The sequence below is a fragment of the Wolbachia endosymbiont (group A) of Eristalinus aeneus genome (assembly GCF_964026915.1).
Classification (GTDB): domain Bacteria; phylum Pseudomonadota; class Alphaproteobacteria; order Rickettsiales; family Anaplasmataceae; genus Wolbachia; species Wolbachia pipientis.
The window spans coordinates 461,370-576,712 of the sequence record NZ_OZ034712.1 but is presented as its reverse complement, the minus strand read 5'-3'; the positions used below and the strand labels follow the sequence as shown (position 1 = coordinate 576,712).

The 115,343-nt window shown below is 35.6% G+C and carries 95 protein-coding genes, 2 tRNA genes, 2 rRNA genes and 5 pseudogenes (1 of these 104 only partly in view); 53 read left to right on the top strand and 51 right to left on the bottom strand.

Annotated elements, in window-relative coordinates; genetic code table 11:
* Window positions 1–218: 218 nt before the first annotated feature.
* The 6 genes from AAGD62_RS02865 to AAGD62_RS02845 all read left to right on the top strand — a co-directional run bounded on the left by AAGD62_RS02865 (window position 219) and on the right by AAGD62_RS02845 (window position 5,286).
* The gene (locus tag AAGD62_RS02865; RefSeq protein WP_007548709.1) at window positions 219–512 is read left to right on the top strand and encodes a transposase; all 294 of its coding nucleotides are present in this window, start codon (window positions 219–221) and stop codon (window positions 510–512) included.
* Window positions 497–865 carry an IS3 family transposase gene (locus tag AAGD62_RS02860; RefSeq protein WP_155968462.1) on the top strand — a complete coding sequence of 123 codons (369 nt, stop codon included), beginning with the start codon at window positions 497–499 and terminating at the stop codon, window positions 863–865. The genes AAGD62_RS02865 and AAGD62_RS02860 overlap by 16 nt, the downstream gene beginning before the upstream one ends.
* Window positions 866–966: 101 nt before the next feature.
* Entirely contained in the window at window positions 967–1,101 is a 135-nt protein-coding gene (locus tag AAGD62_RS02855; RefSeq protein WP_269203991.1) for a hypothetical protein, read from the top strand.
* The gene (locus AAGD62_RS06860) at window positions 1,091–1,255 is read left to right on the top strand and encodes an IS3 family transposase (RefSeq protein ID WP_151807939.1); all 165 of its coding nucleotides are present in this window, start codon (window positions 1,091–1,093) and stop codon (window positions 1,253–1,255) included. The genes AAGD62_RS02855 and AAGD62_RS06860 overlap by 11 nt, the downstream gene beginning before the upstream one ends.
* Window positions 1,256–1,469: 214 nt before the next feature.
* Window positions 1,470–4,055 carry a DNA polymerase I gene (gene polA / locus AAGD62_RS02850; protein ID WP_155968953.1) on the top strand — a complete coding sequence of 862 codons (2,586 nt, stop codon included), beginning with the start codon at window positions 1,470–1,472 and terminating at the stop codon, window positions 4,053–4,055.
* Between the two features lie 49 nt (window positions 4,056–4,104).
* Complete coding sequence (locus AAGD62_RS02845) at window positions 4,105–5,286, top strand: hypothetical protein (protein ID WP_213863618.1); 1,182 nt, start codon at window positions 4,105–4,107, stop codon at window positions 5,284–5,286.
* Between the two features lie 20 nt (window positions 5,287–5,306).
* On the opposite strand, the gene AAGD62_RS02840 is transcribed toward AAGD62_RS02845, so the two are convergent.
* The 3 genes and pseudogenes from AAGD62_RS02840 to AAGD62_RS02830 all read right to left on the bottom strand — a co-directional run bounded on the left by AAGD62_RS02840 (window position 5,307) and on the right by AAGD62_RS02830 (window position 7,770).
* Window positions 5,307–6,086 carry an exodeoxyribonuclease III gene (locus AAGD62_RS02840; protein ID WP_151807813.1) on the bottom strand — a complete coding sequence of 260 codons (780 nt, stop codon included), beginning with the start codon at window positions 6,084–6,086 and terminating at the stop codon, window positions 5,307–5,309.
* Entirely contained in the window at window positions 6,086–6,793 is a 708-nt protein-coding gene (locus AAGD62_RS02835) for a uroporphyrinogen-III synthase (RefSeq protein WP_155968957.1), read from the bottom strand. Before AAGD62_RS02835 ends, AAGD62_RS02840 begins: the two co-directional genes overlap by 1 nt.
* A 144-nt stretch (window positions 6,794–6,937) precedes the next feature.
* Window positions 6,938–7,770, bottom strand: a pseudogene (locus AAGD62_RS02830) (IS5 family transposase).
* 132 nt (window positions 7,771–7,902) lie between these two features.
* Between AAGD62_RS02830 and AAGD62_RS02825 the strand changes: the two are divergent.
* The 5 genes from AAGD62_RS02825 to AAGD62_RS02805 all read left to right on the top strand — a co-directional run bounded on the left by AAGD62_RS02825 (window position 7,903) and on the right by AAGD62_RS02805 (window position 17,386).
* On the top strand, window positions 7,903–8,673 hold the full coding sequence (locus tag AAGD62_RS02825; protein WP_341812768.1) for a hypothetical protein: 771 nt from the start codon (window positions 7,903–7,905) through the stop codon (window positions 8,671–8,673).
* Window positions 8,674–8,681: 8 nt separating this feature from the next.
* On the top strand, window positions 8,682–10,652 hold the full coding sequence (locus AAGD62_RS02820) for a hypothetical protein (RefSeq protein WP_265031850.1): 1,971 nt from the start codon (window positions 8,682–8,684) through the stop codon (window positions 10,650–10,652).
* Window positions 10,653–11,505: 853 nt separating this feature from the next.
* On the top strand, window positions 11,506–12,846 hold the full coding sequence (locus tag AAGD62_RS02815) for a hypothetical protein (protein WP_341812766.1): 1,341 nt from the start codon (window positions 11,506–11,508) through the stop codon (window positions 12,844–12,846).
* A gap of 9 nt (window positions 12,847–12,855) precedes the next feature.
* A complete protein-coding gene (locus tag AAGD62_RS02810; RefSeq protein WP_341812765.1) occupies window positions 12,856–15,027 on the top strand; it encodes a hypothetical protein in 2,172 nt (723 codons plus the stop codon).
* Between the two features lie 199 nt (window positions 15,028–15,226).
* A complete protein-coding gene (locus tag AAGD62_RS02805) occupies window positions 15,227–17,386 on the top strand; it encodes a hypothetical protein (RefSeq protein ID WP_231115902.1) in 2,160 nt (719 codons plus the stop codon).
* Window positions 17,387–17,505: 119 nt separating this feature from the next.
* Here the strand turns inward: AAGD62_RS02805 and AAGD62_RS02800 are convergent, their stop codons facing one another.
* From AAGD62_RS02800 to AAGD62_RS02790, 3 genes and pseudogenes are all read right to left on the bottom strand, one after another.
* A complete protein-coding gene (locus AAGD62_RS02800) occupies window positions 17,506–17,988 on the bottom strand; it encodes an IS630 family transposase (protein WP_231115908.1) in 483 nt (160 codons plus the stop codon).
* Window positions 17,989–18,016: 28 nt separating this feature from the next.
* Window positions 18,017–18,364, bottom strand: a complete 348-nt coding sequence (locus tag AAGD62_RS02795; protein WP_155968342.1) for an IS630 transposase-related protein — start codon at window positions 18,362–18,364, stop codon at window positions 18,017–18,019.
* Between the two features lie 78 nt (window positions 18,365–18,442).
* Window positions 18,443–18,793 (bottom strand): annotated as a pseudogene (locus tag AAGD62_RS02790) (IS5-like element ISWpi1 family transposase); the annotation flags it as partial.
* Window positions 18,794–18,851: 58 nt separating this feature from the next.
* On the opposite strand from AAGD62_RS02790, the pseudogene AAGD62_RS02785 reads away from it, so the two are divergent.
* The 4 genes and pseudogenes from AAGD62_RS02785 to AAGD62_RS02770 all read left to right on the top strand — a co-directional run.
* A pseudogene (locus AAGD62_RS02785) lies at window positions 18,852–19,279 on the top strand (IS5-like element ISWpi1 family transposase); the annotation flags it as partial.
* A 51-nt stretch (window positions 19,280–19,330) separates the two neighbouring features.
* On the top strand, window positions 19,331–19,678 hold the full coding sequence (locus AAGD62_RS02780; RefSeq protein ID WP_155968342.1) for an IS630 transposase-related protein: 348 nt from the start codon (window positions 19,331–19,333) through the stop codon (window positions 19,676–19,678).
* 19 nt (window positions 19,679–19,697) lie between these two features.
* On the top strand, window positions 19,698–20,189 hold the full coding sequence (locus tag AAGD62_RS02775; protein WP_155968340.1) for an IS630 family transposase: 492 nt from the start codon (window positions 19,698–19,700) through the stop codon (window positions 20,187–20,189).
* 8 nt (window positions 20,190–20,197) lie between these two features.
* Window positions 20,198–20,605 (top strand): annotated as a pseudogene (locus tag AAGD62_RS02770) (IS5-like element ISWpi1 family transposase); the annotation flags it as partial.
* Window positions 20,606–20,997: 392 nt separating this feature from the next.
* Here AAGD62_RS02770 and purD read toward each other — a convergent pair.
* Complete coding sequence (purD, locus tag AAGD62_RS02765) at window positions 20,998–22,269, bottom strand: phosphoribosylamine--glycine ligase (RefSeq protein WP_155968256.1); 1,272 nt, start codon at window positions 22,267–22,269, stop codon at window positions 20,998–21,000.
* 34 nt (window positions 22,270–22,303) lie between these two features.
* On the bottom strand, window positions 22,304–23,581 hold the full coding sequence (gene serS / locus AAGD62_RS02760; protein WP_155968254.1) for a serine--tRNA ligase: 1,278 nt from the start codon (window positions 23,579–23,581) through the stop codon (window positions 22,304–22,306).
* Between the two features lie 143 nt (window positions 23,582–23,724).
* On the opposite strand from serS, the gene AAGD62_RS02755 reads away from it, so the two are divergent.
* Complete coding sequence (locus AAGD62_RS02755) at window positions 23,725–25,647, top strand: Ulp1 family isopeptidase (protein ID WP_155968252.1); 1,923 nt, start codon at window positions 23,725–23,727, stop codon at window positions 25,645–25,647.
* A gap of 5 nt (window positions 25,648–25,652) precedes the next feature.
* Window positions 25,653–26,615: a tRNA dihydrouridine synthase DusB gene (dusB, locus tag AAGD62_RS02750; protein WP_012673040.1), complete on the top strand. Its 963-nt coding sequence runs from the start codon at window positions 25,653–25,655 to the stop codon at window positions 26,613–26,615.
* A 6-nt stretch (window positions 26,616–26,621) separates the two neighbouring features.
* Here dusB and AAGD62_RS02745 read toward each other — a convergent pair whose 3' ends face one another.
* The 13 genes from AAGD62_RS02745 to AAGD62_RS02685 form a co-directional block, all read right to left on the bottom strand.
* A complete protein-coding gene (locus AAGD62_RS02745; protein ID WP_341812764.1) occupies window positions 26,622–35,135 on the bottom strand; it encodes a DNA-directed RNA polymerase subunit beta/beta' in 8,514 nt (2,837 codons plus the stop codon).
* Window positions 35,136–35,193: 58 nt separating this feature from the next.
* On the bottom strand, window positions 35,194–35,595 hold the full coding sequence (gene rplL / locus AAGD62_RS02740) for a 50S ribosomal protein L7/L12 (RefSeq protein WP_155968248.1): 402 nt from the start codon (window positions 35,593–35,595) through the stop codon (window positions 35,194–35,196).
* A gap of 26 nt (window positions 35,596–35,621) precedes the next feature.
* Window positions 35,622–36,140 (bottom strand): 50S ribosomal protein L10, encoded by a 519-nt coding sequence (gene rplJ, locus AAGD62_RS02735; RefSeq protein ID WP_155968246.1) that lies wholly within the window; start codon window positions 36,138–36,140, stop codon window positions 35,622–35,624.
* A gap of 12 nt (window positions 36,141–36,152) precedes the next feature.
* A complete protein-coding gene (gene rplA / locus AAGD62_RS02730; protein WP_065094732.1) occupies window positions 36,153–36,806 on the bottom strand; it encodes a 50S ribosomal protein L1 in 654 nt (217 codons plus the stop codon).
* Window positions 36,807–36,810: 4 nt separating this feature from the next.
* The gene (locus AAGD62_RS02725; protein WP_006279541.1) at window positions 36,811–37,251 is read right to left on the bottom strand and encodes a 50S ribosomal protein L11; all 441 of its coding nucleotides are present in this window, start codon (window positions 37,249–37,251) and stop codon (window positions 36,811–36,813) included.
* Between the two features lie 2 nt (window positions 37,252–37,253).
* Window positions 37,254–38,090 carry a transcription termination/antitermination protein NusG gene (gene nusG / locus AAGD62_RS02720; protein WP_070356705.1) on the bottom strand — a complete coding sequence of 279 codons (837 nt, stop codon included), beginning with the start codon at window positions 38,088–38,090 and terminating at the stop codon, window positions 37,254–37,256.
* Window positions 38,080–38,289 carry a preprotein translocase subunit SecE gene (gene secE, locus AAGD62_RS02715; RefSeq protein WP_006279543.1) on the bottom strand — a complete coding sequence of 70 codons (210 nt, stop codon included), beginning with the start codon at window positions 38,287–38,289 and terminating at the stop codon, window positions 38,080–38,082. Before secE ends, nusG begins: the two co-directional genes overlap by 11 nt.
* 10 nt (window positions 38,290–38,299) lie before the next feature.
* A tRNA-Trp gene (locus AAGD62_RS02710) sits at window positions 38,300–38,372 on the bottom strand.
* 13 nt (window positions 38,373–38,385) lie between these two features.
* Window positions 38,386–39,558: an elongation factor Tu gene (gene tuf, locus AAGD62_RS02705; RefSeq protein WP_010962309.1), complete on the bottom strand. Its 1,173-nt coding sequence runs from the start codon at window positions 39,556–39,558 to the stop codon at window positions 38,386–38,388.
* A gap of 11 nt (window positions 39,559–39,569) precedes the next feature.
* Entirely contained in the window at window positions 39,570–41,645 is a 2,076-nt protein-coding gene (fusA, locus tag AAGD62_RS02700; protein ID WP_010962308.1) for an elongation factor G, read from the bottom strand.
* Window positions 41,646–41,666: 21 nt separating this feature from the next.
* Window positions 41,667–42,146: a 30S ribosomal protein S7 gene (rpsG, locus tag AAGD62_RS02695; protein ID WP_007549313.1), complete on the bottom strand. Its 480-nt coding sequence runs from the start codon at window positions 42,144–42,146 to the stop codon at window positions 41,667–41,669.
* A gap of 5 nt (window positions 42,147–42,151) precedes the next feature.
* Window positions 42,152–42,526, bottom strand: a complete 375-nt coding sequence (rpsL, locus tag AAGD62_RS02690) for a 30S ribosomal protein S12 (RefSeq protein WP_007549314.1) — start codon at window positions 42,524–42,526, stop codon at window positions 42,152–42,154.
* Window positions 42,527–43,052: 526 nt separating this feature from the next.
* Window positions 43,053–43,205: a hypothetical protein gene (locus AAGD62_RS02685; RefSeq protein ID WP_007549315.1), complete on the bottom strand. Its 153-nt coding sequence runs from the start codon at window positions 43,203–43,205 to the stop codon at window positions 43,053–43,055.
* 434 nt (window positions 43,206–43,639) lie between these two features.
* Here AAGD62_RS02685 and prmC point away from each other — a divergent pair, with 434 nt between their 5' ends.
* Complete coding sequence (prmC, locus tag AAGD62_RS02680; RefSeq protein ID WP_174515710.1) at window positions 43,640–44,479, top strand: peptide chain release factor N(5)-glutamine methyltransferase; 840 nt, start codon at window positions 43,640–43,642, stop codon at window positions 44,477–44,479.
* A 162-nt stretch (window positions 44,480–44,641) separates the two neighbouring features.
* On the opposite strand, the gene AAGD62_RS02675 is transcribed toward prmC, so the two are convergent.
* The 8 genes from AAGD62_RS02675 to AAGD62_RS02640 form a co-directional block, all read right to left on the bottom strand.
* Window positions 44,642–45,487 (bottom strand): P44/Msp2 family outer membrane protein, encoded by an 846-nt coding sequence (locus tag AAGD62_RS02675; protein WP_155968242.1) that lies wholly within the window; start codon window positions 45,485–45,487, stop codon window positions 44,642–44,644.
* 121 nt (window positions 45,488–45,608) lie between these two features.
* Window positions 45,609–47,594: a type IV secretory system conjugative DNA transfer family protein gene (locus AAGD62_RS02670; protein ID WP_155968239.1), complete on the bottom strand. Its 1,986-nt coding sequence runs from the start codon at window positions 47,592–47,594 to the stop codon at window positions 45,609–45,611.
* A gap of 30 nt (window positions 47,595–47,624) precedes the next feature.
* A complete protein-coding gene (virB11, locus tag AAGD62_RS02665; protein ID WP_341812763.1) occupies window positions 47,625–48,617 on the bottom strand; it encodes a P-type DNA transfer ATPase VirB11 in 993 nt (330 codons plus the stop codon).
* 1 nt (window position 48,618) lies between these two features.
* Complete coding sequence (locus tag AAGD62_RS02660; RefSeq protein ID WP_155968237.1) at window positions 48,619–50,079, bottom strand: TrbI/VirB10 family protein; 1,461 nt, start codon at window positions 50,077–50,079, stop codon at window positions 48,619–48,621.
* A 16-nt stretch (window positions 50,080–50,095) separates the two neighbouring features.
* Window positions 50,096–50,896 carry a P-type conjugative transfer protein VirB9 gene (gene virB9 / locus AAGD62_RS02655; RefSeq protein ID WP_174515708.1) on the bottom strand — a complete coding sequence of 267 codons (801 nt, stop codon included), beginning with the start codon at window positions 50,894–50,896 and terminating at the stop codon, window positions 50,096–50,098.
* Window positions 50,883–51,563, bottom strand: coding sequence for a virB8 family protein (locus tag AAGD62_RS02650; RefSeq protein ID WP_155968235.1), 681 nt, complete (start codon window positions 51,561–51,563; stop codon window positions 50,883–50,885). Before AAGD62_RS02650 ends, virB9 begins: the two co-directional genes overlap by 14 nt.
* 72 nt (window positions 51,564–51,635) lie before the next feature.
* Complete coding sequence (locus tag AAGD62_RS02645) at window positions 51,636–52,718, bottom strand: GTP cyclohydrolase II (RefSeq protein ID WP_155968232.1); 1,083 nt, start codon at window positions 52,716–52,718, stop codon at window positions 51,636–51,638.
* A gap of 29 nt (window positions 52,719–52,747) precedes the next feature.
* Window positions 52,748–52,835: transfer RNA gene (locus tag AAGD62_RS02640), tRNA-Leu, on the bottom strand.
* A gap of 190 nt (window positions 52,836–53,025) precedes the next feature.
* Between AAGD62_RS02640 and AAGD62_RS02635 the strand changes: the two genes are divergently transcribed.
* Entirely contained in the window at window positions 53,026–54,300 is a 1,275-nt protein-coding gene (locus AAGD62_RS02635; protein WP_155968229.1) for a metallophosphoesterase, read from the top strand.
* Between the two features lie 27 nt (window positions 54,301–54,327).
* On the opposite strand, the gene dnaA is transcribed toward AAGD62_RS02635, so the two are convergent.
* The gene (gene dnaA, locus AAGD62_RS02630) at window positions 54,328–55,710 is read right to left on the bottom strand and encodes a chromosomal replication initiator protein DnaA (RefSeq protein WP_010962298.1); all 1,383 of its coding nucleotides are present in this window, start codon (window positions 55,708–55,710) and stop codon (window positions 54,328–54,330) included.
* A 326-nt stretch (window positions 55,711–56,036) separates the two neighbouring features.
* Here dnaA and AAGD62_RS02625 point away from each other — a divergent pair, with 326 nt between their 5' ends.
* On the top strand, window positions 56,037–56,774 hold the full coding sequence (locus tag AAGD62_RS02625) for a glutamine synthetase (protein ID WP_006280263.1): 738 nt from the start codon (window positions 56,037–56,039) through the stop codon (window positions 56,772–56,774).
* Window positions 56,775–56,777: 3 nt separating this feature from the next.
* Here AAGD62_RS02625 and AAGD62_RS02620 read toward each other — a convergent pair whose 3' ends face one another.
* Window positions 56,778–57,509: a hypothetical protein gene (locus AAGD62_RS02620; protein ID WP_155969525.1), complete on the bottom strand. Its 732-nt coding sequence runs from the start codon at window positions 57,507–57,509 to the stop codon at window positions 56,778–56,780.
* A 175-nt stretch (window positions 57,510–57,684) separates the two neighbouring features.
* Here AAGD62_RS02620 and AAGD62_RS02615 point away from each other — a divergent pair, with 175 nt between their 5' ends.
* The 5 genes from AAGD62_RS02615 to ubiA all read left to right on the top strand — a co-directional run bounded on the left by AAGD62_RS02615 (window position 57,685) and on the right by ubiA (window position 66,004).
* Window positions 57,685–60,750 (top strand): efflux RND transporter permease subunit, encoded by a 3,066-nt coding sequence (locus tag AAGD62_RS02615; RefSeq protein ID WP_155969523.1) that lies wholly within the window; start codon window positions 57,685–57,687, stop codon window positions 60,748–60,750.
* 88 nt (window positions 60,751–60,838) lie between these two features.
* Window positions 60,839–62,401 (top strand): transcription termination factor NusA, encoded by a 1,563-nt coding sequence (gene nusA / locus AAGD62_RS02610; RefSeq protein WP_155969521.1) that lies wholly within the window; start codon window positions 60,839–60,841, stop codon window positions 62,399–62,401.
* Between the two features lie 9 nt (window positions 62,402–62,410).
* Window positions 62,411–64,735, top strand: coding sequence for a translation initiation factor IF-2 (infB, locus tag AAGD62_RS02605; RefSeq protein ID WP_155969519.1), 2,325 nt, complete (start codon window positions 62,411–62,413; stop codon window positions 64,733–64,735).
* 9 nt (window positions 64,736–64,744) lie between these two features.
* Window positions 64,745–65,143, top strand: a complete 399-nt coding sequence (locus AAGD62_RS02600; protein WP_038249615.1) for a ribosome-binding factor A — start codon at window positions 64,745–64,747, stop codon at window positions 65,141–65,143.
* A gap of 3 nt (window positions 65,144–65,146) precedes the next feature.
* Window positions 65,147–66,004 carry a 4-hydroxybenzoate octaprenyltransferase gene (gene ubiA, locus AAGD62_RS02595; RefSeq protein WP_155969517.1) on the top strand — a complete coding sequence of 286 codons (858 nt, stop codon included), beginning with the start codon at window positions 65,147–65,149 and terminating at the stop codon, window positions 66,002–66,004.
* A 916-nt stretch (window positions 66,005–66,920) separates the two neighbouring features.
* On the opposite strand, the gene AAGD62_RS02590 is transcribed toward ubiA, so the two are convergent.
* The 3 genes from AAGD62_RS02590 to AAGD62_RS02580 form a co-directional block, all read right to left on the bottom strand.
* Window positions 66,921–68,399 (bottom strand): UbiD family decarboxylase, encoded by a 1,479-nt coding sequence (locus tag AAGD62_RS02590; protein WP_155969515.1) that lies wholly within the window; start codon window positions 68,397–68,399, stop codon window positions 66,921–66,923.
* Window positions 68,400–68,486: 87 nt separating this feature from the next.
* Window positions 68,487–69,518 carry a Fic family protein gene (locus AAGD62_RS02585; protein ID WP_341812762.1) on the bottom strand — a complete coding sequence of 344 codons (1,032 nt, stop codon included), beginning with the start codon at window positions 69,516–69,518 and terminating at the stop codon, window positions 68,487–68,489.
* A 58-nt stretch (window positions 69,519–69,576) separates the two neighbouring features.
* Window positions 69,577–69,729: a hypothetical protein gene (locus AAGD62_RS02580; protein ID WP_196770130.1), complete on the bottom strand. Its 153-nt coding sequence runs from the start codon at window positions 69,727–69,729 to the stop codon at window positions 69,577–69,579.
* Window positions 69,730–69,986: 257 nt separating this feature from the next.
* On the opposite strand from AAGD62_RS02580, the gene AAGD62_RS02575 reads away from it, so the two are divergent.
* Complete coding sequence (locus AAGD62_RS02575; protein ID WP_155969511.1) at window positions 69,987–70,745, top strand: DsbA family protein; 759 nt, start codon at window positions 69,987–69,989, stop codon at window positions 70,743–70,745.
* A gap of 197 nt (window positions 70,746–70,942) precedes the next feature.
* On the top strand, window positions 70,943–71,539 hold the full coding sequence (locus AAGD62_RS02570; protein WP_155969509.1) for a TIGR02217 family protein: 597 nt from the start codon (window positions 70,943–70,945) through the stop codon (window positions 71,537–71,539).
* Between the two features lie 123 nt (window positions 71,540–71,662).
* Here AAGD62_RS02570 and AAGD62_RS02565 read toward each other — a convergent pair whose 3' ends face one another.
* From AAGD62_RS02565 to purE, 4 genes are all read right to left on the bottom strand, one after another.
* Window positions 71,663–72,451 carry a hypothetical protein gene (locus AAGD62_RS02565; protein WP_155969507.1) on the bottom strand — a complete coding sequence of 263 codons (789 nt, stop codon included), beginning with the start codon at window positions 72,449–72,451 and terminating at the stop codon, window positions 71,663–71,665.
* A 245-nt stretch (window positions 72,452–72,696) separates the two neighbouring features.
* Complete coding sequence (locus AAGD62_RS02560; RefSeq protein ID WP_213863651.1) at window positions 72,697–75,342, bottom strand: 2-oxoglutarate dehydrogenase E1 component; 2,646 nt, start codon at window positions 75,340–75,342, stop codon at window positions 72,697–72,699.
* A 1,203-nt stretch (window positions 75,343–76,545) separates the two neighbouring features.
* Window positions 76,546–78,363, bottom strand: a complete 1,818-nt coding sequence (gene mutL / locus AAGD62_RS02555; RefSeq protein ID WP_155969503.1) for a DNA mismatch repair endonuclease MutL — start codon at window positions 78,361–78,363, stop codon at window positions 76,546–76,548.
* Between the two features lie 7 nt (window positions 78,364–78,370).
* Window positions 78,371–78,862 carry a 5-(carboxyamino)imidazole ribonucleotide mutase gene (gene purE / locus AAGD62_RS02550; RefSeq protein ID WP_196770129.1) on the bottom strand — a complete coding sequence of 164 codons (492 nt, stop codon included), beginning with the start codon at window positions 78,860–78,862 and terminating at the stop codon, window positions 78,371–78,373.
* A 436-nt stretch (window positions 78,863–79,298) separates the two neighbouring features.
* Between purE and AAGD62_RS02545 the strand changes: the two genes are divergently transcribed.
* The 9 genes from AAGD62_RS02545 to AAGD62_RS02505 all read left to right on the top strand — a co-directional run bounded on the left by AAGD62_RS02545 (window position 79,299) and on the right by AAGD62_RS02505 (window position 85,092).
* Window positions 79,299–79,595 (top strand): helix-turn-helix domain-containing protein, encoded by a 297-nt coding sequence (locus tag AAGD62_RS02545; protein ID WP_012673420.1) that lies wholly within the window; start codon window positions 79,299–79,301, stop codon window positions 79,593–79,595.
* Between the two features lie 60 nt (window positions 79,596–79,655).
* Window positions 79,656–80,063 (top strand): DNA-directed RNA polymerase subunit omega, encoded by a 408-nt coding sequence (rpoZ, locus tag AAGD62_RS02540; protein WP_007548528.1) that lies wholly within the window; start codon window positions 79,656–79,658, stop codon window positions 80,061–80,063.
* 28 nt (window positions 80,064–80,091) lie between these two features.
* Window positions 80,092–80,337 (top strand): monovalent cation/H+ antiporter complex subunit F, encoded by a 246-nt coding sequence (locus AAGD62_RS02535; RefSeq protein ID WP_007548527.1) that lies wholly within the window; start codon window positions 80,092–80,094, stop codon window positions 80,335–80,337.
* A gap of 6 nt (window positions 80,338–80,343) precedes the next feature.
* Window positions 80,344–80,631: a monovalent cation/H(+) antiporter subunit G gene (mnhG, locus tag AAGD62_RS02530; protein ID WP_155969497.1), complete on the top strand. Its 288-nt coding sequence runs from the start codon at window positions 80,344–80,346 to the stop codon at window positions 80,629–80,631.
* Window position 80,632: 1 nt separating this feature from the next.
* Window positions 80,633–81,160 carry a DUF4040 domain-containing protein gene (locus AAGD62_RS02525; RefSeq protein ID WP_155969494.1) on the top strand — a complete coding sequence of 176 codons (528 nt, stop codon included), beginning with the start codon at window positions 80,633–80,635 and terminating at the stop codon, window positions 81,158–81,160.
* Window positions 81,153–81,572: a Na(+)/H(+) antiporter subunit B gene (locus AAGD62_RS02520; RefSeq protein WP_006279705.1), complete on the top strand. Its 420-nt coding sequence runs from the start codon at window positions 81,153–81,155 to the stop codon at window positions 81,570–81,572. Before AAGD62_RS02525 ends, AAGD62_RS02520 begins: the two co-directional genes overlap by 8 nt.
* Window positions 81,569–81,880, top strand: coding sequence for a cation:proton antiporter subunit C (locus AAGD62_RS02515; protein ID WP_155969490.1), 312 nt, complete (start codon window positions 81,569–81,571; stop codon window positions 81,878–81,880). Before AAGD62_RS02520 ends, AAGD62_RS02515 begins: the two co-directional genes overlap by 4 nt.
* 138 nt (window positions 81,881–82,018) lie before the next feature.
* Window positions 82,019–83,971 carry an RNA polymerase sigma factor RpoD gene (gene rpoD / locus AAGD62_RS02510; protein ID WP_012673419.1) on the top strand — a complete coding sequence of 651 codons (1,953 nt, stop codon included), beginning with the start codon at window positions 82,019–82,021 and terminating at the stop codon, window positions 83,969–83,971.
* A gap of 140 nt (window positions 83,972–84,111) precedes the next feature.
* Window positions 84,112–85,092, top strand: a complete 981-nt coding sequence (locus AAGD62_RS02505; RefSeq protein WP_010082050.1) for an SGNH/GDSL hydrolase family protein — start codon at window positions 84,112–84,114, stop codon at window positions 85,090–85,092.
* 174 nt (window positions 85,093–85,266) lie between these two features.
* On the opposite strand, the gene AAGD62_RS02500 is transcribed toward AAGD62_RS02505, so the two are convergent.
* The 3 genes from AAGD62_RS02500 to carB form a co-directional block, all read right to left on the bottom strand.
* Window positions 85,267–85,527, bottom strand: coding sequence for a hypothetical protein (locus tag AAGD62_RS02500; RefSeq protein WP_007548520.1), 261 nt, complete (start codon window positions 85,525–85,527; stop codon window positions 85,267–85,269).
* 73 nt (window positions 85,528–85,600) lie between these two features.
* Window positions 85,601–85,861 (bottom strand): IS110 family transposase, encoded by a 261-nt coding sequence (locus AAGD62_RS02495; protein ID WP_010082049.1) that lies wholly within the window; start codon window positions 85,859–85,861, stop codon window positions 85,601–85,603.
* A gap of 376 nt (window positions 85,862–86,237) precedes the next feature.
* Window positions 86,238–89,693, bottom strand: a complete 3,456-nt coding sequence (gene carB, locus AAGD62_RS02490) for a carbamoyl-phosphate synthase large subunit (protein ID WP_155969488.1) — start codon at window positions 89,691–89,693, stop codon at window positions 86,238–86,240.
* A 138-nt stretch (window positions 89,694–89,831) separates the two neighbouring features.
* Between carB and AAGD62_RS02485 the strand changes: the two genes are divergently transcribed.
* Window positions 89,832–90,005 carry a hypothetical protein gene (locus tag AAGD62_RS02485; RefSeq protein WP_231115856.1) on the top strand — a complete coding sequence of 58 codons (174 nt, stop codon included), beginning with the start codon at window positions 89,832–89,834 and terminating at the stop codon, window positions 90,003–90,005.
* Window positions 90,006–90,129: 124 nt separating this feature from the next.
* Here AAGD62_RS02485 and AAGD62_RS02480 read toward each other — a convergent pair whose 3' ends face one another.
* On the bottom strand, window positions 90,130–90,885 hold the full coding sequence (locus tag AAGD62_RS02480) for an SDR family oxidoreductase (protein WP_012673418.1): 756 nt from the start codon (window positions 90,883–90,885) through the stop codon (window positions 90,130–90,132).
* Window positions 90,872–91,687 carry a YihY/virulence factor BrkB family protein gene (locus AAGD62_RS02475; protein WP_155969484.1) on the bottom strand — a complete coding sequence of 272 codons (816 nt, stop codon included), beginning with the start codon at window positions 91,685–91,687 and terminating at the stop codon, window positions 90,872–90,874. Before AAGD62_RS02475 ends, AAGD62_RS02480 begins: the two co-directional genes overlap by 14 nt.
* Window positions 91,688–91,823: 136 nt before the next feature.
* Between AAGD62_RS02475 and AAGD62_RS02470 the strand changes: the two genes are divergently transcribed.
* The 5 genes from AAGD62_RS02470 (at window position 91,824) to AAGD62_RS02450 (ending at window position 93,707) form a co-directional block, all read left to right on the top strand.
* Complete coding sequence (locus tag AAGD62_RS02470) at window positions 91,824–92,138, top strand: TrbC/VirB2 family protein (protein WP_155969482.1); 315 nt, start codon at window positions 91,824–91,826, stop codon at window positions 92,136–92,138.
* Between the two features lie 24 nt (window positions 92,139–92,162).
* Entirely contained in the window at window positions 92,163–92,516 is a 354-nt protein-coding gene (locus AAGD62_RS02465; RefSeq protein WP_155969480.1) for a TrbC/VirB2 family protein, read from the top strand.
* Window positions 92,517–92,730: 214 nt separating this feature from the next.
* Window positions 92,731–92,859, top strand: coding sequence for a hypothetical protein (locus AAGD62_RS02460; protein ID WP_265032044.1), 129 nt, complete (start codon window positions 92,731–92,733; stop codon window positions 92,857–92,859).
* Window positions 92,849–93,196: an IS630 transposase-related protein gene (locus AAGD62_RS02455; protein ID WP_155968342.1), complete on the top strand. Its 348-nt coding sequence runs from the start codon at window positions 92,849–92,851 to the stop codon at window positions 93,194–93,196. Before AAGD62_RS02460 ends, AAGD62_RS02455 begins: the two co-directional genes overlap by 11 nt.
* Before the next feature lie 19 nt (window positions 93,197–93,215).
* On the top strand, window positions 93,216–93,707 hold the full coding sequence (locus AAGD62_RS02450) for an IS630 family transposase (protein ID WP_155968340.1): 492 nt from the start codon (window positions 93,216–93,218) through the stop codon (window positions 93,705–93,707).
* Between the two features lie 6 nt (window positions 93,708–93,713).
* Here AAGD62_RS02450 and AAGD62_RS02445 read toward each other — a convergent pair whose 3' ends face one another.
* The 4 genes from AAGD62_RS02445 to pstC all read right to left on the bottom strand — a co-directional run bounded on the left by AAGD62_RS02445 (window position 93,714) and on the right by pstC (window position 97,261).
* Entirely contained in the window at window positions 93,714–93,860 is a 147-nt protein-coding gene (locus AAGD62_RS02445) for a hypothetical protein (protein WP_231115817.1), read from the bottom strand.
* A gap of 426 nt (window positions 93,861–94,286) precedes the next feature.
* Window positions 94,287–94,631 carry a F0F1 ATP synthase subunit epsilon gene (locus AAGD62_RS02440; RefSeq protein WP_006279902.1) on the bottom strand — a complete coding sequence of 115 codons (345 nt, stop codon included), beginning with the start codon at window positions 94,629–94,631 and terminating at the stop codon, window positions 94,287–94,289.
* Between the two features lie 12 nt (window positions 94,632–94,643).
* Window positions 94,644–96,071, bottom strand: coding sequence for a F0F1 ATP synthase subunit beta (gene atpD, locus AAGD62_RS02435; RefSeq protein ID WP_341812775.1), 1,428 nt, complete (start codon window positions 96,069–96,071; stop codon window positions 94,644–94,646).
* A gap of 101 nt (window positions 96,072–96,172) precedes the next feature.
* Window positions 96,173–97,261 carry a phosphate ABC transporter permease subunit PstC gene (gene pstC / locus AAGD62_RS02430; RefSeq protein ID WP_038199744.1) on the bottom strand — a complete coding sequence of 363 codons (1,089 nt, stop codon included), beginning with the start codon at window positions 97,259–97,261 and terminating at the stop codon, window positions 96,173–96,175.
* 107 nt (window positions 97,262–97,368) lie between these two features.
* Between pstC and rpmH the strand changes: the two genes are divergently transcribed.
* The 3 genes and pseudogenes from rpmH (at window position 97,369) to AAGD62_RS02415 (ending at window position 98,196) form a co-directional block, all read left to right on the top strand.
* Window positions 97,369–97,503, top strand: a complete 135-nt coding sequence (gene rpmH / locus AAGD62_RS02425) for a 50S ribosomal protein L34 (protein WP_006279898.1) — start codon at window positions 97,369–97,371, stop codon at window positions 97,501–97,503.
* 67 nt (window positions 97,504–97,570) lie between these two features.
* Window positions 97,571–97,846: pseudogene (gene rnpA, locus AAGD62_RS02420) on the top strand (ribonuclease P protein component); the annotation flags it as partial.
* Window positions 97,847–97,932: 86 nt separating this feature from the next.
* Window positions 97,933–98,196 (top strand): hypothetical protein, encoded by a 264-nt coding sequence (locus tag AAGD62_RS02415; RefSeq protein WP_077188558.1) that lies wholly within the window; start codon window positions 97,933–97,935, stop codon window positions 98,194–98,196.
* Between the two features lie 85 nt (window positions 98,197–98,281).
* On the opposite strand, the gene rrf is transcribed toward AAGD62_RS02415, so the two are convergent.
* Both rrf and AAGD62_RS02405 read right to left on the bottom strand, forming a co-directional pair.
* Window positions 98,282–98,388 (bottom strand): 5S ribosomal RNA (rrf, locus tag AAGD62_RS02410).
* Between the two features lie 66 nt (window positions 98,389–98,454).
* Window positions 98,455–101,220 (bottom strand): 23S ribosomal RNA (locus AAGD62_RS02405).
* A gap of 335 nt (window positions 101,221–101,555) precedes the next feature.
* Between AAGD62_RS02405 and AAGD62_RS02400 the strand changes: the two genes are divergently transcribed.
* The 3 genes from AAGD62_RS02400 (at window position 101,556) to guaA (ending at window position 107,007) form a co-directional block, all read left to right on the top strand.
* Window positions 101,556–102,632 carry a class I SAM-dependent DNA methyltransferase gene (locus tag AAGD62_RS02400; protein ID WP_155968961.1) on the top strand — a complete coding sequence of 359 codons (1,077 nt, stop codon included), beginning with the start codon at window positions 101,556–101,558 and terminating at the stop codon, window positions 102,630–102,632.
* 58 nt (window positions 102,633–102,690) lie between these two features.
* Window positions 102,691–104,475, top strand: a complete 1,785-nt coding sequence (locus AAGD62_RS02395) for a ribonucleoside-diphosphate reductase subunit alpha (protein WP_155968963.1) — start codon at window positions 102,691–102,693, stop codon at window positions 104,473–104,475.
* A gap of 969 nt (window positions 104,476–105,444) precedes the next feature.
* Window positions 105,445–107,007, top strand: coding sequence for a glutamine-hydrolyzing GMP synthase (guaA, locus tag AAGD62_RS02390; RefSeq protein WP_155968965.1), 1,563 nt, complete (start codon window positions 105,445–105,447; stop codon window positions 107,005–107,007).
* Between the two features lie 184 nt (window positions 107,008–107,191).
* Here guaA and AAGD62_RS02385 read toward each other — a convergent pair whose 3' ends face one another.
* The gene (locus AAGD62_RS02385; RefSeq protein WP_038199715.1) at window positions 107,192–107,899 is read right to left on the bottom strand and encodes a TerC family protein; all 708 of its coding nucleotides are present in this window, start codon (window positions 107,897–107,899) and stop codon (window positions 107,192–107,194) included.
* Window positions 107,900–108,296: 397 nt separating this feature from the next.
* Here AAGD62_RS02385 and AAGD62_RS02380 point away from each other — a divergent pair, with 397 nt between their 5' ends.
* The 4 genes from AAGD62_RS02380 (at window position 108,297) to mutS (ending at window position 113,266) form a co-directional block, all read left to right on the top strand.
* Window positions 108,297–108,479 carry a hypothetical protein gene (locus AAGD62_RS02380; protein WP_006279522.1) on the top strand — a complete coding sequence of 61 codons (183 nt, stop codon included), beginning with the start codon at window positions 108,297–108,299 and terminating at the stop codon, window positions 108,477–108,479.
* A 185-nt stretch (window positions 108,480–108,664) separates the two neighbouring features.
* On the top strand, window positions 108,665–109,447 hold the full coding sequence (locus AAGD62_RS02375; RefSeq protein ID WP_341812761.1) for an ankyrin repeat domain-containing protein: 783 nt from the start codon (window positions 108,665–108,667) through the stop codon (window positions 109,445–109,447).
* Window positions 109,448–109,484: 37 nt separating this feature from the next.
* A protein-coding gene (locus AAGD62_RS02370) for an IS5-like element ISWpi1 family transposase (RefSeq protein ID WP_094189578.1) occupies window positions 109,485–110,317 on the top strand; the annotation gives its coding sequence in 2 pieces (ribosomal slippage) (window positions 109,485–109,854 and window positions 109,854–110,317; 834 coding nt in all).
* A 453-nt stretch (window positions 110,318–110,770) separates the two neighbouring features.
* On the top strand, window positions 110,771–113,266 hold the full coding sequence (gene mutS, locus AAGD62_RS02365) for a DNA mismatch repair protein MutS (RefSeq protein WP_155968971.1): 2,496 nt from the start codon (window positions 110,771–110,773) through the stop codon (window positions 113,264–113,266).
* A 989-nt stretch (window positions 113,267–114,255) separates the two neighbouring features.
* On the opposite strand, the gene AAGD62_RS02360 is transcribed toward mutS, so the two are convergent.
* Entirely contained in the window at window positions 114,256–114,654 is a 399-nt protein-coding gene (locus AAGD62_RS02360; RefSeq protein WP_007548550.1) for a hypothetical protein, read from the bottom strand.
* Between the two features lie 133 nt (window positions 114,655–114,787).
* On the opposite strand from AAGD62_RS02360, the gene AAGD62_RS02355 reads away from it, so the two are divergent.
* On the top strand, window positions 114,788–115,343 hold the start of the coding sequence (locus AAGD62_RS02355; protein ID WP_151808068.1) for a ribonuclease D. Its footprint extends 623 nt past the window's final position; only the first 556 of its 1,179 coding nucleotides appear in the window; it begins with the start codon at window positions 114,788–114,790; its stop codon lies beyond the right edge, outside the window.

Below are 115,343 nucleotides of genomic sequence, written 5' to 3'. Positions count from 1 at the left end.
GTCACTGCCATTAAGTTAAGGAAAGAATGGTTAAAAACTGAACTAAAAAGTCAGAAATAATTAAGGATTTATGACAAATGCTGAAACAGAATAGAGTAAACTTTAAAGCAGATAAACTCTGAAGTGTAAATTACTTAAGAAATAGTGACCTTACCCAGAAAAAGTGGAGAGAAAGAAAAGAGTTTTTTTGGGTAAAATAAAATTTTGGAGGATTAGAAATGGTAAGAGAATATACAGCAGAATTCAAATTGGAAGCTGTTAAACTGGCAAATGAACAAAGAAAGGTAGGTCAACCAGTTGCAAAAGTAGCAAGAGATCTAGGAATAAGGGATAGTGTATTAGGAAAATGGATGAAGAAATATAACGAAAAAAAGTCAGCGGCAAATGCATTTCCAGATGTAGCACCTTATGACAAAGAGAGGTTTGATTTACAAAGCAAGAGTAACAAGGGAAAGAGACATTTAAAAAAAAGCCCTGGCCAGTCAAAAAGAGTAAAATATTTTTTTATATAGTAACTGCTATAAAGTACAGGAATTATGTAGGATTTTCTGCTAGTGGCTACTATAAGTGGACCACAAGAAAAATAAGCAGTAGAGAATCAGCAAATAAAGAGCTACTCGAAGCTATTCAAAAAATATATCAAGTTTCTAAATGTAGATATGGAGCTCCTAAAATTCATGCTGAATTGAAGGCTTTGGGTAAAAGTTGCAATTTGAAAACGGTGCAAAGTATTATGCAGAAAAATGACATCAGGGCTATACTGAGAAGAAAGTTTAAAATTAAAAAACAACAAACAGATAATAGAGCTGTAGCTCCCAATATATTAGACCAAAACTTTATTGTTGATCAACCAAATAAAGTATGAGATTACTTACATCAAAACCAAGGAGGGATGGCTATATTTGGCAGCAATAATTCTCACGTATGGTAGTTAATGAGTAGTGCAATAAATAAACAATTTTGGTTATGAACTCTTTATTAATGGCCATTAATAGGCGTAAACCTGTTAAAAATCTACTATTACATAGTGATCAAGGTTCACAATATACTTTGCAAGGTTATCAATATCTCTTATCCATAAAAAACATAGATGAATCATAAAGGTTGTTGTTACGACAATTCTGTTGTGGAAAGCTTCTTCAGTTCTCTAAAAAGGGAGTTACCAATAGACACCTCTCGGCACTCTAAACAGCATATCAAAACTGCTATATTTGAATATATAGAAATTTTTTATAACAAACAACGTCACTATTAACTATTACATTCCAGAACAATTTGATGCATCATTCTTTTTGTAAAAAACATTCCAAACTTTCTCTCCACTTTTTCTGGGTAAGGTCATATGTGTACATCCCCATCATGAATGCTATTTTCGGTAAAATCTCTTACAACGCTCAAAAGCAGAAAAACAAAAACTTGATTTTCTCAGCTAAATAGTGGACCATCAAAAGCACGCATAAATATCTACAATGAAAGAAAAAACTTTCACAATCATCGATGGCTATGGTTTTCTTTTCAGAGCTTACTATGTACTACCTCACTTAATTACCACAACAGGAATGCCAATAGGTGGTGTATATGGCTTTCTGAATATGGTTCTTAAGTACATTGCCCATTCGGACTACTTAACTATAGCACTTGATGCAGGGAAAAAGAATTTTAGGCACAATTTATATCCTGAGTACAAAGCGAACAGAGTAACGCCTCCTGAGGATCTAACTCCACAGTTCACCATACTGAGGGAAGCGGTAGAAGCTTTTAACCTCCGCTATGAAGAGATTGAAGGTTATGAAGCAGATGATATAATTGCAACACTAGCTGCAAAATACGCCAACCACCAAGACTTTAAAGTGGTAGTCGTTTCATCAGATAAAGACTTATTTCAACTCTTGAACCACAATATTTTAATATTCGACCCCATTAAAAATATATATATAGATGAAAAACGAGTAGTAGAAAAATTTGGTGTAAACTCACACAAGCTTCTTGATTTATTTTCTCTAACTGGTGATTCATCTGATAACATTCCAGGCGTTCCAGGAATAGGCCCAAAAACTGCCACTAAATTATTAGATGAATTTGATTCATTGAATAATATTATAGAGAACATTGATAACATTGAGCAAACGAGGATTCGTAATATTCTTACCGAACATAAGGAAAAAGCACTAATTTCAAGAGAACTTTTATCACTATGCGAAAAAGTAGACCTTCAACATGATATTGCAAAATATGAAGTCCATTCTCCAAACATGGAGAAATTGTTATCCTTTTTAAAGAAGTATGAATTCAATTCCTTGATAGGGAAAGTGGAAAAGCTTTTTTCCTATAATGGGTCTAGCACAAAAGAGAAAATAGAATATAGTAGTGAAGAGTTAGAGAAATTTTTGGAGCATTGTAGATATGAAGGCAGAATTGCAATTCATTGCCACTTTGAAGACAACTTATTAAATAAAATTTCCTTATCTTATAGCGAAAGTAATATTTTTTATATAGAGCAAGACAGCATACAAGATGCACTCATTATAATTAACTCAACTTTACTCTCAAATGGAGTGCTTAAAATAATACATAACATTAAAGAGATCAGGAAAATCTTCCCTGCAATAGAGAAGATGTTAGATTCAGTTGATGATTTGATGATAATGTCGTATAGCTTGGATACAGGAAAACATGATCACAGTATTCCAAACATAATTGCACATAATTTGAGTGGAGATGTAGAAATTTTCTCGGCAAAAACTTTAATAGCAATTCATGAAAAGCTAAAGCAAAGGTTATTTCAGGAAAAATTGTTCACAATTTACGAGCGCTTCGATAAGCCACTTATGAAAGTAATATTTGATATGGAGAAAAATGGGATATTACTGAACATACAAAAATTACAGGAGCTGTCCGATAAATTTCAGCAGGTAATTGCCGTGCTTGAAGATGAGATATATAATTTGGCAGGAGAAAGATTTAATATTGCTTCGCCAAAACAATTAAGTGATGTTTTGTTTAACAAAATGGGGCTTAATAAAAAGAAAAAGTCAAAAAAATCTGGATCGTATAGCACCAATTATGAAGTTCTAGAGGCACTCGAAGAAGAAGGGGTAGAAATCGCAAGTAAAATTCTAAATTGGCGACATTTAAGTAAATTAAAAGGCACCTACACTGATGCGCTAATAAAGCAAGTTGATTCCATTGATGGTAGAATACACACAAGCTTTTCAACGACTGCAACTGCAACTGGAAGGCTGAGCTCCAGCAATCCTAATTTACAGAATATTCCTATCAGAAGCGAAGAGGGAAATCTCATCAGACAAGCATTTATTGCGCCAAAAGGGCATAAGATAATTTCTGCTGACTATTCACAAATAGAGTTAAGACTCCTGGCACACGTTGCAAACGTTGCAGCATTTAAAGAAGCTTTTGCAAACGGACAAGATATTCATGAGATCACCGCTAGGCAAGTTTTTGGAGTGCAAGAAATAGATGAGCAATTAAGACGCAAAGCAAAATCCATCAATTTTGGAATTATATATGGCATTAGCCCATTTGGTCTTGCAAAGCGGCTTGGAATTACCATTGCGGAAGCTGCTGAATACATTAATTACTATTTTTCCTGTTACCCAGAAATAAAGGCCTATATGGAAAAAGCAGTGTCTATCGCAAGATTGCATGGTTATGTAGAAACTTTGTTTGGCAGGAGATGCTTTGTAAGAGACATAAACAATACAATTCCTTATATAAGACAATTTGCAGAAAGGGCAGCAATAAACGCACCACTGCAAGGAACCGCTGCTGATATAATAAAACGTGCGACAATTCAGCTTTTTGACCAATTGAAAGTAGGTAAAATAATCCTCCAGGTTCACGATGAACTACTGGTTGAAGTAGAGGACGAAAAGGTACAAGAAACAGCAAAACTTATGAAAGATATAATGGAAAATGCAATAGAAATTTCTGTACCACTTGAAGTAGAAATAAAAGTTGGCGACAACTGGGGTCTAAATTCCCTTAATTATGACTTAAACATCGTGAATTCTAGGAGTATAAATCATTTGAACTAATACGAAAAATATGTTAGAATAGAACATAGCAAATGCAAATAGGTCAGCCATGATAGGCCCACAAGTAAAAAGTTCAAAACCTCCAAAGTTACCTACTCAGGTAACTAACAAAGATGAGAAAGTTTTTAAATTTGAAAAAGAGAAACATCAGTTAATCTATCGTACTTTCCTAGATATTTTTAAAAATCCAGAAAAACTAGAAGAGCAAACGAAACAGGAAATAGAAAAGAAGGAACAGGAAATAGAAAAGAAGAAACAGAAATTGAAAGAAAAACAAAAATTACAGAGTGATCTGAAGTCATTAAAGGAACGGTTACCTCGATTACAGGATGAAAATGAAAAGAAAATTTTTACTTTTGTATTTGAGAATAGTGGAAAGATATTCAACAATGTCAATCCAGAAGATATAAAATCACTCAGTGAAGAGAATTTTTCTCAGTTTTTACTTTCCGTATTTGAGAAAATTAGAGAGAAAAAATTAGCTAATGAGGAGAATCTCAAGAATGGTAAAATAAAAGAAGTAGTAGATGACTGTGTAGCTGATATACGCGGTACAGAAGCTAAAGATTCATCCATAAAGTTTGTATTGGAAATGCTGCTGCTGCTAATTGGAGGGATCAAAATAGACCCGAAAAATATTTCTGGCTCCTTTATGGATGGGATGAAAGAAAAAATACCATTCTTAGGTAAAGACAAGAAAGAAGAGGATGAACCACCACTTAGTGATGAAGAGATGGTAAAAACGTTCTTACGTAAATCTTTATTTCCTATTACTCTTTTTGCTTTTTCAGCATTAATATTTGGCACTGGCCCAATTGCATTAGCAATTAGTGGTGGTCTCCTTGTATGGACTGAAGTAAGTACAATCAAAAGTCTTTTTTCAAATAACAAAAAAGGTACTTTGTATGACCCTAGCTCACAAGATAAAGATGATACAGAAAAGAGAGCAAAATTGAATAAAAAAATTTGCGATGGTATCAATAAAATTTTAGGAACCCCAGTCGAGAAGGCTAAAGGGAGTGAGCAACCCATTTCTGTTTCTGAACAAATTTCCCAAGGAAAAGAAAAGAGTGAACAACAACCTGTTCCTGAGCAAATTTCCCAGGAAAACAACAGGGAAAACGAAGAAAGCAAACAGCAAGATCAACCTTGGACAAGAAAGGAAAACGAACGAAAGGAAGAAAACACAAGCAACAAACAAGCAGGGATTACCCAGGTTTGCCAAAAGTGAGTTGTGTAAGAGGTCTACTATTATTCTATAGCACATACAACAGGAGTATGGTCAGACGGATTTTCTAGCTTACGCAATCTATCATCTATGTAGCATGTTTCCAATTTATCTACAGCTTGTGGTGATAACAGCATATAATCTATGCGCATTCCTTGATTATTTCTGAGTGAATTGCCTTGATAATGCCACCAAGTGAATTGTTGCAAATTTGGGTGAGATATTCTAAACGCATCTTTAAACCCAAGATTCAAGATTGCTCTTAACTTCTCACGTTCTTTTATATGAAAGCACACTTGGCCATTCAATAAATTTGAATCAAAAACATCAATTTCATCCGGTGCAATATTATAATCGCCAGCTATAATAGTTAACTCTTCATTCTTTAACAAAGTGCTCATCCTTTCATATAGATTATCAAAAAACTTGAGTTTATATTCAAATGCTTGAGAGTCCGGGCTTTGACCGTTTGGAACGTATACACTTCCCACCCTTACCTTCTGATTATTGTGCTTTATTATGCACTCTATATAACGCGCTTCTTGATAACCTTCTACAATGTCAATTTTAAACTTTTCCAGTATTGGATATTTAGATAAAACACAAACGCCATTTCTTGCAACTTGTCCATAGATAGCATATTCATATCCTAACTTTTCTATCTCCGCATAAGGAAATTGCTCTTCCGTACATTTTATCTCTTGCAGCAAAACTATATCTATCTGACTATCAACTATAAAACTACAAAGTTGGTTAACTCTTTTACGTATGGAGTTTACATTCCAAGTTGCAATCTTTAGCATCAGCAATCCTTATTAATTATATCAATTAAACTCTCCCCAGTAGGCAACCTCGATGTTATAATTTTTTTCCACTTGATTAACTTTAAACTATCAGCAATGTTTTTACTCATGGTATATGCAACTGTATTATTCATCACATGAGATAGCCCACTTTTTAGAACTAATGAACAAAATACCCTTGCTGTCTGTGAGGAAAAAAAAGCAACACTACCAATTTTACCATCCAACAGTAAATTTTTACACCTATTAGTTAGACTCCTTTTAATGATTGTTTTATAGAGTACAACTTCTCTTACGTTAAAATCTTCTTCAGATAATCTCTTTTTTAGGTCACATGATACTTCTTGTCCTCTTATATATAAGAACTTTATTGCACTTGAATAGTGAGCTTTTATGAATGATATCAGACCATCAACGTTGCTGTCTGCTGAGATTATATCAGAAAATCCCAAATTTTTTGCAGCCTGCATGGTTGAATTACCAACTGTAATAATCGGAAAGTCATCCTCTTTGCATATTTGACTAAAAGCCTTTACACTGTTTTTACTTGTAGATATCACAACGTCAAATTCGTACGCAGATATATCAGGATTTAAGTACTTTATTGTAAATACTGGTTCTATATAAACTTTGTATCCATACTTTCTCAATATATTTCTTGTATTGAACGAATCCAATAAAGGCCTCGTTAATAAAATAGACTTCATTCTGATTTATTTTACTACCAGTAAAATAGTACCCTTTATACACAAATTACTGAATAAAAACTTTTATTTTGATAGCTTGAGCAATTATTCAAGTAATTGATGTGGAAGTAGGAGTACTAAGAGGTTGTCCGGAAACTAGTAAATTCAAGCATATTCCCTCTTTAACATAACCCTACTCATAGCTAGGTATATGAAATTCTCAGTGGATGTTGTGAGTAAATCATACTCCTTCGATAGCCTTCTATTCCTATTAACCCAAGCAAAAGTCCTTTCTACAACCCATCTTCTTGGCTGTACTTTAAACCCTTGTTCTCTTGTTGGTAGTAGCTCAGGTGGCGTATCTTTGTGCACCCAAAATCTACATGGAGGCCTTTTAACAATTTCAATATCTATGTCATATTCTTCCTTTATGTGATTCTTTAAATTTCTTCCTTGGTATCCCATGTCAGCCCACATTTTTTTAACTTTAGTATATTTTGTTCTCATATTGTTTAATGCTATTTTAATACCATCTCTATCATTTTCGTTAGCAGCGCCTACGTAACAACCTAGTATAAAACCCTGAGTGTCTGTAATTATATGCCTTTTTCTACCCTTTACTTTTTTACTTCCATCATAGCCTTTGATCCCCCCTTTTCTGTAGTCTTTACAGATTGACTATCTACTATACAGGCACTCGGCTGCTCATTCCTTCCTATTTTTCTTCTACTATATTTTGTAATTTCATAATTCATTTTCTCAAAAATTCCCTGCTTCTTCCATTGCCTGAACTGCTCATACACAGTCTTCCATAGCGGAAAATCATTTGGTAAATACCGCCATTGACACCCTGTACGCAATACATAGAAAATTGCTTCTAATATTTCTCTTTTGCTATACTTTGGCGGCCTTCCTCCTTTCTTGTATGATACTCTGAAGTGTCTTTCTATTCTTGCCCATTCCCTTTCGCTTAGATCTGTTGGATACTTTTTTCTCATCTTTACCCTGTACTAAAATTTCAGATATTATAGCCTTTTACTTATTTCCGGACAACCTCTAAATGGAGTGAAGGAGTAGAATACTTCCATCGTCGTATAAATCAGGAAAGAAAGGAAAAGATTGATAACCTGATGGTTAAAGCTGTTGCTAATTTATCTGCTATTCAAGCTAACCATAATGTTGCTACCGTTTTAGATTTTCTTCTGCATGAAATAATCACTGATCCAATAAAGCATAAATTACTACTTGAGTTACCAGATAAAGGCAAAGGAGCTATGTATCAGCCTCTTAGCACATTAATACAGTGTGGTTTCGTTGATACAGTTCAAGATGTAATAAAGCACTTATCTCAGGAAAAGGTTTTAGTGTCTGAGGAGAAGAAAATACTTTCACATTGTGGTTACGCGTTTCTCCTTTCCTCGCTTTCAAATTCGATGTTAGAGGATCCTGAGATAGATATTCAAATTAAGGCAAGAATGATTATTGTGAATCTTTGGAAATGCGATCTTTTTGATGAGCATAAAAAAGCTGTGGTTAAATTTTCCAAGAACATAGATCCGATAACAGATGTGCTTGCAGGGTTAATTGTTGATTGGCAACGTGATAATAGCAGTAATAAAATTGTAAAGAAGCATGAAGTGCTGGAAATTTTGCAATTTGTCAAAGATTTTTGTTCAGATAAGGATTTAAAATTATTTAAAGATGGTATCACTAATGATCTAAAAACGGTTTATGTGTCAGGTATGAAAGATGGTATCGACTATAGCAGGGTAGCAGAGGGATTATTTTCTCAGCTAGGGAGGTCTGCACATTTGTCTCCTGAAGGTAGTGGTTTCAGTGATCCACAGACCGTGTTAGAAAGTGCTGGTGTTAGTGGTGTGTCTAGTCGTAGTTATAATTAGGAGTGTTTATGCGGAATGATGATGAAGATACTGAATTAATTCAAGATTTGTTAAATGGAGATTGTGATGAGCTAAATAGAAAAGTTGGACTTTTTTTAGACCAGTGTCCATCTTTTTTACACTCGGTTGGTAGGAGTCGTTTTTTTCCTGCATTCTTTTTCGGCATGTTTGCTACTGCATTTGATTCTGGTATTATAGATTTTGACCCTGGTATTGCAAATGGTGAAAGAATTTACTTTCGTTTTGATAACTATAATAATGGGAAAGGAAATCTAAAAATTGCTGTTCTAACTAATGACGTAGATGAAGATGGCATAAGAATAGTAAGATGCTACACTATTGCTGATAATGAGAACAGTCCTGGATCAAGATTCAGTGAAGAAGAAAGGCTATGGGTAGAAGAGAATCAGTTACAGCACTTACAGGAGGATCTGGCTTGGGAAGAGTATAAAATATTTCAGCGGGGAGAAGAGTGTGTATTGTTTCCTCAAGGAAGGGATTTTGATGGAAATCATGCATCTCCCATCAATAATTTTAGAGAAATTGTTCCAATCATGCAGCAAGGCAACTTATTAGATCGAGTAAATGGGTTAGCAAATAATAACAGTCTAGAAGTAAGAAGAGACATTAGAAGAATTTTACAATACATCGTCAATGTCTACGATGAATATCGCCAAGAATTGAATTTTGATAACGAGTCTGACGATCATGGTTTTTTATCCGGATTTTTATTAAATTTTAGGTACCGCGCTATGGCTGATATCTACCTAGAATTACTTATAGGTAGAGGATATGCAGATATTACTTTGCTTGTGCGTGGTCAGGAAAAATTAAATAATTCAGTTCCCATTATAATTGAACTCAAAGCAGGTCAAGAACACTTTCTAGAGCAAGAACCTTCTTTGGTAAGAAGATTACTTAATCCTACTGAGGGAGAAGTTGCAAGAGATGTAGAAAATTATTTATTGTATCCAGCCTCTTGCACACGTGCAGTACCTGGTTCTAATCCATTTTCCTACACATCTAGGTTTGCGTTTGCAAATATTGCATTTGAAAAAGGTACTGCTCGGATAGGGGGAAATTTGGTAAGAGTAACAAAATACCTATTCAATTACCATAATGACGATAGAATGTTATATCCAGTAAGACAAGGGGCCTCAGGAGTAAATGTTCGAGAACGCGCTCTGACAATGGTTTTGTTTGCACTAAGTATTAACTCACTAGTTGTACTTAACATCCGTCGAATGTTGCGTCACCAGTTTCCAGTAATGGCCTTAGATTTATCACGTCCACATTGGCAAGGTGCTAGAGTGCGTGAAGTATTGTGTGAAATGGTTGATGATAATCCTCAAATAAACGTTATTTTAACACCATTTCAGTCACCTGATGATTATTCAAGAAATCGTGGGCATTTCCACGGTAATCTTTCACGAATAGGTGGTGTTGGACAGGTACACGCAGCTGCAAGTGTAATGATGAATACCGGCTGGCAAGATGTCAATAGGCATACGGAATTATTTCAGGAAATTTCTAATGTGTTGTTTCCATTGTTAGAGCAAAATGCTATACAACCATTAAGGCAAGGATTGGTAACAAGTGAAGCTGAATTTCAAGCTGTATTACATGGGTTATTTTATACTCTTGGCAATCCTGCTAGAGTAGTTATTGAGTTTCAATTAGAAAGAGGTGGAAGAATAGATCTAGTGTTGTCAAGATTTGTGGAAAGAGATGATACTCATCCAATTGGGATAGAGCTAAAATTTGCTGGAACTGCAGGGCAGGTACGGCAAAAAAGTGCAGAAGCGAATCGACAATTACAACGATATACACAATGTGGAGGATGCGAACGTATTACTGATGGAGATCAAATGGTTTTATCATATGCTGTATTCAATAACGGTGCACGAGGACCAGATACTCTAATATCAGTTAGGGATGTTCTTAACGTAAGAGATAACTTAGGACAGTTTTACAGATGATCTTTTATCAATGGAAGTGCTCAGGGTTTGGATGTACTTATAGTGAAATATACATATTAAGTCCAGTAGAGTGTAGGTAAGGTTGAAGGAAGAAAAATAAGATTCTTTGAAGAATAGGGTTTATTTTATGTCTTCTTAAGCTAAAGCCAGCCTTATCAGGTCAAATAAATTTACTGACAAGAGATTTGCCTAATTTAATACCTATTAGCAGCGTGGTAGAAAGTGGTCACGTAGGCAAAGTCGTAATGCTAAGATAGGTTAAATATATAATTTGTCTAGTTTTTAGTACTTTATGCAAAAAGCTGAAAATTTGAACAGCTATCTATTTTTACTATAGACTTACCTCAATTTTTCTTTCTCATATCAAATGAATTAATGTTAATTCAGTAATATATTTTACTAAAAATTTAAATAAAATAACTATTTCCAGTGGTTAAAATCAAGGAACGTGAGAAGTTTTTTCTTTGGAATGCGTTGGTCTACCAAGTGTACCATACGAACTTTTTAATATAGTGATTTTGCTATACGCTAAAACTACCCATATTAGCCCATTTCATCAATATCTACATACGAACTGTTTTGCCTAAGTTTATGGAAACAATTTAAATCTTCTATTTTTATAACCTTATTTTTACGCGGCTTGTTCTTACAAATATACGATCTATTTTCTTTTTAAACAAAGTAAACATTTAAAATTTTTATGATGCTGAGAAATTAAGGTATTGTCTGTAAATTCCAATAGAATTTTTGTATCTGCTCAATATAGAAAATGTTTTTCATAAAGTTTTTATCCTTGGTAATTATAGGTAGCTATTTAATTCTAACTTTTATATAATACCATAAATATTTTTATATGGAGAGTGCAATGCCAAGAACGACAGAACGTCATGCTACAGTACTTAATAAGTTACAAAGTGTTATTGAACATATAGATTCCAAAACTGCTGCTGAAAGGCGTTTAGCTATTGAAAGATGGGTGAAAACTTACATTAGACAGGTAGAATACCTAGAAGATGATAAGCTACAATTCTTGTACAAAATGTTTCGTGATGAGAGTTGTTGGTCAGATACAAAATTAAATAATGCAATCTTAGGACAGAAGCTCACTGAAGAAAAGATAGAAGCAATAGATAACCCATTCTGTAGGTATAACATGGCTTGCAGGTATTGTGTAGTAGATAAAATTCATCCGCTCTTTCAAGAGCAATTTGAGTCTTATAAAGGTAGAGTTTCTCCTGATGCAGTAGACATGGAGGGTAATCCTGTGAATGACAAGTACATAAGAAATGATTTGCTAGACTCCATGGAAAGTTATGATCCTGTGTTCAGCTTTTGGATTGATAGAGAGTCTGAAGAATTAAAATTAAAAGAATACAGTAATATAGGTGGCTTCAGAAAAGCTGTAGATTTTAAATGGAGTCAGGGAGTGGAATATTTCTATAATCTCTTGAGTGAGCAACAGGGAAAAGAGGAAGTTACTAATGCAGTTATAACCTTATCCTCTATTCAATCTAACTTTAATCGTGCTACTGTTTTGGATTTTTGTTTGCATAAAATGGATGACTCAACAAAACGTGAGCTGTTAGTTAAATTATCAGAAAAAGATCAGGGAGTATATTCGCTTCTTAATGGGTTAATCAAGTGGAGTTTTCTTGATACAGTCCAAGATATGATAAAGCGCTTGTGCTATGAAGAAGTTTCGGTGCCTACAGATAAAATACTTTCAGGTCGTGATTATGGACTCCTACTTTCCTCTCTTTCAAATGTGATATTGGAAAATCCTGAGTTAAGTGCTCAAGCTAGGTCAACCATTATGGGTATTTGGAGGTGCAATCGCTTTAGTGAGCATAAAAAGCTAGTTCTTTTTTCCGATGATAAAGCTCTAGTTACACCTGTATTCGCTGCATTCATTACAGATTGGAATAGAAATAAAGCTGGAGGTGATGTTGGAATAAAAGATCAGATATTAGAAATTTTACGGTTTGCAGAAGAGAATTGTTCATCAGAAGATCTTGCAAGTTTTAAAGATTACGTAGTTAATGACTTAAAAATGGTTAGTATGCCTGGTATGGTAAGGAATATTTCCTATAGTAAGCTAATGGGGGAGTTGTTTTATGAAGTAAGTGTTTCTAGTGATCTCCGTACCGAACTAGCATCTCCTGGTGTTAGTGGTTTGTCTAGTCATAGTAAGTAGAGGTGTTTTATGCATAACAATGGTGAAAATATAGGGTTAGTTAGAAGTTTGCTAGATGGAGAATATCAGAAATTTGAAGAAAGGTTCGAGTCTTTTTTAGATCAATGTCCATCTTTTCTGCATTCAGTTGGTAAGGATCGCTTTTTCCCTGCATTCTTTTTCGGTATGTTTGCTACTGCATTTGATTCTGATATTGCAAAGGACAGTGAAAGAATTTTCTTTCGTTTTGACAATGATCCAGATAACCCTAGAAAAGGAAATTTAAAGGTTGCTATTTTAACTGAAGACAGAAACGGCAGGCAAATAGTAAGGTGCTACACTATTGCTGACAGGACAAACAGCATTGGTTCAAGATTCAGTGAAGAAGAGAAACAGTGGGTAGAACGTAAACTGCAGGGGGATGGTACTAAAAGAAGAAAACTAGAATTAGAATGGGAAGAGTATAAAATATTTGTATGGGCAGAAAATCTAGGAGAAGACGAAAAAGAGGAAGCAATAAGATGTAAGCGATTTTCTGAAGATGAAGCATTTACTCAAGATTCAGCATCTCTGTGCGATGGTTTTGAAGAGGTTGTCAGAACTATGCAGCAAGGTAACTTATCAAATTTGTTAGGAAGATTGGCAAGTAATAACGCAGATTATGTTTTTGCTACCATTAGGAACGTTTTCAATTACATAATTGACATCTACAATAGATATAATCATGTACTAGATTTCAATGGCAAGGAGTCAGACTATCATGGCTTTCTGTCAGGGTTTTTGATGAACTTTAGGTATCGCCACACGGCTGGCATTTATCTTGAGTTATTTGTAGGAGGTGGATATACAGATATTACTTTCCTTATACGTGGAGTGGATAGGCTAAGGGATTCTGTTCCTATTATAATCGAGCTCAAAGCTGGAGGAGAGAGTGCTGATCAAGCATTGGAACAAGCTGAAAATTACGTCATAAGATGTCCTGTCTCATCTATATCAATTCATACTTCATCAGGTAGTGCTGTCTGTGTTGGATTAAATTTTGATTTAGATGAGGATCAGCGTTTGCGGCTTAGCACTCAAGACTTTCTGGATAAAGGGTCTTCTTTATTGGAAAGGCTATTTAATGGTTCTGTAGACGAGATTAGAGAGAACGTTAGAAATTATTTATTATATCCATCTTTTGGTGTACCTGCCGTACCTGACGTAAGAGGTACTAATAGCAGAGTGTTTTCCTATACGACTGGATTTGCATTTGCGAAAAAAAGGATTATGGTAGCAGGAGGAAATTGGGTAGATGTAACTAAATACCTGTTCAATTACCACGATAACGATAAAATGCTAGGCCCGCAAGGAAGGGTTGCACAAGTAAATGTTCGGGACCGTGCCTTAACTATGGTTTTACGGGCATTATGGCAAGGAAAAGAAAGAATTATTGTGCTTGATGTTCGTCATGCGTTAGCTCACCAATTTCCCATACAAGGTCTAGACTTGTCACGTTGGCCAGATGCTAGAGTATATGAAGTAGCATGCACGTTGAATCCAAGGAGAAGAGATGAGGATGATCTTGGTTTAGCAGTTGATGTGACACCATTTCAATCACCTGCCGATTATCTACAGAGTAAGGGCAATCAGTCTTTTCAAGGTGAGCTTTTAACAATAGGTGGTGTTAGTAATATACACAGCACTGCAAATGTTATGATGAATACAGGCTGGCAAGATATCAATAGGCATAAGGCATTATTTCAAGCAATTTCCAAAGTGTTATTTACGTTAAAGTGGGTAGTGAATAGAAATAATGCCCGAGAGGTTGGGTTTCATTCTGTGTTGCATGGATTGTTTTATACTTGTGATAATCCAGCTAGGATAATTATAGAGTTCCAGTTGGGAGGAGGAGAGAAGATAGATTTGGTGTTATTAAGGTCTGCAGAAAGTAGAGGTGGTGTTCATCCAATTGCGAAAGAGCTGAAGTTTGCTGATGATTACGAACTACAGAGTAAAATACAAGAGGCAAATAATCAGTTAAATAGTTATTTGCAATGTAGAGGATATAAGCGTATTACCGATGGAGACACAGTAGTTTTATCGTATGCCATATGGAATGATCGTGCGCAGAGGCCAGATACTCTTATATCAGTTAAGGATGTTCTTCGTATAAAGGACAACTTAGGACACAGTTCTGCAGATGATCTTCCTGGCAGATGAGGGTTATTGAGAATTTACATATAAAATTAAGTATATAATAGATTATACTGGTAAAATGTATATGATAGCAGGCTCAAAGTCATATGAAGCTACGGTAGGAGAATACAACTCTCTAAAAAATATGAAAAATTATACTTGTATTGACTCTTAATTTATGCTAATTATTGCACATGATGTATTTATAGATTGAGGGAGTGTGGTGTTAGGGTATATCTCAAAGGATGGGCAGGTCTGTGCAAGTGATGGGTTAGCTACTGAAGGACAGCATACGGAGCGTTTTGGTCAGCACACTCTTGAAGGAAGCACATCATCGTTAAGTAAAGAACAAACTGATGACTGGAATGAGTCCATTGTTGAAGATAAAAATACTGTTGTTGAAAGTTATTTTATTCCAGAAAACTCAATTTTAATGAATTTAGCAAACCTGTTAACTGAGAGCGAAAAAGTTTCAATTAAGGTTAGAGATTTGTATGTTACAATTCCAGATGACCACAAGGCTGTTCCTCCGAGAGGAATTGTTAGTATTATTGAGGTATTAAAGAATCTCTCTAACAATAGCGGGTTAAGCATTAATTTTCCTCATACTGATGTTCGGAGTATTATTCTAATTTCTAAAAAGTCTAACCTAGAGTTCAGGCTTTCTTTCTCTAGTCATGATATCTATGAACTTTATCTGCGCATGATTGATAAAGAAAGCCTAGAAATATTATCTAAAGAAATAAGTCTAGTTACAGCTAGTCCTTTTGATGGTCTACCTACTATTAAAATGCCAGCTTTAGCACAAAAAAGCGGTAAAGATAATCCCAGTAGCTCAATGGATGATAATCTAACTCCCCTCAGTGAGGTTGATACTAGGCTTCAAAGTGATGAACAAGGTTTACAGCCAGAAATTTTATCTACTAGTCTAACAGGAACTAGCACGAATAAGGGACGAGAGCAAGATTATCTTAATGATAGTGAAATAGTTGTGGCTAGTAATATGGCTCTCAATACTTCGGGTATTGATGGTATATTAGACATCAACCCATTTGCTAACTTGGATGAGGATCGGATTAATACAAGTACTCCGACTAAACAGATCAGCTTATGTGAGCCGTCTTCCATAAGTGAATATCTAGTTAATGAGAGCGAACTTAGTGACAGGATGAATTTAAAGGGTGCAAGTAGAATGGCTGAACTTATTAGACTGATAGCTGGCGTATTCATTGATATGAGAGGAATAATAGAAGAACTAAGTATTCCCTTGTTAGGTCAAAAGATAAAAGATATAAGAGAATATTTAAAAGATTTTCTTTCTGTAGTAGAGGAACTGATCAACGAACGTAGCAAAAATCGCCTACAAGATAAGTCTGAAGAAAATCACGAAGCTTGCTTACAACAAATTTATGATTTAAAATCAAAATTGAAAATAGAAGAAAGAATTAATTCTTCTATAGATCAGAAAAATCAACAATTAACCGAAAAAAAACTCCAGCTTGCAAAAGATAATCAGGATTTTCTTGGTAAATGTAAAGAGCTGGGTAATCTTCTGTGTGACAAACACAAAGAGCTAGAGGAGCAATGTAGTACTCAGCAAAGTCTAAAGGAACGTCTAGGTACGTTGCTTGCAGAGAATAAGCATTTGAAGGAAGAAATAGACGGTATGAACAAGTTTTACAAACACCTTCCAGAACGAACTGAGGAAAAAAGTGGTGCTACAAAAATAGGAAAAATAAGCAAATCGAGAGAAGTTACTCAATCGAATAACGGGTATCATAAGGAAGTCAAAATTGAACAAGAGTTGAGACAAAAGATAGATGAAATGCAGAGAAAAATAGGTGAATTGCTGTCAGAAAATAGTATGTTACTAGAGGAATTAAGGTCAAAATGTGAACAAGTAGGGGATGCTGTAGAAAGCTTAAGTACCGAGATCTCAAGTTTTCGCTCTGAACAAAATTTGTATAATGAGCTTGAGGCTGTTAAACGAAGAGAAGAGCTCGATAACTCAGACCAAGCTGAAATGTACTTAAAGAATGGTGATCTAGTTAATGTGACACAAGGTTATAGTAAAAAGGCTGATAACCCAACTAAACTTACTGAACAGTTTAAAGCAGTAAAGTCTCAACTCTTGATGGCAAGCACTTATAGTAGAAAGCAGATGACCTATGCTTCTGTTTCTCTTGTGTTGTCTGGGGCGTTTTCTGTTGGTGCAAGTTTAACGATGTTTAATTTAGCAATATGTATTTCGCTTACCGTGGCTGCGTTAACTTTTCTTGCAGTATGGTGTTACTGTTCTTATAAGGCAAGTACAGCGCTTAGTAATATTGAAGTTGATCAAATCGGAAATTGTGTTAATCTACGGCTTCAGGAACTCAGGTAGCCTAAGTTGGGAAGGGTTAAGTTTTGAGTTAATGGAGAGGTTCTTCTAAATCATTGGTGTTTGTGTTTTTTAGGAATGCTCTCTTGCGTTGGATTGGAAGGATTGTTCTATAGTATTTTCTAAAATGAATGATAAATTTCCATTATGGTATTACCAACCAAAAGTTGTAAGTCTGTATATTTATGCATTAAAGGTCTGAGGCGGCTTTTGATGGTATTCCAACAATGCTCTATAGGGTTCAAATCTGGTGAATATGTTGGTAGATAGAGCAAACGGCATCTAGCATTATCTATTAACTCCTTTGTTTTGGGAGTTTTATGGAATGTGGCATTGTCCATAACTATTGTAGTACCATGTGGCAATTTAGGTAATAACATCTTCTCTAACCATGTATTGAATACCTCTTTGTCACACCCACCTTTGAAAGTCATTGGTGCAATAAATCTCTTTCCAATCCACCCGCCTATTATACTGATTCTCTCTCGTTTTCTTCCTGGAATATCTGCATAAATTTTCTTTCCTATTGGAGCACGTCCATACTCTCGGTATAACCTATTATCAACTCCTGCTTCATCTATATATAAGATGCTGGAATGGTCTATTTTTGAGATTTTATCGGTAAATCGCTGCCTATCTTCTTGATTGCGCTCTTGATATAGTGTAACTTTTTTTTAAAGTAATTCTTAGCTGTTTCAGCCTATACCAAATTGAATTTATTCCAAATCCAAGATTTTGTTTCATCTCTGCCAGCGTATGATCTGGATTCTTTTTAACATATTCTTCGAGTATTTTTGGGTCTATTTTTCGAATAAAGCTGCCGTTTTTCGATGGCCTTAGGCTTTCACCAGCGGCTTTCTTTCTTAACCAGCGGTACAGAGTTGCTATTCCTATCTCCAAAAGCTCTGCCACCTCAACCTTTGACTTCCCTTTTTCTATCATCGATACTGCCCTTTCCCTTAAATCCACACTATACGCCATTATAACTCAAATAGCTTATTATACCTTTATCATTTACTTTGGGAAGTACTATATGAGGTTGTCCGGAAACTAGTAAATTCAAGCATATTCCCTCTTTAACATAACCCTACTCATAGCTAGGTATATGAAATTCTCAGTGGATGTTGTGAGTAAATCATACTCCTTCGATAGCCTTCTATTCCTATTAACCCAAGCAAAAGTCCTTTCTACAACCCATCTTCTTGGCTGTACTTTAAACCCTTGTTCTCTTGTTGGTAGTAGCTCAGGTGGCGTATCTTTGTGCACCCAAAATCTACATGGAGGCCTTTTAACAATTTCAATATCTATGTCATATTCTTCCTTTATGTGATTCTTTAAATTTCTTCCTTGGTATCCCATGTCAGCCCACATTTTTTTAACTTTAGTATATTTTGTTCTCATATTGTTTAGAGGTTGTCCGGAAATAAGTAAAAGGCTATAATATCTGAAATTTTAGTACGGGGTAAAGATGAGAAAAAAGTATCCAACAGATCTAAGCGAAAGGGAATGGGCAAGAATAGAAAAACACTTCAGAGTATCATACAAGAAAGGAGGAAGGCCGCCAAAGTATAGCAAAAGAGAAATATTAGAAGCAATTTTCTATGTATTGCGTACAGGGTGTCAATGGCGGTATTTACCAAATGATTTTCCGCTATGGAAGACTGTGTATGAGCAGTTCAGGCAATGGAAGAAGCAGGGAATTTTTGAGAAAATGAATTATGAAATTACAAAATATAGTAGAAGAAAAATAGGAAGGAATGAGCAGCCGAGTGCCTGTATAGTAGATAGTCAATCTGTAAAGACTACAGAAAAGGGGGGATCAAAGGCTATGATGGAAGTAAAAAAGTAAAGGGTAGAAAAAGGCATATAATTACAGACACTCAGGGTTTTATACTATAGTACTTCCCAAAGTAAATGATAAAGGTATAATAAGCTATTTGAGTTATAATGGCGTATAGTGTGGATTTAAGGGAAAGGGCAGTATCGATGATAGAAAAAGGGAAGTCAAAGGTTGAGGTGGCAGAGCTTTTGGAGATAGGAATAGCAACTCTGTACCGCTGGTTAAGAAAGAAAGCCGCTGGTGAAAGCCTAAGGCCATCGAAAAACGGCAGCTTTATTCGAAAAATAGACCCAAAAATACTCGAAGAATATGTTAAAAAGAATCCAGATCATACGCTGGCAGAGATGAAACAAAATCTTGGATTTGGAATAAATTCAATTTGGTATAGGCTGAAACAGCTAAGAATTACTTTAAAAAAAAGTTACACTATATCAAGAGCGCAATCAAGAAGATAGGCAGCGATTTACCGATAAAATCTCAAAAATAGACCATTCCAGCATCTTATATATAGATGAAGCAGGAGTTGATAATAGGTTATACCGAGAGTATGGACGTGCTCCAATAGGAAAGAAAATTTATGCAGATATTCCAGGAAGAAAACGAGAGAGAATCAGTATAATAGGCGGGTGGATTGGAAAGAGATTTATTGCACCAATGACTTTCAAAGGTGGGTGTGACAAAGAGGTATTCAATACATGGTTAGAGAAGATGTTATTACCTAAATTGCCACATGGTACTACAATAGTTATGGACAATGCCACATTCCATAAAACTCCCAAAACAAAGGAGTTAATAGATAATGCTAGATGCCGTTTGCTCTATCTACCAACATATTCACCAGATTTGAACCCTATAGAGCATTGTTGGAATACCATCAAAAGCCGCCTCAGACCTTTAATGCATAAATATACAGACTTACAACTTTTGGTTGGTAATACCATAATGGAAATTTATCATTCATTTTAGAAAATACTATAGGTTGTTACGTAGGCGCTGCTAACGAAAATGATAGAGATGGTATTAAAATAGCATTAAACAATATGAGAACAAAATATACTAAAGTTAAAAAAATGTGGGCTGACATGGGATACCAAGGAAGAAATTTAAAGAATCACATAAAGGAAGAATATGACATAGATATTGAAATTGTTAAAAGGCCTCCATGTAGATTTTGGGTGCACAAAGATACGCCACCTGAGCTACTACCAACAAGAGAACAAGGGTTTAAAGTACAGCCAAGAAGATGGGTTGTAGAAAGGACTTTTGCTTGGGTTAATAGGAATAGAAGGCTATCGAAGGAGTATGATTTACTCACAACATCCACTGAGAATTTCATATACCTAGCTATGAGTAGGGTTATGTTAAAGAGGGAATATGCTTGAATTTACTAGTTTCCGGACAACCTCTAACTTACGCTGCAAATGTTTAAGAAATTTACTAAGCAGAAAAAAAGACAAAGAATCCCCGAGTTAGCTAGTCTTTTACTATCTCTGTCGAGTATTGGCATTTTTTGATGTCTTGTAACGCTTTATAAGCGCGTTCAGCTTATTTAGATAAAAATCTAGATGTAGATGAAGTTTTGTAAAGACATACAGTATCTATATACTGCAAAAAATTGAACATAAGACGCCGATACATTAAGTAATCCTTACCTTTTAATCTGCAGATTGGCGAAAGCAAATACAATAGCTTCAGTTTCATGATAAGGGGGCTGGCGGAGTTTGTCAAGGAAGTTTTTCGTTTCTGTGAACCACCTGCTAACCGACAGCTAACATTAACTACCGATATCGTATCTGAAGAAGCACCCTGGCCATTCTAAAAAATTTAATGCTGAGTACACCTTACTTTTGGCTTCCTCTATAGTGCTCCCTTCTGCTACTATATTTAGCACTCTTCCGCCATCGGAAACTAAGTTACCACTTTCATCGAATTTAGTACCAGCATGAAACACCAACACACCAGGAATGCTTTCAATCTTATCTAATCCTTTAATTACTTCTCCCTTTTGATAATCACCCGGATAGCCTTTACTTGCAACAACTACACAAACTGTAGATTTGTTGTTAAGTTCCACCATTTTGACATTTAACTTTCCTTCTGCAACTGACAACATCAATTTTAACAAATCGCAATTTGAATCAAATCTAGGTAATATAGATTGCGTTTCTGGATCACCGAATCTAACGTTATACTCGAGAAGTTTTGGGCTATCTTTGCAAATCATTAAACCAGCAAAGAGTACTCCTTTATAAGACGTACCCATGTTAACCAATGCTTGAGCTGTAGGGTATATTATTTTTTGGATAATTTTTTGCTCCATGTCCTTACTTATAATTGAAGGTGATGAGTACGACCCCATACCTCCAGTATTTTGGCTTTCATTACTTTCATCAACTCTCTTATAATCTTTTGCACACCCAAGAGTTACTACTTTCAACCCATCAATAAGAGCAAAAAAACTTACTTCTTCTCCAACTAAAAACTCTTCTATGATTATTTCTTCACCTGATTCACCAAATTTTTTCTCCACTAGCATTGAATTTATTGCTGAAAAAGCTTCGCTTTCTGTATTACATATAACCACCCCTTTTCCTGCTGCAATTCCATTTGCTTTCACTACAAGTGGAAACTTTATTTTATTGCTACGTACAAAATCTTTAGCTAACCCTTCATCAACAAAACACTCGTACTTGGCAGTTGGTATACCATATCGTTTACATAGTCCCTTGGTGAAAGACTTCGATCCCTCAAGTTTTGCAGTTGCTTGACTTGGAGCAAAAACATTTATTCCCTCTGCAACTAAATCATCAGCAAGCCCATCAATTATTGGTTGTTCTGGACCAATAACAACCAACTCTATATTTTCTCTCTTGCAAAATTGTGTAACATCCACTGAATTTTGAATATTTACATCCACAAGAGCCCCAAGATCTTTCATAGCTTGGCGACCAGGAGTTACATATAACTCAGTCAAGATAGGAGATTTTTTTAGAGCCCAAAGTAGAGCGTGCTCACGCCCACCAGAACCTATAACCAGAACCTTCATCTTTATTTCCTCGCTTTTCTATATGTCAAAATTATTATTTGCTTATAACAGTATCATTACTCATGTATTTTTGCAACACGTTTGGTATTGCAATCGACCCGTCAGAATTTTGATAATTCTCCATTATGGCAATAATCGTTCTTCCTATAGCTAAAGCTGAGCCGTTTAAAGTGTGAACATATTTTTTTATCTTTTTATCAGTTTCTGAAGAGTATTTAGCGTTCATCCTTCTTGCTTGAAATGCACCACAATTTGAGCAGCTTGATATTTCTCTATATTTATTTTGCCCAGGTAACCATACCTCTATGTCATAAGTCCTTTGTGCAGCAAAACCCATATCGCCACTGCAAAGCAGCATTACTCTGTATGGCAATTCTAATTTTTTTAATATCTCTTCAGCAACACTCGTCATACCCTCAAGCTCATCATTTGATTGGTCTTCAGTTGTGATGCTTACCAACTCCACTTTACCAAATTGGTGTTGCCTTATCATGCCCCTGGTATCGCGACCTGCACTACCTGCTTCTTTACGAAAGCACTCCGAATATGCAGTAAAGCGAATAGGCAGTTCTTTTTCTTCCATTATTTTGTCAGCAACTAAATTTGTTAAAAACACTTCACTTGTGGGAATCAACCTCAATTCGTCGGTAGTTAAATACGAATCGTCAGAAAATTTCGGTAGCTGACCAACATTATACATAGCTTCGTTTTTCACCAAAGCCGGGTGGTACACCTCAGTATAGCCAAATTCATTAACATGCATTTCAAGCATACAATTTATTAGCGCTCGTCCAAGCTTAGCTAACTGTCCTTTTAATATCGTAAATCTTGATCCGGAAATTCTCGCCGCTTGTTCGAAGTCTATTAAACCTAATTTTTCTCCGAGTTCATAATGAGATTCTGGTACAAAATCAAACTGTCTTTTTCCTCCATATCTTCTCACCTCTAAATTAGAGTTCTCATCTGCGCCTATTGGCACATCTTGCGCAGGAATATTCGGCAAGTTAGATAAAACATTCACTAACTTATCCTTTTCTGCTTGTTCTTTTAAGCTGATTGCCTCTATCTCATTTGTGATGCTTTTTGACAACTCTATTTGCTCTTCACAGGGGCTCTTGCTCATTTTAAGCTTTTTTATTTCCTCTGTGATTTCATTGCGCTGCCTATTCAAATCCTGCAGTTTAGTGGTTAATGATCTTTTCTCGTGATCGATTTCTAATATCTCTTCCGCAGTAGATTCTCTAATTCCCCTGCTTTTCATTGCCTTTTCAAATCCTTCAGGGTTTTTGCGTATATATTCTATATCGTGCATATATTGTGCTATTACTAACATTGTTACTGTACTCCAAAAGCTCTTAATATTCAATATATTCTCATACTACTAAAATTATTATGGTTGATTTTTTTGTTAGAATTTGTTAAAATTTAATTAACTTAGCGTTCATAGGGTGTAGTATGTTGGGTATTACAAAAAATAATCAGAAAGAGAGCACTGACTTTGCTGGTGAGGAATTCGTTATCTACGCTACTTGTGTATGCCTAGCAGCCACATTCGCTGCTGGCTGTTTAGGGGCGGTAATAGGATCCCCTCTATTGACCTTTCCACTTGCTATGCTCATCTCTAACCCCGTAGTTTGGGTTTTAATGGGAATAATTCTTACAGTAGCATACAAAATGGTTGTTGAACCTTTATTTTACTTAGCGAAGAACTATATTAATGGAAAAAGAGCTTCAAAGGGGGAAAAGAGTGAAGAAAAAGATACAGAACTACAAGATTTGCAAGGCAAGACTCCAGAAAAGCAAGCAAGACCGAAAACTCCTGATAGGGATAGTGGTATTTTTGACTGCAAAGAAAATAAGGATTCTTTTGTATATAAGACAAATAAAAAAGAAGATTATAAATTTTGGTTAAGTAATTTTGATATTGCAGAGATTGCAAAAAGTTACTATGGATGGATGCCATATCGTAAAAAAGGTCACAGGGAATTTTCCAAAGGAGTGTTCTTTTCTTGCCTCGATAATCTTACATCTTTTCTGGGGAACCGATTGCAAGAATATAAAGATAAAGTAAAAGGGGATAACAATTTAGTATTATCTTCAATTCTTAACTTAAATAACAATCATTGGGTAACATTGGTTATTTCTCATGATGAAAAGAGTAAAAAGTTTAGAGCATATTATTGCGATTCATTTGGTGAACCATTACCAGAAGAGGTATCAAGTGCGCTACAGAAAACTCTAGGAATAGACAATAGTAGTATTAGAAACTCAAAAGCTAAACAACAAGATGATAAGTATAATTGTGGAATATTTGCCTTAGAGAATGCTAAGAAAATTACAGATATGCTGAAAGCAGGCAAATCGTTTGATGAAATTGATGATCAGCTAAAATATGAACTTAGTTCAGAGCAATTAATAGAGAAGAGAAAAGAATTTGCAAAAGCGTTGAAAAAGGATGAACAAAGCAGGGCTGGCACGCCAAGCCCTGTATTAGGTAGTCCAGGAAATATAAGTCGTAAAGATAGCGGAGTAAGTTTAGATTCAGTAGAAAGTAAGCAAACAAAAATTGTTCAATATAATACTACAGGTGATGGCAACTGCTTTTTCCATGCGGTATTTGGTGATAATAGCTCTGGTCAATATAAAACTGAAAAAGCACAAGATATGAGAATGGAATGGCACAAATTTTTAAGTCAATTTAACTCTTTGAATGATCCAAGGATGCCTGAGTTATTGAAGGGACAGATGCAGAAAGTTTTTGGTGCATTCTTAGAAAATCCAAATCATTTGATTGGTATGTCGGACTCAATAAAAGATTTGGTTCAGCATACAAACAGACGGGTAGAGAAGATAAAAAAAAAGACTAATAAATTAATAAAAAAGTTATGTTGTCTTACAACATTAAAAGAAAATGAAGTTATAGGTGATTTAAGAAGCATTAGTGCTAGTAATCTCAATATTAGTGAAAGAAAATATGATAGAAATTATAATAGTGATACTGCAGCAAATTCTTTTCTCAATGGCAAATCCATTTATAGATCTTATCTAGAGGCAATCAGCAGCCAAAGTTACCATGTTTTCATAGAAGAAATTTCTATCTTAGCTTCGCTGGCTAATATTGAAATTGACGTCTACTATAAAAATAATGGTAATGATGTAAATACATTGTTTCTGCCAAATGCGGGAATGATAAATGAAGGTTATCAGCAGAACAACGAGCTATGGGGAAATAAAGAACAAGAAACGGTATACTTGGCACCTGGTCATTATGAGAGAGCTGAGATAGTAGAGGTAGAGCCTTCTCTTATGGAAAAAGTAAGTTCGGCTATACAAAGTGTTGTAACAGTATGTGTAAATGCGCTAGGTTTGAACACATAGAATATATGTCCCTACAAGTAGGAAATTTGACAATTGATTCTCCAGTTATTTTAGCTCCAATGTCTGGAGTGACTGATTATCCGTTTAGAAGTATTGTGAAGAAACTTGGTGCAAGTTTGTTAGTTTCAGAGATGATCGCAAGCAGAGCTATGATTATGCAAACTCGCCAGAGTTTGCAAAAAGCAAAAGTCGATGCATTAACTGCTGTGCAGCTTGCTGGGTGTGAGCCAGATGTTATGGCGGAGGCTGCAAAATTAAACGAGGACATGGGAGCAAAAATTATAGACATAAACTTTGGTTGCCCTGTTAAAAAAGTTGTAAACGGTTATGCAGGATCAGCGCTAATGCGTGATGAGAAAAAAGCCGCTGAGATAATTGAAGCTGTGGTCAAAGCAGTGAATATGCCAGTTACGGTGAAAATGCGCACTGGATGGAACGATGAAAATCGCAATGCCCCGAGACTTGCGAAAATTGCCGAAGACTTAGGAGCAAAAATGATCACTGTGCATGGAAGAACAAGAGCGCAGCTTTATAATGGTCAAGCAGATTGGAAATTCGTTAGAAATGTTAAAGAGCAAGTGAAAATTCCAGTTATAGTAAATGGCGATATTAAAAATTTAAATGATATTCAGAATGCTCTCAAAGAATCTGGAGCAGACGGAGTGATGATAGGTCGTGGTGCCTACGGTAAACCTTGGCTGATTAATCAAGCAATGAACTTTCTCAGTGGAAGTGAAACTTCTGAGCCAACAGCTTCAGAGAGATTAAGCATCATACTCGAGCATTACGACAATATTCTTGAGTACTATGGAAATGACACAGGAATAAAGATGGCCCGCAAACACATAGGTTGGTACAGTAGCGGGCTTCAAGGCTCATCTGAATTTCGTGTGAGAGTAAATAACATGACAGATAGCACAGAAGTGAAAGAAAATATTATTGGCTTTTTTGGTCAAGAGACACACTAGCTGTACTCAATTCGACTGATCGTATGCCACTACGCTCTCTTCCTCACCAGAGTGTAAATGACAACCATTATCCATCAACCATTCCTCGTCATAAGTTTCAATATCAAAATATTTTTCATATTTATCCACATTATCACAAAGTGAAAGTGCTCTGATCTTATTCATAATCAAACCTGTACCAGCAGGAATTAATCTTCCTACTATAACATTTTCTTTTAATCCACTTAAAGGATCACTCTTCCCGCAGAATGCTGCTTCTGTAAGTACTTTTGTTGTCTCTTGGAAAGAGGCAGCAGAAATAAAGGAGCTAGTTTCAAGACTTGCCCTAGTAATCCCCTGCAGAATAGGAAGATAATGAGTAGACCGTTTGCCAGAGTTACTCATAGCATCATTTTCCCTATCAACTTCCAGCTTGTCAATGCTTTCGCCAACCAAGTACATAGTATCACCAGGATCAGTAATTTCCACTTTTTGTAGCATTTGTTTTAAGATCACCTCTAAATGCTTATTGTCTATACGAACACCCTGCAATCTATAAACTTGCTGTATTTCAGAAATCATATAGTGCGCTAAAGCTTCTAACCCAAGCACACGTAAAATATCATGGAGATCAGGGTCACCATCCATCAATAGATCACCTTTACGTACAAAATCACCTTCATTGACTATTACATGCTTACTTCTTGATACCAAATATTCAACTGGAGAAATTTGTTCATCTACAGGTTTAATTAATATACTGCGTTTTCCTCTACGGTCTTTTTCAGAAAACGCTACATAGCCATCTATCTCACTAACAATAGCATGCTCTTTAGGACGACGTGCTTCAAATAACTCTATAACCCTCGGTAAACCACCAGTAATATCACGAGTTTTAACTGACTCTCTTGGTGTTCTTGTAATAACATCACCTGCATGAACCTTCTGGCCATCTTGTACATTGAGCACTGCACCGATTGGTATAAAATAACATGCTTCAACGCCACTTGCGAGTGTCATTACTTTACCATTATCGTCAAGCAGCACAATACGAGGACGTAAATTAGCTCCACCAGAATGCAATTTCCAGTCTTTTACTACTTTGCTTGATATTCCTGTAGATTCATCCATCACTTCAGTGATCGAAATTCCATCTTTTAAGTCCTGATAAGACACTGTACCAGTCTTCTCCGTGATAATAGGCAATGTATAAGGATCCCATTCCGCAACTTTATCGCCAATTTTTACTGACCCACTCTCATCTACATAAAGCTTAGCGCCGTAAGGTACACTGTGCTTCAACTTCTCACTACCAAGGCTATCAATCAACACGACTTCACAGGAACGGCTTATCACAATTTTATTTCCGTTTCTATCTATAATTATATTACTATTGTTTAACTTTATTTTAGCATTAATAGAAGCTATAATATTCGAGGATTCAACGCCTCTAGTCATTACTCCACCTATATGAAAAGTACGCATCGTTAACTGAGTACCTGGCTCTCCAACAGATTGAGCAGCTATAACACCAACTGCTTCACCTATTGAAACAATTTTACCAGTTGCAAGGTCTCTTCCATAACATAAAGAACATACACCAGGACTTATTTCACAAGTTAAAGGCGATCTAATTTTTACAACATCAAGACCTGCAATGCTGATTTGCTTTACTTTATCCTCATCAATTAATTCCCCTGCTTTTACTAATAATTCTTTTGTCACTGGGTTATATATATCATTTGCAGCTGTTCTACCCAGCACAACACTCTCTAGAGATGCAACTATAGTACTTCCTTCAACTGTAGCTCTCACAACAAGACCATTTTTTGTTTTACAGTCATGCTTTGTAACTATGCAATTTTGAGATACATCAACTAAACGACGAGTTAAGTATCCAGAGTTTGCAGTTTTAAGTGCAGTGTCAGCTAAACCTTTACGCGCACCGTGAGTAGAATTAAAGTATTCAAATACGTTCAATCCTTCACGGAAATTAGAAATTATAGGTGTTTCTATAATCTCACCAGAAGGTTTGGTCATGAGCCCTCGCATTCCTGCTAGCTGTTTCATCTGTGAAGTAGAACCCCTTGCACCAGAGTTAACCATCATATACACTGAGTTGTACTTACTATTTCCATCATATATAGATATTGCTTTTAACATATCATTAGCTATCATATCCGTACACTTAGACCATTCATCTATAACCTTGTTATACCTCTCACTTCTAGTTATTAGCCCATCTTGATATTGCATAGAGAATTTCTTAATTTCACCCCTCGCGTGATCAACATGTGTAGCTTTAGTTTCAGGTATAACCATATCACAACGACCAAAAGAGACACCAGAAAATGTGGCATACTCAAAGCCAAGTACCATTAATTTATCAGAAAATGCCACTGTAGCACTTTGACCACAGTTACGATATACCAAATCAACTATACCAGTTATTTCCTTGACTGTTAATATCTGATTTATTAGATCGAAGCCTAGATTCTCATGCTTAGGAAAAATTTGCCATAATATTAAACGGCCAGGAGTTGTACAAACAGTTTTATAGTGAGTTTCACCGCTGCTATTAATATACTCCATCCTATACTTTATACTAGAATGAATATGTAAAGTACCATCACTCAAGGAATGCTCAACTTCACAAAAAGCACCAAAAGATGGTAAATTATCTTCCTTAGGTTCTTGTAAAGTCAGATAATATATACCAAGTACTATATCTTTACTAGGAACTATAATCGGTCTGCCATTAGAAGGACTTAAAACGTTATTAGTGGACATCATCAACACCCTAGCTTCAAGCTGAGCTTCCAATGAAATTGGCACATGCACTGCCATTTGATCACCATCAAAATCAGCATTAAACGCCGTACAGACAAGCGGATGAAGCTGTATTGCTTTGCCTTCAATAAGGATTGGCTCAAAAGCCTGAATACCAAGTCTATGTAGCGTAGGCGCTCTATTCAACAAAACAGGATGCTCTTTTATTACCTCTTCAAGCATATCCCAAACTTCTGGTTTTTCTGCTCTTATCAACTTACTAGCAAACTTAATAGTTGGAGCCATACCATACATCTTAAGCTTTGAGTAAACAAAAGGTTTGAATAGTTCAAGAGCCATTCTTTTTGGTAATCCACACTGATTTAGTTTCAAAGTTGGACCAACAACTATTACAGAACGTCCAGAGTAGTCTACCCTTTTTCCTAAGAGGTTCTGGCGAAAACGACCCTGTTTTCCTTTTAACATATCACTAATGGACTTTTTATATCCAACAGCACCAGCTTTATTTACCAAAGTATTACGACGACTATTATCAAAAAGAGAATCAACTGCTTCTTGTAACATCCTTTTTTCATTACGAATCATAATCTCAGGAGGATTTAAGCTCAACAATTTCCTCAACCTGTTATTTCTATTAATAATAGTCCTATAATGATGATTCAGATCAGAAACTGCAGGACGACCACTCTCAAGCGATACCAAAGGACGCAAATCAGGTGGTAAAATAGGTATAGTTGTAAGTATCATCCACTCAGGCCTATTTCCAGATTTAATGAAGTTTTCAACAATACGCAATCTCTTTATAATTTTCTTTCTTCTTATCTCAGAAGCAACAGATTCTAATTCTAGTCTTAAATCCTTCCTAATTTCATGTAAATCAAGGCGCGTTAGCAACTCTCTTATAGCTTCAACACCTTGCATAGCTACAAAACTATCGATCCCATAGCTATCTTTAGCTTCATTATAAGCTTTTTCACTAATAATCTCACCTTTTTCAAAAGGCGAAACAAGAGGATCTATTACGATATAATTATCGCTATATAAAATATTCTCAATATCTCTGAGAGACATATCCAATAATGCTCCAATTCTTGAAGGAAGCGATTTCAAAAACCATATATGAGCAACAGGAGATGCAAGCTCTATATGACCCATCCTTTCTCTTCTTACTTTAGAAGATGTAACTTCTACTCCGCATTTTTCGCATATGCGACCTCTGTGTCTTCTTTTTTTGTATTTTCCACATAAACATTCATCGTCATTGACAGGGCCAAAAACCTTAGGGCAAAATAATCCACCTTTCTCAACTTTGAACGTACGATAATTTGCAGTTGAAACATCTTCTATCTCACCACAAGATATACGCTTAATACTTTCAGGGCTAGCAATCGATATGCTAACCTCATTAAAAGGTTGTGCAATGTTAGTGTGAGATATATCTTCAATCACTACATCATTTTGCTTTAAATCTACATTTAAACATAAAGAACGTAGTTCTTTTATCATCACATTAAAGGATTCAGGAATTCCACATTCAAAATTACTGTCACCTTTTATTATCGATTCATAAATCTTAACTCTACCATTAATATCATCAGACTTCACAGTTAACATTTCCTGCAAAGTATAAGCAGCACCATAGGCTTGTAATGCCCAACATTCCATTTCACCAAAACGCTGACCACCAAAATGAGATTTTCCTCCAAGAGGTTGTTGAGTAACCAAACTATAAGGCCCTACTGAACGCGCATGAATTTTACCATCAACCAAGTGGTGCAACTTAAGCATGTACATGTAACCAACTGTAACCTTGCGGTCGAATTTTTCACCACTGCAACCGTCATATAATACAGCTTGTCCAGAGTTATCTAAACCAGCAAGTTCAAATAATTTTGCTATTTGTTCATCTTTTGGACCCTCAAATACAGGTGCAGCAACAGGAACGCCATCACGTAATTTGCGTGCAAATTCAATGAGATTATTATCACTAATATTACGAATATCATTACAGATAGATACGTTACTGCCATAGCTATAAACCTCAATCAGGAAGTTACGTAAATTGCTGTATGAACTTTTACAAGAGTTCAAATAGTTCTCTACTAACTCATTCAACTCGTCATTTAGTGCATTCTTATTAGGTGTATTTAAAACAGAAGCCGTTATTTCATCATCATCAATATTTTCAATTTTTTTATTATCAAGGTATGCTACTGCAAATTGTGTAAAATTATCATCGTTAAGGGACCTAATTCCCTTGCAAAAAGCACTTTTGATCTTATTGATCTCATCGAGAATATTACTTACCTTTTCCCCTAATTTTCTACAAGCCCAACCTACATGCGTTTCCAGTATTTGCCCTACATTCATTCGTGAAGGAACACCAAGAGGGTTAAGAATAATATCAACAGGAGTACCATCTTCCAAATAAGGCATATCTTCCACTGGCACAACTCGAGAAATCACACCTTTATTTCCATGTCTACCAGCCATTTTATCCCCTGGTTGCAGACTATGTTTCACAGCAATGAAAACTTTTACTGACATCGACACACCTTGAGGCAGGTCATAACCTTCATGTAATTTTTCTACTTTTCGCTTAAACTGTGCTATTGCATGTGATACTTTTTCATCAAAATCTTTTTTTAAGCTCTTAACTTGCTCAGAAATGGATTGGTTTTTTAATCCTATACCCCACCATTGCTCACGTTCAATAGAGTCAAATTTTTCTCGATCTTGAGAACCAGAATTAATAAGAAGTTTCTTCAGTTCATCATAGAAATATTCACTAGTAACATTGATTATATAATCTCGCTCTTCCTCAAAGTCATTTATCTCTTTTTGTTTGATGAGTAATGCCCTTTCATTTTCTTCAACCCCCCTGCGTGTAAAGACTTGTACATCAATTACTGTCCCTTCAACATCTGGAGATGTATATAAAGAGGAATCCGCACAATCGAATGACTTTTCACCAAAAATTGTCATTAATAACTTCGTTTCAGGAGGCAATGAAAGAGAAGGTTTAGGTGTAACTTTACCTACCAAAATATAGCCTGGACCAACTCTTGTACCAATTTTCACTATACCACTATCATCCAAGTGATATAGATTTTCTTCATTAACACCAGGTATAGCACGAGTTATTTTTTCTGATCCTAAAGGGGTATCATGTACAACACAGTCAAATTCTTCTATATGAATAGAAGTAAAGAGATCTTTTTTAACAACTTCACTAGAAATAATAATAGAGTCTTCAAAATTATAACCTTGCCAAGACATAAAAGCGACTAGCAAATTTTTACCAAGCGCCAACTCACCACTGTTAATTGCAGGACCATCAGCTACTACATCACCCTTTTTAACATAATCACCTACGCACACTAGCGGTCTTTGATTAATACAAGTATTATGGTTAGAACGCTGAAATTTCCTTAGATGATAAATATCTACGTCCAAGTAGTTAACCCTTTCTTTATCAAAAGCACGTATAACTATAGAGTTACTATCAGAACTATCAACTATGCCATCGCGTTTTGCTAAAACTACAGCACCAGAGCCAGAAGCTACAAAAGACTCCATACCAGTAGCAACCAGAGGAGCGGTAGGCTTCAATAAAGGTACGGCCTGACGTTGCATATTTGAGCCCATTAATGCTCTATTAGCATCATCATTTTCTAAAAATGGAATCAAGGAAGCTGCAACTGATATTACCTGCTTAGGAGATACGTCAATGTAACTAACTTGGTCGCTACTTACCATGACGAAGCTACCAGCATATCTACAGTATAGCATGTCATCAACAAAGCAATTATTTTCATCAAGCTTTACGCTAGTGTCAGCTATATGATGTGAGCCTTCGTCTATAGCAGAAAGATACTCAATTTGATCAGTAACAACCCTATTGACTACTTTTCTATAAGGGCTTTCAATGAAACCATATTTATTAATACGCGCGTATATAGCTAAGCTGTTGATTAACCCTATATTTTGCCCTTCAGGAGTCTCAATAGGGCAAATTCTTCCATAATGAGTTGGATGAACATCACGCACCTCAAATCCTGCCCGTTCTCTTGTTAAACCGCCAGGACCTAACGCGGATAACCTTCTTTTATGTGTTATTTCAGATAACGGATTAGTCTGATCCATAAATTGAGATAATTGAGAAGAATTGAAGAAATCTCTTAAGACATTAGTTAACACTTTTGGATTAATAAAATCAGATGGAGAAACTTTATCTAAACTAGAAGTGGACATAGAATCAACTATTGCGCGTTCCAATTTCAACAACCCAGTTCTAAATTGATTTTCTATAAACTCTCCAACTGATCTTACTCTTCTGTTTCCTAAATGATCAATATCATCTACAGATCCTTGACCGTCACGTAACAATACTATTTTTTTCACAATTTCAATAATATCTTCATGCGTTAAAACAGTTAAATCCTCATCATAATTTAATCCAAGGTAAGAGTTAAGCTTCAACCTACCAATGTTAGACAAATCATAATATTCCGGACTGAAGAAAAGATTACGGAAAAACTCTTCTACTATCTCTAAAACAGGAACTTCACCAGGACGCAAAACTCTATATATTTCATATAGTGCATCCTGATAAGACATGTTTTCATCTAAGAAAAGCGTATTTAATATATAAGGTCCAACAAACAAATTATCTATGTTCAACACTGATATTTCATCTACAGATAATAACTCAAGCTTCTTTATGTCTTCCAGCTTTATAGATTTACCAGCAGATAAAATTTTCGTAGAGCTAGCACTATCCATTAAATCTTCTGCGAGGAATAAACCACATATAGAATTAAAAGGAACCAGATACTCTTTCAATTCATTATCATATAGCTTTTTAGCTAGTCTTGAGGTAATACGAACGTTAGCTTTAAGCAGCACATTACCTTCAATATCCATTAAGTCGAAAGGCAGCCTCACTCCTTTAAATTTATCAGGAACAAAAGGCACTTTCCAACCATCTTTATGTTTTACATACTTTATTTTCTCATAAAATCTATCGAGTATATCATTATTTGATAGACCCAACGCCTTTAATAAAACTGAAATTGGCAATTTTCTTTTTCTATCAACACGAAAATACAAATGGTCTTTAACATCAAATTCAATATCAAGCCAAGAACCCCTATAAGGAATAATTCTAGCAGAATAGATCAATTTACCAGAATTGTAAGTTTTTCCCTTATCGCTATCAAAAAATACACCAGGAGACCTATGCATTTGTGAGACGATAACTTTTTCCACACCATTAATGATGAAAGTGCCCTTATCAGTCATCATAGGCAACCCACAAAAGTGGACTTTCTGCTCTTCTATAGATTTTACAACGGTTGCAAGTTTAGAATGATCTCCACTCTCTTTAATCGATTTATATTCATCAAGAGAAATACCATCCTGCATAACAACAAGACGTATAGAAGCAATAACCTGAGCAGAAAAAGTTACACCACGCTTTATACACTCAGATTCATCATACTTAGGATCATCTACCCTACAACTTATAAACTCAATAGTAGCCCTACGCAAAGGATCATTTATTGGAAAGATTGTATGAAAGATAACTTCAAGTCTTTCATTACCCTTATTCTTAGGAGTAAAAGAATCATATGATTCTTTTTGAACCTTAACCAAATCCAATAAAGAATCTTTTAAATCAATCGACCTAGAATAAGAAACTCTAGGAACAAAAGCACCAGAAGCGTACATATAAGAAGAATCAACCATTAAAATACCCCAAACTAATTAAAAGAGCTATATCAATATAAAATTAATACATTAAATATTATTCAAGCTCCACTTTAGTTGCTCCTGCTTCAATAAGTTTTTGCTTGATTTTTTCTGCTTCGTCTTTAGGAACATTAGCAGTCAAATCTTTAGGTAAAGATTCAACCAACTCTTTTGCTTCTTTTAAACCCAATGTAGAATTAACCTCTCTCACAGCTTTAATAACTCCTATTTTTTTACTCGCATCAATTTCTTTAATCACAACTTTATACTCAGCTTTTTCTTGAGCAGCAGGAGCAGCAGCATTATCACCAATAAGCGCCCCAGCACCAACAGCTCCACCAAGAAAAGAACCAGCAGGCAACCCTATTTTCTCTTCTAAAACTTTTACAAGTTCAGAAGCCTCTAATAGGTTTAAAGATAATATTTTATCAACCAAATCACTTGTTACATTACTCATAATTACCACCTTACTTAACAACAAATTTATTTTTTAGAACTATAATAATCCAAAACTCTCATAAGCCTCATAGAAGATGAATTAATAGACAACGCTAACCGAGCAGGGATATCATAAGATATTAAACGCATAATTTTAACACGCAATTCATCCAGAGAAGGCAACTTAGCCAGTTTATTAACATCTTCCACTGTTAACAATTCATTTAAATGAGCTGCGCAAATCACAGACATTTTTTCTTTGTTAGCATTAGTAAAATCAACTATTAATTTTGCAGCTTCTACTATGCCACTAGAGTATATAATAGCAACAGGACCGGAAAATTTGCCTGATAAATAAGAGAATTTACCAGTCCTTTCCAAAGCCAAGCGTGCTAGAGTGTTTTTAACTACTAATACCCCACCTACTATAGACTTCAGACTATTCCTCAGAGTTAATGAATCATTAGCATTTATAGATTTAAAATTTACTAATATCAAGAAATCATTATTTACAAATACGTTTATTGTGCTCTGTATAAATTCATCCTTATCTTTACGCTTCACGGTATCACTCCCTTAAATTATATCTTCCACTTTGCCTATCTTATAAGCTTTACCCATAGTTGAATTTAAAAAAACACCCTTAAAGTAAATTCCTTTCGCAGAAATAGGTTTATTATCTTTAATTACTTTAAGAAAGGCTTTTAAATTTTCTAGCAAGTCATCAATATCAAATTTAATATTTCCTAATTTACCATGAATAACACCATTTTTATCTGTTCTAAATTTTACCTGACCAGACTTAATGGTTTTAATAGCTTCTGCAATGTTAGAAGTCACAGTACCAAATTTAGGGTTAGGCATCAGCCCTTTAGCACCCAATACTTTTGCAATAGGAGTGATTTTTGCCATAAAATCAGGAGTAGTAATGCACCAATCAACATCTAACTTTCTACCTTTTTTTATTTCTTCAACTAAATCCTCTCCTCCTGCAATATCAGCACCAGCTTTTTCAGCTTCTAATAAATGTTTATCTTGAGCGAAAACAGCTACTTTAATATTCTTCCCGATACCTTTAGGCAAAACTACTGTACCACGCACCTGCTCTTCAGATTTACGTGAATCTACGCCTAAATTGACCGCAATATCAACTGATTCATTAAATTTTGCTGAAGCAGACTCAACAATCTTCTTCAAACACTGCTTAGGATTATCATTATATGTATTCATTTACCTAACCTTCCACAACTTCTATACCCATAGATTTTGCAGTGCCTACAACCATTTTCACTGCTGAATCTTCATTATCCACTTTCATATCAACCATCTTGCACTTTGCTACTTTAATTATAGCAGACATAGGTAATTTAGCCACTAATTCTTTACCAGGATTACCAGAACTTTTACTTAATTTAGCCTCCTGCTTAAGTAAATAAGCCACAGGCGGACCGCTGACAGTAAAATCATGAGAGCGATCATCCTTTATGGAAATTCGCACTGTTACTAAATCGCCTACTTTATAATTAGCGTTAGCAGCACTAGTAACTTTATTAAAAGCTTCACAAAACTTAGGAACAGGTATACCACGTGGACCAAGTACTGAAGCAATTTTCGGTCCTGGAACTGCTTTCCCAGCTTCCATAAGTAAGTTAATCTTAGCAACTATAACACTCATAATTAATCCTCTATTTTCTCTACTTGAGCCAGATCAAGCTCTATTATTGTCGGCTTACCTAAAATCGATACTTCCACATTAATAATTTTTTTCTCATCGTTTACCATATTTACCTTACCAGTAAAATTTTGAAAAAGACCATCATTAATTTTCACTTTTTCACCTTTTTCATAACCATAACCTAACTTCTTTGTCTCTTGAGCATTATAAAGTGCATTACACATTGAGTGAATCTCATCATCCAAAATCACCTTTGGAATATTACCGTTTTTCAAAAATCCATAAACCTTAAGAGATTTTGGTATATTATTGATAAAATTCAATACTTCATCGCATAAATTCACGTATAAAAAGACATAACCAGGAAAGCATTTCCTTCGTGTAGCAATTTTCTTAGATTTCAACTCTACTTCACTTAGCTCTTCATATGGAATAAAAACTTCCTTAAAGTAATCATTAACACCCAATCTCATAGAATTTTCCAATATATGTTGGCGCACTTTCTCTTCACAATTGGAAGCAACTCTCAAGATATACCATTTATATCTATTAAATTCTTTACACTTTAAACTTATCTCATCATCTGAAATCATCTCAAAATCACCAGATTCGCCACTGCAGAATCCAGGCGTTTGATTCAAAATATTTTTGCTTTCATCACACAGATGCATATATACATACACTTCACATAATTCTTTTATATCAGACTTTGAATTACATACCGTTTGATAAGGAATAAACACTTCCTTAAAATAAACAGCATTACTTACCAATTCGCGTATGTTTTGCTCATATCCATAATCAACTTTAATGATATACCATTTATATTCACATTCCATAAATAATTCCAAATAAAGCCTTAATTACGTAAAGAGACATAAAATCCACAAAACAGAAGAAAATCGAAAAGCATAATATAACAATCATTACAACAAATAGAGATGACAACACCTCCTGTTTCTTTACCCAAGCAATTCTTCGTATTTCTTGCTTTATATCACAGAAAAAACCACACAAACTTTTTAACATTTCCACCACAACATTAATGCAGGAGCGATAGGAATTGAACCTACAACCTCTGGTTTTGGAGACCAGCGCTCTACCAATTGAGCTACACTCCTATAACTCAAACTCTCACTCCAAAATTTCAGAAACAACACCAGAACCAACAGTTCTACCGCCTTCTCTTATCGCAAAACGCAATCCCTTATCCATTGCTATCGGTACTTGCAATTCTACTTCTACACTCACATTATCTCCTGGCATTACCATCTCCTTCCCATCTAGCAATTTTATGCTCCCAGTTACATCCGTTGTCCTTAAATAAAACTGTGGCTGGTAATTCGCAAAAAATGGTGTATGCCTTCCTCCTTCCTCTTTCTTTAATATATAAACCTCCGCCTTAAACTTTCTATGCGGCGTTATCGTCCCCGGTTTTGCCAATACTTGCCCTCTCTCTACTTCTTCTCTTTTTGTTCCTCTTAACAATATTCCTACATTGAGTCCTGCACTTCCCTTATCCAGCAACTTCTTAAACATTTCTACACCTGTGCATATCGTCTTTTGCGTCGCTTTCAGACCTATTATCTCTATCTCTTCTCCCGTCTTTATCTCTCCCTTCTCTATTCTTCCTGTTACCACTGTTCCTCGCCCCGATATCGAAAATACATCTTCGATTGGCAATAAAAATGGTAAATCCACAGGCCTTGGTGGAACCGCTACATATTCATCTAACTTTTCCATCAATTTGTCTATTGATTTCTTTCCATATTCGCTGCTGTCATCCTCCAGCGCCTTGAGCGCTGAACCAACCACCACAGGCACTTCATCCCCTGGAAATCCGTATTTACTCAGTAATTCCCTCACTTCCATTTCTACTAAATCTATCATATCAGCATCAGCAACATCAGCTTTATTTATATACACCACGATATATCCAACACCTACCTGCTTCGCCAGCAATATATGCTCTCTCGTTTGTGGCATTGGCCCATCAACCCCCGACACTACCAATATCGCCGCATCCATCTGTGCTGCACCTACTATCATGTTCTTTACATAGTCAGCGTGTCCAGGACAATCAACGTGTGCATAATGCCTTTTTTCCGTCTGATACTCAACATGCGCTGTTGCTATCGTTATCCCCCTCTTCCTTTCTTCTGGCGCCTTATCTATCTGATCATACGCTACAAAATTTCCATAATGCTTTGTTATCGCTGCTGTTAACGTTGTCTTCCCATGATCCACATGTCCTATTGTTCCCACATTTACATGTGGCTTTCCAAATGCTTCCACTACTGCTGTCATAATTATTACCCTTAATTATACTCTAACTTTAACTCATCAACCACATATTGTGGCACTTGCTCATAACAAGAAAAATGCATACTATACTGCGCCCTTCCCTGAGACATAGAACGCAAAACGTTGATATAACCAAACATATTTGCAAGAGGTACCGAAGCAGTAATTATTTTACTATTATTACCTAAATCGAGCATATCAGCAACATTTCCTCTTCTACTATTTATATCACCCATAACATCACCCATATATTCTTCAGGAGTAATGATTTCAACTTTCATTATAGGCTCCAGCATTTTTGGACCAGCTTTATTTGCCATCTCTTTAAAAGCACCTTTAGCAGCAAGTTCAAAAGCTAAAGGACTAGAATCAACCTCATGAAAAGCACCATCAAGAAGGGTAGCCTTAAAATCAATCAACGGAAATCCCGAAATTATACCACCTTCTTTTATCAACTCCAAGCCATTTTCTACCCCAGGAATATACTCTTTTGGAATAGCACCACCTACAATTTTACTTTCAAATTGAAACCCAGAACCAGGCTCAAGAGGTTCAAATTTTATTTTAACCTTAGCAAACTGACCAGCTCCACCAGATTGTTTTTTATGAGTGTAATCAATTTCAACAGATTTAGTGATAGTTTCACGATATGCAACCTGAGGAGCACCGACGTTAGCCTCAACGTTAAATTCGCGCTTCATTCTATCAACAATAATCTCAAGATGGAGCTCACCCATGCCTTTCAATATAGTCTGGCCACTTTCCGCATTTACTGACATTCTCAAAGAAGGATCTTCTGCAACCAACCTATTTAGAGCAATACCTAATTTTTCCTGATCTGAAGTGGTTTTAGGTTCCACAGCAATTTCAATAACAGGCTCAGGAAATTCCATACGCTCCAATAATATAGGAAAATCAACAGAACATAAAGTATCTCCGGTGGTTGTTTTCTTTAGCCCAACTAAAGCAACTATATCTCCAGCCCTAGCCTCAGTTATATCTTCTCGGTTATTTGCATGCATAAGTAACATTCTGCCAATCCCTTCAGTTTCGTTTTTTAACGCATTTGAAACGGTAGATTTAGACTTTAATTTACCAGAATAAATACGGATAAACGTCAAGCTGCCTACAAATTTATCCGTCATCACTTTAAATGCAAGAGCAACAAATTTCTCTTTTTCTGAAGGTTTGACCTCAATTTTCTTTTCTGAATCTTTAGGATCAATTCCAACAATTACATCAACATCAATAGGAGAAGGTAAAAAGTCAACCACACCATCTAAAAGTGGTTGTACGCCTTTATTTTTAAAAGCTGATCCACATAACACAGGAACAAATTTTCCTTTAATGGTCCCATTTCTCACGCATTTTTTCAGTAAATCCACTGGCAGATCATTAGACTCAAAGTAAGTATTCATCGCTTCATCATCCATCTCAGCTGCAGCATCTAATAAAAGATTTCGATATTCTTGAGCCTTATCAAGCAAATCAGAAGGAATATCTTCATAAGAAAATTTAGCGCCCAACGTTTCTTCTTGCCATATAATGGCTTTCATAGAAATAAGGTCAATTATACCTTTGAAATCTTTCTCACTCCCTATTGGTAAATGAATAACTAAAGGTGCTGCACCAAGCTTCGTCTTTATCATATCAACACATCGATAAAAATTTGCCCCTATTCTATCCATCTTATTAACAAAGCAGATACGAGGAACGCTATATTTATCAGCTTGACGCCACACTGTCTCAGATTGAGGTTCAACTCCAGCAACTCCATCAAATACAGCAACTGCACCATCCAAAACCCTTAAAGATCTCTCAACTTCAATAGTGAAATCAACGTGACCAGGAGTGTCTATTATATTGACCCTATGATCATTCCAAAAACATGTTGTTGCAGCAGATGTGATTGTAATACCACGCTCTTTTTCCTGCTCCATCCAATCCATAGAAGCTGCACCATCGTGCACTTCACCAATTCTATTTTGCTTACCAGTATAAAATAAAATACGCTCTGTTGTGGTAGTCTTACCAGCATCTATGTGAGCCATTATCCCTATATTTCTGTATTTAGATATTCCAATTTCCATATCACAATTAATTAGCTAACATTAAAAACGAAGATGAGAAAATGCCTTATTAGCTTCAGCCATTTTATATTTTTCTTCGCACATCTTAAACGCACCACCGCGTTTATTATAAGCATCCAGTATTTCAGATTGCAAACAATCAACAGTGGTTTTTCCACTCTTTTTTCGAGCAGCAGAAGTTGCTTTAGCAATCCACCTTAACGCTAAAGAAACCGCTCTATCTTGTCGAACTTCAACAGGTACTTGATAAGTTGCACCACCAATGCGTCGAGAACGCACTTCTATAGAAGGAGTAACATTTCCTACTGCTGTCTCAAAAATTGATAACCCACCTTCGCCTATTTTCTTTTCAGCTAAAGACAAAGCGTCATAGATAATCTTTTCTGCAGTAGATTTTTTACCACATTTCATGATTGTATTAATGAAACGCATCAGCAAAACACTGCCGTAACGCGAATCAGGACTTATTTCTCTTTTTTTTGCTTTATTCCGACGAGCCATAAACTTTAACCAGATTTCTTTACACCATATTTTGAACGAGCTTTCTTTCGATTTTGCACACCACGCAGATCAAGGGCACCTCTTATTATGTGATAACGCACACCTGGCAAATCTTTAACCCGCCCACCACGTATCAAAACAACAGAGTGTTCTTGTAAATTATGACCTTCACCAGGTATATAAGCCGTCACTTCACCATACCCACTAATTTTTACTCTGGCTACTTTACGGAGTGCTGAGTTAGGCTTTCTAGGAGTTGTAGTATACACCTTAGTGCAAACACCTCTCCTTTGAGGGTTGCTTTTTCCCAAAGCTGGTACCTTTTTCTTATGGGTCAATCCTAATCTACCCTTACGTATTAATTGATTTATCGTAGGCATATGTTATAAACTCAAGCTCATTAAAATAACTAAGTTTTTAGTTATAAAATAATAAACCTCAATAGTCAATATAAAAATAAACATTACTACTCTAATAATTAAGCTCAACTGCCTTGAAAGCCATCAGTAGACTTCTTGCACTACCTCCCAAGCCACAACTGTCATTCAGTAGAAACGAAAAAACTTACTTGACACCCTTCGCCAGCCCCATTATCATGGTACTGAAGGTATTCATTTATCTTCAATCTGTGCAGATTAAATGACAACAGTATTACGTAATTGGCGTCTTATTTTTAATTTTTTGCACTATGCACACTTTACGTCTTCACAACATTTCTGGGTTTTTACCTATATAAGCTGAAACGCGCTTATAAAGCGTTTAAGACAGTATAGTACGCCAATTTGCAGGATTAGAGAGTGACAACTAGCTAATACGGGATATCTTTTGCCTTTTTTTCTGCTTAGTAAATTTCTTAAACATTTAAACTAAGGTGAGTTGCATTTAAAAGCAGCTAAATTGCAGTGTTTAAGACTTAAAAAACGCCAATACTGAAAATAGACAATGACTAGGGCTTCTTTTGCCTTTTTTTTGCTTGGTAAATTTCTTAATATTTATGGCAACATGAACTGGGCAGGAAGGTGTCATTCCAGTGCTTGACACTGGAATCCAGTTTTCCATATAATCTCATCGAAAATGTTGTAACCACTTTCTGTACTAGTTTGCTTGCTTACAAGCAAACTTTTCTGGATCCCAGTGTCTGGGCACTGGGATGACAGGGGAGGAAGGCTACTTGGATGACACCATTCTTTTTCCTGGATCCAAGTAGTCAGGGCACTGGGATGACAGGAGAAGGTACTAGGATGACACCCTGACCTCGTCGTCCCGCTACGTGTTAGCGGAATCTAGAGATACCGTGACGGTATGACGTAAAGCTCGCATTAGCTATACTTTTATGCTCACCAACTTAGCTGGATCCAAGTAGTCAAGCTACTTGGATCTGCAAATTGCAATGTTCGTACAGCTGCGTGCTTGACACTGGGATTTAGTGCAGCTACCCTAAACTGGAAGCTCATCTTGCTATTTTTGGCTGAAAGAAACATATTTTTAGAATAATGAAAACAATCAGCACTTTAATTCAAGAAGGATCGGAGTTATTATCGTCACATAAAGTTGAATCACCACATTTAGATTGTGAAATCATCATGCAGCACGTACTTGGAGTGGAAAGATCATTTATAATTGTGAACCATGCTGATCAAGTGCCGATGGAGAAAGAACTTTTATTTTGGAAATTAACAAAAAAAAGAGCGGAAAGATATCCAATATCGCAAATAATAGGTAATCGTGAATTCTGGAGTAAAAATTTTATAGTTAACCAGCATGTTTTAGATCCAAGGCCAGATAGTGAAACAATAATCCTAGCAGTGTTAAAATATTACCCAAACAAAAAACAGAAACTAAAAATTGCAGATTTTGGTACAGGCACAGGTTGTTTATTGATATCCGTACTTAGTGAGTATGAATATGCTGTTGGCGTCGGTTTTGAAAAAAGCTTGGAAGCATATAAAGTTGCCTATCAGAACACAAAAAAACATGATCTTCTCAGCAGAGCCAAAATATTTCCAAGTTCGTGGACAGAGTGCAGAGGTTCATTCGATCTTATAATCAGTAATCCTCCATATATTAAAAGAAGCAAATTGAAAGACTTGCAAGCTGAAGTGCAAAAGGAACCAAGAATTGCCCTTGATGGTGGTATTGATGGTTTGAGCTGTTATTTGAGTATTTTTCCAATATTGAGAAAGTGCCTTAAAAAAAATGGGTTTGCGATATTGGAGGTAGGTGAAGATCAAAATGATATTGACAAAATAATACCCTTGTATGAACTAGCTTTTCAGGAATATGTATATGACTTAGCGGGAATGAAGAGATGCATTGTTGTGAAAAGAACATAGCTAATGTTTTCTTGTATTATCTCCTTCATCCCATATTATCCTATATCATCCCAGTACCCTCTACCTCGTCATCCCAGTGCGTGAAACTGGGATCTATATTTACTATGGTCAAGCCATAGGATGACAGGAACGGTTTTATGCATTTTTTAAAGGGCAACATGTTTAAGCTTTACTAGCAAAGTGGAAAGTAAGGCCAGCCTCTATGCCGTGTGTGTGAAATAGTTGATTACCTATATTTATTTCCTCAGTTACTTTGTTACCTGAGCTAGGATCAAGCTTCTTTTTTCCAGCATTATGGCCGTCTACCACTTGTCCTAACCTTTTTGCTGTAAGCTTAATATCGCTACCAATAGCACCAAAACCTCTATATCCGATATGCATATTTACATCTTCGTTTATGCGATAGTCAAAGCCAGCTTTTAATTGACCTGCGGGTCTTATTGACGGTTTTTCAAACATCGTCATTCTTGTTGCACCGATCCCAATACCAACGTAAGGAGAAAAAGAGAAACGGTCACTTTTCCAATGATGATAAACATTTGCCATTACAGATATGTTCTCAATTTGGTCATGACTAACTGCAGCACTATAGAGATAAGTTTCTTTATCAGGATCCTCACCAGTCTCCTTTAGGTATGAAACAGTTATTTGGCTACTTGTTAAACCAATATTATCCACTTTTACAGAAGAATACATCCCTTCCAATTCAGCCCTATAGCTGTTGTTACCCAATTCCCCTGTGTAACCAAATGCCACATTTGCAGCAAAAGGTGGATTATAATCTCCTTTATACTCACTTAGTGACTGACCTTCTGTGTTCTGAGCACCCCTGTCATTTATAGACAAATTTTTGATACCTGTAGTGCTTGTTTTTAGTACGCTTGTGTTATTTAAATATTGACCGTAATACCCACTACCAAAGTAAAACCCTTCTGTTTCACTTGCAAAAGATTGTTGTGACAACAATAAAGCAAATGCTGTAACCGCTAATGTTTTTTTACTAATCATTACTACTCCCCTAGTTAAAATAGCTAATCTAATACTAATTAATTAAAAATGGCTTAATATGAAAAACCTAATTATTTGCATAACTTGCACTTTTCTGAGCTAAAAATAGGCAAAGTTAACCTTACTTCTCGTCATTTTTTAATTTATCCTCCTCTTCTTCGTCATCAAACCCATCATCGCTCCTATCCTCATCTTCCTCGTCATCATCTTCAAACTTATCGTCGATATCTTCATCATCAATATCTTCGTCTGCAAATTCATCTGATTCATCATATACTGCATCTTCGGTTTTAGTTTCAGCAGGATAATCAACTGAATTAGGTCCCTCAAGAACATTATTCCCCTCGTTATTAACCTTATCTTTGCTCGCAGCGGCAGAAAGAACTTTGTTTGGGTCATATGGTTCTTGTGTAGGCACACGAGTTTGTTTGAGCAGCCTTCTTGTGAAGGTGGTATCACTGTAGTACAAAATTTTCTTTGATTTAATTGGGTAAGTCGACTCTATTAAAATTATCTGATCGTCACGTGGCAACATAATAACTTCTTGAGGCAATAGCAATGCTCTCTGTATTTCAGAGATATGTAATGACCTTGAAGCAGGATTTAAATCTAAAAATTTAGGCTTATTCAACGATTCTTGTTGTACAGTTTTGTTTCCTATAAGTTGCGATATTAAATTAGCTGTTTCAATATTATTGGCTGCAAAAGTTATTCTGTAAGTCGAGTTTGACAAAAAGGAGTTCATCCCTGCTTCTTCGTATATTCCTTTGAGCTGCTCAGTATCTTGAACAATTAAGAATAACCTAACTCGATAACCACGAAAATATGCAATACCTGTTTGAAATTGCTCCATTTTTCCAAGTGTAGGAAACTCATCCATTAAAAACAATACGCCATAAGGCTCGTCATCCGATGGCAATTTTCTACATAAAAACTCAGTTGCCTGTTGGTAAAAAACCTGCATTAAAGGCCTGAGCCTAGTCAAGTTGTCAGGAGTTAAACCAACATAAACTGTAATTTTCTTCTTTTTAAAATCTAGAATATTAAAATCACTTGACGCAGTTGCAGTATCAATCAATGGGTTTGCCCACAATTCAAGTGATGAGTTCATGGTTGATACAACACCTGACCTTTCTTTATCAGCTTTTTGTAAAAAAGCTGCAATATTCATATATGCTACAGGGTGTAGTATTTTACCCATTGTATCAAGAGCAACAGCAAGATTATAAACCACGTCATCACTACGCATCGTACGCACAACTTCACCAAAAGATTTAACTTTCTCTGGTGCAGCAAGTAAGTATAATACCACTCCAACAAATAAGCTTCTTGCTTCATTCTGCCAAAAGTCTTGTTCAGGCATGATTAGGTTAGCTATTTTCTGCACATCGTCAACCATCTGCCCAGGTTTTTCACTAATCCATTGTAATGGATTGTAACAGTGACTTATTCCATCTGGCTGCGCTGGATTCCATACGTATACTTTTTGTCCTTGTCGTTCTCGCCAACCACTTGTTATTTCATAGTTTTCTAATTTTATGTCGTGTACAATTACCGAGTCAGTCCAAAATAATAAATTAGGAATTACAAAGCCAACACCCTTACCAGAACCTGTAGGTGCAAATAACAATGCATGCTGAAACCCATCAGAAATGAAGTATCCTCTTTTATCTTTACCAAGCAATAATCCCTTTTTGCTTCTTAATCCTGCTTTTCGTATGTCTTTCTCTGATGCCCACTGCGAATCTCCATGAAGTGATTCCTTCTTTTTAAATGGTCGCCACTCAATTATCCTTTCTCTTAAATTCCATAAGATAATCATTAAAACAATGATAGGCAGTGCAGAAGATATAATTAATGTGATTTTGAGCTCAAGGCTATATAACTCTGGATGATGCCAACAATATTGTATATGATCAAAAATCGTTGGCCAAAGAGCTTGAGGGAAAGGCGTCAAACTAGGATTAATTGCCTTAAAATCCACAGCATCCGGACCATCAGCAAACAGAACAAACAATATACCAGATAGATAGAAGCAAAACTCAAGTACGCTAAAAGCTACTACACCTCCTATGAGAATATTACGTAGGTGATTTCCATTACTCATAAACTACTCTTCCTTAACTTATGTATAAATTTAAGCATTTTCGCTCGCAGATCTAGTAAATAATATCTCAGAAATGCTTCTTTTGCCCCCACCGGTTCTTTTTAGCTGAATAACAATATCAATCACATTTCTAATGTATGGTATAATTTGGTCTGGAGGAATGCCAAGATTTGCCTGCATAACCATCAATTTTATTTGCTCAAGGGCCATTGTTGGACTATCTGCATGAAGGGTTGATATTGATCCAGGGTGACCAGTATTTATCGCCCTGAGAAAACTAAAAGCTTCCGCTCCACGGAGCTCACCAACTATTATTCTGTCTGGCCTTAAACGTAAGCACGCTTCTATCAAATCTTGAGTGGTTACTTTTGCTCTGCCCTGCCCTCCTTTAGAGGCAATTAGATGGACTTTATTGGGATGATCGTTCAAAACGATTTCCCTTGCATCCTCAACAGTAATAATTCTTTCCTCAGCTGGAATAGCACGCAAAGTAGCATTAGTAAAAGTAGTCTTACCAGTGGAAGTTCCACCACTAATTATAATATTTTTCTTACTTATTACAGCGTATTCTAAAAACTCTTTTATTTTTTTTTGCCTTAACAATAAATCCAAATGACGGTCAACTGGATTATCAGTTGCTTCTGTAACAGTTTCAGAAAAAGCCCCCATTTTTTCGTAATCATCGAGTGCTAACTGCATGCTAGAAGGCTTACGAATCGACATGACTACTTTATCAGGTTCACATGCTGGCGGAAATACTATCTGTATACGATAACCATTTGGTAATGTTGCCGAAAGTAACGGCGCTTCTTCGCTAAGTTTTTGTTCTGTAGCTTGAGCAATCAGTCTGCCAAGAGATTTCAAATGGTTAAGATCGAATACTTCTAATTTTTCACACCTTATTTCACCGCGATTTTCAATCCATACTTCCTTTGGCTTATTTATTGATATTTCATTTACGCCTTCTTCTTGAAATATGCTTTGTAATGGCTCCAAATATGTATCAAGTGCAGCATAGTTCATTTCATTGATTTAATATTGCCTGTGGAGGAAATACTATATCTTGGTTAACAAATACTTTCAATGCAGTGCCTTGATCAACATAAATAGTTGGTTTTTTATCTGTATATCTGCCCACTACATCCCGCATATCTTTAGAAAAATCCTCGAGTGATTTCCCGATTGCTTCATCATAAACAGACTTGCTTTTTCTTTGAATTTGTTCTAACAGTTGATTTACAATTTCCAGGCTTATATTTACCTCGTCTTCTTCAATTCCTAGTGCTTTTGCTATTTCCTCTTTCATTATTTTTAGTAAATCTTGTCTGCTTTTGGCACTCCGAATTCTTCCGATAGCCCCAAGGCCTAATTTCCATTTGTCACTAGATATCTTCTTTTCTGGGTCAATAATGAGTTGGAGAGAAGAAAAATCTATTTCGGTTGCAGTGATAGACTTTACTGCATCTCTGATAGTTAGCGTATCAACAAGATTAGAAGCCTTTTGCCCTATAACAGCAGAACCAATCGAAACACCAGCAAGTGTCACTGAAGAGAATAACGCACTTACTATTTTGTTATCAACTATTCCTGCTATTCCTGCTCTACCAAGCTCGTCAGTACTAAGTGATGAGATTGCAATATCTATTCCATGTGGCAGAATCACTCTATTCCAGTTTATATTTACACGAGATTTAGCAACATTCGAGTCAAATGAATAACTGCCTATCAATCTTGAGCCTTTAGGTATTAAAACTGTATCACCAGTTTCTGCATAAACATCTCTACTCACCATAGCACGCAGCATTCCTTGCAGATCAGAGTTTATTGCAGTTTCAAGAACAGCATCAATAATTTTACCTTGAGTAATCATTAAACCAAGCTTTCCTACTCTGGTAGCTTTGCTCGATTGTGCTGAAGTGTCGGATAAAATAGCATCAGCAGCCTTGTTCTCTCCACTACCACCTGAAATTGTCAACATCTGTGCACTACGTCTGTCTCTAGGATAACCGCCACCCCCTATTGTAGGAAACGAGGTAGGTAAATTGCCCATAACATTACTAGAAGGAAAATTTTGCTTTGGCAAAATAGGTATATTTGACACAGGAGTTTCTTTTGGTTTCTCTTCTTCTTTTTTCATCACTTCTTCTTTTCTAATTTGTTTTATTTCTGGTATGATTAGTGGTGTAGGAAGAGGAGGTAAGGGTGGTAAGGGATCAGTTATTATTCTTTCAGGAACCATTACATTATCTGGAACTTGTTCCAACTTTCCTTTCAATTCTTGAACGTTTTGCTTTGTTTCCTCTTTTTTAATAACTTCTGAACCCTCTTTAGGAGAAGGACTAAAATAGAGATAATACACTCCACCAGCCAGAAGCACTAAAATAATGACCATCAATGCCCTATGACCTTGATTAGAGCCAACTGTTACTACCTTATTCTCTATTTCTGATTCATCTTCTGAATTGTTACGCCTTTCTTTATTCATATTGCATGTACCACAGCTAAAGTGACCTATTTATAATTTCAACTTCACCATCTTCATAACGCATAAATAGCTTTTTATGTACTCCTTTTATTATAACATAATCATCAAATAACAGCCTTTTACAAGGTTTATCCTCCCCTTCTACAAAAACCTGAGGTATTTTATTATTATTTCTAAATTTTAAATAGGTTAAATAACCATCATCAAATAACTCGATCGGAACTATATCCGCATTACCACCTTCATCAATATATGTATAATTGTACTTCGTATCATTTTCTTGTATTATTTTTTCTAGCTTGTCTGTAGTATATTGCATTTGAGTAGGTAAAGAAACCTCATCTAAATCAACATCAAATTCACCTTCTTCTTGAGGATAATAAAAACGTACTACGTAAGATATATCCTTTTCAGCAGAATAATCGTGATCTACTTTCTTAGCATCAGTATCCGGGTATTTATCGTAGTTTGGCCTTGAGATTAAATCAAAAATGTAATTTCTTTTTTTAGTTGTCGTAATAATCATGTTAGTGCGACTACTAACTTCAAATGGCATGATAAGCAATTTATTGTCATAAGGATTAATTTTCCAACTTGATGCATCACCAACAGCGATATTTTTAACTTTTTCTCCTTCCGCAAATTCAATATAAGAATAGTAACCCTGACTAAAAACCACCGTAAATACTTCATTAGGGCTATACACAAAAGTCTTTATTCTACTATCTATAGAAATAGGCTCATTATAATTAATGGATGCGTTTAAATTGCCACTTACAAGTAAAGCTAAAACTAATAATATCCTATACATATTCATCATCTACTCTATATGAAATAACTTGAAATCCTAATGGGTTAATATATCTTTGCTGATCATCCATTTCAAGCGATGCATATCTATATGACATAATAACTATCTTATTTTTTCTCGTAGAACTTCCATCTTTCCGTGTAAATTCCACAAAAAATCTCACCTGAAGAGCATCGTTACCCAACTTTTGAATTGAGCGAATTTTAAATTCACTTTTGGTATCTGAATATAAATTAAAAAGATCATCCATATTCTGCGATCCTACATAATTTCTAAATTCATTATACACATTAGGTGAGGAAAACAACCTCACCTTTGTATAATAGTTATAATTATAATGATATGGATCAAAAACCTCCCTTGCTTTTATATACTCTGAAATAAAATAATCGTTTAGCGCTTCATCTGCAGAATACTGTTTTACTGTGACAGGATCAACCAATTGCACTATTCCTGATTTCTTGTCAATTTCTATAACAAATGGCTCAATAGTGCTACTTGTGCTAATTTTAAATATGACTAATATGCTGATAGAGATCGTTGCTAATAATATTAATGCAAATAAAAGTAGAATATTCCTTTGAGCAATAACTGTGCTGTAGCGGTTTGAATTCCAATTTATATCCTTATCTAAGGATTCAGTATTTTTTTCTTGCTTAAAAAATCTTAGCATTTTAGTATTCCTAAAAATCTTAACTTATGTTAATAAACATAGCAAATTAACAAAGTAGTTACAGCAAAAAAGCTAAAAAACTCTTAATCTATGGCCTAATTTACCAAACTTTGTCTCCATATATGAATCGTTATATTTATTACGTTCCACAATAAGTGGTAGACACTTTGTAACTCCTATACCACTACTTTCCAATTCTGACAATTTCCTATCATTGTTTGTAAGTAATTGGATTTTGTTAATGTTCAATTTCTTAAGCATTTTAGCTGCAACAGCAAAACTCCTTTCATCATCTTCAAAACCCAATATTCTATTTGCATCAACAGTATCAAGATTATGTCCTCTTTGCATACTGTACGCTCTTAACTTATTAGTTAAACCAATGCCTCTTCCATCTTGCATCAAATACAATATAATACCACTTCCAGAGTCAGCTATCATTTGAATTGCTTGATGTAACTGACTTCTGCAATCGCATGACAAGCTATCTAACAAGTCACCCGTATAGCACGAAGAATGAATTCTCACTAATGGTTCGTCATCTTTATCTGGATTGCCAATGATAATTGCATGATGTTCTCTTCCACCACTTTCGGTTCTATAAGATATGATATTTACTTCTTGAGTCTGTTTTAAAAATAATGATGTTTTGCACACTTCATATACATCCTGATTTTCTTGAAAATTATTTATGAATGACGTGTCCAGTGCAATAACGTCATTTTTCTCGCACCAATTTCGCATTTCATGGTTATTCTCAAAAGTCATATCAGCCACTAACGCGTATGGCAATAATTCTGAGAACTTAAGCAAGGCAATAGCACATTCATCTATTGTCTTTGAGCATTGCAACTCTTTTATGCAATCTTCCTTTGAACAGTTTATTAAATAGAGCAGTTCATCAAAATTATTCACCAACAGACGTTTGCTGTTATGTTCTTTATTCTGAGATATGTATTTTACCTTACTTGAAGTTAAAGTAACATATACATTACTTGATGTAAGCTTGTATTGATTAAATAAATCTCTTTCTAAAGCCTCAGCAGCAGCAAACAATAGGTAATTACTTTCATCATATATTACAATTGGCCGACCGCGCCTGATTTCGCTGATAGCTCTTTCTACCTTATTGCTATTCTGATTTCCTATAAACATTTTTACCCATATTAAACAGCGATAAAAACTGGTGCGGCCGAGAAGACTTGAACTTCCAAGGCCTTATGAGCCACAGCGACCTCAACGCTGCGTGTCTACCAATTCCACCACGGCCGCACTATATTCTAGTTTTTATATAATTATTTTAAATTACTTAATCATTTTAGAATTTTTCATCTAGAGTGTCAATCTGATACTAGAATAATTTAGAAATTGTTTGTATAATTTGATTATGAATTTTGTGATTATAAATTTTAATCATTTAAGATAACCTTACTACTAATTTTTAACTTAGGTTTTTATACAAATGAATATAGCTAATATCTTTATTTTTTTAGCTCTCTCTCTTATAACTAGCTTTCATTTCGTCCATGCACAAATATTATACACATGGTCTCAAGTTATCCCAGAAAATAAACTAAGCATACGCGCAATTACGGACAATGACATGTGTCCCATTGTTTATGTTGATGGCGAGGAAACAGAAATGCTGAATCGCAGCTCAATTAACAATGGTGATCATAACGAAACAGTTTGTGAACTGACAGTACAAACAAGTGCCAAAAACATTAGTATTGAGGATCTACGGGTTCCTATATTACCAAAAAAGGTTAATAAAATTGCTTTCATTGGTGACACGGGCTGTAGAATAAATATGTTATTTCAGCAGGAATGTAATTCGGTAGATAGCTGGCCTTTAAAAAAAAATTTAGATTCAATCGCCCTTCATAAACCAGATTTAATTATCCATGTTGGTGATTATCATTATAGACAAACAAAATGTAGAAATACAAAAAAGTGTGGCGATATTTATGGATATAATAAAGAAGTTTGGTACGCTGATTGGTTTGAGCCTGCAAAGGATATTTTATCACAATCCCCTTTCCTTTTTGTTCGTGGAAACCATGAGAGTTGTGATAGAGCTTATGAAGGATGGTTCAGGTATCTAGATTCATACCCCTTTTCGTCTGAAAAATGTGGAAACTTCGTTTCTAGTTGGTCCTTAGATGCTGGACCGATGAAATTTTTTATCTTCGACTCTTCATCCGGTGAGGATATTTTTACAACCCAAAGCACAATTGATGCTTTTGAGAGGCAATTTGATAAATTGATACAAAATAGTTCTGACAAGCCCATGTGGTTTTTAACTCATAAACCGCTTTGGAGATCTCCAAAAAAAGAATTTTTGACATTAAAAAGCCATGGTAATCTTATACAAATCGAAGCTTTTGGAGATAAATTTCCAAGCAATGTTACTACCATAGTTTCTGGCCACATTCATATAGCCCAGATTTTATTAATGGATAATGTTCCAGACCAAATTATAGTTGGAAACGGTGGTGCATCATTACACGCTCAAGATCAAGAATCTGTTTATCAAAATGTAGAATTTGACTATTTAAATGGTAAAAACTACTTAGCACACGAGGTTAGAAACTTTTTTGGCTTTGGCTTTGCAATACTAAATTTAGATGATCACGAATTTACCTTCTATAATCAACACAATAAGGAAATGTATTCTGCGAAGCTAACAGAAGATTTTAAACTTAAACGGATTAAAACTATAGTCGATTCATTTTAGGATTTGTTATTAGCTATTTTAAAAACGCTACTTAAACATTTTTTTTAATCGATTGATTTCATCAGCAAATTTTGAGTCGGTCTTTATAAAATTTTCTACTTGTTTTACTGCATGTATAACAGTAGCATGGTCTCTGCCACCAAAGTTTCTCCCAATATCTGGTAGGCTTTTTTGCGTAAATTTTTTGGCAAAATACATAGCTATTTGTCTTGGCCTTGCAAGACTGCGAAGCCTTCTATTGGATTGCATATCTGCAACCTTTATATTGAAAAATTCAGCTACTTTCTTTTGTATTTCTTCTATTGTGACTGACCTATGATTTGACCTAAGAAGATCGATTAGGGTTTCACTAGCTGATTCTACCGTCATACTTCTTCCAATTAATGAGGTATGGGTAACCTTATTTAATGCTCCTTCTAATTCTCTTATATTAGATTTTATGTTCCTTGCTAAAAACTCTAGGACATCTTTCGGAACATACATATTCATCTGCTCCACTTTTGCCTGCAATATACCAAGCCTTAATTCAAAAGTTGTTTCATTAATATCTGCCACCAACCCCCAACCGAGTCGTGATTTTATTCTTTCTTCCACTCCATCAAGATCACTAGGAGACCTATCAGCTGATATAACCAATTGTTTATTTTGGTCTATCAATGCATTGAAAGTGTGAAAAAATTCTTCTTGTGTACTATCTTTACCACTGATAAATTGCACATCATCTACCATCAATACATCTACTGATCTAAATTGCTCTTTAAATAACATAATATCTTTGCTTCGCAGCGCTGTAATATATTGGTACATGAATTTCTCTGCTGATAAATACACCACTTTTCTTTTTGCTGATGGGGAATTGACTATGTGCCAAGCTATAGCATGCATTAGATGTGTTTTACCAAGTCCCACTCCACCATATAGAAACAAAGGATTGCTGCCTAATATTGGATCTATAGATTCTGCCACACGCTTTGCCGCCGTAAATGCTAATTCATTTGGCTTTCCCACTACAAAATTATCAAAGGTGAACCTTGGATCCAGCGGCGAACCAAGATTATGATTACTTTCCTCTCTGTTTTTTAGTATAACATTAAAATTTGAATTCCTCTCCTCAATTACTTGAATATCAATAGAACGTATACTTTTATCTTCGCTTTGCCATAATGATAATATTTTTTTCATGTAATGAACTGTAATCCACTCTTTTATAAACCTTGTTGACACGGATAAAAGAACTTCCCCATTTCTGCTACTGACAAATTTTAGTGAACTCAGCCAGCTATTATATGTTGCTTCTCCATAAAGATTATAAAGACAATTTTGGATTTTTTCCCAAGTAACATTGTGATCCGTTACTGTAATAATCTGATCAAAAAACATAGTAGAAACCTTAGGGCTAGTTAAGTTCATATACCACACCAAGAAAAAAGCAATAATTAGAAAAATATAAGATAATCAATAGCTTACTGCAAAATGAAAAGCTAATACTACTTAATACATACTAAAAATTATGGTGATTTTTTGATGGGTTGTAAAGGGTATAAAAACATTAAAATTGATCATTTTTATTTCAAAAAAATGAAAAATTTGTAAATGTCGCTTGTATCGAGGATTAGAAGCATGCTATTAAAAACAGTAATACATTATGTATAAATAAGATGTTAAATTTACTGGCAAATAAGTAAAGTATTCATATAAATATAGCTAACCTAATATAGATTTACTGAAGCAAATTTATGATTATATTAAGTAATTTGAGTTGTTATGCTGTATTCGGTATTGAACTAGAGTTTTACATTGAAGGAATAGAAAAAGAATACTTATTTCTGAATAGCATCAAAAATAAAATAGCATCTCTTGAATTTTCTTGCGAGAAGGAGAATTCTACACATCAGTATGAGATAAAAAGTGGTTGTTATACGAACTCCTACAATTTAATTAAGCATTTTGAGTTAGCAAAACAATCACTTACTGAAACAGCACAAAAACTAGGTGGGAATGTTTCTTTTAAAGCAAAGCCTTATTTGGATAGAGCAGGCAGTGCATTAAATGTGCATGTTAATCTCGTGAATTCAAATAACGGTAACTTATTTTATATCAATGAGCAAAAGTACAGTGACTATCTGATTCATAGTATTGGTGGATTATGTGCAATGATGAAAAAACATATGTTGTTTTTTGCTCCAAATGATGATTCATATTTAAGATTTCAGTATCCGGATATTCACACTCCAACTACGATTAGTTGGGGAGTAAATAACAGAACTGCTGCGATAAGAATTCCCTATTTTGGCAACGATTTCAAAAGATGCCGCCTAGAGCACCGCGTTCCCGGAGCAGATTGTGACCTTGAAAAAGTACTCACAGCAATAATTGAAGGTATGGTTTTTGGTATAGAGAACAAAATTGCTCCGCCAAATAGGGTCTACGGCATTGCATCTGATCCTCAATATGAGATGGAGAGGTTAATATAACAACTATCTATCAAATCCTAATCCGTTAAACCCCTTTTGGGTAATTGGCTGTTTTAGCATTTTTTTTACATCATTATCTACATTTTTGCACTGTAATAGCAAGTCTAAAGCAGATAGTTTCTGCGTGCTTTTAGATTCAAGCTCTAGATTGCTTAACACTTGCCCAGGAAGTGGATTACCAGGCACATCCATGTGCTCAGGAAGAGGTTTCATCTGATTCTTTATAGAGCTAGAGTTATTTTGTGTAAGAGTTTTATCATTTAGCATGCTAAGAACAATTTCCTCAGGCACTACCATAGTTTTTGTATAATCAACAGGATTACTATTTTCAGCATCTATAGTCACATGAATTGGTTCGCCAAACGCATTTATAGGACCACCAAGTGATCCTTTCTCCATGCGTTCTTGTGCTCTTTTCCTTATTATTTCTTCTTCTAGCTCAGTTTCAGTTCTTTTTGGTTCTTTTACGGTATCTTTTTCTTCACCTTCATCAACACTGCTATACCCTTCATCTTCTGAAACTTTATCTCCTGAAACACGAGTAATTTCAGCTTTAGTTCTTATTTTATGAACCAGCGAAAGTAATAAGTAAGTAACTGCAGCGGCAGAAACGATAATGGCTATCTTTGCGGCAATGTGGATTGCTGTTAAAAATATTAAAGCTGATAAAGCTCCAGCTAATCCAGACACAATAACTTTATTTTTGCCCTTTGTTACATTTAGAATTGCCACCATAATAACCTCTCAAATACTGTTCTAGAATTATTATACAGGAATTTTCTTATACTTGCAATTTTGCGAAAATTTTAATTATTTGCGTAAAGTTTTAAAGCTACACAAGGATTAATTAATATGCAATGTATCTCGACTATAATATTGTACAAACACACATATTCAGCTAACATTCAACATGCAGAGCTTACTCATAGAGCGAAACAGGGCGGTGGTATTATTACTTATAGTAATTTTTATCTTCGGTTCATACGTTTATGTAAAAATGCCAAGGGAAAGCAATCCTGATATACAGATTCCTATAATCAGCGTGTTTGTTGGACTTCCTGGGATTTCTGCTCAAGATAGTGAAAAGCTATTAGTGCTTCCTATAGAAAATGAACTAAGATCCATCGAAGGTGTAAGAGAATTGAGAGCTTTTGCAACTAATGATGGTGCTCACATGATACTCGAATTTGGAACAGAGTATGATAATAAAGAAGTACTCGATAATGTTCGTTCAAAGCTTTCAAACATAAAATCGAAGTTACCTGTTGAAGCGGAATCTCCGATAATCAATGAAATAAACTTGAGCTTATTTCCGATACTCAATGTCGGCTTAATTGGTAATTTGCCAGAAAGAGCCTTAACTGAAATAGCACGCAAGCTAAAGAAAGAAATAGAATCTCTGCCAAATGTTCTCAAAGTTGAAGTGGCGGGTATGCGTAAAGAAACAGTGGAAGTTATAATTGAGCCCACAGTTCTAACAAAATATAACATTCAATCAAACGAAATATTCCAAGCTATATCAAGCAATAACAGACTAGTGGGAGCTGGGTCACTGGCCGGTAAATATTCGATTAAAATATCAGGGTTATTAAAAGATATAGAAGATATTATGAATATTCCTATTAGATCTCAAGGCGATGCAGTTTTGAGAATCAAAGATATAGCAAAAGTATACCCTAGGTTTGAGGATCACCAAGGGTTTGCTCGCATTAATGGATTACCTAGTGTCGTGCTAGAAATTTCAAAACGTAATGGAAAAAACATAATAGACACAGTAAATCAAGTAAAATACTTAATGGATAAGGCAAAAGATCAATTACCTGAAAATTTAAAAGTGGTGTACTTAAACGACCAGTCAAAAAACGTCCGCGATGTGCTTGATGACTTGGAAAACGGCATAATATTCGCTGTGTTGTTAATATTGATCATAATGATGCTTTCGATGGGAACAAGGATTGCTATTCTTGTGGCACTCTCGATACCCGGTTCCTTTCTCATTGGAATAATAGCTCTTTACTTTATGGGCATCACTTTAAATATCGTTGTGCTCTTCAGTTTAATCATGGCTGTTGGCATGCTGGTTGATGATGCAATTGTGATCAGCGAATATGCCGATAGAAAGATGATCTGCGGAATGGACAAAGTAGAAGCTTTTTACACTTCAGTTCGTGATATGTTTTATCCGGTTCTATCATCAACGTTAACTAAATTAGCAGTGTTTTTTCCTCTATTGTTCTGGCCTGATACTGTTGGTAAATTCATGCAGTACATACCAATTACAATAATTCTAACTTTGACTGGATCGCTCATTATGGCTTTGGTTTTTATACCAACACTTGGTGCAATATTTGGTAAGCCTTCGATAACTTCAAAAAAAGAAATAAAAAAAATGAGTGCTATAGAAAGTGGTGAAATAAAAAATGCTGGGCCTATAATAAGAGCTTACGTACGCATGCTAGAGAAGGTTTTGGATCATCCTAAAAAATTCGTATGTGCTACTGTATTCGTTTTGTTTTCATTTAGTGTGCTGTACTTTACTTTTGCTCCTGGAGTAAAGTTTTTTCCGAAAGTGGATTCAGATAATATTTTAATCAGTGTTAAAGCAAAAGAAAGCTTATCAGCCAAAGAACGAGATCTGATACTCAAAGAAGTGGAAGAACGCATTTTGAGCATTGAAAAAGAAATTCATGTTTCTTATGCTAGATCAGGAGCATTTTCAGACAACGTTATCGCCAGAATACAACTAGAACTTATGGATTGGCGCTTCAGGCGCAAAGCTAAGCACATACTAAATGATATAAGGAGCAGTGTGCAAGACATGAAAGGAATAATAATTAATGTTCAAGAGGAAAAGCCAGGACCGTCGGCTGACAAGCCAATACAAATTAACCTCAGCGGGAGTGTATCCAGTTTGAATTTAGCAGCAGAGAAAATTCTAGAAATTATGAACCAACCTTCATCCGGGTTTATAAATATTCAAGATAGCAGATCAGCACCTGAAATAGAGTGGAATATGAGCGTTGATAAGAGTAAGGCTACAAGTTCTGGAGTAAGTGTTGCAACCATTGGCGATTTTATAAAGATGGTTACAAATGGAGTGTTGATTGGAAAATATAGACCAAATAACACGGATGAAGAAATCGATATTGTACTCCGTTTCCCCAGAAGAGACCGCAACATGAAGACTATAGACAATCTTTTTATCAATACAGTTAATGGCCCGTATCCTATGAGCAACATAGTAAAATATGCCCCCGAAAAAAAGGTAAACAAACTAAGTAGGATTGATGGATCACGCACAGTGACAATCTCTGCTGACCTGGATACTGGCTATCTTGTTGATGAAAGAGTAAAGTTCATTCAGAATTCTATTGCCCAGGATTGGGACAAGGGAGTAAAAATTGATTTTAAAGGCGACAAAGAAGATCAACAAAAATCAGGAGCATTTTTGTTAAAGGCTTTTATATTAGCGATTACACTAATGATATTGGTATTAGTGACACAGTTTAATAATGTATACCATACATTTATCGTAATGACAGCAGTGTTTTTATCCACAACATGTGTGTTTTTTGTTTTCTTTCTTATCCAACAAGTTTTCGTAGTTGTTATGTGTGGAGTGGGGATAATTGCTTTGGCGGGAATTATAGTGAATAATAACATACTATTACTTGATGCCTTTCATCACCAAATTAAGGTACACAAAAATGACATCAAGCGATGTGTAATAAACGCTGCAATTTCTCGCGTTAGGCCAATATTGCTTACCGTTGCAACCACAGTTCTTGGTTTAATACCGATGATTACCAGGTTAAATATCAATTTTTTTACGCTACAAATCACATATGATGCTCCATCAAGCCAGTGGTGGGTTGACATTTCAACAACCATAGCAAGTGGAATATTGGCTGCAACGGTTTTAACTTTATTCTTTACTCCTGCGTTGCTTGTTATACAAAGACATGAAAAAACTTGACTTAAATTAGCAATCATTTAACATTTAAGATAGTGTTCTTTGCCCGTTGGAGCTATAATTATAACTAATTACATTGGATTTATTTATTATGATTGCTAATCGTAAAAGCAGTGTTAAGCAGAAAAGTAACAAGAATAACATAGTTGGAAGCCTTGATGTAATAAAAACAGCAGGAGAGCTTTCACTTCAAAAAGGTTTAGATTTTGATGTTGTAATAAAGGCACTAGAAAGTGCTATAGAAGCAGTGGCTCATCAAAAATATGGTAGCAAAAGTAAAATTGTAGTTGATATAGATAGAAACACAGGCAAAGTTACTTCATATAGAAAACTAAAAGTTATTGATGATGAATCAAATGAAAAAGAGAATACCGAGTGTGAATCAATTACGCTTACACAAGCTAAATTAATAAAAGGAGATGCAAAAGTTGGAGATACTGTTAGTGAATTACTCTCTCTTAACACTGATCTTGCTTCAGCAAGAATTGCCCAGCAAAAGATTGCTCAAATAATTAAAGATGAAGAGTCAAAAAAGCAATATGAGGAATTTAAAGATAAGGTGGGAGAAATAAGGTATGGTATTGTTAAACAAGTAGAATATTCAGATCTTATTATAGACATAAATGGCACTAGGGCATATCTTCCATTGCGAAATTTAACTGGTGGTGAATCATTTCGTGAAGGTGATAAGGTTAAAGCTTACATACAGACTGTTAAGCGCTCTGATGATGGACATCAAATTATTCTTTCTAGGACTCATGAAGGCTTTTTGGAGGCATTATTAAATCAAGAAATACCAGAAATTGCTGACGGATTAGTGACAATTAAAGGTATAGCTAGAGATGCTGGTTCAAGGTCTAAGGTTGCCGTTTTCTCTCCCGACAAGAACATTGATCCAGTAGGTGCTTGTGTTGGAGTTAAGGGAGATAGAATAAAAACTATTATACACGAATTAAATGGTGAAAAAATTGACGTTATAAATTACTCCTCAGATTTGGGTCAATTTGTTATTAAAGCCATTACTCCTGCAGAAGTATCGAAGGTTATTATTGATGAAAATGAAAATTGCATAGAGTTAATAGTTGCTGAAGATCAATTGAGTTTAGCGATAGGAAAAAAGGGCCAGAATGTAAGATTAGCTTCAGAGCTTGTTGGATGGAAAATTGAGATATTAAGCACTCAGCAAGAATCAGAAAGGCGAAGTAAAGAACTTAGTCAATGTTCAGCTTTATTTGCTGAAGCTTTAAACTTAGAAGAGATTATGGGTCAGCTATTGGTAACAGAAGGTTTTTCAAGTGTAGAAGACATATCTAGCGCTTCAATTAAAGAGCTTGCTTCAATAGAGGGCTTTAATGAAGATATTGCAAACGAACTTCATAATAGAGCAAATAAGTACCTGAAAGCAGAAAATGATAGAAAAATAGAAGAGCTAAAAAGTTTAGGTATGGAGGATGATGTAATCAATTTAACTTTATCAATAGACAATAAAATTGCTCTTAGTAAGCATGATATTAAGACTTTAGAGGACATAGCAGATTTATCAAGTTATGAGTTTTGCAGCATACTCTCTTCCTCATCCGATAGCAAAGAAGATCTAAAAGATACAGTAGATTCAATAATCATAGAAGCACGTAAAAAGCTTGGATTAATATAATAAAATAATATGAATAATGAAGATATCAGTGATAAAAAATTAACGCTCCAAGGTTTAAGCAAGCTTAAATTAGACCTCAATTTAAACTCTTCAGCTAGCCCAAGTACTGGAGCTACAGTAGTAAAAAAAAGAAGAAAAAAATCTCATGATGCAGAAGAACATAATTTATTTGACGAGAGTAAATTAGGTTCTTTAACAGAGAAAGAACAAATTTTTCGCATTAATGCTGTGCAGAATGCTGCTTTGCTGAAAGAAAGAAATCAGAGAGAAGAAAAAGAGAAAACAGCAAAAGAAGACAGCAATAAAGAGATTGACGAGAAAAATGAAGCGGACGCTTTATCTAAGGAAATAAATAAGCAAGTTTTAAGTAATACCCACTTAGTTGAACCAAAAGAAGATAGTATTGACCATGAGGACAACGATAAAAAGTCTTTTAAAGTCAACAAAGATATATATTCTAAGCATTCTAAACTGGTAATTGCACAGGCAATAGATGAAAAAACTGAACAACCCCCTGTATTTAAGCAAAGGTTTGGTATAAGAGGTAGAAAGTCAAAGTTTACTAAGGGTAAAAATATATCAAGAGAAGTTATTATACCAGACAAAATAACTATCAGGGAGTTATCTATTCGCATGGCAGAAGATAGCAAGAGTGTGCTAAAAATGTTCAAAGAAGAAGTCGGTGAGAGTTATAGAGTAGATGATCTGGTGGATCCAGATATAGCATGTGAAATAGTGGAAAAATTTAATCATACGGCTAAACGAGTGAGCGATACCAACAGAGAAAAAGATTTATTTTTTATAGAAGGCAGAGAAAGCCTGCCTAAAAAACCTAAACCACCAATCGTCACTTTTATGGGACACGTCGATCATGGTAAAACCTCATTGCTCGATGCATTTCGTGAATCTAATGTTGCAGAAAGAGAGTCAGGTGGCATAACTCAACACATAGGTGCTTATCAAATAATAACAAAAGATAAGCAAAAAATTACTTTCATTGATACACCAGGACATGAAGCGTTCACTGCGATGCGTGCATGTGGTGCCAATATTACTAATATAGTTGTAATAGTAGTTGCAGCTGACGATGGAATCATGAAACAAACAGTTGAAGCAATAAATCATGCAAAAGCAGCAAATGTTTCTATTATAGTTGCTATTAATAAAATTGATAAATCTGAGCCTGGTGATGTGGAGAAAGTAATGAGTAGCTTACCTCAATATGATCTCATTCCTGAAGAGCTTGGTGGTGATGTTATGATTGTGCCAGTATCAGCAAAAAAGAAAACTAATTTAGATAAACTAGAAGAGACGATTTTGTTAATCGCTGAATTAATGAAGCTAGAAGCAATAGAAGATTGTCGAGCACTTGGATGGGTAATAGAATCCAAAATAGATAAAGCGAAAGGAATATCAGCTACATTGATAGTTGAGGAAGGAACGTTAAAGGTTGGTGATATATTGGTAGTTGGTACAACATACAGTAAAGTACGTAGTATGGTTAATCACCTTGGTCAAAGAGAAAAAGCAGCACTACCCTCCGCTCCAATTGAAATTACTGGTCTAAATGGTGTACCAAATGCTGGAGATAAATTTGTTGTTGTAAATTCTGAAAAGCAGGCGCGTGAAATTGTTGAATACAGGCTAGAGTTAATCAAGAAAAAGAAAGAAGATTTGGGCGACAATAATTTAGATATATTCAGTCGTAATAACAGCGAAACAGAAGAACTATCTGTAGTTTTAAAGTGCGATGTAACTGGTTCTATTGAAGCAATATCAAGTTCAATTGATAAACTCGGTAAAGACCAAGTGAAATTAAATATCCTACACAAAGCAGTAGGAGGGATAACAGATTCAGATGTGCTGCTTGCAGAAGCATCAAGTGCAGTAATTTTAGCTTTTAATGTAAAAGTGGACTCAAAAATAAGGGACTTGGCAAAACAAAAAGGTATAGAAATACATACTTATAACATAATATACGAGCTCATTGACGACATGAGAATGTATTTAACTAAAATGTTAAAGCCTGTTACACGAGAGGTTCGTGTTGGTTCTGCATCTGTAAGGCAAATATTTAATGTATCTAAAGCTGGTAATATCATTGGATGTTACGTAAGTGATGGAGTCATAAGAAAAGATTCTTTAATTAAGGTAGTGCGTGGTGGCAAATTGGTGCATGAAGGAAAGTTAAAAGCACTACGTAGATTTAAAGATGATGTTAAAGAAGTAGGTGTAAACTTTGAATGCGGAGTATCACTAGAGGGTAATGTCGATATTAAAGTTGGAGATATTTTGGAAGCTTATCAATTAGTGCAAGAAGAAAGGGTGTTATAGTAGCTGGATATGAAAAAGGAAATTAGAAACCTAAAGATAGCATCGGTATTGCATAGAGCAATATCAAGAATTCTAATGGAAGGTAAGGTGTTCAATAAAAATGTAGCGGTATCTGACGTAAAATTAAGTAAAGATTTGAAAAAAGCAGATGTATATATTGTGTTATCTTCATTGAATATTCAAGTAGCTGACTACTTAGATCCAGAAAAAAGACGCACTGGAGATCCTTCTGAGAATAATTGTGATATTAACACTGTTGTTAATGAAATGAACCAGTCTGCATGGTCAATACGTAAATCTATATTGTGTTATGTTGATTTGCGATTTATACCTGAGTTAGTTTTCAAGCCTGATTTAGCGTTCGATAATTTTGTTAATGTAAGCAAAATATTACATAATCACACTTAATTAATGTATTTCAACCATTACTTTTCATTAATGAGGTTGCACAGTTTAACAGGTTTGTGGCTTGTGCTATTTCCCAGTTTGAGCGGTATTCTTTTAGCCTCAACTTCTCTATCGTATCAGGTTCTTTTTCTCCTTGTTTTGTTTACTATAGGTGCATTTTTAATGAGACCTGCAGGGTGCATAATCAATGACATTTTCGATAGGGAAATAGATGCGCACGTTGAACGAACAAAATATAGGCCACTTGCAAGTGGTGCATTAAACATAAAGCAGGCTTTGGCTTTACTTTCACTGCTACTGTCTATTGCCCTGGTAATCTTATTATTAACTAATAAAACTACACTTATACTTGGAATAATCTCAATGTGTATGATAGCTACTTACCCTTTATTAAAGCGGTATGTTTGGTGGCCACAATTGTTCTTAGGGTTTACCTTCAATATGGGATCGCTCATGGGCTCAGCAGCAATAACAAACCAGATCAGTATAGAATCCTTGCTGTTTTATATAGGATGCGTCTTTTGGACACTTAGCTATGACACCATATACGCCCATCAAGATAAAAAAGATGATGAAAAACTCGGGATGAAATCTACCGCATTATATTTTGGTGATACAACAAAATCTTGGTTGAAAAGATTTTATTTAATATCTCTTATGACGTGGCTATATGCTGGTATCTTATCATCATTAAATAACATTTTTTATATTGCTCTACTTGCTGTAGGGTTCATATTTCACCGCCAATACAAAAATTTCAATCCTGACGATCCCAGTCAATGCATGTCCATATTTAAAAATAATTCCTACGTAGGGTTGCTTCTCTTTTTTGGCATCCTTTTAGATAGAATTATCACCTAGGTCTCAAGAGTTTCGGCTCTAATGAAATCAATAGACTCAGGTAGCCCGCAGAAACAAAAAAACTTGCTTGACAAACTCCGCCAGCCCTCTTATTATGAAACTGAAGCTATTGTATTTGCTTTCGCCAATCTGCAGATTAAAAGGTAAGGATTACTTAATGTATCGGCGTCTTATGTTCAATTTTTTGCAGTATATAGATACTGTATGTCTTTACAAAACTTCATCTACATCTAGATTTTTATCTAAATAAGCTGAACGCGCTTATAAAGCGTTACAAGACATCAAAAAATGCCAATACTCGACAGAGATAGTAAAAGACTAGCTAACTCGGGGATTCTTTGTCTTTTTTTCTGCTTAGTAAATTTCTTAAACATTTGCAGCGTAAGTTAGTTGCAATTAAAAGCGGCTGAATCTCGCTTGTCAAGCGTTTAAAACATAAAAAACGCCAATATTTTAAAGCGGATAATAACCACGGGGCTTCTTTTGCCTTTTTTTTCGTTTGGTAAATTTCTTAATATTTATAGCTAAACAACAACCGTCATCCCGCTACGTGTTAGCGGCTAAGAGATACCGCGGCGGTATGACGGTTTGCGGCGGCATGACCTCGTCATTCCCCTACGTGTTAGCGGGATCTAGAGATACCGTGACGGTATGACGGTTCGCGCGGTGGCATGACCTCGTCATCCCGCTACGTGTTAGCGGGATCTAGAGATACCGCGAATGAATCGCGGTATGACGGTTCGCGGCAGGATGACGATAAGCTCGTCATCCCACTACTTGTTAGCGGCTAAGAGATACCGCGGCGGTATAGCTATAGGATGACAAAAAAAGGGCACTGTGACGCACAATTATCAGTTAATGCTAATTACGGCATTATAAAAAACGCCAAACTTTTTTCTGCTTTTATGCAAGAAGTCTAGTCCATATATTCCTCCCACTTTTCCGTGACTTTTCTTACTATTTCCTCACTCATTTTAATTTTCTTTCCCCATTCTCGTTTGGTTTCAGGCGGGATTTTATTTGTCGCATCAAATCCCATTTTACCTCCAAGTCCACTTTCAGGGGAAGCAAAGTCTAAATAATCAATAGGTGTATTTTCTATCATGATTGTATCACGCACAGGGTCCATCCTCGTTGACATTGCCCACATCACTTCCTTCCAATCACGTATATTTATATCATCATCAACAACGATAATAAACTTCGTGTATAAAAACTGCTTTAGAAAAGAAAGTATGCCCATAACAATTCTTTTTGCCTGCCCTGGATAGGATTTTTTTATCGACACTATCGCTATTCTATATGAGCAACCTTCCGGTGGCAGATAAAAGTCCACTATCTCTGGAAATTGATTGATAAGAATGGGCACAAAAATTTCATTGAGTGCTTCACCAAGAATCGATGGTTCATCAGGTGGCTTGCCAGTGAAAGTGCTAAGATATATCGGGTTTTTACGCATAGTAATTGCAGTAATATTAAATTCAGGAAATTGCTCAACAGAATTATAGTAGCCGGTGTGATCTCCGTATGGCCCTTCGTCTTGATATCTATCCAAACTCACATAGCCTTCCAGAACGATTTCCGCGTGAGCTGGCACTTGAAGTGGAATAGTCTTACAATTTACAAGCTCAAGCGGCTTCTTTCGCAGTAGTCCAGCAAATTGGTATTCTGACAATGTTTCTGGCACTGGAGTTACTGCAGCAATAATCGTTGCAGGATCACTACCGATCACAGCAGCAGCAGGAAATTTCATATTTCTGCCTTCTTCCTTCCAACGCTTATGGTGAGTTGCGCCACCCCTGTGTGCAAGCCAACGCATTAGTGTTGTTTTTTTATCTATAACCTGCATACGATATATTCCAAGATTAAAATTATCTTGCTTTTCTTTCGTGGGTCCTTTCGTTACCACAATTGGCCAGGTGATAAGTGGTGCAGGTTCATTTGGCCAGCATGTTTGAATGGGCAGTAGACTTAGGTCCACTTCATCTCCGGTTAGCACTACCTCTTGACATGGAGCCTTGCTCACGACTTTACTTCGCATCGATAACACGACTTTCAACAAAGGAAACATTTTTATAGCATCCTTAAAGTTTTTTGGCGGCTCAGGTGATTGCAAAAATGCTAAAAGTTTACCAAGATCTCTTAGTTCATCAGGATTTATGTTCAACCCCAATGCAATCCTCTTAATAGTACCAAATAAATTCACCAAAACAGGAATCGAATTTTTACCATTTTCTGTGACAACATTTTCAAAAATGATCGCTGGCCCTTTGTTTGACAAAACCCTACGGTGAATTTCTGTCATTTCAAGAACTGTTGAAACTTCCTCCTTAATCCTAATCAGATCTTTTTTTTCTTCTAAGGCTTTGATGAAGTCGCGTAAGTTGTTGTACATATTCCAGTTTTTAAAATTTTAAGTTTATATCTAGTTTTCAAGCACTTTATTGAAATTTGATCTATGCACTGTCTAGCGAGCTTTCAGTTAATTTGAGATCAAATCTTCATATTGCTTACTAAGTTTGTATTTCCTTCCTCTATTGGAAAAATCTACAATCTTGATAAACCCCATTTCCACCCACTTTTTACAAAGTTGCGCACTGGTACGAGGCTTAAAATTAAATAGTTCGCCAACCTGACTAGCTGTAATAGCGGAAAACTCCTGGAAGAGCTCAAGAGCTTTGCGTTGTTTAGGATCAAGCTTACGTATAAGATCAGTCTGATCAGCGTGGTATTCTTCTTCATTTATACGTTGTAAAACGTTCTCAAATGAATTTGCCATACCTTCTACGAAATACTCCACCCACTTAGTGATATCTGCTTCAGCTCGTCCCATATAATAATTGTGCGATGGACCTACACTGATTGCCTCATAATAAGCTCCTAGATTCTTAGCATAATATTCTTCCAATGAATAAAGCCCTTTTAGGTCATATCCACCAAGGTGTAAAATTAATGTAGTCAACAATCTTGCAGTACGACCATTACCGTCATAGTAAGGGTGAATTGTTACAAATTGATAATGAGCAATACCTGCAATAATTGGGCAAGGCACTTGCTCACTGTCACGAATCCAATCAATCATACTGCTCATGAGCTTTGGTACATCCTTTGCTTCAGGGGGCATATAAATTATTGCACGTGTACGGCTATCACGAATAACGTTTTGACCATCACAATAAGAGGTTGGCTTCACTTTAGATTTTCCACTCGCCATTACTAGGGCATGAAGCGTTTGAATGGCTTTCTCAGTAATAGGGATCGTTCTCGCTGCCCATTGTTCAACTTGGGTTAAAGCTGCATAATATCCTTTAACCTCATTTTCATCTCTCCTATATTTTGGAAAGTGGCTTTTACCACTTAAAACCTCTTCAATCTGTTTAGGCTCAAGTCGATTTCCTTCAATCATAGTAGAATAGTGTGTGGTATAAAGCCGTGCAGTTTCACGAAGGGACGAGAGCATCGATACAGTGAGTGGCAAATGTAACACTTTTTCTTTTGCTGCTTCAATCCTCATAAGGCAATTAGCAATTTTAGAAGTAATCGTATAATTTGGCATCGGCATAATATCTGCATTACATTACTTCTATATTATGCTGATAAAATGCAGATAATACAACATTTACACAACGCCGACCATAAACAGCAATAAATTCGGCTGATTGAGAAAGAAGTTTGTCTTGTAGAATAGCTATTTCTTTTTCTCTGCCAATTATTGGTTCACTCATATGTTTATTCCGCGGAAAATTATACACAGCGGAAACAACTTAAATCTACGCTCCGCGCGCCTCTGCTACCAAGTCTCCTGATGAACTTTGTGGTAATGTGCTTGAGTTTCATTGTGCGTAAAGTTTGTACTTGCAGCAAAATTGGCTATAAAATACACTTGATATAAATGTTTTTATATATTAACATTAAATGCTTCTTTTAATATATAGATAAATGTGTACTAAAAGTTTTATATTGTAGGTTCTTTAATAAGTATATGTCTAGAATATCGTTTTTATTGATTCTTATACTGGCAGTAGCAAGTTTACCAGTAATAAACAATTGGCTTTCACACCGCGGTCAAACCCTAACCGATGACCAAATAAGTACGAGATTAGATGATTATATCAGTAGAAATTTTGATAAGATCATAAAAACTCTCAAAGAGGAGTCGATTAAAAGTAGTTACGCTGCTCGAGATAATGTAACCAAAAGTAAAATTTCACAATACAAGGATCAAATATTTGACCTTACTTATCCTTACTCCGGAAATGAAAATAGTAGTGTTATAGCTGTAGGCTTCCTTGACTATTCTTGTGGACATTGCAAAGCTATAAAGAATGATATAAAGCAGTTAATTAACGACGGCAAAATTAAGTATATCTTTAGGGATGCTCCAATACTTGGTAACGCTTCTTTAAAGGCAGCAAAAAGTGCTTTAGCTGTCTATTTTCTCGATAAAGAAAAATATTTCGATTTTCACCATGCTGCTTTAAGTCACAAAGGAGAATTTTCAGACGAAAGCATATTGGATATAGTGAAAAACATAGGGATTGATGAGGACGATTTTAATGATTCCATAAAAGATAACGCGGACAAAATTGAGCAAATGATAAACAACAGTAGGCTTCTAGTAAGAGATTTGGGAGTAGGTGGTACACCTTTTTTAATAATTGGAGATAGCCTGTTTGTAGGAGCAACTGATTTGAATGTATTACGCAAAAAAGTAGATGAATTAAGTCACAAGCAAGGCTAGTTACAGTTTGCCATAAAATTTTATTTTTTTTGCTTGACAACTCAAATGAACCTGAGTATAGTAACTGTGGGTGTGACAGCAGTTTAACTCAGTGGTCTCATCCACTTTCCATAGCGTCATTTACTATGTGAAATGCTTTCAAATTACAACATTTTCTTCAACCAAACTATCTTAATTTTACTTTCACAGGAGGACATATGTCATTCACAGAAATTAGATTTCCAGAAAATATATCTTATGGTTCCACTGGAGGACCGGAATTTTCCACTGACGTTGTAACAACTCACAATGGTTGTGAACAGCGCAACATCAATTGGTCTCATGCACGCACTAGATACAACATAGCTTACGGGGTCAGATCAAACGAGCAACTACTAGAACTAATAACATTTTTTCATGCACGAAAAGGTAAAGCAATAGGGTTTCGTTTTAAGGATTGGTCGGATTTTATAGCCATCAGCCAAGAGATTGGTATAGGAGATAACAAAAAAACGACTTTTCAGCTAATCAAAACTTATGTAAGTGGGGAAGATAAGCATATACGCATGATCAAAAAGCCAGTACATGGGACAGTAAAGATTTATTTAAATGGTAAAGAAGAGAGTGAATATTCAGTAAATTATTCAACGGGAGAAATAACATTTATGAAGCCACCAGTAAAAGATGCGATAATCACTGCGAGCTTCGAATTTGATGTGCCCGTACGCTTTGATACAGATTACTTAAACGCTTCGATTGATGACTATGGAAGCAATAGCTGGAATAACATTCCACTAATAGAGGTGAAATTTTAGCTGTAAGCAAGCATAGATCTACATCATAGTAGGGCTACCATAAATTGAAAAAATTAAGCACCACTGAGGCTCTATATTTAAATGAGCCTTAGTATATGCAATTATTTTAAACTTTATCACCAGCTATATACTACAATGTTGCTGAGCTTTGCTAACATTTACACTTGAAGCTTGGGGAGATTCTAACTCAGTGCTTTTTTCTTCCTGCAAAATAGAAAGCTTCAACAACTCCTTTAGAGTTGATTTTGCAAGTGTTGTATCATCTTTGTTTAAGATGTAGTCTAGCATGTTGTTTTTCTGTAAGCGATTAACAAAATATCTATCTTCCTCATTAAGAACCTCTATCTTGTTAATACAAGATAATACTAAATCCGAGCTCTTTATTGCTAAAATTCCATTTACGAAAATATCTAATTTTGTTTTGTCTTCAGTCAAGTCTCTAGCTAACCTATTTCTGATGTTATCATTATCAAGCACAGTGTACTCGAGGTACGAGCAAGGCTCAATAAGTATAAAGTCCTCTAAAGGCACTAGTTCTGGATAGGTGCCAGCGTAATCAAGTATGCCACACTCAGTAATACACCCTCCTTTTCTTATAACACAGCAATTGAGACGACCATGATACATTGATAACAAAGAAAAAAGACGTATTATACTTGTACCTCTATCTTTCATTTCCTCGAAAAGCTTCCTATCATTTATTAATTTGTGCAAAATGTAATCCATAGCAGGACCTGGTTTGCGGAAATGAAACATATTATTCTCTTCAAAAATGGCCTCAGCTAATTCGATAGATTCTTTATCCTCATCTGCGAAAGCTTTTTCATTTCTATTTAACTGTATGATCTCAGCTTTGCTATCTCTGCGTAGACCAGTTCTCCTTATTAACATCTCAAATATTTTTGTATTCATATATATCCTATATTAATTAAAGTAAATATTAATAATGTTTACTTTTTAAATAAAAATAAATGAAAATTTTAATAAAAATTAATTTTTTTTTAATAGAATAAAAATCTTTTATATTTGCTTGAGTACCAAAAGGGCTTTATTGGTGTAATGCGTTTTCTATTGCGCCTGGCCGCAGCGCGTGATGCAACCGGATTCAAGTGTCAGCTACTTTTATAGCACCACTTCTGCTTCAATAACTGTAAATACTAAGCGATCTGTCTTAAAATCTCCTCTTGTTGCTGAGCATGTACACTAGCATAACCACATGCAGGAGATGCAGCAGCAAGTCTTGCAATGCACTTAGGTCTTTTTGCTTGGATATCGAGATTGGACAACACTTCTTCTATCAATGGGTTGACAAAAAACCATCCTCCCATATTTTTTGGTTCTTCTTGACACCATATAATTTCAGCGTTTTTGTACTTTTCAAGTTCATTACTTAGTTTATCTGCAGGAAACGGATAGAATTGCTCCAAACGTATTACTGCTATATCGTTTATTTTTTGTGCTTCACATATGTCGTAATAAACTTTACCACTGCATATTACAACTTTACGTATTTTATCATTCGAAACTAAACCTGTTCTACATTCTGGAATTACTGTGAGGAATTTTCCTTCAAAATCAGATAGGTTAGATACTGCTCTTTTGTGGCGCAGTAGCGATTTAGGTGTAAACACTACCAGAGGCTTACGAAAGTCTCTATGCATTTGTCTGCGTAAGACATGGAAGTAATTCGCCGGAGTGGAACAATTAACTACCTGCATATTATCTTCTGCGCAGAGTTGCAAAAATCTCTCTATACGCGCGGAGCTATGCTCAGGTCCCTGTCCTTCATAACCATGAGGCAGCAACAAAACTAGACCGCTTGATCGCAACCACTTTGTTTCTGCAGATGCGATAAACTGGTCAATCATAATTTGCGCACCGTTTGCAAAATCACCAAATTGTCCTTCCCAGAGCACCAGTGAATACGGGGAATCAAGGCTATATCCATATTCAAAGCCCATTACAGCATACTCTGATAAAGCGCTATCTATGACCTCAAAGTAAGCTTGCTTTTCATTTATATTGTTTAGCGGAATAAACGCTTCTTCCGTTACCTGATCAACAAGCCTTGAATGACGGTGCGAAAAAGTTCCACGACCAGAGTCTTGTCCTGATAAACGCACTCCTATTCCTTCTGTGAGCAGTGATGCAAACGCAAAACTTTCGGCAGTTGCCCAGTCTATATTACTACCGGAATTTATACTGTCTATTCTGCCATCAAGTATTTTTCTAACCTTATTGTTAATGTTAAAGCTACTTGGGATATTGCTATTTATATGCACACCTAATTTTTTCAACTCATCTGGCGGAACACCAGAATCTGTATAGTATTCGCTCAAATCGTTCAACTTTGCCCTTCTTAATTTTGACCACACTCCACAAAACCAGTCAGCTTTTTTTGGAGTGTAAGTCACTGATTCAGCAAGACTTTTATCTAATTTTGCCCTGAACTCACTGCGCAATTTATTTACCTCATCACCACTTGATACTTTCTCTGCGATCACCTTCTCTTCATACAGTGTTCCTAGAGTTTTATGCTTTGATATCGCCTTATACATAAGTGGCTGAGTGAAATTCGGTTCATCGCCTTCATTATGGCCGTATTTGCGGTAGCATATTATGTCAATCACTACGTCCTTTTTAAATTTCTGCCTATATTCCATCGCCAAATTCGCAACAAAACTCACAACTTCAGGGTTATCTCCATTAACGTGAAACACTGGAGCTTCTATTGATTTTGCTATGTCAGTGCAATAAAAAGAAGATCGTGCGCAGCATGGGTTAGCAGTAAAACCAACTTGGTTATTAATGACAATGTGCACAATGCCATCCACCTTATAACCTTCAATATTGCTTAAGGTTAGAGTTTCAGCAACCACTCCTTGGCCGATGAAAGCCGCATCACCATGAATTGATATGCCAAGCACAGATCTTATATTCTGTTTTGCTCTTATTCTTCCAGCCAAAACCGGATTTACCGCTTCAAGGTGAGATGGATTAGGGCATAAACTTAAATGTATTTTTTTGCCACTGGCAAGTGCTCGATCAGAAGAATAACCAAGGTGATATTTAACATCACCAGACACCTCAAGACCACTTGGGTATGCAAGGTTGCCTTGAAATTCAGACAGCATTGCTGCATATTCTTTGCCCATAACTTTGGTTAGAACATTGAGTCGTCCGCGATGAGCCATACCAAGAACTACTTCTTCAATACCATAACCAGCGGAATCACTAATAATTTTTTCAATTGCAACAATAGCTGATTCTCCACCCTCAATAGAGAAGCGTTTATATCCAGGAAATTTCATATGGAGAAATTGTTCGAACATTTCAGATTCAATTAAGTGCCTCAGTATTTCCTTTTTATCTTGTGAACTCAGCGTATAGGTTTGATTTTCAATTTTTTCTTGCAGCCACATTCTCTCTTCATAAGAGGAGATATGCATAAATTCAAAGCCGATATTCTTGCAGTAAATATCTCTATAGATTTCAGCGTCACGTGCTGGGGATAAATTTGAATATTTTTGATAATCTATTTCTTGATTTTCATTTGGTGATAGCGGGTTAAGGTCTGCAAAAAAATGACCGTAGGACCTAAAGAAATTTGCCAAATCAGAAGCCGAATCATCCGTCTTGGTTACATGCTGCGGACTGCAGGTCTCCGTTTTCTTAACTTCTAAATTACTTGAAAAAATTCTGTTCCAATCTTCCCCGATTGATTTATCGCCCTGCAGATAACGGCTATACATTTCTTCCACAAATTCTGCATTATCACCATAAAGGCAGCTTAAACTCGACATAATCACTATAAAAAGTATCAAATACTTATAAGTATAACTTAAGTTTTTTAAAAAAGAACTTTTTTAGTTTCTATACGTCATACCGCCGCGGTATCTCTTAACATAGATCCCGCTAACACGTAGCGGGATGACGATTGTCAGGGTGTCATCCCAGTGCGTGACACTGGTTCACTCTATAATGGCAGCGCCCCTATGGTGTCATCCCAGTGCCCAGACTACTTGGATCCAGAAAAAAGAATGGTGTCATCCGAGTAGCTGACACTGGGATCCAGAAGACTTAATTTCAACCAAGTGGCTGCATAATAAAGGCTAGATCCCAGTGTCACGCACTGGGATGACAAGGTATAAACCTTATCGTCACGCCGCCACGAACCGTCATACCGCGATTCATTCGCGGTATCTCAGCCGCTAACAAGAGATCCCGCTAACAAGCAGCGGGATGACGAGCTTATCGTCACGCCGCCACGAACTGTCATACCGCGATTCATTCGCGGTATCTCAGCCGCTAACAAGTAGCAGAATGACAGCAGTCCTACGTCATACCGCCGCGGTATCTCTAGATCCCGCTAACAAGCAGCGGGATGACGAGCTTATCGTCACGCTGCCACGAACCGTCATACCGCCGCGGCGCTAACAAGAGATCCCGCTAACACGTAGCGGGATGACGGTTGTCGTTTAGCTATAAACATTAAGAAATTTACTAAGCGAAAAAAAAGGCAAAAGAAGCCCCGTGGTTGGCTAATTACTTACATTATACTTTCAAGTATGGCGTTTTTTTATTCTAAACGCTTAATAACCGCGATTTAGCTGCTTTTTAATGCAACTAACCTTTAGTCATAAATGTTTAAGAAATTTACTAAACAGAAAAAAAGACAAAAGAAACCCTAGGGTAGCTAATTATTCACTATCCATTTTTTAAGTTGGCGTTTTTTTATGTTTTAAATGCTTTATAAGCGCATTTTAGCTTATATTAGGTAAAAACCTAGAATTTTATAAAGACATAAGGTGCACATAGTGCAAAAAATTAAACATGAGACGCCAGATTCGTGAGTTTTTTTGTCATTTAATCTGTACAGAGAAGATAAATAAATAGCTTCACTTTCATGATAAGGGGGCTGACGGAGTTTGTCAAGGAAGTTTTTTCGTTTCTATGAGCTACTTGGATGACGAGAAAGGAGCACTTACATATTTATGGCAACCTCATTACCTACGCTCAAAAAGTTTTTCAATATCACTGAGTTTCATTTCTATATAAGTTGGTCTTCCGTGGTTGCATTGCCCGGAATATGGGGTTTTTTCCATTTGTCTCAGCAGCTCATTCATTTCATCTAACCTCATTTTTCTACCCGCTCTAATTGATCCATGACAAGCGATAGTGGCCAATATTTTGTTCACTTTATCTTCTACTGGCAATGTATCTTCTATTTCCGTTAATCTATCAATTATGTTAATTAGCATCTCTTTCACATCTATTGCTCCCAAAATTGCAGGGATTTCTTTTACTATCACTTTATTCTCTGATTTGATTTCAATATCAAAACCCATTTCAAATAACTTATCTTTATAGATTTCAATCATCTCCATTCCAGCTTGATTTTTGATTTCAACCGTTTCAGGAAGAAGTAGTTTTTGTCTTTTTACATTTGATTTTTGTTTTAAGCATTCATATACTAGCCTTTCGTGGGCTGCATGCTGGTCGACTATAATCAATTTGTCTCTTACCTCGGCAATAATGTAAGTATTATAGACCTGACAGCGTGCAAACCCGAGCGGGTGGCTCTCTATCAAATCAACTTGCTCTAACACCTTTTTTTCTAGAACCATAGTCTCCGCTTGTGATGGTAATTTCTGTATGCCGGTATAATCAAACGATTTTGACTGTTCTGATAAGCTTTTTACTCTTTCATTTGGAGAAGCAAATTCTTTTATTAGTTGATTTTCAAAAGGACTTGGCCTTCTTTCATTTTGAACATTAGGTTTATCAAAAGGATCTGGCAATGTTGAATCCATTTTCTGGTCATGCGCTGGAAAGGTGCCTATCCTTCTTGACAATGCTTTAATTAATCCTCTTGTCATTATCTCATATATGAGCTTCTTATTCTGAAACCTTACTTCTGACTTATTTGGATGCACACTTACATCTACTTGATCATAAGGTATCTCTAAATGTAACGCTGCGAAAGGATACCTATCGCTTGGAATAAAATCATGATATGCATACCTAACTGCGCCAATAAGTAGATTATCTTTGATTGGCCTTCCATTAACAAACGTATAGATCTGAGTGGACTTACCACGATTGACGGTCGGTTTACAGATGTGTCCCGTAAGTTTAATGCCGTCTTCTTCTTCATTAATCTCCAGAGAACTGCCCTGAAATTCTTCTTCTACTTCACACAATCTATGAAATAACGAAGTCTGCTTAGCGTATTTTAAGAGCTTTTTATTACCTGAAGTGAGAGTAAACCCTATATGATAGTTAATCATTGCTAGGTTGTTTACAATATCAACAATGCTTTGAGTTTCTGCTCTTTCAGTTTTTAGAAATTTTAGTCTATTTGGAGTGGCAAAAAATAAATCTCGTACTTCAATATGTGTCCCTTGTGATAAAGAGTAAGGAGTTTGCTCCCCTATTTTCTCTCCACCCTCATAACTTATAGACCATGCTTCATTTGCTTCTCTTGCCTTAGACGATAATTTTATCCTACTTACTGCTGCTATTGAAGGCAGAGCTTCTCCTCTAAAGCCAAGATGCTTGATTTCTATCAACTCATTGTCGCTCAATTTTGAAGTAGCATGGCGCATAAACGCAAGTTCTAAATCGTTTTTTTCTACTCCGTTACCATCATCTGTCACAATAATAAGGTTACGCCCACCACTTTCTATTTTAATCTCTATTTCTAAACTTCCAGCATCTATTGCATTTTCCACTAATTCCTTTACTACACTTGCTGGCCTTTCTATCACCTCCCCCGCTGCTATACGGTTTATGGTTTTTGTGTCTAAAAGAATTATTGCCATAGATTTATTATGAAACTGGTTTCTCTTTTACTTCTTTGGTCTGTTTCTCTCTCCACTTTTTTAACCTACCTGCAATTTCACTGTTGGAAATTGACAATATAGATACGGCAGTAATGGCAGCATTATATGCTCCATTTTCTCCTATAGACATGGTTGCAACTGGAACACCCTTTGGCATTTGAACTATAGAGAGTAGGCTGTCCAGCCCATTTAATTGTTTACTATGCACAGGAACACCGATAACTGGTAAACAAGTTAGTGACGCAACCATACCAGGTAAATGAGCTGCACCTCCTGCACCAGCTATAATAACCTTAAAACCTTCTTCTTGTGCAGATTTAGCAAAATTGAAGAGCCTTTCTGGCGTTCTATGTGCAGATATTATGAATATGTCATGTGAAGCTTCTAATGCTTTTAACATATCAACGGTATGGACCATAGTGGTGTAATCTGACTCACTTCCCATAATAACAGCAACATCTTTTTTTATTTTTGTCATATTCAACACAATTTTACTTACTAACTAAATAATGTTCCAGCTAAAAAGCAACAAATATTTAAATTATATTATAAATATAATATATAGAATTCTCGTTAAAATAGAAATTTTAAAAATTTAAATAAATATTTATATTAAGATATAGAGATATAAACTTCTTATGTAAGATAAATTTATAAAATAATTATTTTTGTATTTCAAGCTTTGTAATCTTAGCTTGTTCTTTCTATAAATGGTTTTTTCAGATAGACTGATGGTAAAATGGTAATTTAAAATTACTAGAAATTTGATAAAAATATTAATATATAATCAACTTAAAGTTTTAAATATTGATATCATATAATTATTGACAAGTTACATGATATTAATATCTTGGTATATTAAATATTATGTTATAATATTTAATAAAGTTAATTGATATGTGAGTGTAAGAATTATGGAAATAATATCGTTAAATAACTTAGACAGTGCAGGAATAAAAACAAAGTTGCTTTATATAATAAATAAAATTGTAGAAAAAAATGCTTGGACTCAGGCTTTTGCAGCTGAGAAACTTGGTATTGATCAGCCAAAGGTATCGCAAATTAAAAATGGTAAAATAGATGGTTTTTCTTTAGAGCGATTGTTAGGATTTCTAAAAAAACTTGATCATGAGATAACAATCACGATGACAGAAAGCCAAGAAATAAAATCTGAGGCAGAAAAAGTAAAACATGAAGTTGAATCGCAATAGATACAAAGTTGACAACTTGTTTTTTGTGATATAGTATAAAACTTATTAAGGTAGTATCTTATGGCTGAGTCTATTGTAGAAAAGTGTATAGAACGGGTAAGTAACCGTTTCAAATTGGTTCTGTTGGCAAGTCAAAGAACACATGATTTAAATACAGGGGCAAGTAATCCAATTCAAGCAGCTAAGTTTAAAGGTCATAAAAATACCATAGTTTCCTTACATGAAATAGCAGGAAAACAGGTGGATACTCATGAGCTGTTTAGCCTTTTGGTAGGTAGATGCAAGGAATACATGAAAGGAAATATGAATAATGTTTACAGCAGTAATACAAGTAAGCTAGCGAATTTATTAAATTTTTCTGATAACACAGATCTTGATGCAAGTCAAGAAAGCCAAGATTATGAAGTGGATGGTGAAATAGATGATGAAATAAATGATCAAGATGGCGATGAAGAAGTATCCGTTTAGAAATCTACTGAAGTCACATAGTCTTTAAATGATTTGCATTGCTATCTATACACTGTTGTTCTGTATGAGTGTAATGTTGTGTTGCATAGTGTCTAAGTCAAATGATGTGTACAATAAGGTTTTAGCGTTCAATAATTTCTCAACGCAAGTAGTTGTACTTATAACAGCAATATCAATCATTCTGAATAATTTTTTTTTAATTGATATAGCATTGTTGTATGCTAGCGTTAGCTTTATATCAACTATAGCACTAATGAGATTAATGTTGTTTTGATAATTTATGATAGGATCCATTTTCATATTTTTAGGTATTTGTTTGATAATTATTTCAAATATAGGGGTGATCAGATTTCCTGATTTCTATACTAGGTTAAATGCAGCAGGTATTACAGATTCTAGCGGTGCAACGTTATTGTTAATTGGTTTTGCTTTGCAGAATGGATTTTCAATCAATACTGTTAAAATAGTATTATTAATTTTTATAATATGGGTAGCTAACTCAACTAATAGCTATATTTTAGCGCGCACTCATTATAAAGTTAAGAAAAAAACTGTTAAAGAAGGCTAAGGTGTTAGAAATATTAAATGTAGTGTTACTTTTGTTGTTACTAACAGTTACGGTTTTTATAGTTTTCTCGCGACATTTAGTCGTAAGTGCTGTTCTAATGTGTGTATTTAGTTCACTGATTGCGCTTATATACTTAATTATGAATGCACCTGATGTTGCAATTACTGAAGCTTCTGTTGGTGCGGGGCTCAGTACAGTTTTTACGTTTGCAGCACTCTCCTTGATAAAGAATCATAAAGTAAATCTATCTCATAACCCTATAACGCTTTTTTTTATGTTATTTCTGGCTGTATGTTTGTCATATTTTATGATTCAATTGCCAGATTTTGGCAGCCACAATGCTCCGATCCACTTGCATGTTGCTCCTTATTATGTGGAAAATACCGAAAAAGCTACCGGTATTCCTAATATAGTGACAGCTATTTTGGCAAGCTTTCGTGGTTATGACACGTTTGGAGAAACTATAGTAGTTTTTACTGCTGCGGTTTGTATAACGTTGATATTAAAAGAAGAAAAAGAAAATGATTAAAGATCCGATATTAAATGCAGTAACATTTTTGATGATACCTTTTATCATTTTATTTGGTTTATACATACAATTTCACGGTGATTACACTCCGGGTGGAGGTTTTCAAGCAGGAATAATTATTGCCTCCGGGATAATATTATATTCAATGCTATTTGGTGTATCTACAACTCTAAAAGCAATACCTTATTCTGTGATTAGATTGACTAACGTGTTAGGTATTTTAATTTATGGAGGAACGGGCGTTGCAACAACTTTACTTGGCCAAAATTTTTTATCTTATGATATCTTGTTAACCAATAATAGAACCGGTCAAAAATTAGGTATTTTTTTGGTGGAATTAGGTGTAGCATTTACTGTCTGCTCCTCTATGTTAATTATATATATAAATTTTGCTCGTAGGAAAAAACAATGACTTTATATAATTATACGATTATTATTGTATTAATGGTGCTAGGTTTATATATTATTATAAACGATAAAAATTTAATCAAGAAAATGATAGGGGTAAGCGTCTTCCAAGCATCTGTTTTGTTATTTTACATATCTCTAGGATATATAAAAAGTTCCTTGCCTCCTATATTGGTTTTAAATTTTTATTCATATAGCAATCCTATACCCCATGTTTTAATGCTTACTGCTATAGTGGTTGGAATTGCAACATTTTCAGTTGGATTATCCATAGCAGTAAAAATGGAAGAAAAGTATGGAACAATTGATTAAGACAAGTGTACATAAATTAACAGTATCTTAAACTATATGAAGTAACAAATAGCCACAAGTTAAAAGTAAAATTATAGACTTGCTCGTTGTAAGTTTGTTTGTTAATAAGAAATAAAATTATAAACTATAAAGGTAATGATGTCAACTATTAATGATGCAGAAGATAAGAAAAAAATTATCAAAGATCTGGTAACTAAGAGTATAAAAAAGGGTGGTTTTATCACCTTTGATGATATAAATGATAAATTATCAGATGAAAATTTTTCGTCTGACTTTATAGATGATGCTATATCTTTATTGCAGGATTCCGGAATTAATGTGCTTGAAAGTAGCGAAGATGAAGAAGATATTCCTTCCAACAGTGATGATAGTAAACTTGATGATGATGACACATCGCCAAATGTTACTGCAACTTTAGTACAAAATGATGATCCAGTGAGGATTTATTTACAAGACATGAGCTCCGTAAAGCTTTTATCAAGGGCAGATGAAATCGAGATAGCAAAAAAAATTGAATCTGAAAAGCATAACATGTTACGCGCAATAATTGAAACATCAGTAACATTAAAGGTGATAAAAGTATGGCGTGATGATTTAAGTAATGGAGCTCTCTTACTGAGAGAAATTATAGATCTGGATGCAATTTATAACTCTGATTTTAATGTGGTACCCAAAGAAGAAAGTGAAGAGAGTGAAGAAAGTGCTGAAGATGTTGAGGATTCTGAGGATGTTTCTGAAGATGCTGAGTACTGTAGTGATGATGAGAAAGATAGTAAAAAAAGTGATGATGAGAAAGACGGTAATAATGAAGATATAAGTTCAGTCAATTTAAATGTTTCTATTCTTGAAATGGAAAGTGACTTATTGCCAAAGGTCATAGTTGCATTGGATGAGATAATTACTTTAACAAATGAAGCGTTGATATTAAGAAAAAATTCTAAAAATTTCTCTAATGAGCTAGAAAATTTGTATAATCAAATATGGTCTATAGCATTACAAATTAAGTTAAGTGATGCTGCTGTTGCCAGAATTACACAAGAACTTTATAAGATAAATAGATCCATTACGCTTGAAGAGGCTAATCTTATTGCTGAGGCTAGAAAATACGATATCGATAGAGAAAGTTTCTATAAAGTTTATGATGACGTGCTTTTAAAGCACGAATTGAAAAAGATAAGTCTTTTAAAGATCAATGAAAATCAGTCCTCTTTTACAGGTGAATTAAAAAACAAATTTTTAAGGTTTATAGACGATAACTCTGAACATATAGCTAGTACCTTGAACGGTATTAAGCAGCATATACAGGAAGATAACGTACAAGAATTTAAGGAGCTAATCAAGAGAATACAAAAACACGAACGAGAAGTCTCTGAAGCAAAGCAAGAAATGATTAAGGCTAACTTAAGGCTAGTAGTTTCCATTGCTAAGAAGTATTCAAAAAGAGGCCTTGATCTGCTTGATTTGATACAAGAAGGCAATATTGGTCTTATGAAGGCCGTGGATAAGTTTGATTACAAACGTGGATATAAATTTTCAACTTATGGCACTTGGTGGGTAAGACAATCAATCACTAGAGCAATACCTGAGCAGTCTAAAGTAGTTAGAATACCAGTTCATATGGTGGAAATTATCAGTAAAATCAACAGAGCATTAAGAAAGATGACTCATGAGATGGGAAGAGAGCCGACGTTAGAGGAATTGAGTGTAGAACTGACAATGCCACTGGAAAGAATACGCAAAGTTATGAAAATAGCAAGAGATCCAGTAAGTCTTGAAGCTCCAACAGGAAAAGATGATAGTAGTACCTTTGGTGATTGTATAGAAGACAAGCGAGTCTCCAGGCCAGAGGATGCTGCAATACTTGCTGACTTGCGTGGCATTACAACCAATGTCCTTGCAACTTTAACACCAAAGGAAGAAAGAATTTTAAGAATGCGTTTTGGCCTTGGTAAAGATGGGAAGGAACATACCTTAGAAGAAGTAGGAAAAATTTTTAATGTAACACGTGAGAGAATTAGGCAAATAGAGGCAAAAGCACTGCGCAAGTTGAAACATCCAAGCCGTGCTAGAAAACTTAGAGGGTTCTTTTAAGTATACGTGTCAAGTTAAGAAGAAGCTGATTTTGCCCGGAAAAAGTGGAGAGCAAGTTAGGCCAAAGTTGTATAATTTCACCGCTATTTTTCTTTTTCTATGAATCTAATGAAACAACATGCTAATCTACGGTAAATATTATGACAAACAAAAATGACAATTCTAATTCAAAGTATAGAAATTTTTATGTTCTGGGTGATAGCTTATCCGATAATGGCGCAATCATTGGAATTTTAAATAATTTATCCTTTGCAAAAAGCGTAAAATTTGATGATCCTTTTTATCAAGGAAGATCTTTTAGCAATGGCCCTACTGCTGTTGAATATATAGCAAAATATTTAGATTTAGATGAATTTAAACCTGGGTGGAGTTATTCATTTTTTGGGAGATGCCACGAACAGCAAGGTCAGAATTACGCAGTTTCATATGCAACAGCATCTGAAATTTTTGACCCTATTTTTTCTTATTTCTTCAATAAATTTCGTTTAGCTAACCAGCTAGATGCGGTAATTAAACATCATCCAGATATAGGTAAAGAAGATTTATTTTGCATCATAATCGGCGGAAATGATGTTATGGTTGCCACTGCTTATGACGATACTAAAGCGGAAGAAGTATTGGAACAAGCAGTGAGTGAAATATGTAATGCACTTAAGGTTCTAAATGAACATGGTGTTAAGCATGTAGTTGTTGCAAATGCACCTGAAGTTGGCTCAATACCAGCTTTTAATAGAGATGAAGAAGCAAGGGAACTAGCTACAAAGCTCACGGAGAGTTTCAATGCAAAACTGGCTAAAGGCTTAGATTATATGAAGAAAAGTACAAATCTTGAAATAAAAGCATTTGATCTTAACTCTAAAATGAGAAGTATGTTTAGCGAATACAAGAGCAAAGGTTTAAATTGTCAAGATGCATGCACATCGAACATTGCAGACCAAGTTGGGAGATTTAAAGAAAATATAAAAATACTCTTAAAGTTGATATTTAAAGGGGAACTTGACGTTCACTATAACCCTGGGTGTAGCAAAGAAACACTAAAGGATTATTTCTTTTTTGATTATTTCCATCCAACTGCGGAACTTCATCATGAAGTTGGTAATGAAGTGTATGAGTTGATTTGACACAGTTTTTTGAACATATCCTTTTAAATAGTAACCAGACTGCATTCTGTGATTTTTAGCAAAACACGATCTTTCATTTGAGCTTTCTTCAATTTAAAATAAATACAGAAAATTGCTGCCTATAGCTAAACTGACTTAGATTTACCGATAATTTGAAAAACCGTCATCCCGCTACTATATAGTTATTGATATATATTTTCTTTTAAGCTCTTGGTTTTGATCGATAAATGTAATCATTTCATCTTCTAAAGTTTTAATTTGATTACGTAAAATTGCAAGAAGTTCCTCTATTTGTTTGATTATAGATGTATCAGTTACCTGTTGGATTTGGGTTTTTTGTATTTTTGCTATTTCTACAAGTTGGTTTCTACGAGATAATTTTTGTTTCAAGCAATCAATATTACCATTACTAACTGTTAAAGGAGTAACACGCATATCTGTATTATTAATATAACGTGAGATGATACTGCAGTCTATTTTATCAGTTTTTGTAGTAATACCAAGGCTTTTAGCATAGTCTCTCCCACCTTGGTTGAATGACGTACACCTCAAAACCATTGCTTAGTAAAGTATAGGCACATAATTTTTCGTATCCACCAGTTGCCTCAAGACCAATTTTGGTTACATTATGCAAACGTAAAAAGTCCAGCATTTCATCAATGGATTGTACATTGTTTTCAAATATTTTATAATGCTCAAGTGGGTGAATGTGGAGATCTAATTTACTTTTGCTAACATCAATGCCAGCAATAATGTTTGATGAATTCATAATTCCTCCGTAATAATAACATATACTGCATTTTCCAGCCTTATATACGAGCCTAAAAGCTCAATCAGTTGTTCGGAACTTTCAGTATAATAAACCAGAGAAGAGAACCTTGCTGAACAACGATTCTTATAATCAAGGGGCGTGACGATTCCTCTTCTCTGTGTGTCTTTAATCTCACTACTTTGATATTTATAAAGACTTGTTCTTAACATATAAGGGAAGTGTCCTCTAGGTGAGATTGTGGAGCATTCGTTGCAGCATTTGGCTGTTCAATTACGCTAGTTGATTCTTTAGGTATACTATTTCCTTCAAAATTTCCATCTTTTTATTATGTTCTCTTTAGCATTTTGAGAGTGAATTATTCTAGTTTTGATATTTAAACGTTTTGTATCTGCTGTAATGATTTCACTTCCAGTTTGCTATTCTTTACATATTGAATTGCAAGCACTAACGCTTTACTTCCGGAAGCTGTGGTGCTGTAAGCTATATTTTGCAAAATAGCAGTTCTCCTGATATCTTTGCTGTCTGAGACTGACTTTACACCTTTTGAAGTATTAATCACTAGATTTATTTTTCCATCTTTGAGCATATCAACTATGTGGGGTCTGCCTTCTCTTACTTTATTTACAGCTTGTGCAGCAATGCCGTTATTGTTCAGATACGAAGCTGTGCCTTTGGTGGCATATATTTCAAAACTCAGTTCTTTCAACATTCGTGCAACTGGCAATATATACTTTTTATCATCATCTTTTACTGAAACCAGAGCTGTTCCTTCTGTTGGTAACTTGTATCCTGCAGCCATGTGCGTTTTTGCAAGTGCAGCTTCAAATGATGAGTCAATTCCCATCACTTCTCCTGTTGATTTCATTTCAGGACCAAGTAAAGTATCAACTCCTGCAAAGCGGGTAAATGGAAAAACAGCAGCTTTAACTGCAAAATGATTGAAAGGCTTGTTTTCCTGATTCAATTTTTTACCCAAAATAACTTGAGTGGCAAGCTTTGCAATAGGAATATTGATTACCTTGGAAATAAAAGGAACGGTTCTACTAGCTCGTAAATTTACTTCAAGTATGTATACATCACTAGACCTCTTGCATAACTCGATTTCTGAAGGCAATTTTGTCGTCAAAGCTTGTCTGCGCTCCTCAAATACATTCGAGTATTCTGTGGTACTCATCTGCACTTTTCCTAAAAATTTCTCATCACAAACAGGTTCTGCAAGAGGTCTATTCTCTTGAACAGCAAACTGAATGTTTATCAGACCTTTCACTTTTAATGCTAATGCTATTCTTTCAGTTTGTAGCTTAATCTCTTTTATTACTTCGTCACTCAATGTATTTGTCGGTATTGAGCATGTTGAATCACCAGAGTGGATACCAGCTTCTTCAATATGCTCCATGACCGCTGCAATGAAAACTTTTTCCCCATCACATACAGCATCAACATCAACCTCAACTGCATTGACTAAAAATTTATCAAGAAGCAGCGAACCATGCTCAAAGATTTTAGTTTGATCCAAGACGTACTCTTTAAAGCTCTGAGTATCGTGTCTAATCGACATAGACTGACCGCCGAGGACATATGATGGCCTGACTACTAGTGGAAACCCCACCTTTTCTGCGTTGGTTAACGCTTCTTCTACTGAATGGCAGATAGAACTTTCAGGTTGTTTTAAATTAAGTTGCAAAGCAAGATTTTTAAATCTCATGCGATCTTCTGCAAGGTCAATAGAATCAAACGAAGTTCCCAGAATTTTGAAACCTCTCTCGTTAAGCACTTTGGCTAACTTTAAAGGTGTTTGACCACCTATTTGAACTATCACACCAACCAGTGTGCCATTTTCTTGCTCTTTACTTAGTATTTCAAGCACATCCTCTGCAATCAGTGGGGCGAAATATAAACGATCAGCAGTATCGTAGTCAGTTGAGACAGTTTCTGGATTACAGTTGATCATTATTGTTTCATACCCCATTTCTTTGGCGGCAGAAGCTGCATGTACGCATGCATAATCAAACTCAATACCTTGACCAATGCGGTTTGGACCACTTCCTAAGATGACAACCTTTTCTCGGTCAGAAATGTCCGCTTCGCATTCTGTCCTATTTGTAATGTCTCCCTCATAGCAGCCATACATATAAGCAGTGCTCGATTCAAATTCAGCCGCACAGGTGTCTACACGTTTATAAACTGGATGAATGCCAAATTTTTTCCTTATTTCCTCAATTTGTTTTACTCGATCTCCAGCGTATAACGCTGGCTGGATCCCAGTGTCACGCACTGGGATGACATTAGAGGGTACTGGGATGACAGAGGTAGATCTATTACTTAACTTTGCCAACCTTGCATCCGAGAATCCCATCTTTTTTAGTTCTAATATTTCATATGCAGTTCCAGGAAGGCCATTTTCCTTGATTTTTTGTTCAGCCAAGATGATTTGCTGTATATTTTGCAGAAACCATAAGTCATATCCTGTAATCGAATTTATTTCTTCTATGCTAATTCCGTGGCGCATTGCGTCAGCAGCAATCAGTAATCTGTTTGGTAGCAATTTTGCTAATTGAGATTTTATGTGATCAATATCAATGTTCTCAGGAAATACTTCATCAAGTCCTGTAAAATCAGTTTCAAGTGAACGGAAAGCTTTCTGTAGTGACTCATTAAAAGTGCGGCCTATAGACATCACTTCTCCCACTGATTTCATGGAGGTTGATAATTCACAATTCGTCCCCTTAAATTTCTCAAACTCAAATCGAGGAATTTTAGTGACGATATAATCAATCACTGGTTCGAATGCTGCTGGTATTATTGGAGCGCAGTCGTTACGTATTTCATCGAGCGAATAGCCGATAGCAAGTTTGGTTACAACTTTTGCAATAGGATAGCCTGTTGCTTTCGAAGCAAGTGCAGAGGAGCGAGAAACCCTTGGATTCATTTCAATTACAACGAGGCTTCCATCTTCTTTAGGGTTCACTGCAAACTGAACATTTGCACCACCGGCACTAACGTCAATTTCCCTCAGCACTGCTATAGATGCATTTCTCATTTGTTGATATTCAGCATCACGCAGAGTCAAAGCAGGAGCAACAGTTATGCTATCCCCAGTGTGCACTCCCATCGGATCAACATTTTCTATCGAACAGACTATTATGCAGTTATCTTTACAATCGCGGATAACTTCCATTTCATATTCTTTCCAGCCGATAATTGATTCATCTATCTGAACTTCATTTATTGGCGAAATTTTGAGAGCACTTTCTGCGATATTGAAAAACTCCTCTTTATTATATGCTATACCACTACCTGCGCCACCAAGAGTGAATGATGAACGAATGATTGCTGGTAATCCAACGTAATCCAAAGCCTTTTTTATTTGTTCTTGATTTTTTATAATGATACTTTTGGGGTATTTCAGTCCTATTCTATCCATGGACTGGCGGAATAACTCTCTATCCTCTGCTTTTTTTATTGCTTCTCTATTTACCCCTATTAATTCTACGTTGTATTTGTCTAACACTCCATCATCTGCAAGTTTTATTGCACAATTGAGCGCTGTTTGCCCGCCCATTGTTGGCAATATTGCGTCTGGCCTCTCCTTAATTATAATTTTCTCTATGATTTCAGGCAGTACCGGCTCAATATACGTCGCATCAGAAAACTCAGGATCTGTCATTATAGTTGCGGGGTTGGAGTTAACCAAAATGACTTTATAACCTTCGCTTTTTAATACTTTACAGCTTTGCGTTCCGGAATAATCAAACTCGCATGCCTGACCTATAACTATTGGGCCTGCTCCTATTACTAATATAGATTCTATATCTGTGCGTTTCGGCATAATTACAATAACGGTCTCTATTCAAGTAATGTTACCAATCTTTCCTGTATATGTGAATTTTTATTAAACCTATTAGCTAATTACTTTTAGGCTTGACGCATAACTGTACGAACATTGCAATTTGCGTGGCAGATTCCAGTGCTTGACACACAGCTGTACAAACATTCATTTTTGAAGGTAAATTGCACAGCAAATGATGTCTTTCAAGTAGCTGACACTGGTTCCTTTATGACGGCAGTGCCCAGAGGTGTCATCCCAGTCTGGGATCCAGAAAACTTAACTTTAAATAAGTGGCTGCATAATAAAGACTAGATTCCAGACTGGAATGACACCATAGAGGCACTGGGATGACATCCTTCCTAGTGGAGATTACTCTCAAATCACAATGTTCATACAGTTGTGGGCTTAACGGTATCTTTGCAGATACTATGGTAATTTATTCGGGAGATTTGCTGAGCGGTAAGATTTTTCCTGATATGCTGCAGTCTTCAGAAGCTAATTCCACAAATTTATCTGTTAGTTTATCAGGCGACACCAATTCAGATCCAGGAAATGCCTGCTCACTACCCACAGGTCCTTCCGTGTATACAGCATTTACACATAATTTTGTATGTTTTGTCTCAGATGCATATATTTGCACCATTATTTCTAGTGCAACTTTACTTGCAGCATACGGCATCCAATATGGATAAGAGGAAGGAGAAAGTGTCACTTCTGAGGTCATGAATATCGCTCTTCCAGCATTAGACTTTTTTAGCATTGGATCTAAGTTTTTTAGTAAGTACCAATTGGCAGTAAAATTTGTATTCATTACGTTCTGTAGCTCTTCAATCTCACAGTCATGAATGGGGTTCAGTTTGCCTAAAATTCCAGCACACGCAACTAATATATCAAGTGCTCCAGATTCTGATAATTTCAGGCTTTCTATCATGTTTGTCAGTATCTTTACATTCTCAAAGTCTAAAAGATCAAGCTGAATTAGTTTCACAGAGCCTTCTTTAAATTCTTCAAGCTCTTCAATTTCATTATATAGTGGCTTGAGATTATCAAGAGATCTTGAAATCAGAATCACACATGCACCTTCTCTTATAAACCTTTTTGCAACAGCAGAGCCTACTCCACCTGAAGCTCCGGTGATTAAAGCTACTTTACCTTCTAACTTACCCATTTCTTTCTCCTTAGCGAGATCCATTGAAATATTTTAGCTGAAAATTGAATTTTGCTCCATATATAAAAATCAAACTTAGCATATAAAAAAATAGTAATGACACTACCACACCACCTAAACTTCCATATATCAAATCCAGTTGGTCAAAGGAAGCTTTTAAGTATTGCTTAAAAGCTGAAGCAGAAATCGTCCAAAGAATAACAGCTACACAAGATCCAGGAAATACGTCTGATAAATTTTGTTTTATGTTTGGTAACATAAAATATAGCCAAGAGACTACTGTGAAAAGTACAAATTCAATAAGTAAATACCTAGTATAACTTAGCCCCTGATAGGAAAAATCAATTAGCATTGGTACTAGTGTAGAAAACACTATAGTTAGAGTTATAATAAGCGTGATTACTAAAAATTGTAATATACTTAGTACTCTTCTTAATATATAAGGCGGCGAAACCGGAACTTTATAGGCCTTATTGAGTATTGTTCTAAGCCCTTCAATTGTCGATGAAGCGGTCCAAACAGCACCTACAATTGCTAAAGTTAGTAAGCTTTGCGGCGGGCCTGATATTATCTCCCTAATACGCGGCATCAAAGATGATAAAATATCCTGTGGCATGTTATCAATGATAAATACCCAGCCAATGTTGTACTGGTCTAAAAAATTTGCGAATGTTGACGCCACAGCCATTAAAACGATGAGAAAAGGAAATATTGATAACAGAATTAAAAATGATAAATACCCTGCATGCTCCACTCCATCATTATAAATTGTGTCAATCAAAGCACGATAAAGACAATAAACGATGCTGTAAAATTTCTGTAGCACTGTAATATAAACGAACCAAGAAAAGTATTCTAAATGAAATAAAGGATACTTTTAAGCAAAAAAATCCTCACCATTTACTTAAATTTAATCAAAATGGTAGATAATCCAGCATTAAATAGAAATTATCGGAGGCGTAATGAAAAATTTTCTTCTACTTGTGGCGTTAATTCTCTCCTTTGCGTTTGATGCAAATGCTAATACTTTTGTTGATAAAAATGATACAACATCATCAGTGATATGCAAGATAATAGGCTATACTCATGGCATAGGTGGACCAATGATCACAATAGTGATAATTGGTGCAGCGTTGCTTGCAATATTCGGTAGAATGCCGTGGCCAGCGCTTTTTGCACTCGGTGCGTTCACTGCTGTGTTTTTTGGCGCTCCTGTAGTCGTTTCAAAAATAACACCAGGAGGTGTGATTTGTAAAGACGGTGTAGTAACCGAATAAGTAATAGAAATTATTGGAGGCATAATGAAAAATTTTCTTCTACTAGTGGCGTTAATTCTCTTCTTTGCATTTGATAATGCTTTTGCTAGCAGTGTTACTGATGACGCAACGTCAAATACAATATGCAAAATAGTAGGCTATACTCACGGCATAGGTGGACCGATGATCACAATAGTAATAATTGGTGCAGCGTTGCTTGCAATATTTGGCAGAATGCCGTGGCCAGCACTTTTTGCACTCGGTGCATTTACTGCTGTATTTTTTGGTGCACCTGTAGTTGTTTCAAAAATAGTACCAGGCGGTGTGATTTGTAAAAATGGTGCAACTGCTTGCCCTGATGGTAAAACATGGGATACAACAAATAATGTATGTAAATAGGTACTAAATTTAGAAAAACATTAGCTGAATGGTGCTTCTTAAAGGAGCACCATTATTCCACAATTGTATAAATGTTGTCCAAGTGAATAACACTGAGATCCGGGAATTTTTATAAACTGATAGGATGACAAATTTACTAGAATCCTCACCATTTACTTAAATTTAATCAAAGCGATAGATAATCAAACATGAAACAGAAATTATAGGAGGCGTAATGAAAAATTTTCTTCTACTTGTGGCGTTAATTCTCTCCTTTGCGTTTGATGCAAATGCTAATACTATAGTACTTCCCAAAGTAAATGATAAAGGTATAATAAGCTATTTGAGTTATAATGGCGTATAGTGTGGATTTAAGGGAAAGGGCAGTATCGATGATAGAAAAAGGGAAGTCAAAGGTTGAGGTGGCAGAGCTTTTGGAGATAGGAATAGCAACTCTGTACCGCTGGTTAAGAAAGAAAGCCGCTGGTGAAAGCCTAAGGCCATCGAAAAACGGCAGCTTTATTCGAAAAATAGACCCAAAAATACTCGAAGAATATGTTAAAAAGAATCCAGATCATACGCTGGCAGAGATGAAACAAAATCTTGGATTTGGAATAAATTCAATTTGGTATAGGCTGAAACAGCTAAGAATTACTTTAAAAAAAAGTTACACTATATCAAGAGCGCAATCAAGAAGATAGGCAGCGATTTACCGATAAAATCTCAAAAATAGACCATTCCAGCATCTTATATATAGATGAAGCAGGAGTTGATAATAGGTTATACCGAGAGTATGGACGTGCTCCAATAGGAAAGAAAATTTATGCAGATATTCCAGGAAGAAAACGAGAGAGAATCAGTATAATAGGCGGGTGGATTGGAAAGAGATTTATTGCACCAATGACTTTCAAAGGTGGGTGTGACAAAGAGGTATTCAATACATGGTTAGAGAAGATGTTATTACCTAAATTGCCACATGGTACTACAATAGTTATGGACAATGCCACATTCCATAAAACTCCCAAAACAAAGGAGTTAATAGATAATGCTAGATGCCGTTTGCTCTATCTACCAACATATTCACCAGATTTGAACCCTATAGAGCATTGTTGGAATACCATCAAAAGCCGCCTCAGACCTTTAATGCATAAATATACAGACTTACAACTTTTGGTTGGTAATACCATAATGGAAATTTATCATTCATTTTAGAAAATACTATACTTCTTGTGCATTACCATCTTCTACAGCTAGGAATAATTGTTCTTCCTGTGTTTTTACGCGTGTTTCCACATTAGATATAAAAAATAACAATACTAAACATGCAATACCAATAATGCTAATATATTTTATAATTTTTCTCATAAGATATTTTACAATGCTTCTAATAATATTAGATATCATCTATAAAATTAAAAAATCCATGAAAGGGGATGAAAATATGTAAAAAAGTATTATTGATTAATTAAAAACAGATTTTGATTTGATAATACTAATAAAATCGATTTATCTTAAATTTACGTTGATTTTTACCTGTTATTTTTTGTAGTTTATCCAACGTAAATTCCAGGTAAAACAAAGTCGTTATCTCCAACCGTTACAACCAACTCTCCTTCTTTAATTTTTATTTGATTAGGTGTATGGTCCCATACCATCACACTCTGGGATCATACACCTAAAGTACTCCGACACTGGGATGACACCCCGGGGTTTCTGGGATGACAAAAAAGAGCCCCCTGAGCAAAAATCTTATAGCCACTTGAATGATAATTGACTTTTTGCCTAAAATAACTAAGAAAGAAACTTCTCATCAAGATAACTTAAATATATACTAATTCTCTTATTTTTAAACGATTTCTCATCATGAATTGCACGATCAAAAACCTGAATTTGACTTGTTATAATGCTACAATTATTATTTGCAACTTCTAATACGCCACTATCAATTACAACCTTCTTTTCTGTTTGGTTACTCATTTTAACAGTAATCATACCAGGCAATAAATAAATTAAGTAAGGAGCATGGTGAGCTAAAATCATAAGCTCCCCTTCGAGCCCAGTTACTGAAAGAGAAACCACTCCACTGAATGAAATTTGATCATCAGGAGAGAAAAATTGCACTTTAAAAGTATTCATAATCTTTAACTTTTATTTAGCTTCAGCTTCTATTAATTCAGCCTTTTTTATTGCTTCATCTATATTCCCCACCATATAAAAAGCAGCCTCTGGTAAGTGATCATATTTGCCTTCAACAATCCCTTTAAAACTGGAAACAGTATCAGAAAGTGAAACAAATTTACCAGGCATGCCAGTAAATATTTCTGCAACGTGAAAAGGTTGAGAAAGAAATTTCTGAATCTTACGAGCCCTATCAACAATAATTTTATCTTCATCAGATAGCTCATCCATACCAAGTATTGCGATAATATCTTGCAGTGATTTATAAGTTTGCAATATACGTTTCACCTCAGAAGCTACATTATAATGTTCTTCAACAATGATTTCAGCAGATAAAGACTGAGAAGTTGAATCAAGTGGATCAACAGCAGGGTATATTCCCATTTCAGCTATTTGCCTTGACAACACTGTGGTTGCATCAAGGTGAGAGAATGTAGTTGCTGGGGCTGGATCAGTCAAATCGTCCGCAGGAACATATATAGCTTGCACAGAAGTAATAGAGCCAGAAGTTGTTGAAGCTATTCTTTCTTGCATTGCACCCATATCAGTTGCAAGGGTTGGCTGATAACCAACAGCTGACGGTATTCTTCCAAGTAAAGCAGAAATTTCAGAACCAGCTTGTGTAAATCTAAAGATATTATCCACAAAAAATAGAACATCTTGGTTTTCACGGTCACGAAAATACTCTGCCATAGTAAGTGCTGTTAAAGCAACTCTAGCCCTTGCTCCAGGAGGCTCATTCATCTGACCATAAACCAAAACAGCTTGAGATTTTTCATGCTCATTTATATTTATTACATTTGAAGTGATCATCTCGTGATAAAGATCGTTACCTTCACGCGTTCTCTCCCCTACCCCGGCAAACACAGAAAATCCTTTATGAGCTTTTGCTATATTATTAATTAATTCCATTATTAGGACTGTTTTACCAACACCGGCTCCACCAAATAAGCCAATTTTTCCTCCTTTAAGATAAGGTGCAAGAAGATCTATAACTTTTATTCCCGTAACTAAAACTTCTTCCTGTATTCTCTGTTCAGTAAAACTTGGAGGTGCTCTGTGTATAGGCTCTAAGTTATACTTTCCCTTCAGTGGACCACACTCATCTATAAGCTCTCCAACAACATTAAAAATCCTTCCTAAAGTTGAACGCCCAATTGGCACCGATATTGGTGCACCTGTATCAACAAATTCATCCCCCCTTGACATGCCATCTGTGCTATCCATAGCAATACAACGAACTATATTGTCACCTATATGCTGCGAAACTTCTAAAACCAGCTCCTTATCCTTATATTTTAGTTTGCTTTTTAAAGCATTAAATATTTTAGGCAATTCACCTTCAAATTTTATATCAACAACTGCTTGAGTTACCTTAATCGCTCTACCTATATTCATCTCTTTATTTTTATCACCTAACACTATAATTCCATAAAAGAACTTCTAAAGAAAATAAATTTTATATTATTAATAGAAATTTTGCAACATTAAAACGCTTACTAGTTACGCTTCATTACAAACAATGCAAATGCATTTAATAGCCAAGTAATAATAAACAATACTAAACTAAGCGCATAAGCAGCAAGAGTTTGTACACTATTGAAATCCTGATCTCCGGTAAGTAATGTAGCGATCTGCACGGTAATGGTAGTAACTGAATTAAGAGGGTTAAAAGTCAAATTTGCGTTGATTCCCACAGCCATTAGCACAATCATTGTTTCACCTATCACTCTTGAAATTGACAATAAAATTGCACTTAAAATTGTAGGCATTGCATAAGGTATTGTTATATGCCATATAGTTTCCGCTGGAGTTGCACCAAGTGCCATGAAGCCATAACGCAAGCTTTTTGGAACAGATCTTATGGCATCTTCGAGTAAAGAAATAATAAAAGGAAGAATCATTATCCCAATCGATAAACCGGCAACTAAGGCACTTTCTGAGTGTATACTTAAACCAAAAAAATTTGCTACCTGCTTTATAAAGAAAGACAAAAACACAACCGCGAAATATCCATATACAACCGTAGGAATAGCAGACAAAACTTGCAAAGTTGTATTAACAATATAACGCACTTTCTCACTCGCATATTCACTAATATATATTGCAGAAAATAAACCAAGCGGAACGACAACTAACATTGCTATAATAGTTATAAGTAATGTACCAACTAAAAGCGGCGCTATACCAAAACATCCTATCTTCTCTTCATTGATAGTGACTACATTGTGGCCCCATTTCAAGCAAAACAAGAATTCTGAAATAGCTACTTTATTAAAAAAACTAATGGATTGAATAAAAATAGACAGCATTATAAATAAAGTGATAAAAAATGATATGGCCAAAGCCACAAATAACGAAAGTTTTATTATCTTATTTCTTTTATTTTTAAAGATAAAAGCAAGCATGAAAAAAAGTAACGCTATAGAAATAAAAGTTACAAAACAATTATTATAGAATACTAACAACCAAGTTAGCATCCATACACAACTAAGATATAGATAAGATTTAACCTTATTTACTTCTTGAAACCTACTAAAACAAAATAAAAGGATTAGTAAGACAGGTATGACTATCACCGAATTCATTCTTCCATGCATCAAATTTTATTCTACGAAAATGTCATACAAGTTCACCATTATTTGACAATAAAGTAAAACAATTTAAAATAAATAATTATATTAATATAAAAACAATGAAGAGAACATTTCAACCAAAAAATTTGATAAGAAAGCGCAGACACGGATTTCGTTCACGTATGGCAACAAGAGCTGGAAGAAAAATCCTTAATAGGCGCCGTTCATTAGGGTGTAACAAATTATGCGCATAGTAAGTATAAAAAAAAAGATTTTTCTTCTGCTTTCAAAAATAAGTTAGCACTCAACAGTCTTTTTTATCGTGGGCTTTATATATCACTGTACGCTATAAAAGAAAGAGAACCTGAAAAGTACATTCATACTATTAGAGTAGGTCTGGCTATCAGTAAAAAAACCGGAAAAGCAGCAAAAAGAAATAAAATAAAAAGGCAACTACGAATGCTTGCTAAAATTAACATTTTAAATATAAGTAATATAGGGCACTACTACATAATACTAACTCATAGAAACATTATGCAAGCAAGTTATAAAAATTTACAAAAAGATCTAACTATTTGCTTAAAAAAGATAAAATAAAAAAAAATCTCAATTAAGGTATTTACAACTATATTTTTTATGATAATATAGGTAAAATTTTTAAAAATAGTTAATGGGTGTGGTGAATGGTAGAGCATATAAAAGAGGTAAATAACACAGGCTTTGGTCAGATGTATCAATTCTTATTTCTTCCTAAAGGAACAGGAACAGATTGGAGGTCAGCATTTCGCCAACAAGAAGAATTATTTAAAAAAGTGGGAGGTAATGTAATATTACCAGAAATCAGTAATTCTCCTTCAAAAGGGAATCAATTAGGGGAAGTAGGAACAATGCTAAATAATGTAGAAAATGACCAAGAACATATAAGAAAAAAAAGATATCGTAGTTAAAGTAAAAACTTAAAGAATAGTAACAAAACAAGAAAGTTAAAATATAAGTATACCTACTGTCTAATTAACAAAGAAATTTTTATAAACTTGGCGGCGACCTACTCTCCCTTTTCAAGTACCATCAGCGCTAAAAAGTTTCACTTCCGAGTTCGAGATGAGATCGGGTGGTTCATTTTTGCTATAGCCACCAAGTCAATAAAAATTTCTAACTTAACAATTTTAACTTAATATTTAACACTGCATACACACATATAGAAAGCAAATAAATCAATCAGGCTATTAGTACTAGTTAGCTTCACATGTTACCATGCTTCCACACCTAGCCTATCAACGTGGTAGTCTTCCACGGCCTTAATTGGGAAATCTTTTTGAAGAGGGTTTCTTGCTTATATGCTTTCAGCAATTATCCCATCTATACATAGCCACCCAGCGATGCTATTGGCATAACAGCTGGTACACCAGAGGTATATCCATCTCGGTCCTCTCGTACTAGAGTCAGACCTTCTCAAATTTCCTTCACCCACGGCAGATAGAAACCGAACTGTCTCACGACGTTCTAAACCCAACTCACGTATCACTTTAATCGGCGAACAGCCGAACCCTTGGGACCTTCTTCAGCCCCAGGATGTGATGAGTCGACATCGAGGTGCCAAACGGTGTCGTCGCTATGAACGCTCGAACACCATCAGCCTGTTATCCCCGGCGTACCTTTTATCCGTTGAGCGATGACCCTTCCATACAGAATCACCGGATCACTATGACCGACTTTCGTCTCTGCTTGGCTTGTCAGCCTCGCAGTCAGGCAAGCTTATGCCATTATACTATCAAGCTGATTTCCGACCAGCTCTAGCTTACCTTCGCACGCCTCCGTTACTTTTTAGGAGGCGACCGCCCCAGTCAAACTACCCACCATACAATGTCCTAGTTCCAGATAATGAAACATAGTTAGATATCAAAAGTGTAAAGGGTGGTATCTCAAGGTTGACTCCATTATAGCTAGCGCCATAACTTCAAAGTCTCCCACCTATCCTGCACATCACACTTTTAATAGCAATGTAAAGCTATAGTAAAGGTGCACGGGGTCTCTTCGTCTAACCGCGGGTACCCCGCATCTGCACGGGGAATTCAATTTCGCTGAAGTGATGTTGGAGACAGTGGAGAAATCGTTACGCCATTCGTGCGGGTCGGAACTTACCCGACAAGGAATTTCGCTACCTTAGGACCGTCAGTGTTACGGCCGCCGTTTACTGGGGCTTCAATTCGGAGCTTGCACCCTTCCTATTAACCTTCCAGCACCGGGCAGGCGTCAGACCCTATACTTCCACTTACGTGTTTGCAGAGTCCTGTGTTTTTAGTAAACAGTCGCTACTCCCTATTTTGTGCCACCTACTCATAGTTGCCTAAAAGCAGGTTACCCTTCTTCCGAAGTTACAGGTATAATTTGCCGAGTTCCTTCAACATCATTCTTTCAACACCTTAGTATACTCTACTCATCCACCAGTGTCGGTTTGCGGTACGGCCTCATAAATATAAGTGCTATTTCCTGGAGCTTCTTTTAAGCATAGATCAATCCAATAAGATCTATACAAATACGAAACCCGTCACACTTAAGAGGTTTAGGAATATTAACCTAATTGCCATCGACTACTCCTTTACGGACTCGCCTTAGGAACCGACTAACCCTACGCAGATTAACTTAACGTAGGAACCCTTAGATTTTTGGTGAGAGTGTTTTTCACACTCTTTTACGCTACTTATGTCAGCATTCTCACTTCCGATATCTCCAGCAGTTTTCACAAACCACCTTCACAGACTTACGGAACGCTCCGCTACCGCGCCTATTGATCGAAATCAATAAGCACTCACATCTTCGGTATACAGCTTTAGCCCCGGTACATTTTCGGCGCAGAAAAACTTATTTAGACAAGTGAGCTGTTACGCTTTCTTTAAAGGATGGCTGCTTCCAAGCCAACCTCCTAGCTGTAATGGTTTTTCTACTTCCTTCCCCACTTAGCTGTAATTTTGGGACCTTAGATAGTGATCTGGGTTGTTTCCCTCTTCACCACGGACTTAGCACCCGTAGTGTGCCTGCTGTATAATTAATTGTTGGTATTCGGAGTTTAGTTAGATTTGGTAAGACGGTGAATCCCCCTAGTCTATCCAGTGCTCTACCCCCAACAACATACATACAACGCTCTACCTAAATAGATTTCGCGGAGAACCAGCTATTTCCAAGTTTGATTGGCCTTTCACCCCTAATCACAACTCATCCAATAATGTTGCAACATTAACTGGTTCGATCCTCCAGTGTGTTTTACCACACCTTCAATCTGGTCATGACTAGATCACTTGGTTTCGGGTCTAATCCATAAAACTAAAACGTCCTATTCAGACTTGCTTTCGCTACGCCTACACCTAACGGCTTAAGCTTGCTTCATAGATTAACTCGCTGACCCATTATGCAAAAGGTACGCTGTCACTCTAAATATCAATAAATTGATATAGAGCTCCAACTGTTTGTAAGCACTTGATTTCAGATTCTATTTCACTCCCCTCCCGGGGTTCTTTTCACCTTTCCCTCACGGTACTTGTTCACTATCGGTCGTTAAGGAGTATTTAGGCTTGGAGGATGGTCCCCCCATATTCAAACAGGATTTCACGTGCCCCGCTCTACTCAAGGATTTAAAAACTTTCTACTTATACAGGACTATCACCTTCTATGGTTACTATTTCCAGAGTATTCTAATTCTTATTCTTAAATCACTAGCCTTTTCCGCTTTCGCTCGTCACTACTAACAGAATCTCGGTTGATTTCTTTTCCTTTGGCTACTTAGATATTTCAGTTCACCAAGTTTGCTTTACATACTTAGTACGTAATAACTAGCTAAACTAGTTGGGTTTCCCCATTCGGAAATCTGCGGATCAAAATTTGTTGACAATTCCCCACAGCTTATCGCAGCCTGCCACGTCCTTCATCGCCTCTTAACGCCAAGGCATCCATCAAGTGCTCTTAATAATTTATTTATCCGACTATATGCAGAATATGCAGAGTTAAATATTATTAAAATTGAATTGAGATTAAATTAATCTCTACCATAAAACTTGTCAAACATCTAAAAACTAAATTAATCTTTTATATGTTATAACCTAATAAATAATATGTCAACGCCTTTTTGCACAAAACATTTACTTATATTATCAACAACAATATACTAGCAATCCTAAACAGTATAATCTGAGAAATATGTGGTAAACTTATATATACAGTAAAAATTAATAAAAAAGATATTTTGTAAGATAAAATGTGTTAAAATCAATTGCCTAAAAATGATAATAAACATTCGGAGTATTTCTAACGTATGAAAAGTAATCTCTCTTTTATAAAAAACGTTGCTTTAAATTGTATGTCTAAGCTCATTGGCGTATTAAATATTAAGAAAGTAAAACACTTCATTGTGAATAAATATAATACTCTTCATAAAGAAATGACAGTGCTTCTTAAAAAATCTAAGAACCTGTTAAACACCAACATTGAAATCGGTTTATATCACTTTTATAAAGGTAGCATATCAGATGGAAAGTTACGATTTTGGTTAATTAGCATATTTTACCCCCATTTACCTATAGTCTGGTATAACATCGGAAGGTGTCATTTTGCGGTAGGGAATACTAACAAAGCTTATAATTATTTAACAAGGGCACTAAAATTAGATAATGACCACGAGGAGGCGTCTTACTATATAAAAAAAATGACAAACTCAGCGCCTATTACAGAATTGCCAAAAAACCTCATAAGACAATATTTTGATTACACAGGTGAATATTTTGTTGAGCATTGGTTGATTGCCAAACAATATAGAGGGCATGAACTTGTACACATGATAATTACAAAAATCTTCAACAACTCCACTTCTGAGCTCAATATACTCGACCTTGGTTGTGGAACTGGAATATGTGGTCATTTCTTGAAAATAAATAGTATTGGAAACCATATAACAGGAATTGACATTTCAAGTAGAATGCTAAATATCGCAAGAGGATGCTTTATAAAAGGTAAGCCTGTTTACAATGAATTAATACATATGGAAATGAAAGAGTTTCTTAAACAAGAGAAAAACCAGCAGTATGATGTAATTATCTTTGCTGAAGTGCTACATTATCTACATGACTTTCAAGAAGAGTTGGAATTAGCAAAAAGATCTACGAGCAAAAAAGGAGTTATTGTATGTTTAATGAGAAGAAAGGAAGGTGAAGGTATTGACTTTGTAAATAAAGGAGACTATTTTCGTCACTCAGAAAGTTATGTTCAACATGTTGCAAAAGAAATAAATATGCAAATAAGTTATATGAGTTACTGTAAAATATATGGCAGTCAGGTTGACGGTATCTTGTTTGCATTACAGCATCAACAAGAAAATCCGAAAAACCTAACTTAAAAATCGCTCAAAATGACTTTTAAGTATCTATATATAATAAAAGAATAAAAGGAACTTTATGAATAACATTACCATTAATTACGCAAAGGACAGCAAATTAACCGACTTTGGAAAAGCAGTTCTATCAGACAGGTATTTAATAGAAAATGAAAGTTATCAAGACCTCTTTGCACGTATTGCTAATTACTATTCTGATAATAAAGAACATGCGCAGCGTCTTTATGACTACATGAGCAACTTGTGGTTCATGCCTTCAACACCAATACTCAGCAATGGTGGCACTAAGAGAGGGTTACCTATCTCTTGCTTTCTTAATGAAACCGAAGACAGCTTGCAGGGAATAGTTGATCTATGGAACGAAAATGTTTGGCTTGCTGCACGTGGAGGAGGCATAGGTAGTTATTGGGGAAATTTACGCTCAATAGGCGAAAGCGTAAAGGGTAGCGGCAAAACATCAGGAATTGTTCCATTTATTGTAGTGCAAAATGCTCTAACGCTTGCAATTAGTCAGGGATCCCTAAGGCGAGGAAGTTCAGCAGTCTACCTTCCTGTATCTCATCCGGAAATAGAAGAGTTTCTAGATTTACGCAAGCCAACAGGCGGTGACCCAAATCGCAAAGCGTTAAATATACATCATGCTGTAATAGTAACAGATAAATTTATGCAGGCTGTTGAGAATGATCAAGAATGGAATTTAATAAGCCCTCACAACAATAAGGTTATTTCAACTGTAAAAGCGCGGGATGTATGGATCAAAATATTAACAGCAAGAGTTGAAACTGGAGAACCTTACATTATTTTCCTTGATGCAACAAATAACAATAAGCCAGAATCTTACAAAAAGCTCAACTTAGACATCAAGATGTCAAATCTATGCAGTGAAATAACTTTAACCACAGGTTATGATCACCTGAATAAGTCACGCACTGCTGTGTGTTGTCTATCATCCGTAAACCTTGAGTACTACGAAGAATGGAAAGACAATAAACTCTTCATAGAAGATATAATGCGCTTTCTTGATAATGTATTGGAAGATTTCATAAATAAAGCACCGAATGAAATGCAGCGAGCAAAATATTCTGCAGCCAGAGAACGCAGTATTGGTCTTGGTGTGATGGGCTTTCACTCATTTTTACAAAGCAAAATGGTTCCTTTTGAATCAGTAACAGCACAACAATGGAATAAAAAAATATTTAAGTATTTACGCGAGCAAGCAGATATAGTTTCTAAAAAATTAGCAGAAGAAAAGGGAGCATGTTCTGATGCCAAAGAAGTTGATCTAATGGAAAGGTTTACACACAAACTCGCTATTGCTCCTACTGCCTCGATCTCCATTATTGCAGGTAATACCTCTCCTGGAATAGAACCATATGCAGCAAACGTATTCATACAAAAGACACTTACAGGCTCATTTGTAGTGCGAAATAAATTCTTGCAAAAACTATTAGCAGAAAAAAATCAAGACAATGATAAAATATGGTCTTCAATTTCAACAAACGAGGGTTCCGTTCAGCATTTAGATTTTCTTAGTGAGCATGAAAAATTGACATTTAAAACAGCGTACGAGCTTGACCAAAGATGGATTATAGAACATGCAAGTGATAGAACTTCGTATATTTGTCAATCTCAATCAGTAAATCTGTTCTTACCTGCCAACGTACATAAACGTTACTTGCACAAAATACACATGCTTGCTTGGAAAAAAGGATTGAAGAGCTTATATTACTGCAGATCACAATCAATGCAGAGAGCCGATAAGGTCTCGCATGACATATTCAAAAAAAGTGAAATATTGCAACAAAAAACAGATATTGACTACGATGAATGTCTGTCATGCCAATAGCGGCCTTACTCAGAAAAAGTAGAGAGAAAGTTAAGCAAATGGGTAAATAGACTTCTTGCATAACCATATAACGCACTTTTATTGGGAATAGAAACGAAAAAACTTCCTTGACAAACTCCGCCAGCCCTCTTATCATAAAATTGAAGCTATTTATTTATCTTCTCTGTACAGATTAAATGACAAAAAAACTCACGTATCTGGCGTCTCATGTTTAATTTTTTGCACTATGTGCACCTTATGTCTTTATAAAACTTCTACCTACATAAGCTGAAACGCGCTTATAAAGCGTTTAAAACATAAAAAAACGCCAACTTAAAAAATGGATAGTGAATAACTAGCTACCCTAGGGTTTCTTTTGCCTTTTTTTCTGTTTAGTAAATTTCTTAAACATTTATAGCTAAGGTTAGTTGCATTTAAAAGCAGCTGAGTCGCGGTTATTAAGCGTTTAGAATAAAAAAACGCCATACTTGAAAGTATAATGTAAGTAATTAGCCAACTACGGGGCTTCTTTTGCCTTTTTTTTCATTTGGTAAATTTCTTAAACATTTATGGCTAAACGACAATCGTCATCCCGCTACTTGTTAGCGGGATCTATTGCCGAGATACCGCGAATGAATCGCGGTATGACGGTTCGCGGTGGCATGACGATAAAGTTTATACCTCGTCATCCCGCTGCTTGTTAGCGGGATCTCTTGTTAGCGGCTGAGATACCGCGAATGAATCGCGGTATGACGGTTCGTGGCAGCATGAAGATAATCCCGCTACTTGTTAGCGGCTGAGATACTGCGGCGGTATGACGTAGATTGCTGTCATTCCGCTACTAGTTAGCGCCGCAGCGGTATGGTGTAGGAAAATTAGCTATATAGCTAACTTGTACCACGCGTTAAAGCTTTTAAACAGGTCTTGGTTTACTTACTCCATTATTTTCTTTATTATCAGATATCATTTTAAATAATATGGAGGAGCAAATTGTCAGCAATTGCCATTATTGATTTTGGTTCACAGTTTACACAGCTTATCGCAAGACAAGTAAGAGGAATGGGCGTTTATTGTGAGATATTTCCAAGCAACATCAGTTTTGAAACAATATCAAAATTCAATGGGTTTATTCTCTCTGGAGGACCACAATCTGTAAATGATGATTGTTCTGAAACAAGTAGAGTAGTACATGAAATTATAAAACTTAATGAGGCAACAAACGTTCCTATACTTGGAATATGCTATGGACAGCAACTCATTTGTCATTATTTTGGAGCAAAAGTAAAAGAGAGTTTCAAACAGGAGTTTGGTAGAACTAAAATCAAGATACTAAAAGAATCCCCCATTGTAAAGGATACCTGGGACGTTAATTCTGAAGTGGATGTATTAATGAACCATGCGGACAGTGTTGATACTATACCACATGGATTTACTGTTATTGCATCAGGTGTAATAAATCAAACAATTGCAATGATTGTCAACGAACAGCGGAAGATTTACTGTACTCAGTTCCATCCTGAGGTTAAGCCCACAACAAATGGCAGTAAATTGCTCTCTAACTTCTTGGATATTGCAAATTGCGAAAGGGACTGGACAATGAAGTCGTTTATTGAGGAGCAAAAGGAAAAAATCAAAAATGTAGTAGGAGAGAAAAAAGTAATCGCTGCAGTGAGTGGTGGGGTTGATTCAAGTGTTGCAGCGGCTCTCACACATAAAGCTATAGGAAAACAATTGAACTGTATTTTTATCGATACTGGGTTGTTACGCAAGAACCAAACCATCGCTATGTTGAAAGAGATTCCGATAAATTACGTTGATAAATCAAATTTATTTTTGAGTAGGTTGAAGGGAATAACTGATCCAGAAGAAAAGCGAAAAATTATCGGTAACACTTTTATTGAAGTGTTTGAAGAAGAAGCAAAAAAAATAGGTGATGTGGATTTTTTGATGCAAGGTACCATCTACTCTGATGTAGTTGAGTCAGGGCATGCCTCAGACAACACTAGCACAATTAAGTCTCACCATAATGTTGGTGGGTTGCCAGAAAAGATGAATCTGAAGTTAGTGGAGCCTTTACGTTACCTCTTTAAAGATGAGGTAAGGCTACTTGGAAAAGAAATTGGGCTTTCAGACGAGATAATATTTCAACATCCATTTCCTGGACCCGGACTTGCAGTGAGGATTATAAGTGAAGTCGATAAAGAAAAGGTGCAAATATTGCAAGAAGTAGATGAAATATATATTAATACGATGAAAAATTACGATCTATATGATAAGATATGGCAAGCTTTTGCTGTATTATTACCAATAAAAACTGTAGGCGTTATGGGAGATGGTCGTACGTATGGATATGTTTGTGCTTTAAGGGCTGTAACATCATCTGATGGTATGACAGCCGATGCATTTCCATTTGAAGATAAGGATCAACACTTGCTAGTATTTTGGGATTTTTTACGCAATGTCGGCAGTATAATTGTTAATAATGTTCCCGGAGTAAATAGAGTTGTGTACGATATAACTTCCAAGCCACCTGCAACCATCGAGTGGGAGTAAATTAAAAGTCTAGTCATCCTGCTACTTGTTAGCGGGATTTATTGCCGAGATACCGCGAATGAATCGCGGTATGACGGTTCGCGGCAACATGACGATAACCTCGTCATCCCGCTACGTGTTAGCGGGATCTATCCGCAGCAGTATGACGTAGGACTGCTGTCATCCCGCTGCTTGTTAGCTGGATCTAGAGATACCGCGAATGAATCGCGGTATGACGGTTAATTTTCTTTATTTTGCTTATAATTTCCACAAGCAGTGCAAACATAAATGAAGAATACAAATATCCTTTTGGTAATTCTATATGAAATCCATGAAGTATGAGGTACACACCGACAAGTAAAATAAATAAAATGGCGATTATTTTTAACCCTGGGTTAGATTTGATTAACTGGGCGGTATAACTTGATAAAAACAGCATTGCTAGCATGGAAAATGTAAATGCTGTAGCAATTATTACCATGTTATAAGTTAGTGCTATAGCAGTTAATATCGAATCAACCGAAAAAACTAAATCTATTAATATAATTTGTAGCACAACTAAAAAAAATTTTGATTTAACGTTTGCTTTCTTTTTATTTTTCTTACATACAAAGATGTCATCCCGTAACTCCATAGAGCTCTTAACAATAAGGAATAATCCCCCTGCGATCATAAGTAAATCCCTTGCTGATGCAGTGTGAAATATAGGTTTTTGCATTGACAATATAGATGATGTAAAAAATAGTATTACAAAACGCATTAATAGTGCTAATCCAAGGCCCATAAGGCGCACTCTTTCTCTCAGCGCATTTGGTACCTTATCTATTGCTAGAGAAATAAAGATTAAATTGTCTACACTAAGTATAGTTTCAAGTAGTGTAAGTGTCAGTAAAGTCCAAGCATCAGTTAGCATTTTTGTTTCAAATTCGGTTCTTCTTACTCTACAATAGATGTGTAAAAATTAAGTGACTTCACTCAGAAGTTTTATAGCAGTTCTCCAGAAAAACAGGATATATAAAGTTCAGCAGCTTCTTCTATTTTCGTTTTTGAGCAAAATCAATAATAAGAGAGTTTCTTATTTTCATGCACGCGAATAAGATAAAGCCTTATTTTCATTTTTGACTTTATTTGAAAATAATATATACTATAAAAATAGTGTGCTAGGTTGAATGAATGTATATTAAAGGATCACCATCAGGCAAAGTATTCGCTGGTTATCAGGCATTTATACCAAGCCCCTTGCCACCAAAATTTGAATGGGACAATGATTTAGTTAATAGTCTTTAAACCCTTACTTTACTATAAGGAAAGTGGTTGAAAACTTAGGTGTCGTATTTACAACAGCCCAAAGAGCAATCGTAAAGCTTGAAGATTTAGGCATCGTTTCACAAACTTCTCAAGGAAAGAGAGATCGGGTTTATTGTGCAACTGATATTTTGAATATTCTAGAAGAACCAACTAAGATTACAGAGAACTTCGATAGCACATTGTAGCTATTATGATGAATAAATTCAGCAAACAGCAAGCTTAAAGAGTCTGATCCAATGGACATGCTGAACAAAAAGTAAGGAGCTCCTTTTGGAGGATTATATTAACTTATTAATTAATTGCTTGACTTTTAGCAGGATTTATTATATTATTTATTAATGAGCAATGCAATCAAACCAAGGAGGATAGCATGATAAATAATTTGGATTCAATAATTCTTGGAATAAAAGATGGTGAAAAGGCGATTGAAGATTTAAGGGTTGTTCTTAAAAAAAGAAAAGAAGAAGTTATTACTACACAGACATTTAATTACGCTTTACAATGCCCACAAACTACAAAGGAAGCGATAGTACACGAAATTCTGCTTCATTTTATACAAAATCCTGGCGAGCAATCACTAGAACAAGTAATACAATACTTAGATGGAGCAATACAATCTAGGATATATGCAAAAAACAACCCAATAAGAAATCTAGATGAAGAATTTCGTACTCATATAAACTTTAAAGATGAAGAGGGAAATACATTACTACATCATGCAGTTATAGGTAATAAAACTGAAGAAATAACCACCCTTCTTGTTACATATAGTGCAAATCCTTTGATACAAAACGCGGATAATAAAATTCCTTTAGATTTAGCTCAAGGAGAAACAAAAGAAGTGCTTATTAAAAGTATGAAAAAACAAGCTAATACGAAAAAAGAAAGCGCTATGGTAGGCAGTTTGGTGCCTGGCGTAATAATTGGTGGTTTTCTTGGTGTTGTACTTGGAGCTGGTGTGTGTGTTGCAGTAAGTCTTTCTGGTGGTATGATACTAGGTGTAATGATAGCATCTTCTCTTGTTGCTAGTATAGCTATTGGACTGGCCATGTATTTTTTGAGTCAAGACTATGAACAGGCTAAAGCGATAGAAAAAACTATTAGCACTGTTAGCTCTGAAATATCTGTTGAGAGGTTGTCCGGAAATAAGTAAAAGGCTATAATATCTGAAATTTTAGTACGGGGTAAAGATGAGAAAAAAGTATCCAACAGATCTAAGCGAAAGGGAATGGGCAAGAATAGAAAAACACTTCAGAGTATCATACAAGAAAGGAGGAAGGCCGCCAAAGTATAGCAAAAGAGAAATATTAGAAGCAATTTTCTATGTATTGCGTACAGGGTGTCAATGGCGGTATTTACCAAATGATTTTCCGCTATGGAAGACTGTGTATGAGCAGTTCAGGCAATGGAAGAAGCAGGGAATTTTTGAGAAAATGAATTATGAAATTACAAAATATAGTAGAAGAAAAATAGGAAGGAATGAGCAGCCGAGTGCCTGTATAGTAGATAGTCAATCTGTAAAGACTACAGAAAAGGGAGGATCAAAGGCTATGATGGAAGTAAAAAAGTAAAGGGTAGAAAAAGGCATATAATTACAGACACTCAGGGTTTTATACTAGGTTGTTACGTAGGCGCTGCTAACGAAAATGATAGAGATGGTATTAAAATAGCATTAAACAATATGAGAACAAAATATACTAAAGTTAAAAAAATGTGGGCTGACATGGGATACCAAGGAAGAAATTTAAAGAATCACATAAAGGAAGAATATGACATAGATATTGAAATTGTTAAAAGGCCTCCATGTAGATTTTGGGTGCACAAAGATACGCCACCTGAGCTACTACCAACAAGAGAACAAGGGTTTAAAGTACAGCCAAGAAGATGGGTTGTAGAAAGGACTTTTGCTTGGGTTAATAGGAATAGAAGGCTATCGAAGGAGTATGATTTACTCACAACATCCACTGAGAATTTCATATACCTAGCTATGAGTAGGGTTATGTTAAAGAGGGAATATGCTTGAATTTACTAGTTTCCGGACAACCTCTAGTAGCGGAATGATGAATATGTCGTTTTTCAAATTGTCGTAAGTCACTTTTTAGCTATAATACACACAAGGAGGGTGTCATCCCAGTGCCCCTATGATGTCATCCCAGTGCTTGACACTGGGATCCAGAAAAGTTTGCTTGTAAACTAGCATGGAAAGTAGCTGATCTTACACTAAATGAATGTTTTTGATGAGTTTGCATAGAAGCTGGATTCCAGCGTCACGTGCTGGAATGACAACTGCGTTTTTTGTTTTTTTGTCATCAAATACTCCTACTCTTTATGTCATCCAAGTGTCCTGACTACTTGGATCCAAGAAATTTAATTGTTTTAAATTTTTCCCTCTATACACCTATTTAAAATTTATGTTATCCACATGTGCAATATAATCTATAATAACGTTTATCAATACAATATATTAAAAAATATTATGAGCTTCGTGAAAGAAAAAAACACCCCTGTGATGGAGCAGTATTTGAACCTGAAAGCTCAATACAAAGATCATCTGCTATTTTATAGGCTAGGAGATTTTTATGAATTGTTTTTCAATGATGCTATTAAAGCTGCGAAATTGCTGAATATAGTGCTAACCAAGAGAGGTAATTCGTGTGGGCAGGACATACCAATGTGTGGAGTGCCAGCACACAGTAGTGAATCTTACCTACACAAGCTAATAGATTTAGGATTCAAAGTAGCAATCTGTGACCAATTAGAAACTGCTGATGAAGCAAAAAAGAGGGGCTATAAATCCATAGTAAAACGTGATGTAGTGCGAGTTGTAACTCCAGGTACAATTATAGAAGATTCACTACTGGAGGATAAAAGCAATAATTATCTCGCGTCCATAGTTGAACAAAATGACGAATATGCTATTAGTTGGCTTGAATTATCGACGGGAAAATTTTTTCACACTTTAACGAGTTTGAAAGCTCTAGATAGTGATTTATTGCGTATATCACCAAGAGAATTATTAATTTCTGAAAAATTCACTGAGGACGAAAAAATTAGATCGGTTTTAAAAAATTATAAAATATCAATTACGCAACACGCACAGAGCTTTTTTGAGTATAGTAAATCTCACAGAACGTTATGCGAGTTTTATAAAATCAGGGAACTTGGGAGTATAGGAAATTTCAGCAAAGTAGAAATCATGGCGTGCGGTGCACTGCTTGAATATGTCAGAGTAACACAAAGGGGCTCTATTCCAAGGCTTGAATTCCCAAAAACCTATAAGCAACAAAATTTCATGCTTATTGATGCTTCAGCAAGGAGAAATCTTGAGTTGTTTTCAACTCAATTTGGTGAAAAGAAAGGTTCACTAATTTCAGTTATTGATCATACAGTTACAGCTTCTGGTGGACGCCTGCTCAAACAAATGCTCGCTTCACCCCTTGCTTGCTCCAAGGCAATCAATTTGAGGCTCAGCACCGCTCAATTTTTTGTAAATAATCATGAGCCACGCAGAAAAATACGAGAGATATTATCTAACATTCCGGATATTGAGAGGTCTTTATCGCGCTTAATACTAGGGCGTGGTTCACCAAAGGATATGAACCTATTGAAAATAGGCCTAGGAAAGACTTTAGAATTGTCTGAGTTCTTATGTAAAATTGAATCAGGTGAAAATGGATCTCTCCCACAACAATATGTCATCCAAACTGAGATCCAGCCAGCGTCACGCGCTGGAATAACAGTAAAATCAGACGAGAGTGAACTAAGCACAATACATAAAAGCCTTGGCAATCATAAAGACCTATTTGAACTGTTAAATAGTGCTATACTTGATAATAACCTCAGTTCCGTGAAAGAAGGAGGGTTTATTCACTCAAAATACAACTCAGAATTATCTGAGTTATCTTATATATTGAACAACAGTAACAAGTTGGTAACTAAGCTCCGTGAATCTTATCGCGACCTAACTGGCATTGCCGCACTCAAAATATTGCACAATAATATACTCGGTTATTACGTTGAAGTATCAGCAAATCACAAAATAACTTCGGATATATTTATTCATAGGCAAAGCTTAGCAAATAGCATGCGCTACACTACTAATGAATTGAAAGAACTAGAAAATAAAATTCTTACGGCACGTGATGCTGCAATCGGCTTAGAAATGAAAATTTTTAGTGAACTGTGTAGTGAAGTTGCTAAAGAGTCTGAAAAAATTGCTCTTGCTGCAAATGCTTTGGCAAAACTTGACATTAGAACCGCGTTTGCAGAGCTTGCAGTGCAAAATAATTACGTAAAACCCATTATTGATGACAGCAAAGAGTTCAATATCTGTAGCGGAAGACATCCAGTGGTTGAAGTTAACAATAAATTCATTGCAAATAGCATCAATTTAGCTGGTATACATCTAATTACTGGTCCTAATATGGCTGGAAAAAGCACTTTCTTGAGGCAAAACGCTCTCATTGCAATTTTAGCTCACATGGGGTCATTTGTGCCAGCAGAGAGTGCACATATTGGAGTGATTGACAAAATATTTAGCAGGGTTGGTGCAACAGATAATATAACAGCTGGTTATTCCACCTTCATGGTAGAAATGATCGAAACAGCAACGATAGTAAATCAGGCAACGGACCTTTCCTTGGTGATACTTGATGAAATTGGTAGGGGCACAGGGGTGTATGATGGATTATCTATTGCACAGGCGGTGATTGAACATATTCACAATGTAAATAAGTGCCGCGCCATTTTTGCAACTCATTATCATGAATTAACTAAAGTAAGCAAATACTTGAAGAACGTGAAATGTTTTTGTGTAAAAATAAGAGAGTGGAACGGAGAGGTTATCTTTCTACATGAAGTAATTGAAGGCATTGCAGATGAGTCATATGGAATACATGTAGCAAAACTTGCTGGTTTTCCTGATTCTGTTTTAAATAGAGCAAGTGAAGTGTTTGAGGAGCTGAAGGCTTGAATCATTATTATAAGTGAAGAATTACCTATACAATCGTGGTAGTAGCTATAGAAACGAAAAACTTACTTGACACCCTTCGCCAGCGCCCTTATCATGATAGTGAAGCTATTGTATTTGCTTTCGCCAATCTGCAGATTAAAAGGTAAAGATTACTTAATGTATCGGCGTCTTATGTTCAATTTTTTGCAGTATATAGATACTGTATGTCTTTACAAAACTTCATCTACATCTAGATTTTTATCTAAATAAGCTGAACGCGCTTATAAAGCGTTACAAGACATCAAAAAATGCCAATACTCGACAGAGATAGTAAAAGACTAGCTAACTCGGGGATTCTTTGTCTTTTTTTCTGCTTAGTAAATTTCTTAAACATTTGCAGCGTAAGTTAGTTGCAATTAAAAGCGGCTGAATCTCGCTTGTCAAGCGTTTAAAACATAAAAAACGCCAATATTTTAAAGCGGATAATAACCACAGGGCTTCTTTTGCCTTTTTTTTCATTTGGTAAATTTCTTAATGTTTGTGGCTAACATGAACAAACATTTGAGAGTAACTTCCGCTAGTAGGGTGTCATCCCAGTGCCCAGACACTGGGATGACAAAAAAAGGAGGCTACTCGGATGACAGCTAGCCTGACAACCGTCATCCCGCTGCTTGTTAGCGGGATCTCTTGTTAGCGCCGCGGCGGTATGACGTAGAATTTTACACTCACCAATTCAGTGTCCAATCTGGATTCCAGACTGGAATGACACCCTTTTGGATGGAAACCAGTGTCAGGACACTGGGATGACAAGAAAGAGGCTACTTGGATGATACCTATAGCCCTGTCATTCCAGCGCGTGACGCTGGAATCTAGTTCTTATTATATATCCAGAGATTTACTATATTAGTAATATCAAACTAGATCAATTCTTGCTACTTCAATTTTTCTTTCAGTTAATTCCTGCCTGGCACGTTAAGTCTAGCCTTTTATAAATGAACCAGAATTATAATTTATCTTTTAAAAATCTCAAATGTAATAAATTTATGTTTTAAAGGATTTGATATATCAAATTTTATTGTATTTACTTTCTCATCAAAAACTATAGTATTCTCATCTATGTGATATCTGTCTATTTGATATGCTAGTGAAAATGCGTCAAGCTTATCAGAAGTTGGAGGAGATTTATATACCACTACATTTAAAGTTTCTAAGTCTAAGTTCACTCTAACAGTCACAACACCTTGTTCAAACGAACTTTCAAACAAACCTTGAATAGATTCACCATGCATACATGGCGGGTCCATTCTTACAGCAGATATACATCGATTATATATTGCATCCCCTGAACCGTTGTGCATGCACATCGTAAAATCTTTACTTCCTTGAAAAAGGTCTATAAAATCTACCATAACACTTCACCACTACATAACAAACACTTTATAATATTATAAGTAACTAGCAAGCTCCATTACTAATTTCGTAGTGACTCTAATTGCAAAATTTAATATAAGTAGTAAAATAGAACCACTGAATAAAAAACATATGTTAATTAATACAACGTCGGAGCTGGAGGACATAGGTGAGGGGTTGATAGCAAAAAAGCCAAAATTTATAGCAGTTGACACGGAGTTCATTAGAAATAATTTAATCTACTACCCAAAATTATCGTTAATTCAAATTTCTTACGGAGAGAAGAGTTTTATTGTAGACGCACTAGTGCCAGAAATTGATTTATCATTCATTAAGAAAATAATGCTAAATCAGGGGATAACCAAAGTGTTTCATAGCTGCCGGCAGGATATAGAATCCTTACTCACTGTGTTTAAATGTATTCCCACTCCCATTTTTGATACCCAAGTTGCTGCTATGTTTTGTCATTATTATCATGACTTTATTGGTTACTCAAAAGTAGTGGAGCAATATCAAGGAATAGCACTGGATAAAATTAAAGCTAAAAATTCAGATTGGTTAAGGCGTCCGTTGTCCGAAGATCAGTTAGATTATGCAGTAAACGACGTGGTACACCTATATGACCTATACCAAATATTGTGCAATAAACTTGAAGAAAATAATAGGATGGGTTGGTTTCAAGAAGAGA

Excerpts from the sequence above, each read along its gene's own strand:
- AAGD62_RS02865 (WP_007548709.1), top strand. The coding sequence starts at position 219 with ATGGTAAGAGAATATACAGCAGAATTCAAATTGGAAGCTGTTAAACTG.
- AAGD62_RS02855 (WP_269203991.1), top strand. The coding sequence starts at position 967 with ATGAACTCTTTATTAATGGCCATTAATAGGCGTAAACCTGTTAAAAAT.
- AAGD62_RS06860 (WP_151807939.1), top strand. The coding sequence starts at position 1,091 with ATGAATCATAAAGGTTGTTGTTACGACAATTCTGTTGTGGAAAGCTTC.
- polA (WP_155968953.1), top strand. The coding sequence starts at position 1,470 with ATGAAAGAAAAAACTTTCACAATCATCGATGGCTATGGTTTTCTTTTC.
- AAGD62_RS02845 (WP_213863618.1), top strand. The coding sequence starts at position 4,105 with ATGATAGGCCCACAAGTAAAAAGTTCAAAACCTCCAAAGTTACCTACT.
- AAGD62_RS02840 (WP_151807813.1), bottom strand. The coding sequence starts at position 6,086 with ATGCTAAAGATTGCAACTTGGAATGTAAACTCCATACGTAAAAGAGTT.
- AAGD62_RS02835 (WP_155968957.1), bottom strand. The coding sequence starts at position 6,793 with ATGAAGTCTATTTTATTAACGAGGCCTTTATTGGATTCGTTCAATACA.
- AAGD62_RS02825 (WP_341812768.1), top strand. The coding sequence starts at position 7,903 with ATGGTTAAAGCTGTTGCTAATTTATCTGCTATTCAAGCTAACCATAAT.
- AAGD62_RS02820 (WP_265031850.1), top strand. The coding sequence starts at position 8,682 with ATGCGGAATGATGATGAAGATACTGAATTAATTCAAGATTTGTTAAAT.
- AAGD62_RS02815 (WP_341812766.1), top strand. The coding sequence starts at position 11,506 with ATGGAGAGTGCAATGCCAAGAACGACAGAACGTCATGCTACAGTACTT.
- AAGD62_RS02810 (WP_341812765.1), top strand. The coding sequence starts at position 12,856 with ATGCATAACAATGGTGAAAATATAGGGTTAGTTAGAAGTTTGCTAGAT.
- AAGD62_RS02795 (WP_155968342.1), bottom strand. The coding sequence starts at position 18,364 with ATGGCGTATAGTGTGGATTTAAGGGAAAGGGCAGTATCGATGATAGAA.
- AAGD62_RS02780 (WP_155968342.1), top strand. The coding sequence starts at position 19,331 with ATGGCGTATAGTGTGGATTTAAGGGAAAGGGCAGTATCGATGATAGAA.
- purD (WP_155968256.1), bottom strand. The coding sequence starts at position 22,269 with ATGAAGGTTCTGGTTATAGGTTCTGGTGGGCGTGAGCACGCTCTACTT.
- serS (WP_155968254.1), bottom strand. The coding sequence starts at position 23,581 with ATGCACGATATAGAATATATACGCAAAAACCCTGAAGGATTTGAAAAG.
- AAGD62_RS02755 (WP_155968252.1), top strand. The coding sequence starts at position 23,725 with ATGTTGGGTATTACAAAAAATAATCAGAAAGAGAGCACTGACTTTGCT.
- dusB (WP_012673040.1), top strand. The coding sequence starts at position 25,653 with ATGTCCCTACAAGTAGGAAATTTGACAATTGATTCTCCAGTTATTTTA.
- AAGD62_RS02745 (WP_341812764.1), bottom strand. The coding sequence starts at position 35,135 with ATGGTTGATTCTTCTTATATGTACGCTTCTGGTGCTTTTGTTCCTAGA.
- rplL (WP_155968248.1), bottom strand. The coding sequence starts at position 35,595 with ATGAGTAATGTAACAAGTGATTTGGTTGATAAAATATTATCTTTAAAC.
- rplA (WP_065094732.1), bottom strand. The coding sequence starts at position 36,806 with ATGAATACATATAATGATAATCCTAAGCAGTGTTTGAAGAAGATTGTT.
- AAGD62_RS02725 (WP_006279541.1), bottom strand. The coding sequence starts at position 37,251 with ATGAGTGTTATAGTTGCTAAGATTAACTTACTTATGGAAGCTGGGAAA.
- nusG (WP_070356705.1), bottom strand. The coding sequence starts at position 38,090 with ATGGAATGTGAATATAAATGGTATATCATTAAAGTTGATTATGGATAT.
- tuf (WP_010962309.1), bottom strand. The coding sequence starts at position 39,558 with ATGACAGCAGTAGTGGAAGCATTTGGAAAGCCACATGTAAATGTGGGA.
- fusA (WP_010962308.1), bottom strand. The coding sequence starts at position 41,645 with ATGGAAATTGGAATATCTAAATACAGAAATATAGGGATAATGGCTCAC.
- rpsG (WP_007549313.1), bottom strand. The coding sequence starts at position 42,146 with ATGGCTCGTCGGAATAAAGCAAAAAAAAGAGAAATAAGTCCTGATTCG.
- rpsL (WP_007549314.1), bottom strand. The coding sequence starts at position 42,526 with ATGCCTACGATAAATCAATTAATACGTAAGGGTAGATTAGGATTGACC.
- AAGD62_RS02685 (WP_007549315.1), bottom strand. The coding sequence starts at position 43,205 with ATGGAAAACTGGATTCCAGTGTCAAGCACTGGAATGACACCTTCCTGC.
- prmC (WP_174515710.1), top strand. The coding sequence starts at position 43,640 with ATGAAAACAATCAGCACTTTAATTCAAGAAGGATCGGAGTTATTATCG.
- AAGD62_RS02675 (WP_155968242.1), bottom strand. The coding sequence starts at position 45,487 with ATGATTAGTAAAAAAACATTAGCGGTTACAGCATTTGCTTTATTGTTG.
- AAGD62_RS02670 (WP_155968239.1), bottom strand. The coding sequence starts at position 47,594 with ATGAGTAATGGAAATCACCTACGTAATATTCTCATAGGAGGTGTAGTA.
- virB11 (WP_341812763.1), bottom strand. The coding sequence starts at position 48,617 with ATGAACTATGCTGCACTTGATACATATTTGGAGCCATTACAAAGCATA.
- AAGD62_RS02660 (WP_155968237.1), bottom strand. The coding sequence starts at position 50,079 with ATGAATAAAGAAAGGCGTAACAATTCAGAAGATGAATCAGAAATAGAG.
- virB9 (WP_174515708.1), bottom strand. The coding sequence starts at position 50,896 with ATGAATATGTATAGGATATTATTAGTTTTAGCTTTACTTGTAAGTGGC.
- AAGD62_RS02650 (WP_155968235.1), bottom strand. The coding sequence starts at position 51,563 with ATGCTAAGATTTTTTAAGCAAGAAAAAAATACTGAATCCTTAGATAAG.
- AAGD62_RS02645 (WP_155968232.1), bottom strand. The coding sequence starts at position 52,718 with ATGTTTATAGGAAATCAGAATAGCAATAAGGTAGAAAGAGCTATCAGC.
- AAGD62_RS02635 (WP_155968229.1), top strand. The coding sequence starts at position 53,026 with ATGAATATAGCTAATATCTTTATTTTTTTAGCTCTCTCTCTTATAACT.
- dnaA (WP_010962298.1), bottom strand. The coding sequence starts at position 55,710 with ATGAACTTAACTAGCCCTAAGGTTTCTACTATGTTTTTTGATCAGATT.
- AAGD62_RS02625 (WP_006280263.1), top strand. The coding sequence starts at position 56,037 with ATGATTATATTAAGTAATTTGAGTTGTTATGCTGTATTCGGTATTGAA.
- AAGD62_RS02620 (WP_155969525.1), bottom strand. The coding sequence starts at position 57,509 with ATGGTGGCAATTCTAAATGTAACAAAGGGCAAAAATAAAGTTATTGTG.
- AAGD62_RS02615 (WP_155969523.1), top strand. The coding sequence starts at position 57,685 with ATGCAGAGCTTACTCATAGAGCGAAACAGGGCGGTGGTATTATTACTT.
- nusA (WP_155969521.1), top strand. The coding sequence starts at position 60,839 with ATGATTGCTAATCGTAAAAGCAGTGTTAAGCAGAAAAGTAACAAGAAT.
- infB (WP_155969519.1), top strand. The coding sequence starts at position 62,411 with ATGAATAATGAAGATATCAGTGATAAAAAATTAACGCTCCAAGGTTTA.
- AAGD62_RS02600 (WP_038249615.1), top strand. The coding sequence starts at position 64,745 with ATGAAAAAGGAAATTAGAAACCTAAAGATAGCATCGGTATTGCATAGA.
- ubiA (WP_155969517.1), top strand. The coding sequence starts at position 65,147 with ATGTATTTCAACCATTACTTTTCATTAATGAGGTTGCACAGTTTAACA.
- AAGD62_RS02590 (WP_155969515.1), bottom strand. The coding sequence starts at position 68,399 with ATGTACAACAACTTACGCGACTTCATCAAAGCCTTAGAAGAAAAAAAA.
- AAGD62_RS02585 (WP_341812762.1), bottom strand. The coding sequence starts at position 69,518 with ATGAGGATTGAAGCAGCAAAAGAAAAAGTGTTACATTTGCCACTCACT.
- AAGD62_RS02580 (WP_196770130.1), bottom strand. The coding sequence starts at position 69,729 with ATGAGTGAACCAATAATTGGCAGAGAAAAAGAAATAGCTATTCTACAA.
- AAGD62_RS02575 (WP_155969511.1), top strand. The coding sequence starts at position 69,987 with ATGTCTAGAATATCGTTTTTATTGATTCTTATACTGGCAGTAGCAAGT.
- AAGD62_RS02570 (WP_155969509.1), top strand. The coding sequence starts at position 70,943 with ATGTCATTCACAGAAATTAGATTTCCAGAAAATATATCTTATGGTTCC.
- AAGD62_RS02565 (WP_155969507.1), bottom strand. The coding sequence starts at position 72,451 with ATGAATACAAAAATATTTGAGATGTTAATAAGGAGAACTGGTCTACGC.
- AAGD62_RS02560 (WP_213863651.1), bottom strand. The coding sequence starts at position 75,342 with ATGTCGAGTTTAAGCTGCCTTTATGGTGATAATGCAGAATTTGTGGAA.
- mutL (WP_155969503.1), bottom strand. The coding sequence starts at position 78,363 with ATGGCAATAATTCTTTTAGACACAAAAACCATAAACCGTATAGCAGCG.
- purE (WP_196770129.1), bottom strand. The coding sequence starts at position 78,862 with ATGACAAAAATAAAAAAAGATGTTGCTGTTATTATGGGAAGTGAGTCA.
- AAGD62_RS02545 (WP_012673420.1), top strand. The coding sequence starts at position 79,299 with ATGGAAATAATATCGTTAAATAACTTAGACAGTGCAGGAATAAAAACA.
- rpoZ (WP_007548528.1), top strand. The coding sequence starts at position 79,656 with ATGGCTGAGTCTATTGTAGAAAAGTGTATAGAACGGGTAAGTAACCGT.
- AAGD62_RS02535 (WP_007548527.1), top strand. The coding sequence starts at position 80,092 with ATGATTTGCATTGCTATCTATACACTGTTGTTCTGTATGAGTGTAATG.
- mnhG (WP_155969497.1), top strand. The coding sequence starts at position 80,344 with ATGATAGGATCCATTTTCATATTTTTAGGTATTTGTTTGATAATTATT.
- AAGD62_RS02520 (WP_006279705.1), top strand. The coding sequence starts at position 81,153 with ATGATTAAAGATCCGATATTAAATGCAGTAACATTTTTGATGATACCT.
- AAGD62_RS02515 (WP_155969490.1), top strand. The coding sequence starts at position 81,569 with ATGACTTTATATAATTATACGATTATTATTGTATTAATGGTGCTAGGT.
- rpoD (WP_012673419.1), top strand. The coding sequence starts at position 82,019 with ATGTCAACTATTAATGATGCAGAAGATAAGAAAAAAATTATCAAAGAT.
- AAGD62_RS02505 (WP_010082050.1), top strand. The coding sequence starts at position 84,112 with ATGACAAACAAAAATGACAATTCTAATTCAAAGTATAGAAATTTTTAT.
- AAGD62_RS02500 (WP_007548520.1), bottom strand. The coding sequence starts at position 85,527 with ATGCGTGTTACTCCTTTAACAGTTAGTAATGGTAATATTGATTGCTTG.
- AAGD62_RS02495 (WP_010082049.1), bottom strand. The coding sequence starts at position 85,861 with ATGAATTCATCAAACATTATTGCTGGCATTGATGTTAGCAAAAGTAAA.
- carB (WP_155969488.1), bottom strand. The coding sequence starts at position 89,693 with ATGCCGAAACGCACAGATATAGAATCTATATTAGTAATAGGAGCAGGC.
- AAGD62_RS02480 (WP_012673418.1), bottom strand. The coding sequence starts at position 90,885 with ATGGATCTCGCTAAGGAGAAAGAAATGGGTAAGTTAGAAGGTAAAGTA.
- AAGD62_RS02470 (WP_155969482.1), top strand. The coding sequence starts at position 91,824 with ATGAAAAATTTTCTTCTACTTGTGGCGTTAATTCTCTCCTTTGCGTTT.
- AAGD62_RS02465 (WP_155969480.1), top strand. The coding sequence starts at position 92,163 with ATGAAAAATTTTCTTCTACTAGTGGCGTTAATTCTCTTCTTTGCATTT.
- AAGD62_RS02460 (WP_265032044.1), top strand. The coding sequence starts at position 92,731 with ATGAAAAATTTTCTTCTACTTGTGGCGTTAATTCTCTCCTTTGCGTTT.
- AAGD62_RS02455 (WP_155968342.1), top strand. The coding sequence starts at position 92,849 with ATGGCGTATAGTGTGGATTTAAGGGAAAGGGCAGTATCGATGATAGAA.
- AAGD62_RS02445 (WP_231115817.1), bottom strand. The coding sequence starts at position 93,860 with ATGAGAAAAATTATAAAATATATTAGCATTATTGGTATTGCATGTTTA.
- AAGD62_RS02440 (WP_006279902.1), bottom strand. The coding sequence starts at position 94,631 with ATGAATACTTTTAAAGTGCAATTTTTCTCTCCTGATGATCAAATTTCA.
- atpD (WP_341812775.1), bottom strand. The coding sequence starts at position 96,071 with ATGAATATAGGTAGAGCGATTAAGGTAACTCAAGCAGTTGTTGATATA.
- pstC (WP_038199744.1), bottom strand. The coding sequence starts at position 97,261 with ATGAATTCGGTGATAGTCATACCTGTCTTACTAATCCTTTTATTTTGT.
- rpmH (WP_006279898.1), top strand. The coding sequence starts at position 97,369 with ATGAAGAGAACATTTCAACCAAAAAATTTGATAAGAAAGCGCAGACAC.
- AAGD62_RS02415 (WP_077188558.1), top strand. The coding sequence starts at position 97,933 with ATGGTAGAGCATATAAAAGAGGTAAATAACACAGGCTTTGGTCAGATG.
- AAGD62_RS02400 (WP_155968961.1), top strand. The coding sequence starts at position 101,556 with ATGAAAAGTAATCTCTCTTTTATAAAAAACGTTGCTTTAAATTGTATG.
- AAGD62_RS02395 (WP_155968963.1), top strand. The coding sequence starts at position 102,691 with ATGAATAACATTACCATTAATTACGCAAAGGACAGCAAATTAACCGAC.
- AAGD62_RS02385 (WP_038199715.1), bottom strand. The coding sequence starts at position 107,899 with ATGCTAACTGATGCTTGGACTTTACTGACACTTACACTACTTGAAACT.
- AAGD62_RS02375 (WP_341812761.1), top strand. The coding sequence starts at position 108,665 with ATGATAAATAATTTGGATTCAATAATTCTTGGAATAAAAGATGGTGAA.
- mutS (WP_155968971.1), top strand. The coding sequence starts at position 110,771 with ATGAGCTTCGTGAAAGAAAAAAACACCCCTGTGATGGAGCAGTATTTG.
- AAGD62_RS02360 (WP_007548550.1), bottom strand. The coding sequence starts at position 114,654 with ATGGTAGATTTTATAGACCTTTTTCAAGGAAGTAAAGATTTTACGATG.